The sequence below is a fragment of the Pseudarthrobacter sp. NPDC059871 genome (assembly GCF_042731175.1).
Lineage (GTDB): Bacteria > Actinomycetota > Actinomycetes > Actinomycetales > Micrococcaceae > Arthrobacter.
This window is the reverse complement of sequence record NZ_JBHWJV010000002.1, coordinates 391050-491623: the sequence shown is the minus strand read 5'-3', so window position 1 is coordinate 491623 and position 100574 is coordinate 391050. Positions and strand designations below refer to the sequence as shown.

The following is a 100574-nucleotide window of genomic DNA, read 5'->3' as shown; positions in this document are numbered from 1 at the left end:
CCCTCACCACCGAACTCACCGACGCCGCCAAAGGCATGGTCCAGGACCTCAAAGAACCAGCCCAACACGCCATGGACAACGTCAAAACCACCGCCACCGACGGCATCGAACACGTCAAAACCGACAGCCAAGACGCCGCCACCGACGTCAAAGACCGCGCCACCAACGCCAAAGACACCATCCAAAACACCTAGGCAGGCGCGGCAACTGCACGTCATTCCGTAGGCAACTGCATTACACGACAGGCCGGCCCCGCCCACCCGCGGAGCCGGCCTGTCTGGTTGGCCCCCTGACCGAGAGGACACCCCCATGGCAACTCATGACGCATCCGAAACCAGCACCGCAAAGGCGGGGCAGGCACCGGATCCAAACGACTCCAGGAAGCCTGACAGCCCCAAGGAGCTGGACAAGCCGAACTGGAAATACATCGCCAAGAAGACACTTCGCGAGTTCAGCAAGGACCAGTGCCCCGACCTCGCCGCTTCCCTGACCTACTACGCGGTCCTGTCATTGTTCCCGGCCATCCTGGCCCTGGTGTCCCTGATCGGGCTGTTCGGCGATCCGCAGAAGACCACCGACGCACTCCTGCAGATCGTCAGCGGGTTTGTCCCGGGCGAGACCGTGGATACCATCGGCGGGGTTGTGAAAGACCTGGCCAACGCCCCAGCGGCAGGATTCACCCTGGTCATCGGCCTGGCCACAGCACTGTGGTCGGCTTCAGGGTATGTGGGTGCTTTCGGCCGTGCCATGAACCGCGTGTATGAAGTGGACGAGGGACGCCCGTTCGTCAAGCTGCGCGGCACCATGCTGGCCGTGACCGTGCTGGCGATTGCCATCATCGCCATCCTCGCCGGCATGCTGGTCCTGAGCGGCCCGGTGGCAGAAGCCGTGGGCGGCTTTATCGGGCTCAGCGGGGTATTCCTCGCGGTCTGGAACATCGCCAAGTGGCCTGTGATGGTGGCGCTGATCATCGTTATCATCGCCGTCCTCTACTACGCCACACCCAACGTCAAGCAGCCAAAGTTCAAGTGGATGAGCATGGGATCGGGCATCGCCCTGGTCGTTTTCCTGCTGGCCTCCCTGGGATTTGGCTTCTACGTGGGCAACTTCGGCAACTACAACAAGACCTACGGCGCCCTGGGCGGCGTGATCGTCATGCTGCTGTGGCTCTGGATCCTGAACATGTCGCTGCTCTTCGGAGCCGAGTTCGACGCCGAGACGGAACGCGGCCGCCAGCTCCAGGCCGGCATCAAGGCCGAGGAAACCATCCAGCTGCCGCCGCGCGACACCAAAAAGAGCGAAAAACTGCAGGCCCAGGAAGAAGAAGACGTCAGGCACGGCCGCGAACTGCGTGAGAAATATGCCGCGGAGAACGGGGACAACGGCGACGCCGAGACCACTGGCACCGGAGAAAACGCCCAATCTGAACCGCACCGGGAACGGGTCCGGGACAAGGTCCGGGACCGCGCCACGCACGGCACGCCGGATGACGATGACCGGGGACACCAAAGGCACTAGGCAGGACCCCCAAATTGGTGGAAGATTAATCAGGTCCTGAAGAGTTCCCGGGTGCATGGGGTCCGGGGTTAGGCGGGGCCGGCGGTGAGATGGCCTCTTCTGAGACCGAGGCCAGTCCCCCCAGTCGCCGTCGGCCCCCTGGACGGATTCCGCCCGGGCGGATCCCCACGTGACCTGGCCATATTCCGCAGCGGGCAAGCCTCGCATAACTGGACAAACCGCCCAGTGCTGAAATACGTTCATGTTTACCCTGCCAGCCAACTGACGGCAGGGCCGCTGAAGCAGACACGGCGGAAATCACGGTCAAACCTTGTGAGCGGATATGCCTGCCAACCATTTTGAAAATTTTCTTGCCGAAGCAGTTGTTCCGGCAAAGGAACCCGGCCTTGGCCTCGGCCGCGACGAACTCTACGGGCTGTACACCAGCTGGTGCCTGATCCATAAGGTCCAGCTCCAGCCGCCTGAAGAGCTGTGGGCAGCCCTGAAGCTGAAGGGCATCGATCCGGACAGCAACAACCTCTCCATGACCGGACCCGCGGCAGCTGACTACATTATTGCCAGCGCACCAGACCTGGTCTGACCGCTAACCGAAAGGGCTGCCACGGCTTTCCGTGGCAGCCCTTTCGCGTCTCCCCAACCCCTGCGCTCAGCCTTCTGCGCCGCGCGGGTCCAGGGCAAGGGCAAAGAGGTACCCGGCAAACCCCCGGGGAGCACGCGCCTCCAGCCTGCCGGAGGTGATGACGCGGTTGCTGTCGGTAGCTGCGATCACCGCGCCTCCGCTGCGGAGCTTCCTGACCAGGCTCCTGTCCTCCCCGGATTCTGCGGCGGGAAATCCTCCGGCTGCCAGGTAGGCGGATGCGCGGACACCGAGGTTGGCACCATAGACGTGATGGTGGTTGTCCTGCAGGCGGTGCCGCGCATGCCACCGCTGCAGCAGCCCCGTGTCCATCCCGTCAGAGTCCGGCTCCACGGAACCCAGCACGGCGTCCGCGCCGGCATCAGCCAGTTCCAGTTGCCGGGTAAGCCAGTGCGCAGGAACGCGGGAATCGGCATCGGTGTTGGCAATCCAGATTTCCGTTGCGGGAACATCCAAGGCGCCGGCTTCGGCCAGGACCGCCCGGTTCCCTTCCCGCCTGCTCCGCCCAACGCTGCGGAAATCAGCTGCCAGGATGTTGAACTGGGGATCTGCCGCAGCGAACCGCCCAGCCACGGACGCTGACAGGTCGGTGCAGGCATCCAGGACCACCAGCACGCGGACCCCCAGTCCGGGGCGCTGCACCTGCAGGTCCCCGACGGCGGTGCGGACAGCCTCAAGTGCGGCGCCCAGATGCCGCTCTTCGTTGTGGGCGGGGATAACCACGCCAAGGTAGCCGACGCCATGACCGGTTGGAGCTGTCATTCCAAGGCCGTCCTGGCTGGACCGGGAGCCACGAGGACCTCCAGAAGGAAATCCCGTTCCCGGTACATCCCTGCCTGGCGCCAGCCCAACCGCTCCCTGGCCAGGGCATGGACGGATTCGCCATCAAGCTCCCAGCCCGTCACCGGGTGTCTCCAATGGCAGAGCACCAGCGTCCCGCCGGGCTGCATGGCCGCGTCCACCCGATCCCACAGGTCGGCAAGCTCATCGCGGGCCAGGTAGTAGCCCACCTCGGACACCACGATGAGGTCGAAGGAGCCCACCGGCCAGGCTGCCGGGAGCACGGCCTGCTCCACAGTGACGTGGTGGGCCCCCGCCAGCCGGTGCCGCGCGTGATCCACGGCCACCCCGCTCGCGTCCACCGCAAGCAGGCTACGGCACCGGGGTGCCAGGTCCGCCGTCAGGGTGCCGATGGAGCAGCCGATTTCCAGCCCTGCCCTGTAGGAGGCCTCCGGCAACGCCGCCAGCGTCAGGGCACGCTTGCGCTGTTCGTACCAGCTGGAACTGTAGTTCCAGGGGTCCTCGGCGCGCTGGTGCACGGCGTCGAAGATCTCCGTGGCCTCGCCGCTGCGGTGCGAGGGGTCCGCCGGTTTCCGCGGCGGCGTCCAGGCAAACATCTCGAAGCCCCTGGCGAAGTGCCGCAGGAAGCCCTCGCTGAGCAGCGCTTCGTCGCCGGCGGCAGGCGACAACGGCAGGACCTGCGTGGCATGCGCGGCCATGGCACGGTCCTTGGCGTCCCGGGCGGACGGGTCAAGGTGGAACCTCATCCAGTCCCGCCAGTCCGAATGGTCCGGGCCTGCCCAGTGCCAGTACCAAATAGGGTATTCGAGCAGGCCGTAGCCGCCCTCCGCCGCAACGTCCGCCGCCGCTGCGCCCAGGGCGTCGTGATCGGCGTGGCCATCGGCCCGGTACGGGGCCACCACCACCACGTCCCGGCGCTTCGCATGGGTACCGCCCAGCCTGGCTGCGGCGTGCCGGACCGCATCCGCGATGACGTCCGCGTGCAGGCCCAGTCCGCGGTCCGGCAGGCCGAGGAAGCGCCACCGGCCCTCCAGCCCCAACGCCGTGAGGGCTGCCCCGAACTCGTCCAGCCGGGCCGCGGCGAGGCGTTCGGGCGTGTGCGTTGCGGACTCCGGGTGGGAGCCCTCACCTGCCGTGCAGAGCAACACTTCCACGGATGCCCCCAGCCCGCGCAGGCTCGCTGCCAGCCCTCCTGCGCCAAGGGTTTCGTCGTCGGGGTGGGCCGCGAGGACCACAAAGCCCAGGGCGGCCAGCTCGCCGCTGTCCAGGGGCAGCTCAGGGGCGGCGGACAATCCGGCCGCCATCCATGACGATTCGGCGGTGCCCAGGTCCGCATGGGAGAAGGTCACCATGGGCAGTCACCCTTGAGGGTCAGCGCACCCAAATGGGCGTCATCCCGGCGCCCGTGGTGCTGCCTGACATAAAGGGCAAGGTCAGCCACCCGTTTGGCGTACGCGGCGTCGAACGCCAAAGGTCCGGGGCCCCGGTTGGCCGTCACCAAGTGGAGTACGTGGTCGACGGCGGCAGCAACAGTTCCGCGGACACGCTGGGCTTCGCTCCAGTCACTGCTGCTCCCGGCCGCGGTTCCAGCGGCGTCCACGCGCCCGGCGGTTCTGGCCAGGTACTGCAGTGCCGAAACGAGGATCCGGTCCGTTTCGCCCAGCGCAGCGAGCGCCAGCTGGTCCGGCTCGCGGCCCGATTCGGCGCCCTTCCGCAGGCCGTCCCGGAAGTCGCGGGCAACGCCCACCGCTCCCCCGAGCCAGCAGGCGGCAACCCCCATTCCGCCCCACGCGAAGCCGGGACGGCTGTGGTACCAGCCGCTGCCGCCCACAGCCGCAGCAGGTACCTGGTCGAAGTGCACCGTACCGCTGGGGATCTCGCGAAGTCCCCGGGCAATCCATTCCGGCTCCTCAGCCGTTACCCCGGCGTGGCGGAGGTCAACGGCGAACGCTGCCCGGCCGCCGTCGTCCGTGTGCGCGGTGATGACCGCATGGTCCAGCCGGCCGGCAAGGGAGCACCAGGGCTTCGACCCGTTCAGGACGTACCCGGCGCCGTCGGCTGTGGCCCGGAGGCGGAGCCCCGGGCCTTCGGCCGCGAAGACACCCCAGGAGCCCTCGCCCGCGCCGGCCGCCGAAGCCTGCTTCAGGATTGCCACGGCGTCGAGGTGCGGTTCGAAGACCCGGGCGGCAGCGACGTCGACGGCGGCCACGGAGGCGAGAAGCTCCCACAGCTGCGCGGTCCGGCCTTCGCCCGGCAACGGCCAGGAGCGGCCGGCAGCGACGGCGAGCTGAAGCAGCGCCGGAACATCGCCCGCTGCGCCGCCCACCGCCGAAAGCCCGGGGGCAAACCGCGCGAGCTGTTCCGCCGTGGAACTGAGAAGCACGGGCCGGACGGGGCTGCCGCCGGCTTCCGGGTGTGTTTGCAGTGTGCCCCGACCGCTGTCCGGGCTGTCCCCCACCGCCACCTACTTGCTGGCCGGCTCGGTCACCGCGGCGGAAGGCGCCATGGTTTCGGCGTTAACCATCCAGGCCAGCTGCTCCAGCCGTTCGATGATCTTGTGCAGCAGGTCTGCGCTGGTGGGGTCCTCGTCGTCGACGTCGTCATGGACATCGCGCATGGTCGTCACCGTCCGCTCCAGCCGAGCGGTGATGAGCTTGACGGTGTCCTTTGTGGACGTGAGGCCCGCAGGGAATTCAGCCAGGCGGTTATCCGCTGTGACCGTGCTGCTGCGGCCGTCCGGCAGGGCGTGCAGGGCCCGCATGCGCTCGGCGACATCATCGGCGAACAGCCGTGCCGCCGTGACGATTTCATCCAGTTGCAGGTGCAGGTCCCGGAAGTTGGTGCCCACGAGGTTCCAGTGGGCTTGCTTTCCCTGCAGGTGCAGTTCAATCAGGTCCGTGAGGACCATCTGCAGGTTGCTGGCAAGGGTGGGTGATGCCTTCATCGCTTTCCTCCATTGCGGCCAGTCCGGCTGCCCGCCAGCCGAACACTTATTCTAAGCATACTTATCAATGGGGGTCCGGTGGGCGCCTGGGAGCGTTGTCAGGTGATGCGGGCGAGGGCGAAGCCATCCCAGCCCTTGGAGCCCACGGTCTGAATGACCGTGGCATCCAGGCGGGGATGCTCCCCCAGCAAAGTGAGTGCATCGATGATGCCGGGGGCGTTCACGGGATCCATGTCCGGATCCAGGACGGCACCTTCCCAGATGGTGTTGTCCAGCACCACGGTGGCGCCGCGCCTGCCCAGCCGGACCGCCCAGTCAAGGTAGCGGCTGTTGTTCTCCTTGTCCGCATCAATGAAGATGAAGTCGAACGGCTCGCGGCCCTCTTCCTCCAGCGCAGCCAGCGTCTCCAGTGCCGGGCCCAGCCGGATTTCCACCTTCTGGCCCAGGCCGGCGAAATCGATGTTGGCCCATGCCACTTCGGCGTGCTTGGGGAGGAATTCGCAGGTGACCAGCGTGCCGTTGGCGGGGAGTCCGCGGCCCATCCAGATGGTGCTGAAGCCGGCAAGCGTGCCGATTTCCAGGATCCGCCGGGCACCGGAGAGCTGCACCAGGAGCATCAGCAGCTTGCCCGCGTTGGGTGCCACCTCAATGGCCGGCATGCCGGCTTCGGCCGCGGACCGGATGGCCTGCTCCAGCGCGGGGTCCGGGTGGACCACAACCCGCGAGAGGAACTCTTCGGTGGCGATCCATTCCGGCCGGGGCTTGTGCTCGAACATGGGCACAGTTTGGCACGCAGTGATCAGGCGGTCCAGAGGCTTCCGGCGGCCTGCGTTTCGACCGCCCCCGCAGCGCAGGGGACGGTAAGGGGCAGTTCAGGGGCCGTCCGTGAGCGCCTCTTCGAGCCGGTCCACCTTGGCCGTCAGCTCACCCGAATAGCCGGGCCGGATATCGGCCTTGATCACCAGGGAAACGCGGCTGCCGTACAGCCCCACAGCTTCGGTGGCCCGTTTGACGACATCGAACACCTCGTCCCATTCGCCCTCGATGGTGGTGAACATCGAATCGGTTTTGTTGGGCAGGCCTGAGTCGCGGACGATCTTTACCGCGGCAGCAACGGCGTCGTGCACGGAGGCGTCGCCGGGGCGTGAACCTTCCGCGGGAGTACCTGACGGGGCGACTGAAAAGGCAAGGAGCATGGGGCAAGTCTGCCACTGCACGCCACCGGGCAAAATCCGCCCTGGCGGGGCCGCCGTCACAATAAGCTGCTACCCCTCAGTAACGGTGAAGGGTGAGTGCTCCGTTGCTAACCTTTTCGCATGAGCCTCGCAGTCGCCCGCAAGCCCCTCCGCGCCGACGCAGCGCGGAATGTGGACAAGATCATCACCGCGGCGCGGCTGTGCTTCCGGGAGTTCGGCCCCGAGGTTCCGCTGCAGACCATTGCTGCCACCGCCGGCGTTGGGCCGGCCACTCTTTTCCGGAATTTTGCCGACAAGGAAGAACTTGTCCTGGCCGCACTGAACCGCCAGCTGCGGATCGCGGTGGACCCCGTGGTTGACGGCGCCCTGGCGGACATTGATGCGGCCAACGGGCTGTTCCGGGTGCTGGAGTCCCTCATGGACGCCGCCAGCGCTGACGCCAACCTGCTCGGTGCCGTGGCCGGGCGCCGCGAGCTCCTGACCGGCATCACGGGATCCCTCATGGATTCCCTCAGCGTCCTGCTGGTCCGCGGGCAGGGCCAAGGCAGCCTGCGGCAGGACATCTCCATGACGGACATGTTCCGCCTCCTGGCCATGCTGATTTCCGTGGTGGACACCATGGAGCCCGGATCTGACGCCTGGCGGCGGCCATTGGCGCTGGTGGAGGACGCCATCAGGTCCACTCGCCCGGCTCGTCCGCTGCCCGCCCATGTGCCGGTACCGGCCACCGCAACAGCTCAGTAGCCGGGCAACCTGCGGAACTGACGGCCGGGCCTGAAGGGCTGGCGGCCGGTTCCGTGCCCGAAGGTCTGGACCGCACCGAACGGGACGCCGCGGGCGGCGCACCTGCCCACGGACCATTGTGGGGGTTCCCGCTGGTGCCCTAGACTGCATTCAGGGTTACGCAGCCAGCCTCAGATCTTCCTTCTTGGAGCGACCCATGAAGCATCTCCCCGCGCATTCGGCGCACAGAAGCAGCATCCCATGAACACTCACCAGCTCTTTTCTTTCCTGAGCGATCCCCGCGATCCCGAAGAAGTCCTGGCTGCCTTGCCCGCCGAAGATCTGGCCGGCCTGCTGGACCTTCTGTTCCAGGAACTCGACACAGTTGAACCTGCCTTCGGCGCACAGGCCTGGTACGACCTTGCCCTCGAAGAGAGCAACCGTCGGAGCGTTTCGCCGGACGGGGCGGCACACGGCGTGGCGTAGCCGCCCCCGCCCGTCCGGCCGCTAGGCCCCTTCTTTATCCCGTTGACCTGAACCTGGATCCACTGCTGCAGCTGTGCCTGCCTCTACTGTGCCTGCATCAGATGCAGTGCCAGCTGCGTCTTCATCAGGTGCAGCGCCAGTTGCACCGGCTTCGGTTTCCGGAGCTTCGCTGTACTCGTTGGGGACGTGGTCCCTGGCCTCAAGGAGATGCTGCTGCAGCTTCTCTTCGGCGTCCCGGCGGCGGCGGGCGGTGTCCCGTAATTCCCTGGTGGCTTCCGAGCCGCGGGGTGACTTGTCGTTCATCGAGGGTCCTCCTTCTGGCGGCGCCAGGCGTAGGTTTCCGCCGCCCGCCGTGTGGCGGGCGGCATGCTTACGGTCCACTGCAGACGGTTGCGGCGGGCGGCGGGGCCGCTATCCCGCGGCGGCATCCGCGCGGCGCCGGATTTCCCGGTGGACGGCGGCATGTAGCGCCGGGACCGGTGAGCCGGGTTGCAGGTCCAGTCCGTTCATTAGGCTGCCTGCCAGTAACTCCAGGTCTGCGGCAGGGACATCGGACAGCCCGGCGAACCGGGTGATGAAGTGTTTGGCCGGGAGACCGGCCCGGCGCCGGGGGTTCTTGCGGTGGGATCTGCCGGCTCTTTCGCCGGCGTGCTGCTGATTTTCCATGGTGGCCGTTCACAAGTAATCCAACGGCCAACTGCATAGCCGAGACTATGGTACCGCCGGTCCCGCCCATTTCCTGTGAGCCAGATCACGTCAATTCCAGCCGGCCATCCTGAGTATGGCGGCGGTGCCGGCTCCAACAATGACCACCAGCAGGAAGGGCGCCCGCAGTGCCAGGGCGATGGCTGCCGCGGCAAGCGCTCCCAGCCGGGCGTCTGCGGCAAGTGCCTGTCCTGTGGCCGCGGCGTTCACCACGGTCAGGGAGGCGAGCAGTCCGATGGTCATGGTGCCGGCGATCCGGGACATGCGGGGGTTTTCCAGGAACCGGGCGGGAACGAAGTAGCCCACCAGCTTCCAGGCGTAGGCCAGCACGCAGGACACGAGGATCCAGAACCAGAGATTCATCGGCCGGCCTCCGCGGCGTCGCCGTGCCCCTGCCGGTGGCCGGCGTACGGTTCTACATCGGGTTCGAGGCCCTCATCGCTGCGGCCGTGGCTGAACCAGCCGATCAGGGCCGCCACCAGCGCGGCCACCAGGATGGGCACTCCCGCGGGAACGAACGGCACGGCCAGCACCGTGGCTACGGCGCAGACGGCCGCGATGGCCACCGGTTCCCGGCCCTTCAGGCGCGGCCAGAGCAACGCCAGGAAGGCGGCCACCGCGGCGCCGTCGAGCCCCCACTGCTTAGGGTCGCCGAGTCCGCTGCCGGCCAACGCGCCTACCGCAGTGAAGAGGTTCCAGAGCACGTAGATGCCGATGCCGGCCGCCCAGAAGCCCCGGCGTTGCTCGGCAGGATCAGCCTGGCCGGTGCTCGTGGCCGTGGACTCGTCAATGGTCAGCTGGGCGCCAACGTATTTGCGCCACCCTTCCGGCCGTAGGAGGGCATTGAGTTGCATGCCGTAGATCCCGTTGCGCATGCCCAGCAGGGTGGCGGCACTCATGGCGGCAATGCCGGAACCGCCGCCACCCACCACGCCGATGAACGCGAACTGGGAGCCGCCGCTGAACAGCAGCAGGCTCAGGGCCATGGTCTGCCAGAAATCCAGGCCGGAGGTGACGGACAGGGCACCGAAGGACACGCCATAAAGGCCGGTGGCGATACTGATGGAGATCCCCACCCGTATGGCGGGGGACGCCGTCAGCTTCACCGCCGGCCGTCCGGGCCAGTGTTGCGGAGGCTCCAGGCCCAGGCGATGAGGGGTGCCTGCAGCGGCAGGCGGACCGTGTGGATCCGCCGCTGGAGCGGCGTCCCTTCCGGGCCGTAGGCCCGCCGGAGCGCGTCAACGTGGCCGGCGAGGAACGCCGTGAACATCGCGGCCACTGCCGTGGCGGTGACCTTGCGGGTAGCCGGGATGAGGAGCCCCACGGCGGCCGCGGCCTCGATCAGGCCGGACGCGGCGATCCATTCCTCGCGTGAGAGGACAGCAAAGGGTCCGTTGGCGCCGGTGGGCACGGTGCCGGGGGCGGGGTCTTCACGGCAGAGGTAGTCGGGAACCACCTGGCGATAGAAACCGGGGCTTCGGAAGTGCTTGCCGGCGCTGGCCAGGAGCAGGGCGCTCATCGCAGCAGCGGACAGGTTTCGTGCAGCCCGGCCGGAGCTGGGGAAAGGCATGGCTCCACTCAATCACAGCGCGGGCAGCCGCAGAAACCACTGCGTACCCCCTCGTTATGGGGCTACCGTTGGGCGGCCACCGTCAATGGGCGCCACCCGGATGCTCAGTCCCCGCCCGGCATCCATTCCATGGCAGAGCTGCCGTAGGGCGGTGGCGGGCCAGGGTAGTCCAGCGGCTGCCCCTCCACCAGCAGCGGAGGACCGACGTACCGCAGCTCGCCGTACGAGCTGGCAACGGTGCGGTACTCCGGCGACGGCAGTGCCTGCAGTCCTTGCGGGTTCGGTGGAAGCCTGAAGAGTTCCTCCGCTGTCCGGGCGAGTGAGAGTCGGGCCGATCCACCGGCGCCGCTTTCCTGCCGCCGGGCGAGGAGGGTTACCGCCGCGGCTGCTGCCCCGTAGCCGGTGGCGTGGTCCAGGGCCTGGACCGGCAGGGCACCCGGGCGCCATCCGGCGTCGTCCGTCGTTCCGTACAGGTGGGCGACCCCGCTGGCGGCCTGGACGATGCTGTCGAAGCCGCGCAAACCGCTCCACGGCCCGTCAGTCCCCCAGCTGTTCAGCGTGACCACCGCAAGGTCCGGCCGGGTGGACAGCAGCGACGCCGCGTCAAGGCCGAAGCGGTCCAGGGAGCCGCTGCGGTAGCCGGTGACCACGACGTCGGCCCCGGCAACCAGGCGTTCCAGCGCGGCGCGGGTTTCGGGTAGGCCGAGGTGGGCCACGGCGCTGCGTTTGCCGAAGGCGGTGTCCACGAACTGGTCGGAAAGTTCGGGCAGCGCCGGCGGGTCGATCCGGAGTACGTCGGCTCCCAGGGCCGCCAGCAGCCGCGTGGACACCGGGCCCGCGATCACACGGGTGAGGTCCAGAACCCGCACTCCCGCCAGCGGCCGCCGCGGATTTCCGCCAGGCTGCGGGATGTCCCGGCGGCCGCTGCCCGGCGTGGCAGCACCGGCAGCCGGGCCGTCCTGAACCTGCGGGTCAAGGACGATCCACGGTCCGGCAGCCGCTGCCCGGCCCATGTCCGTGGCCTGCCACTCGGCCCGGGTCCGGACAGCGGCCGCCACCGCGCCCCGCGACTGGATGGCGGACTCTGCCTCGAGGGAATCCATGCCGCGCAGGGCAGCTTCGGCGTCCTCCGCCGTCGTGGCCTCCAGGGCCTGCAGGAGGCGCTGCCGGTGGTGCGGGTAGTTGGCATGCAGCCGGATCCAGCCGTCCCGGGTGCGGCGGAACCCGGAGAGCGGAGCAAATCCCTGCAAGGGGCGGCCGGCGATCCTCAGGTGCCCCGAGGAGTCGAAAGCCGCGGCGGTCAGTTCCGGGCCGGCGGTGTACCTGCCGGGCGCTCCCGTGTACCGGTCCAACGCGGCGGCAGCGGCACCCACCGCCGCCAGGGCGAGGCCTTCTACATCAAGCGGCCCGCCCCACCAGTTGCGCAGGCCCGCTGCATCCGCCGGCGCCACTGTTACCGTCCCTGAGAGGGGGCCACCTGCAGCTGCGAGAGCACCCGGGCCGGGACATTCGTGGTGACTTCCTGGATCCCCAGCTCCCGGCACAGCGCAACGTCCTCCGCAGAATCCACGGTCCACACCCGGAAGCGCCGCCCGGCCTCCAGCCACTGCCGGATGGTGTCCGGGCGTTCACGGACGTAGTCGATGCCCGGCCCTGCAAGCCCCACCAGGCCGGCGTCGAGGATCCGTTCGCCCTCCAGCTGGGTGGCCTTCATGAGGTTGGCGACGGCACCGCCGGTGATCAGGCCAAGGCCCAGGCCGCCGCGGATTTCATGGACCGTGAGGTCGTCCACCAGCTGGCAGATGTACTGCGCGGGGACGGATTGCAGCAGGTGGCGGACCGAATCCGGGCTGAAGCTCATGAACGTCACCGCCACGTTGTCCACCGTGGAGCTTCCGGGATCCCAGCCTTCGCTGCGCAGGACCTCCAGCACGCGGTCCTCAAGTTTGAGCTGGTAGGGGCTGGGGTGTTTGAGCTCGATGGCCAGCTTCACCGGCCGGCCCGCGCCGCGGAGGACGTCCATGAGTTCGGGGAGCGTGAGGAGCTGCTCGGACCGTGCGCCGTAGGTTTCCGGGATGCGGGCGCCCTTCCAGGAGGAGAAGTCCAGCTGCCGCAGTTCGCGGAGGGTCCGCTCGGCCACCGGGCCGGTGCCGTCCGAGGTACGGTCCAGGTTGGCATCATGCAGCAGGACCACATGCTGGTCGCGGGTGAGGTGGACGTCGCACTCCACGCCGTCAGCACCGTCTGCCAGCGCCTGCAGGTAGGCGGCGCGGGTGTGCTCGGCGAAGGCGGCGCTCGAGCCGCGGTGGGCGAAGACCAGCGGCCGCTGCGCCGGCACGTCCGGAGTGGTCCTGTTCAGAGTGGTGCCGTTCAGAGTGGTTCCCTCAGATGCGGTCCCGTTTGCTGCGGTCCTGCCGCGTGTCGGCTCGTCAGGTGTCATGGGGACACGGTAGCCGACCCGGTCCGGTCAGCGGGGCTAGGCTTGGCACATGCAGGTGAACTCTGAGCCAACTGCCCGGGAATCCCCTCCCCGCACCGGTCCTCCGGTGCCCGAAGGCGCGAAACCGCGGGCCGCCGTCGTCGGCCATCAACTCAGCGCGGGAGACGCCGAAAAGGCGGCAGCGCTGCGGAAAATGAAGATGCTGGCGCTGAGCCTGCTCATCGCCATGGCCGTGGTCTTCGTTTTCGCGTTTGCGCTGCAGGAGGAGTATCCGTGGCTGCAGTACGTGCGCGCCGCGGCGGAAGGCGGCATGGTGGGTGCGCTGGCTGACTGGTTCGCCGTCACCGCGCTGTTCAAGTACCCCATGGGCATCAAGATCCCGCACACCGCCATCATTCCGCGCCGGAAAGATCAGATCGGCGCGTCCCTGGGCGAGTTCGTGGAGACCAACTTCCTCTCCGAGCAGGTGGTCCAGGACAAGCTGGCCAGCGTAAATATTGCCCGCCGCGCCGGCGAATGGCTCGCCGCGCCGGGCGGCGCGGACCGGGTGGCCAAGGAAGGTGCGGCGGTCATCCGGGGCGCCTTCAAGGTCCTGAACGACGACGACGTCCAGGCGGTCATCGAGGGCATGGTCCGCAAGCACCTGCTCACGCCGCCGTGGGGACCGCCGGTGGGCAGGCTCGCGGAGCGGATCTTCCACGACGGGCACCACCACACCCTGGTGGACCTGCTGGTGGACCGCGCCGCCGACTGGGTGGACGAGAACCACGAGACTGTCTCGCGGCTGGTGTCCGACCGCTCCCCCACCTGGGTCCCCCAGTTCGTGGATGGCCTGGTGGGCGACAAGGTTTACGTTGAGATCCTCAAGTTCGCCCGTGCTGTGCAGTCGGACCCCAACCACCAGGTGCGGCAACAGATCGACAAGTACCTCAACGACCTGGCGCAGGACCTGCAGCACGACCCCAAGATGATTGCGCGCGCCGAGGACGTCAAGGCCCAGGTCCTGGGCGATCCCGAGGTCCGGGAGCTGGCCTCGCGGACGTGGGGCACCGTCAAGAACGCCCTGCTCGGCGCCGTGGACGATCCGGACAGCGAACTGACGGTCAAGTTCAAGGCGGCCGTCCGCGACTTCGGTTCGCGGCTGGTCAACGATCCCGAGCTCGCCGGCAAGGTCAACACCTGGATCGGCGACGCCGCCGGCTACCTGGTGAAGACGTACCGGTCAGATATTGCCGGGGTCATCACTGATACTGTGGCGCGCTGGGATGCGGAAGAGACCTCCCAGAAGATCGAACTCCAGGTGGGCAAGGACCTGCAGTTCATCCGGATCAACGGCACCGTGGTGGGCTCGCTGGCCGGGCTGCTGATCTTCACGGTGGCGCACCTGATCTTCGGCTGAGCGCCGGGCAGGGTCCCGGTGAGCGCCGGCCGGGTCAGGCGAAGGACTCCAGGCTGACGCCCGCGGCTTCCAGGCCTGCCCGGACACCGGCCGCCATTTCCACGGCGCCGGGGGTGTCTCCGTGGATGCACAAAGAGTCGGGCCGGACCTGGACCAGCGTCCCGTCGGTGGCCACGACTTCGCCCTTGGTGGCCAGCCGGACGGCCCGCTCAACGATCGCGTCGACGTCGTGCAGCACGGCGCCCTCCTCGGACCGCGGCACCAGCGTCCCGTCAGCCCGGTAGGCGCGGTCCACAAAGGCTTCAACGAACACCGGGTGTCCGGCTTCCTGTGCCTGCTTGAGCAGCTCGGAACCGGGGAGGCCCAGGATCGGCAGCCCGGGGTCGTAGGCGTTGACGGCCGCCACCACGGCGGAGGCCTGCTCGGCGTCGTGTACCAAACGGTTGTAGAGCGCCCCGTGCGGCTTCACGTAGTCCACCGACGCACCTACGGCGTGGGCCACGCCGTCGAGCGCGCCCAGCTGGTACAGCACGTCGCCGAAGAGCTCATCGAAACTCGTGTCCAGGGACCGCCGGCCGAAGCCCGCCAGGTCCCGGTAGCCCACGTGCGCGCCGACGGTGACGTCCAGTTCGTAGGCCGCACGGCAACTGTCCAGCATGGTGACGGGATCTCCGGCATGGAAACCGCAGGCCACGTTGGCGCTGGTGACCAGCTGGAACATCCGGGCGTCATCGCCCATGGTCCACGAGCCGAATGATTCGCCGAGGTCAGCGTTGAGATCCAAAAGTGTTGCCTTCCAGCTGGTTGTCCGTGGTCCCGGCTGGCGTGAGCTCGCCGGGCAGGCTGTCCGGCATGGGTCCAAACGCCTCCTTGGCGTTGGCCACCACCGCACGGCCCATCACGAGGTTACCGGCTCCGCCCACCACGGCGCCGATCCCGAACGGGAGGGCCCGGCCCAGAAGCGCGGTCCCCTGGCGTTTGAGGAGGTTCTTGAGGAAGGCCCTCTGGATGCGGTTACGGATGGTGCTGAAGCCCGGCATCGGCATCGACTTGGAGAGCACGCTGCCCCACTGCTTGGTGGCTCCAGCGCCGTTGCCGGCTATTTGTCCGCTGAGGGTGCCCAGCAGGGCCGTGCCTTCCTCGCCCAGCATGATGGCCATGACCATGGTGCTGGCCTTCTCCGGGTTGGTCAGGCGGATGCCGTGGAGTTCTGCGAGGGAGGTGGCGTACAGGGCGGTTGCTTCGAGGAAGCCCACTGTGGCGGCCGCCGAGAGTCCCAGCGACGCGACGGTCCCCACTCCGGGAACGACGGCGGTGGCCCCCACGATTGCGCCGCCGCCGGTGACGGCACGGAGGTAGTCGCGCTCCAGGATGCCGGCCAGCTGGGCTGCCGTGGCCCGGGGGTGCTTCTTCTGCAGCCGGCGGATATAGGCCAGCACCAGCGGGCGCTGGATCTCCACGGCTTTGAGGAGCATGTTGTGGACTCCGGGCTTGGGCTTGCCGTCCTTGTCGAAGACTGCGTTGTGGGCAGTTTCCTGGGCGATCCGTACTGCTGGGTTGCTGCGCTTAGCCATGGTCACCTTCGTTTCACGTCGAGCTGCAGCGGGTGGCTGCCGTGCTTCTCCATCCTAGATGCAGAAACACTAAGCATGCTGAACTTCGACGACGGCGCCCCTGCATCTCGCCGTCCAGACAGCACTGCGGCGGGACCCGGCGTGGGTCCCGCCGCAGCGTTGCAATCAGGAGCTTATTCGCTGATCCGTACCTTGAGGGTCCGGATTCGCGAAGAAGCCTAGGAGCGGGAGCCCCGGGCAGTTTCCTCCTGGGCGGACTTTTCACGGTCCAGGCCGCCGGCCGCCGCCTGTTCATCGGCGCGCAGCTCGGCGCGGAAGACCTCGAAGCGGGCAAGGTGGGCTGGACGGCGGCGGAGGATGGCCCAGGCCACGCCGAGGACGAGGAACCAGATGGGGGTCACCAGCAGGGCCGCCAGGGTGTCCGGCTGGGTGGTCAGGGCCCAGAGGACGAACGCGAAGAACGCGTAAACCACCCACACCACGGGGATGCCGCCGGGCATCTTGAACTTCGATGCGTCATGCAGATGCGGGCGGCGCTTGCGGAAGGCGATGTAGCTGGCCAGGATGACCGACCAGACAAAGATGAAGCAGACGGCAGAGACGGTGGTCACCATCTCGAATGCCTTGCCAACGTCCTGGCCGGCGTACATGAGCACGACGCCGGAGAGCAGCAGTACGCAGGAGAGGAACAGCGCGTTGCTGGGCACCTTCCTCGAGGACAGCCGGCTGAAGATGCCCGGGGCGTCACCCTCCTGCGCGAGGCCGAACACCATGCGCGAGGTGGAGTAGATGCCGGAGTTGGCCGAGGACATGGCGGAGGTCAGGACCACCAGGTTGACCACTGTGGCTGCAGCGCCCAGCCCGGCGAGCGAGAACATGCCGATGAAGGGGCTGTGGCCGGCCGCGAACTGGGTCCACGGGGTGACGGCCATGAGGATGATCAGGGCGCCCACGTAGAAGAGCAGTACACGCACGGGAATGGCGTTAATGGCCTTGGGCAGCGTCCGCTCCGGGTTCTTGGCTTCGGCGGCAGTGGTGCCCACCAGTTCGATGCCGACGAAGGCGAACACGGCGATCTGGAAGCCGGCCACGAAGCCCATGAACTCATTGGGGAAGAATCCGCCGTGGCTCCAGAGGTTGGTGAAGCTGGCGGTTCCGGCGTCGCTCTGGAATCCGGTGAAGATCATGAAGAGGCCCACGATGATCAGCGCCGCGATGGCAATGATCTTGATGAGGGCGAACCAGAATTCGGTCTCGCCGAAGGCCTTGACGGTGGCGAGGTTCAGCAGCAGCAGGATGGCCACGGTGGCAAGCCCCGGGATCCAGAGCGGCAGTCCGGGCCAGAGTTCCTTGGAGTAGCCCGCAATGGCGATGACGTCAGCGATGCCGGTAATCACCCAGCAGAACCAGTACGTCCAGCCGGTGAAGAACCCTGCCCACGGCCCCAGGAGGTCGGCCGCGAAGTCGCTGAAGGACTTGTAGTTCAGGTTGCTCAGGAGCAATTCGCCCATGGCGCGCATGACGAAGAAGAGCATGAACCCGATGATCATGTACACGAAGATCACGGACGGGCCGGCCGCGGAGATGGTCTTGCCGGAGCCCATGAAGAGGCCGGTGCCGATGGCACCGCCAATGGCAATGAGCTGGATGTGCCGGTTGGTGAGCTGCCGCTCCAGGTGGGGAGGCTCGCTGCGGGCGGCGCTGCCCGCAGGAGGGTTATTGCGGGGCGGCTCGCCGTTGGACGTGGGGGGATGAATCGCCATGGGGAACTCCATCGATAAAGCGGCATTTTGGGTGCCGCAGAAGTTGGGTTCCTCCCCGCTCTGTAGTGAACCTGAGAGTTTCCACGGCCCAAGCCGCTTGCACCGCCGGTGAGCCGGAACGGGTCCGGCTGCTTTCCAGAGTTGCCTGTCCGCGGCGGTACATGGGCCTGAGAGTTTCCTGGGGAGGGTTTGCTCCTACGGCGCCTGCTAAATGTACCCGGCAGGACTCTCCCGCCGCAGGTCGAAGGCATGTTCAATTAGGTGTGCTCAGCGGCCACACCCTTCCGGGGCAACGTTGGCCCGGGCTGCTCCGATGAGCTGAGCCAGCCGGACACGGTGCTGATCACCGGACCCAGTGTGGTGCGGGTCACGATCGAATGTCAAACCCCATTTTTCCGCCGCCGCAACAAGGCGGCTGCCGCCCATCGTGTGACAATCGGATTTGTTTTCCTTTCAACCAACCTGTACGGTGTGAGGCGAATCACCCACAGTTGAATAGCCTTTCGAGCTGTGACGGGAGAGTCCTCCCGGCACCACCGGGCAGGCGCCGTAGGAGCAAATCCTCCCCAGGAATCTCTCAGGCCCCCGTACCGTCACGGCGAGGCAACTCTGGAAAGTAACCCGGTTTCGGCCAGGTTCACCGACGGTGCAAGCGAACCCGCCACGCAGGGTTCCGCGGAATCTCTCAGGTCCAATACAGAGCGGGGAGGAACCCATCCCATGCCGTGCCACCCTGGCCGGCCAGACCTGGAGTTCCTCATGACGATTCAATCCCTTCCAACCTCGTTCGTTGACCGCCATATCGGCGCGCGCCGGCAGGCCGACGTCGACACCATGCTCAAGGCAGTGGGCTACGACAGCGTTGACGGCCTGGTGGACGTGGCTGTTCCGGCATCGATCCGCCAGGAAACGGCACTGAAGCTGCAGGACGCCCTCAGCGAGGTTGAGGTCCTGACCGAGCTGCGCCGGCTGGCGGGCAAGAACAAGACCGCCGTGCAGATGATCGGCCAGGGCTACTACGACACCATCACCCCGGCCGTGATCCGCCGCAACATCCTTGAGGCGCCGGCCTGGTACACCGCCTACACGCCGTACCAGCCCGAGATCTCGCAGGGCCGGCTGGAGGCGCTGCTGAACTTCCAGACCATGGTCCAGGACCTCACCGCCCTTCCCGTGGCCAATGCATCACTCCTCGATGAAGCCACTGCCGTGGCCGAGGCTGTGCTGCTGATGCGCCGGGCGAACAAAAATAAGGACGCCAAGGACGGCAAGACAGTCCTTGATGCCGACTGTCTCCCGCAGACCATCGCCATCGTGCTGGGCCGCGCCGAAGCGCTCGGCTTCGAGGTGGAGGTTGCTGACCTCTCCGCAGGCCTGCCTGAAGGTGCCATCAACGGCATCGTGCTCCAGCAGCCGGGCGTGTCCGGCCGGGTGTGGGACCAGAGCGCCGTTATCGCCGAGGCCAAGGAGCGCGGTGCGCTGGTCACAGTGGCCGCTGACCTGCTCGCGCTGACGCTGATCACTCCTCCGGGCGAGCAGGGTGCGGACATCGCCGTCGGCTCCACCCAGCGTTTCGGCGTGCCGCTGTTCTTCGGCGGTCCGCACGCGGCTTACATGGCTGTGCAGAAGGGCATGGAACGCACCCTCCCCGGCAGGATCGTGGGTGTCTCCAAGGACAACGCGGGCGCTCCCGCCTACCGCCTGGCCCTGCAGACCCGCGAGCAGCACATCCGCCGTGAGAAGGCCACGTCCAACATCTGCACCGCCCAGGCGCTGCTGGCCATCGTGTCCTCTTTCTACGCCGTTTACCACGGCCCGGACGGACTGAAGGCCATCGCAGAAACCGCCCACCAGAACGCCAGGATCCTGGCCACGGCGCTCACCGCCATGGGCCGCGAACTGGTCACCGACTCCTTCTTCGACACCCTCACCGTGCGCGTGCCGGGCAAGGCCGCCAAGGTCATCAACGCCGCCGAAGCGCGCGGCATCAACCTTCGCTTCGTCAACGCTGACACGGTGGGCATTTCCATCGATGAGACCACGACGGCGGCAACGCTGTCCGCGGTGGCCGTCGCCTTTGGTGCCGGCCCGGTAGGCGACGCCCAGGGTTTCGAGCTGCACGACTCCGTGCTGCGCACCTCCGGTTACCTGGAGCACCCGGTCTTCAACACGCACCGGTCCGAAACCCAGCTGCTGCGTTACATCCGCAAACTCTCGGACCGCGACCTGGCCCTGGACCGCACCATGATCCCGCTGGGGTCGTGCACCATGAAGCTGAACGCCACCGCCGAGATGGAGGCCATTTCCTGGCCGGAGTTCGCCTCCATCCACCCGTTCGCCCCGGATTCCCAGACCGAGGGCTGGCGTGAGCTGATCACCGGCCTCGAGGCTGACCTGACCGAAATCACCGGGTACGACCAGGTGTCCATCCAGCCCAACGCCGGTTCCCAGGGCGAACTCGCCGGCCTGCTGGCGATCCGGGGCTACCACCACTCCCGGGGTGATCAGCAGCGCAACGTCTGCCTGATCCCCGCTTCGGCGCACGGCACCAACGCCGCCTCCGCAGTCCTGGCCGGCATGAAGGTGGTGGTGGTCGCCACCGCCCCGGACGGCACCATCGACCACGCCGACCTGTCCGCCAAGATCGAGGCGAACCGGGACGCCCTGTCCTGCATCATGATCACCTACCCGTCCACCCACGGCGTCTACGACGGCGACGTCACCGAAGTCTGCGACGCGGTCCACGCCGCAGGCGGACAGGTGTACGTGGACGGCGCCAACCTCAACGCCCTGGTGGGCCTGGCGCAGCCGGGCAAGTTCGGCGGCGACGTCTCGCACCTGAACCTGCACAAGACGTTCTGTATCCCGCACGGCGGCGGCGGGCCCGGCGTCGGCCCGGTCGCGGCCAAGGCTCACCTGGCGCCGTTCATGCCGGGCGATGCGAACAAAGCCGCGCATGAGGAGGGCCACGGCGTGGCGATTTCGGCGTCCCGGTTCGGCTCTGCCGGTGTGCTGCCGATCTCCTGGGCGTACGTGAAGCTGATGGGCGGTACGGGACTGACCGAGGCCACCAAGTCCGCGCTGCTGGCCGCGAACTATGTCGCTGCCCGGCTGAACGAGTTCTACCCGGTGCTCTACACCGGCGAAGGCGGGCTCGTGGCCCACGAGTGCATCCTGGACCTGCGCGAACTCACCGCCCGCACCGGCGTCACTGCTGAGGACGTGGCCAAGCGCCTGATCGACTTCGGCTTCCACGCCCCCACCCTGGCCTTCCCGGTGGCCGGGACCCTGATGGTGGAGCCCACCGAGTCCGAGGACCTCGCCGAGATCGACCGCTTCATCGACGCGATGACCACCATCCACGCCGAGATCGAGCAGGTAGCAGCGGGCGACTTCTCCCTGGAGGCATCGCCGGTGCGCAACGCACCGCACACGGCGTCCGCCGTCGTCAGCTCCGAATGGGACCGTGCCTACCCGCGAGAGCAGGCCGCGTTCCCCGTCGCTTCCCTGCGGCAGGACAAGTACTTCCCGCCCGTGGGACGCATCGACGGCGCAGCCGGCGACCGCAACCTGGTCTGCTCCTGCCCTCCGCTTTCCGACTTCGAGAACTAAGGACTTCCCATGACTGAGAATTACACCGCTCTCTACGAGCAGCACAAGAAAGCCGGCGCCTCCTTCACCGACTTCGGCGGCTGGCAGATGCCCCTCAAGTACGATTCCGAACTCGCCGAGCACCACGCCGTGCGCAACGCTGCCGGCCTGTTCGACCTCTCCCACATGGGTGAAGTGTGGGTCACCGGCCCGGAAGCTGCAGCATTCCTGGACTACGCCCTGGCAGGCAAGCTGTCAGCCATCGCGGTGGGCAAGGCGAAGTACTCGCTGATCTGCGACACCGACGGCGGCATCATCGATGACCTGATCACGTACCGCCTCCCCGCGGCTGCGGACGGAACAGCCAAATATCTGGTAGTCCCGAACGCAGGCAACGCCAAGGTAGTGGCCCAGGCCCTGCAGGAACGCGCCGCCGGCTTCGACGTCACCGTGCAGGACGCCTCCGCCGAGACTTCCCTGATCGCCGTCCAGGGCCCCGCCGCCGAGGCCATCCTGCTGGCGCTCGTCCCGGCCGACCAGCACTCCCTGGTGACTGAGCTGAAGTACTACGCCGCCGTCGAGGTGGGCGTCACGGTCAACGGCTCCGTCCGGGACCTGCTGGTGGCCCGCACCGGCTACACCGGCGAAGACGGCTTCGAGATCTACATCGGCAACCTGGAGGCAGCCGCCCTGTGGGAGGCCCTGCTCACGGCCGGGGAAGGTTCCGGCCTCATCCCTGCAGGCCTCGCCGCCCGCGACTCGCTCCGCCTCGAAGCCGGCATGCCGCTCTACGGCAACGAACTCTCCCGCCGCGTCAACGCCTACGCCGCCGGGCTGGGGCCGGTCGTGGCCCTGGCCAAGGAAAGCGACTTTGTGGGCAAGGAGGCCCTGGCAGCTATCAAGGCCGCCGGCGTCGGGTCCACCGTGGGCCAGAAGCTCGTGGGCCTCAAGGGCACCGGGCGCCGCGCCGCCCGCGGCCACTACCCGGTCCTCAAGGGCGGCTCCCTCATCGGCGAAGTCACCTCGGGCCAGCCCTCCCCCACCCTCGGCTACCCCGTGGCAATGGCCTACATCGACGTCGAATTCGCCGAAGTTGGCACCCTCGTCGACGTTGATCTCCGCGGCAAGCCCGAACGCTTCGAAGTAGTGGCACTGCCGTTCTACAAGCGCACCCGCTAAAGCCCGCGGGGCCGCTCACTTGTGGCGGCTATTTGCCCAACGCCCGCTCACTCTTCGAACACGAACCAAAGGAAATAAACAATGAGCAAAGTTGCAGCTGAACTGAAGTACTCCGCCGAGCATGAGTGGATTGCTGTTGACGGGTCCGGCCCTGCCGGGATCGGTATCTCCGCCGTCGCCGCCGATGCGCTGGGCGACATCGTGTACGTGGACCTGCCCGAGGTTGGCTCCATCGTGACCGCCGGCGAAACCTGCGGCGAGGTGGAATCCACCAAGTCCGTTTCGGATCTCTACTCCCCCGTCACTGGAGAGGTCACCGAGATCAACGACGGCGTGGTGTCCGACCCCGCCCTTATCAACAGCGACCCGTACGGGGCCGGCTGGCTGTTCAAGGTGTCCGTCACCGAGGAAGGCCCGCTGCTGTCCGCCGCAGAATACGCCGCAGCGAACGGCGGCGAGCTGTGAGCGCGGCTGCCGGCGCGGCTGTCACTGAGACGGTTGCCTTCCACCAGGTTGAATCGCCCAGCCTGAACGCGGACCTGTCCGTCCTGGACCCGGAGATCGCGGCCAAGATCGACGACGAACTGGGCCGCCAGCGCGACGGCCTGGAAATGATTGCTTCCGAAAACCACACCGCCGCCGCCGTCATGCAGGCGCAGGGCTCGGTGCTGACCAACAAGTACGCCGAAGGCTACCCGGGCAAGCGCTACTACGGCGGCTGCGAACACGTGGACGTCATCGAACAGCTCGCCATCGACCGGCTCAAGGCTTTGTTCGGCGCCGAATTCGCCAACGTGCAGCCGCACTCCGGCGCACAGGCCAACGCTTCGGTGATGCACGCGCTGATCAAGCCCGGCGACACCATCATGGGCCTGAACCTCGCCCACGGCGGACACCTGACCCACGGCATGAAGATCAACTTCTCCGGAAAGCTCTACAACGTGGTGCCGTACCAGGTCCGCGAAGACACCCACACTATCGATATGGCAGAGGTGGAGCGCCTGGCGCTGGAAACCAAGCCGCAGCTGATCGTTGCCGGCTGGTCCGCATACGCACGCCAGCTGGACTTCGCCGAATTCCGCCGGATCGCCGACCTGGTAGGCGCCTACCTGATGGTGGACATGGCCCACTTCGCCGGCCTCGTCGCGGCGGGCCTGCACCCCAGCCCGGTACCGCACGCACACGTCACCACCTCAACCACGCACAAGACCCTCGCCGGTCCGCGCGGCGGCATCATCCTGTCGAACGACGCCGACATCGCCAAGAAGATCAACTCGGCTGTGTTCCCGGGCCAGCAGGGCGGACCGCTGGAGCACGTCATCGCCGGCAAGGCCGTGGCATTCAAGATCGCCGCCTCGGCGGAGTTCAAGGAACGGCAGGAACGCGTCCTCGCCGGCTCCCGGATCCTTGCCGAGCGCCTGGTCCAGCCGGACGTCACCGCCAAGGGCATCAACGTGATCTCCGGCGGCACGGACGTGCACCTGGTCCTGGTTGACCTCCGCAACTGCGAGCTCAACGGCCAGCAAGCCGAAGACCGCCTGGCCGCGATTGACATCACCGTCAACCGCAATGCCGTGCCCTTCGACCCGCGCCCGCCGATGGTCACCTCCGGCCTGCGCATCGGCACCCCGGCTTTGGCGACCCGCGGATTCGGCGAAGCCGCCTTCCGCGAAGTTGCGGACATCATCGCCGAAGCATTGACGGCCGACGCCGACGCAGACCTTTCCAGCCTGCGTCACCGCGTCGAAGCACTCGCCGCAGCCCACCCGCTCTACCCGGGCGTCGCACCGCTGTCCTGATCGCCTGATCGCCTGATCGCCTTTGCCCGGTGGGACTGGCATCCTCCGCGTGCTCGGTGGTCGCCCTCGGGACCGGCTGACCGGACATTTTCACGCGTGCTGGCTCGTTCCTCGCCTCTGACGCACGCTTTCGAAAAGTCCGGCTCCGCCGGCCCCTCGTGGGCAGGTCGCCTTGGTGACTTGCCCACGGAGTGGGTGGGGCATCCGGCAGCGTGCGTCTAAGGGAGCGTCACGTCCGCTTAGCGGGCGTCTTCGCGACCGAGCACGCGGAGGATGTCCTGCCCGCTCCACCCCAACCACCTGTTTAGTTAGGAAACCCCGTCATGGCTGTTGGTGTTTTTGATCTGTTTTCGATCGGTATTGGGCCGTCGAGTTCTCATACTGTGGGGCCGATGCGGGCTGCTGCGGTGTTTGCGGAGGAGTTGAGGGGTGCCGGGGTGTTGTCCCGGGTGGCTTCGTTGCGGGTGGATCTGTATGGGTCGTTGGCGGCGACGGGGCATGGGCACGGGACGATGACGGCGGTCCTGCTGGGCTTGGAGGGGTATCACCCCGAAAAGATTCTGCCGGCGGAGGTGGAGGAGCGGCTGGCTGCGATCGCTGAGACCGGGACGCTGCACCTGGCCGGGGCCGGGGGCGGGGAGGGCGTGAAGCTGCCGTATGGGGTGAAGGACATGGTGTTGCGTCCGTTGACGGTGTTGCCGCGGCACACGAACGGGATGACGTTCACCGTCTCGGACGAGCACGGTGCGGAACTGCACCGTGCCACGTTTTTCTCCGTGGGCGGCGGGTTCATTGTCCGTGAGGGTGAAGAGGACGCCGCGCAGCAGGAGTTGGAGGAGTCCAAGAAGGAGCTGCCGTTGCCGTTCCGGACCGCCGCGGAGCTCCTGGGCCATTGCGCCGGCACCGGGTTGGGGATCAGCGACGTGATGCTGGTCAACGAGAAGTCTTCCCGGACCGAGGAGGAGATCCGGGCGGGGCTGCTGCACATCTGGTCCGTGATGGAGGCGTGCGTGGCGACCTCGCTGAAGCGTGATGGGGTGTTGCCGGGCGGGTTGAAGGTCCGCCGCCGCGCCCCGGACTGGTTCGACCGGTTGAAGAAGGAATGCGCCCGCCCGGGGGTGGACAGCCAGGACCTGGACTTCACGGACCAGGATTTCCATGACCCCAGGTATTGGCAGGAGTGGGTGAACCTGGTGGCCCTGGCCGTGAACGAGGAGAACGCTTCCGGCGGGAGGGTGGTCACCGCCCCCACGAACGGGGCGGCCGGGATCATTCCCGCGGTCCTGTACTACGCCCTGCATTTCGCCCCGGGCATGGACCAGGCCACGCAGGAAGACCGCGACGGCGTGGTGGCCAGGTTCCTGCTCGCCGCCGGCGCCGTGGGGGTGCTCTACAAAGAACAGGCGTCCATTTCGGGTGCGGAGGTGGGCTGCCAGGGCGAGGTGGGCTCGGCGTCGTCGATGGCGGCGGCGGGCCTTGCCGAGGTCATGGGCGGCACCCCGGCGCAGGTGGAGAACGCCGCGGAAATCGCGATGGAACACAACCTGGGCCTGACGTGTGATCCGATCGGCGGTTTGGTGCAGGTTCCCTGCATCGAACGGAACGCGATCGCCGCGGCCAAGGCCATCAACGCGGCGAAAATGGCGCTCTGGGGCGACGGCACCCACCGGGTCTCCCTCGACGAAGTCATCATCACCATGCGCGAAACCGGCAAGGACATGTCCTCCAAATACAAAGAAACCGCCATGGGCGGCCTCGCCGTCAACGTCGTCGAATGCTGATCCAGGGTTTCGACGAGCTCAACCAACGCCGCCCCGACGGCACACCCAGCACAAACAAAGGAAATCGATCATGACATTGGCACCCGAAGGCCGGAAGTTGCTGCGGATCGAGCAGCGCAACGCGGCCACCCCGGTGGAACGTAAACCGGAATGGATCAAGGCCAAAGTCCAGATGGGCCCGGAGTTCGTCCAGCTCAAGAACCTGGTCAAAAAAGAAGGCCTGCACACCGTCTGCGAAGAAGCCGGCTGCCCCAACATCTTCGAATGCTGGGAAGACAAGGAAGCCACCTTCCTCATCGGCGGCTCTGAATGCACCCGCCGCTGCGACTTCTGCCAGATCGACACCGGCAAACCCTCCCCCGTGGACAGGTTCGAACCCACCAAAGTGGCCCGCTCCGTCCAATCCATGCAGCTCCGCTACGCCACCGTCACCGGCGTGGCCCGCGACGACCTCGAAGATGAAGGCGTCTGGCTCTACGCCGAAACCGTCCGCAAAATCCACGAACTGAACCCCGGCACCGGCGTCGAACTCCTCATCCCCGACTTCTCCGGCAACCCCGACCACATCGCCGCGATCTGCGACTCCGCCCCCGAAGTCTTCGCCCACAACGTCGAAACCGTCCCCCGGATCTTCAAAAGGATCCGCCCCGCATTCCGCTACGAACGCTCCCTCGACGTCATCACCCAAGGCCGGAACCTCGGCATGGTCACCAAATCCAACCTCATCCTCGGCATGGGCGAAACCCGCGAGGAAATCTCCGAAGCCCTCCGCGACCTCCACGCCGCCGGCTGCGACCTGATCACCATCACCCAATACCTCCGCCCCTCCGAACGCCACCTCCCCGTGGACCGCTGGGTCAAACCCCAGGAATTCGTCGACCTCCAGCACGAAGCCGAAGAAATCGGCTTCCTCGGCGTCATGTCCGGCCCCCTGGTCCGCTCCTCCTACCGCGCCGGCCGCCTCTGGGCCACCGCCATGCGCAAAAAAGGCCGCGACATCCCCGCCGAACTCGCCCACATCGCCGACGGCATTCAGGACTCCGGCACCACCCGCCAGGAAGCCGCCACCCTCCTGGCCGGCTAGATTCCACCAGGAACGCTTGGGCAATGTCCGGGGCTGACAGGCACCGGACATTGCCCATGGGCGGCCGGCCTGATGCTGATTGGGGGGCATCGGGCCGGCCGCCGTCCGGGGCCTAAACTGTGGCTTATGCCTGCCCCCAAAGCCTTGCGCCCGTTCATCCACCGCGAGTACCGGGTGCTGATTGCAGCGCTGGCCATATCGATCTTCGGTTCCGGCATGTGGGCCGTCGCCATGGTCTACCAGGTGATCCACCTGGGCGGCGGTCCCCTGGAGCTCTCGCTGGTGGCCGCCGCCGGAAGCGTGGGACTGGTGGCCTTCGTCCTGGCCGGCGGGATCGCGGCGGACAGGGTCCCGCAGCGGCGCCTGATCATCGCCGTCGAGTGCGCCAACCTGGCAGTCATCGCCGCGGTAAGCGGCCTGGCCATGGCTGGCTGGCTGCAACTGTGGCATGTGGCTGCGGGTGCGTTCGTGCTGGGCGTTGGCGCGGCCTTCTTCTTCCCTGCCTACTCCGCGATCCTGCCGCGCATTCTTCCGGCTGAGGACCTGCTGGCCGCCAACGGCATGGAGGGGACCATGCGCCCCGTGCTGCAGCAGGCTGCGGGACCGGCGGTAGCCGGCATCCTGGTGGCAGCCCTCTCGCCGTCGCATGCGGTGACCGGGGTGGCTGCGTGCCACCTGCTGGCCTTCATTGTCCTGAACTTCCTGGGCCAGCATGCCCTGGCCACATCCCCCAAAGGGGCCGGCCACGATGATGCACACCGGAAGTCGTCCTTCGTCCAGGACCTGCGCGAAGGAGTCAGCTACACCATCAGGACCCCATGGCTGCTCTGGACGCTGATCTGGGCCTGTATTTCAGTGCTGTTCCTGATCGGCCCCATCGAAGTCCTGCTGCCATTCCTGGTGCGGGACCAACTGGGCGGGGATTCGAGCATGTTCGGCTTCATGCTGGCGGTCATGGGGGTGGGCGCAGCCCTGGGCTCCCTGGTGACGGCGTCACTCCGCCTGCCCCGCCGCTACCTCACGGTGATGATGGTGTCCTGGGGCGTGGGCAGCCTGCCGATTGCCGCCGTCGGCCTCATGGACAACTTCTGGCTGATCGCCGCAGCTCTGTTTATCTGGGGCGCCACCGGGAGCGTGGGCATGGTCATCTGGGGCACGCTGCTCCAGCGCCGAGTTCCGTCCCACCTGCTGGGCCGCATTTCCAGCCTGGACTTTTTCGTGTCCCTGGCGCTGATGCCGGTGTCCATGGCGCTGGCCGGGCCAGCGGCTGAGGTGCTGCCCATCTGGCTGATTTTCCTGGTGGCGGGCTTGGTCTGCCCCGTCATGGCCGTCATCGCATCCGCCGCCGCCAGGATGCCCCGCGACGAATTGGCCCACCCGCTGGACGCGGCGCCCGAAGCCGCCGTGTCCTGACTTTGGGGCACATCAGCTGTTGGCGAGGACCACCGGAATGCTCGCCGTCGGAAGTCCGCTGGGGAAGACAGTGGGTTCCGGTTCCGCGACGGGCTCCAGCTCCACCCTGACGGGGTCGGAGCCTACGGCCAGTACCTGGCCCCGGACGTTGATGTCGAGCGGCTCCCCTTCCTGGACGGTGAGCGTGATGGCGCCGGAGGAGAGCCGGACCAGCAGCAGCCGGCCGCTGATCCTGAGGTGGAAGGTCAGTCCGTCCCATTCCTCCGGCAGGCGCGGATCGAAGTACGGCACCGGTCCCTGGTCTCGCAGACCCGCAAAGCCGCACACCAGGGAGCTCCACACACCTCCGGTGGACGCGATGTGCACACCGTCAATGGTGTTGCCGTGGGTGTCGTCCAGGTCGATGAACACCGCGTTGGTGAAGTGCTTCAGGGCTTCCCCGGAGTACCCTACCTCGGCAGCCATGATGCCCTGTACGCATGCAGACAGGGTGGAGTCGCCGGTGGTGATGGGGTCGTAGAAATCGAACGCGCGCTGTTTCTCGCCCGCAGTGAAATCCTGCCATTGCAGGAACATGGCGAGGACGGTGTCCGCCTGCTTGAGCACCTGGTGGCGGTAAATCACCAGCGGGTGGAAATGCAGCAGGAGCGGGTACTTGGACCGCGGCGTGGTCCAGTCCCATGGTTCCAGGGTCATGAAGTCGTTGTCCTGGGAGTGGACCTGCATGCGGCTGTCGAACGGCAGGTGCATCAGGTTGGCTGCCGCCGCCCACAGCTGCCGCTCTTCCTGGGCCACGCCCGGGTGGTCCAGCGCTGCGGCAGCCCGCAGGTTAAACCGGGCCATGACGTTCGTGTAGAGGTTGTCGTTGACCACGGCGGTGTACTCGTCCGGGCCGGTGACACCGTGGATGTGGAACAGGCCATCCTTGCCGAAGAAGCCCAGCGAGATCCACATGCGCGCGGTTTCCATCAGCAGCTCAGCCCCCATGCCCTCCCGGAACGCGGAATCGCCGGTGGCCCACAGGTAGCGGTTGGTGGCGAACGCGATGGCGGCCGCGATGTGGAACTGCGCGGTGCCGGCGGCGTAGTAGGCGCTGGCTTCGAGGCCGTTGATGGTCCGCCACGGGAACAGTGCGCCGTCCACACTGAGTTCCTTGGCCCGGACCTTGGCTTCGGGCAGCATTGCGTGGCGGAACTCCAGGACCTGCCGGGCGCCGTCCGGGTTGGTGTACGTCAGGTAGGGCAGGAGGTAGACCTCCTGGTCCCAGAAATAGTGGCCCTCGTAGCCGGATCCGGTGACGCCCTTGGCCGGGATGCCGGCCACGTTGGCACGGGCCGTGGCCTGGGCCAGCTGGAACAGGTTCCAGCGGATGGCCTGCTGCAGCTCCGGCTCGCCACCATCCACCACGATGTCCGAGGTTGCCCAATAGCCGCGGTAGTGCGCCTCGCTTTCGGCGAAGATGTCCGCGACGGGGCGCAGGCCTGCTTCGGCCAGGGCGGCAGCATCGACGCCCTCGTCCTGCACGGTCCGGCCGGCGGCGTAGCTGACGCTTTTCTCGAGCCTGAAGGGTTCGCCGGCGCTGACCGCCAGCACGTAGCGGACGCTGCTGTCGTCCTGGTCCACCAAGGTTTCGAAAGGCTGGTGGCCGGCGGACGTCCAGTGATCCACGGCAAGGCCCACGCGCTGCTTGGATTCGGCGGCTTCCCAGGAGAGCCGCAGCGATCCGTCGCCGCCATCCAACCGCAGCGGCAGCAGGACCCGTCCGGCGTGGCGGCCGGCGCGGCGCGGATCGTGGGCGGAGTGGTCCTCTACCGGCTGGTCCTGCCGGTTGACCACGGACGAGGTGACGTCGAGCGAAATATCGCGGTCCGCCGCGACCTCGAGGGAGAGGCCCAGGCTGCCGCGGGATTCGTACCCCACCGCACGCCGTTCCGTGGTGGTGACCACGGAACCGGACCGGCACTGCCAGGTGATGCGGCACTCGTAGATGCCGGTGGAGAAGTCAACGCTCCGCCGGTAGTCCAGCACCTCCGATTCGGCAAGGCCCAGGGACTCCCCGTCTACCACGACGGTGAAGTTGTTGGCGTCCGGAATGTAGAGGATGCGTTGGCCGGTCCGCGCGAATCCGAAGGCGTTCTCGGCGTGCTTGATATCCCAGATTTCGTGCAGCCCGTTGATGAAGCTGCCGGGAAGTTCGGCATCCGCGGCTGCCCAGTGGGCGCCACGGATGCCGAGGTGGCCGTTGCCCAGTGAAAAGAGCGTTTCAAGCGTCCCTGCGTTTCCCGGTTCGTGGCGGGTTTCCACCAGTTGCCAGGGAGTATTGGGGAACCGTTCGCGGTCCGCAGAGATGATAGCCATGGTGTTGGGTCCTTTTAGGCATGCTGTGCACCGGCACAAGTCCGGCAGAGGGGATTCGAAGTTGATGCTTGCCCGGATGGGTGCTGCCCGGGGGTGGCAGCGTCTCCGGTGTGGAACGGGGCTCGCGTCAGGGCAGGAGCTCTCCAAGGTCGTTGACCACCAGGGTTGCCCCCGCCTTGAGGAGGGTTTCGCGCCCGGCACCGCGGTCCACGCCGATGACGGAATGGAACGATCCCGCCTGGCCGGCCTGGACGCCGGAGACAGCGTCCTCCACCACTACGCATTCCTCGCTGGGCAGTTCCAGCAGCCGGGCGGCGTAGGCGTACGTCGCCGGACTGGGTTTGCCGGGGATTCCTTCGCGGGCCGCCACCACACCGTCCACCACGACGGGGAAGTGGTGGCTCAGGCCTGCGGCCGCCAGGACTGCGGGGGCGTTGCGGGAGGATGAGACGACGGCGACCTTCAGTCCGCGGTCCAGCGCAGCTTCGAGGAAACGCACCGAGCCTTCAAACGGCTCGACGCCGGTGCTGACGATGTCGTTGAAGATCCGGTTCTTGCGGTTCCCGAGGCCCTGGACCGTGATGTTGGCGGGATCGTCGTCCAGCGGTCCTTCGGGGAGCTCAATGCTGCGTGAGGCGAGGAAGTCCCGGACGCCGTCGAACCGCGGCTTGCCGTCGATGTGGTCGAAGTAGTCGCTTTCGCGGTAGCCCTGGACCTCGGGGTGCCCGGCAAGGAAGCCTTCGAAGAGTTCCTTCCAGGCCTGCTCGTGCACTGTCGCCGTGGGGGTCAGTACGCCGTCCAGGTCGAACAGGATGGCGGATGCGTCAGTCCAGGCGGTGTTCTCGGGGGCCGTTGCGGTGGAAGGCTCGTTGGCGAGTGCTTCGTGGGCGGAGTTGTTCATCGGCAGGTGGGGATCCTTTCAAGCAGCGGGCAGCGAAGACGACGTGCGCGGTGTGGGTGTGGCGTCGGCGCCAGTCGAATCTGCACATACAGCGGGCCGTGCCGGTGGGGGAACCGGCGCCATTCCGGGGCCTTGCTGATCTACATTCGTCTTCCATCTTGAACTTGTTGCCCGCACAGGACAACCCGGCGGCGGCGTACGGCAGCGCCGAGGATGAGTGTAAACGCTTGCATATTTGGCTGGCAACTGTTGTTTCCCAGCGCGGCGAAACTGCCAGGATGTGACGGGCCGCCCTAGCCTCCGGCGCCCGCTCCACGGAGAACGTAATGCCGAAGGAACGCGCTGACGTCACCCATCTCGGCTTTCGACATGGCGTGCCCCATCCCGGGATAGGTCCGGGCGGTCAGCAGTGTGTGGGCTTCAAGCCATTCACCCGTGAAGGCAGTGGCATCCTCGTTGATCACCAGATCCGCCTTGTCGCGGCCCCAAAAGAACGGCGGCCTGGTATCGAACTCATCGGTGAGGGCCAGGAGGTCGTTATCCAGCACAAAGCCGGAAAGGCCAACAACGGCGGCATAGTCCCGGGGATGAAGACGCAGGAGGGTGCTGGCCATGGCCATGCCCTGCGAGTAGCCCATCAGGCTCACGCTGGTGTGCTGGCCCCGGACGGAGTTGATCCAGCCATGCACGGTGCCGGTGACGGAGATGACGTCGGCAAAGTCGTTGGCGAGGAAGTAGTCCAGCAGGAACCAGCCATAGTGGTCTCCTATGGGCATGGGCGCCCGGAGGGCCGCGAAGGTGAACTCCGGGGGCAAGTACTCGAACAGCCGGACCATGCGGGATTCATCCGTGCCATAGCCATGCATCATCACCAGCAGGGGCGTCCCGGCGCGCTGGTCCTCAGGCTTGGACCACACAACTGTTTCCATCGGACCAGACTAGCGAGGCAACGCCGCGCCCACGCCGCGACGGTATTGAGCCCATGCGCCCCGGCAATCACAGCAGCAACGCAGAAATTCCCGGCAACGACTCGGCATCATTCATTGAATCGGGTATGGGCGCACTGTAGCGTGACGCCTACTATCAGCATGCTGACCAGTGGCTTTACAGACAAAGCAGCGCAGTGACCTAACCGCAACACCGTGCACCGCCCCACAGGAGCCGCCACCCGCGGCCAGCAGAAGGAGCAAGTCATGAGAATCGGCTCGTCAATCTTCCTTATCGCCCTCGGCGCCATCCTGGCTTGGGCAGTAGCCCCGGGACTTATTCCCTTCGTGGACCAGGCCTTGGTTGGTTACATCCTGATGGCCGTAGGCGTCATCGGCCTGATCGCCTCCCTGGTCCTGGCCTCCCCCGGCCGGACGCGGCGGGTCAGCGAGACCCGGTCCGTCGTGGATCCGAACACGGGCGAGCGGATCACCCGCAACGAAAGCCGCGACGGAACCATCTAGCCAAACCGACTGCGGGTCATCAAGGACCACGGCAGACCATGAACCCGGGAAGCCGGGCCGGACAACAGCGTCCGGCCCGGCTTTCGCATCCCCGGGCCTAAACCAGGCGAAGAGAACCCAATATTGTTTCGTGTTGGTTTCCGTTGACAAACCAACATAAGCAAAGATAAAGTCAAGTAACTCAACATCATGTGATGCCAGTCACGCCGGACACGGCGCCGGACACCACAGCACCATCAAGCTACGCAACGGAGGGTACGTGTTCGCCGAGGAACGCCAGCAGAAGATTGCCGAGCTTGTTGCCGGCAGCGGCCGGGTCAGCGTGACCCTGCTGGCTGAGCGCTTCCGCATCACCACCGAAACCGTCCGCCGGGACCTCGCCACCCTCGAGAACGCCGGCACCGTCCGCCGCGTGCACGGCGGTGCGGTTGCGGCAGACCGCTTCAGCACCACCGAGGAAAGCGTCACCGAACGTGCCATCCGCCGGCCGGACCTGAAGAGCCGCATCGCCGAGGCCGCCCTTGCGCTCATCCCCCGGAACTCCCCCGGCAGCGTCCTGATCGACGGCGGAACCACCACCGAGGTCCTGGCCGACATGCTGGCCCGGCGCACCGCCGTCGAACTTTCCGAATCCGGCGCCGCGGGCACCGAACTGGTGGCCATCACCCACGCCGTACCCATTGCCGGCAAGCTCTCCAGCGTCCCCGGCATCGCGCTGCATATCCTGGGCGGCCGGGTCCGCGGCATCACCCAGGTGGCCGTCGGCCAGGCCACGGTGGAGGCAGCGGCACGGATCCGCCCGGATATTGCCTTCGTGGGGACCAACGGCATCCACCCCACCTTTGGACTCAGCACTCCCGATCCTGAAGAAGCGGCCGTGAAGGCTGCCTTCGTCCACTCGGCCCGCCGCATCGTGGTGCTGGCCGATTCCTCCAAGCTGGACGCGGAAACGCTGGTCCAGTTCGCCTCCCTGAAAGACCTGGACACCTTGATTACAGACAGAGAACCCAGCCCCGAACTCGCCGCAGCCCTGGAAGAGGCCGATGTTGACGTGGTGATCGCATGATCGTCACGTTCACGGCCAACCCCAGCCTGGACCGCACGGTCGCCCTGCCCGGACCCCTGGAGCGCGGCGAAGTGCAGCGCGCTGTGTCCGTCACCCAGGAATCCGGCGGCAAGGGCGTCAACGTGTCCCGGGCGCTGGTGGCCTCCGGCCTCGAGTCCCTGGCCGTCCTGCCCGGCGCGGACAGCGATCCCGTGCTGGCCGGCCTGCGCGCCGGCGCCGTACCCTTCGTGTCGCTGCCCATCGACGAGCCGCTGCGCACCAACGTGGCCCTCACCGAACCCGGCGGGGTCACCACCAAGATCAACGAACCCGGGCCCGTCCTCGACGACAACCAGCAGGAGGCGCTGCTGAAGCTGCTGCTGGAAAGCTCCCGGGGTGCCGGCTGGGTGGTCCTGGCAGGTTCACTACCGCCGGGCTTCCCCTCGGATTTTTACGCGACGGCGGCCCGCCGCCTGCGTTCAGCTGCCGACGGCGAGTCCTCAGGGCACACGCCACTGATCGCCGTCGACTCGTCCGGCCAGCCACTCGCCGCCGCCCTGACCGGCGGCGCGGAGGGCATGCCGGATCTTTTGAAGCCCAACGCCGAGGAACTGGCGGAACTGGCTGCTGCAGCCGGGTTCGCCACGGCCGCCGCTGACGAACTGGAAGCGGACCCGGCGGCTGCCGCCGAGGCCGCGTCCGCCGTCGTGCGTTCCGGTGTGGGTGCTGTGCTGGCAACTCTCGGTTCCAAGGGAGCTGTCCTCGTAACGGCCGACGGCGCGTGGCTGGCCACGCATCCGCCGGTCGCCGCAGTGAGCACGGTGGGTGCGGGAGATTCCGCACTGGCCGGCTACCTGCTCGCCCACAGCCAGGGCGCCGCCCCGGCTGACTGCCTGCGTCAGGCGGTGGCCCATGGAGCCGCCGCCGCCTCCCTGCCCGGTTCAACGGTTCCGGCAGTGCACCAAACCACCCCGGAAGCCGTAACCATCACGGCCCTTCGAAAGGATTGACAGTGACTCAGCTCATCACCACGGAACTGGTCGAGCTCGACCGGAACCTGGGCAACGACCCCGAGGCGGTGATCCGGCACCTGGCAAGCAAGGTTGCTGCCACCGGACGCGCAACAGAGGTTGAAGGCCTCTTTGCCGACGCCTACGCCCGCGAACAGAAGACCGCCACCGGCATTCCCGGCGGCATCGCCATCCCGCACTGCCGCTCCGCTGCGGTGGTCGAGCCCACCCTGGCCATGGCCCGCCTGTCCCCCAAGGTGGACTTCGGCGCCAAGGACGGCCCTGCGGACCTCGTCTTCTTCATTGCCGCTCCGGACGGTGCCGACCAGGCCCACCTGAAGCTGCTCTCCAAGCTGGCCCGGTCCCTCATCAAAAAGGACTTCACGGCTGCCCTCCGCAATGCCTCTTCCGAGGCAGAAATCGTGGAACTGGTGGACGGTGCCCTCGCCGACAAGCCGGCCGCGCACGCTGCCCCTGCGCCTGCGGTTGCTGCCCCGGCGGCTGCCGCGGCTGCTTCGGTTTCCTCAGGCGCCGGTCCTGCCGCTGCCGGCCCCAAGCGCCTCGTGGCCGTCACCGCGTGCCCCACGGGCATCGCGCACACCTACATGGCCGCCGACTCGCTGGTTGCCGCCGCCCAGGAAATGGGCGTGGACCTGCAGGTTGAAACCCAGGGCTCATCCGGTGCCAAGCCGCTGGACCCCGCCGTCATCGCCGCCGCCGACGCCGTGATCTTCGCGGTGGACGTGGACGTACGCGGCAAGGAGCGCTTCGCCGGCAAGCCCGTCATCAATGCCCCCGTCAAGCGCGGCATCGACGAGCCCACCAAGATGGTCCAGGAAGCGCTCGCCGCTGCGGACGACCCCCACGCACGCCGCGTTCCGCACTTCGGTGCCGAGGAACAGGCTGAGCAGGCGGCCGCCGAAAAGGGCGAGCACATTGGCCAGAAGCTGAAGCGGGCACTCCTCACCGGTGTCAGCTACATGATCCCGTTCGTTGCCGGCGGTGGCTTGCTGATCGCCCTCGGGTTCCTCCTCGCGGGCTTTGATATCGCCCTCGGCACCAAGGCCAACGACATCCTGGCCAACAACACGCTGTTCAACCTGCCCGATGGCAATCTGGCCCTTTATCTCGGCACCGTCTTCTTCAAGATCGGCGCCCTGTCCATGGGCTTCCTGGTCCCCGCGCTGGCCGGCTACATTGCCTACGCGATTGCCGACCGGCCGGGTATCGCCCCCGGCTTTGTGGCCGGTGCTGTTGCCGGATTCATGGGCGCCGGCTTCCTCGGTGGCATCGTGGGCGGCCTGCTGGCCGGCTACATCGCCCACGTGATCGGTACCTGGCAGGTGGCCCGCTGGCTGCGTGGCCTCATGCCCGTGGTCATCATCCCGCTGCTGGCATCGATCGTGGCATCCGGGCTGATGTTCCTGTTCCTCGGCGGACCGATCGCTGGGATCACCCTTGGGTTGAACAACTGGCTTTCGGGTATGACCGGAGCCTCCGCCATCGTCCTGGGCATCATCCTGGGCCTCATGATGTGCTTCGACCTCGGCGGCCCGGTCAACAAGGTGGCTTACGCCTTCGCTGTTGCAGGGCTCGGCGCCGGCAGCGCCACCAACCAGGCACCGTGGCAGATCATGGCCACCGTCATGGCAGCGGGCATGGTCCCGCCGCTGGCCATGGCCCTGGCCACCGTCCTGGACAAGAAACTGTTCAGCCTGGCTGAACGCGAAAACGGCAAGGCAGCCTGGCTGCTGGGCGCTTCCTTCATCTCCGAGGGCGCCATCCCGTTCGCTGCTGCCGACCCGCTGCGCGTCATCCCCGCCAGCATGCTGGGCGGCGCGCTCACCGGTGCCCTCACCATGGCCTTCAATGTCACATCGCAGGCACCCCACGGCGGGATCTTCGTGTTCTTCGCCATCGGCAACGTGCTGATGTTCATCGTCTCGATCATTGCCGGCACGGTGGTCAGCGCACTGACCGTGGTGGCGCTGAAGCGCTGGGCAGTGAAGAAGACCGTTGATACGGTTGAACCGGTTCCCGCAACGGTCTGACCGCGGCCCCACCCACACACCTCACCGGCGCTGAACCGTCAGCTCGCCGAAAGACAAAGGAGCAACAATGACAGAACGCACCGCAACCGTCGCCAGCCGCGTGGGCCTGCACGCCCGTCCCGCCGCCATCTTTGCCGAGGCAGCCGGCGAGTTCGACCTGGACATCACCATCGCCCGTGAAGGCGAGCCCGCCGACGAGGCCATGGATGCGGCCAGCATCCTGTCCCTCATGAGCCTGGGTGCCTCCCACGGCGACGTCGTGGTGCTCCGCGCCGAGGGTGCAGGCGCCGACGACGCCCTGGAGCGCCTGGTGCAGATCCTGGAAACGGACCACGACGCCGAGTAGCAGGCCGGCTGCCCGGCAGCCGGATTAAGCCAAGCGGCCGCCGTCGCGCCTTCCCCTCGTGGGAACGGCACGACGGCGGCCGCTGGCTTTAATCGCCAGGGTCACCCCCGTTCGGCGATGGCTTTCACGTCTGCCACAAGCTTGTCCCACATGCCCTTCGAGTGGCTGGCCGCCTCTTCACTCGGGTTGTTGTCCTGGGCGAGCGTGAGATGGGTTCCGCCGTCGCGGTCCTGCAGCGTCCAAGTCAGCGTGTGGTAGCTCTCCGGGACGTCCTCGTCGCCGCTGAGGGCGCTGAAATGGGTGTGCACCAGTTTCCGGCCGGGCTCCACCTCCAGCACCCTGCCCTTGTCCTGGTACGGCTTGCCTTCCCATTCGCCGCTCCAGGTGATGGGGCTTCCCTCCGCCCAGTCTGTTTCCAGTTCTGCCCCGAACATAAATTCCCTGGCGGCAGCGGGGTCCGTGATGACGTTCCAGACGCGGTCCGGCGGGGCGTCGATGGTGGTGCTGGATGTTGCCGTGAAGTCTCCGGGCATGTCAGGCCTTCCTCGCGTTGAACAGCAGGTATTCCCACTCCATCTGGAACGGGGTGTCTCCGTGGGCGTCGCCGAAGGAGTCGGCAAGCTCCGTCAGCGCCTGGTCCAGTTCCTTGACCTTGTCCGCGTCGGCGCCGATGTGCTTGTAGACGGCGATGGTGGGGCCGTAGTGGGATTTGAAGTAGCGGACGAAGTCGCCGGGCTGGTGGAAGCTCCGTACGGCCAGGGCCTGCTTGCGGACTGTCACGTCGGTGATCCTGTCCCCCAGCAGTTCGCGGACGTGCTCCTCGCTCCCCCACAGCGGCGCCGGCTGGGCCCCCGGCGGTGGCGGCGGCGCGAAGGGCTTCATGGTGGCGAACATCCGGCCGATGAAGCCCTCCGGGGTCCAGCTGAGCAGCCCGATGCTCCCGCCGGGCTTGCACACGCGGAGGATCTCATCCGCCGCCGCCTGGTGCCGCGGCGCGAACATGGCACCCAGGCAGGACATGACGACGTCGAACGAGGCGTCCTCGAACGGCAGCGCCTCGGCGTCGGCTTCTTTCCATTCCAGGCTGACGCCGCGGTTGCCGGCTTCGCGGCGCCCGGCCTCGAAGAGCTCCGGCGTGAGGTCCGAGGCCACCACCTTGGCTCCCATCATGGCCGCAGGGATAGCCGCGTTCCCTGACCCTGCAGCCACGTCCAGCACCCTGTGGCGGGATCGGACGCCACATGCCTCCACCAGGATGGCGCCCAGTTCCAGGAGCATTTCATCGGCGAGCGCGGGATAGTCACCGGACGCCCACATGGCACGGTGCTTCTGTTTCAGCGCCCGGTCTGCCTCGGCCGCATCGGTCTGGTCACTCATGGTCCGCGCTCCTCATCGAGCCGTTGGGGTTCAGCGCGCTGCGGGCACAGCAGGCGCTGCGATGCGACTCATTGTGGCCGCGCGGGCACCGGCTGTAAAGGTGGTCCGGCTAATTGCAGGGGCAGCGGCAAGGCCCCTGCCCCTTCCTACGCGGGCTTGCGCGTCCTGGTGGTGGTGGCTTTCGCGGCAGGTTTCCCGGTGCTCTTGGACGCGGCCGGCTTGGTCCCGGTGGATTTTCCGGCGGCGGTCTTTGCCTCCGTGCCCGTGGACTTTGCCGCGGTGCTCCTGGTTGAAGTGCTCTTGGCTGCAGTACTCTTCGACGCCGTCGATTTGGCAGCCGTGGACCGGGTTCCGGTCTTGGTGTCCGCGGCCTTGGACGCTGATGTTTTGGAAGCGGCCGTCCCGGATCCCGGCGACCGTGAGCCGGAGGACCTCCGCGCGGGCTTGGCGGGCTTATCCGCATCCTCCGGCCCGCCGTCGTCGGACTCTTCCTCTTCGGAATCGTCTGCGCCCGAGGCCGCTGCCGCGCCGCCGCGTTTCCGGTCGAGGCTGCGCTTCAGGGCCTCCATCAGGTCGATGACCTCGCCCTTGCCGCCGTCGCCCGCTTCCACACCGAACGTTTCGTCCGTGTCCAGGGACTCGCCCTGCTCCAGCTTGGCGTCGATGAGCTTCCGCAGCTGCACCTGGTAGTCGTCGGTAAAGGACTCCGGTTCAAAGTCCGCGGCCATCGATTCGACCAGCGCCGCTGACATGTCGCGTTCCTGCGCGGAGATTTTGATGGCGGTGTCCAGCGCGGGGAAGTTTGCCTCACGCACCTCGTCCGGCCACAGCAGGGACTGCAGGACCAGGACGTCATCCTTGATCCGCAGCGCCCCCAGCCGGGTCTTCTCACGCAGGGCGTACTGGACGATGGCCACCCGGTCGGTATCCTCGAGGGCCCGGCGCAGCAGCACATAGGCTTTGGGCGACTTGGAGTCCGGTTCCAGGTAATAGCTCTTTTCGAACATCATCGGTTCGAGCTGCTCGGACGGGACGAACTGCACCACTTCGATTTCGTGGCTGTTTTCCGCCGGGATGGCCTTCAGCTCATCCTTGGACAACACCACCGTGCGGCCGTCCTCTTCAAAGGCCTTCTCGATGTCCGAGTAGTCGATCACCTGACCGCAGACCTCGCAACGGCGCTGGTAGCGGATCCTTCCGCCGTCGGCGTTGTGGACCTGGTGCAGACTGATGTCATGATCCTCTGTGGCGCTGTAGACCTTGACGGGCACGTTGACCAGCCCAAATGCGATGGCACCCTTCCAGATGGCTCTCATCCCTACAGTCAACATCACACCGGGCCGGAGGTGAAGACCTGTGGCTTCTAAGGAACGTGTCCGTGTGGCCGGGCGAGAGCTGACGCTGACCAACCTGGACAAAATCATCTACCCGGAAACCGGCACCACCAAGGCCGATGTGCTGGCCTACTACGCCGCCGTGGCCCACGTCCTCATCCCCGCCGCGGCCAACCGGCCCGCCACCCGGAAACGCTGGGTGAACGGCGTGGGCACCGCGGCGAAGCCCGGCGAGGTCTTCTTCCAAAAGAACCTGGAGGACTCCGCCCCCGGCTGGCTCCCCCGCGCCGCCATCACCCACAAGGACCGGACCATCCACTACCCGATGGTCAACGATCCCGCCGTCCTCACCTGGTTCGGGCAGATCAACTCCCTCGAAATCCACGTGCCCCAGTGGCGGGTGGATTCCCAGGGCAACCAGCTGAACCCGGACCGGCTGGTCCTGGACCTGGACCCCGGTGAGGGCGCCGGCCTCGACGAATGCCGTGAGGTGGCGCTGCTGGCCCGCGCCATCCTGCAGGACGTGGGCCTGGATCCGGTCCCCGTCACCAGCGGCAGCAAGGGCATCCACCTGTACGCGCCCCTGGACGGCACGCAGACCTCGGACCAGATCTCGGAGTTCGCCCGGGAACTGGCGCGCGCCCTGGAATCCGACCACCCGGACCTCGCCGTCAGCGACATGAAGAAGACCCTCCGCAAGGGCAAGGTCCTGGTGGACTGGAGCCAGAACAACGCAGCGAAAACCACCATCGTGCCCTACTCCCTGCGCGGGCGGCCCACGCCCATGGTCGCGGCGCCGCGGACGTGGCGGGAGATCAGCTCCGCCAGGCTCAAACACCTCGACTACCGTGAGGTGCTGCGCCGGGTGCAGGAGGGCAGGGACCCGTTCGCCGCCGTCGTCCGCGCTTCCGGAACGGCCGGGGAAGGCGGGACCGGCACCGGCACCGGGCAGGACGGCTCGCGCGACGGCGGGAACCCCCGCCTGGTGAAGTACCGTTCGATGCGCGACCCCGGGGCCACGCCCGAGCCGTTCAGTGGCGCGCCGCGCGGCGGCGACGCGTTCGTGATCCAGGAACACCACGCCAGCCGCCTGCACTGGGACCTCAGGCTGGAGCACGAGGGCGTCCTGGCATCCTGGGCGCTGCCCAAGGGTGTGCCGGAATCGGGCGGCAAGAACCATCTGGCCGTCCAGACCGAGGACCACCCCATGGACTACCTCACCTTCCACGGCACCATCCCCAAGGGCGAGTACGGCGCCGGCGACATGACCATCTGGGACACCGGCACGTACGAGCTGCACAAGTGGATCAACGGCAAGGAGGTGATCGTCACCCTCCACGGTTCCGAGGGCGGCGGGCTGGGCGGCACCAGGAAGGTTGCCCTCATCCACACCGGCCGCGGCCAGGGAAGCGATGCCGGGAAGCAGTGGCTGATTCACCTGATGGACAAGGAAGACCAGGGCGGACGACGCCGGCACGCACCTTCATCCGCGGAGCCTGCGGAGAGTGCCGGCGAACCGGAGGACTCCCCTGTTCGAGTTTCGCCCGAAGGTTTCGGCCCCATGATGGCCACCGCGGGAGTCCCCTCAGACCTCATGGGCAGCGACTGGCAGGTTGAACTCAAATGGGACGGGGTGCGGGCCATCCTCGTGGCGGATGAGTCCACCGTCCGTATCTTCAGCCGCAACGGTAACGACGTCACCAAGACGTACCCCGAGCTGACGGACCGCGGATGCTGGCCGGAGCAGCCGTTCGTGGCCGACGGTGAGATCATCGCCGTCGGACCGTCCGGCAGGCCGGACTTCGGCCTTCTGCAGGGCCGGATGAAGCTCACCCGGGCCGCCGACGTCGCCAAGGCGCAGAAGGCCATTCCCGTCCGGCTGATGCTCTTCGACCTCCTGTTCGACGGCGGCACGGACCTCCGGCGCCTCCCGCTCAGCAAGCGGCGGCCACGGCTTGAACAGTTCTTCCGGCCCTCGGACTGCCCCGTGGAACTGTCCCTAGTGCTGGAGGATCCCGTGGAACACATCATGGACAGCGCACGGGAACTGGGGCTCGAGGGCGTGATGGCCAAGCGCACGGACAGCCGTTACGTCAGCGGACAGCGCACCCGAACGTGGATCAAGCTCAAGACGGAGCGCACCCAGGAAGTGGTGGTGGGCGGCTGGCGGCCGGGCAAGGGCGGCCGCCAGGAAACGGTGGGGTCGCTGCTGGTGGGCATCCCGGACGGCAAAAAACTCCAGTATGTGGGCCGGGTGGGCAGCGGATTCAGTGGCCGCGAACTGGCCGAACTGCGGCAGACCGTGGAACAGCTGGCACGGAAGACGTCACCCTTCCACGAGGTTCCGCGGCCCGACTCGGCGGACGCGCACTGGGTCACGCCGCAGCTCGTGGGTGAGGTCACGTACGGGGAGTGGACCGGCCCGGGGCGGTTGCGGCATCCCCGGTGGCGGGGCTGGCGCCTGGACAAGGACCCGTCAGAGGTGGTCCGGGAGGATTGACGCTTTTGCTTGCGGGCGCGCAGGCTCCGGTCATGCGCAGGTTCCCCAGTGACGCGCAAACTCACCCGTGACACGGAAATTCCCTGCCGCACCGCGTATATGGGCGCGCCAGGGAATTTCCGTGTCGGTAGTGAATGTGCGGATCGCCCGTCCTAGGACGAGTGCGGCATCTGCGGCTTCCCGGTCCGGTGGACGGCTGCCACGGAGGCTTCGTGGCCCATCCGTCCGTGGCCGGATCCCCGGTCCTTCGGGTGGCGGCGTTTGCCGTTGCCGTCCGGCCAGGAGTTTTGCCGCGGCATGGCGCTGGCAGCGGTGGTGGCCGCTGCGGGCATGTCCGGAGTGTCCATTGCCGCGGCCAGATGGTCCGCCATCTCCGGATTGAGATGGGATTTGCGGTTTTCGTCAGCCATTTTTTCTTCCTTTCCACGATGAAATGAAGTCCAGAAAAGAGGCGCGGGGGCCTCCGTGATTGCCGGGAACGCCGGCTCGTTCGTGAGGTCGGCGCTGTGAGGCACAGCAGCGCCGGCGTGACTGGCTCGGTGTCGGGCAGCGGGGAGATCCCGGCCGCACGCGTCTACTATTCGAAAATCAGTGTTCCCATTGATCAACCATAGGCACCGGCGGGCCCTCTGTGAACCCTCTGAAAGCCAGTGTCCGCCATCACATCCAGCGCCGGACTACGGCCCGAAAGGTGTTCCAACGAACGGTTGTGGAAAAAGATTCGGTGACAGTGGTCACAGTCAGCATGCTTCCCAGTATTGACGCCGGAAAACGGCCAAAAACAACCTCGAAAAGTTGGCCTGAAACGTGCCCAAAAGGGCGGACAGTACGGCATCAAACGGGCGAACGCTACAAAATCGGCGTAAAATTGAAGGCCTGCCCGGAGCGGGGCAGCAAGTAGTCGCAAGCAAATGACCTCCACAGGAGCTGACCAAATGCCCACAGACCAAAGCAACACCGACTCTTCAGCAGGCGCCAGGAACGCCCGCGGAACCGACCCTGCAGCCCCCATGGCTGCCAAGAAGCCGAGGCTGCTGCCGCGCCGCCGGCTCAAGGAATCAGACGTCAACGTGGTTGACCAGCCGATGCTGAAGAAAGCCCTCGGTGGCACCATCGTAGGCAACACCATGGAGTGGTACGACGTAGGCGTGTTCGGCTACCTCATCACCACCATGGGTCCCGTGTTCCTTCCCGAATCCGACCCCACGACGCGAAATCTGTTCCTGCTCGGCACGTTCGCGGCGACCTTCATTGCCCGCCCCCTCGGCGGCGTCGTATTTGGCTGGCTTGGCGACAAGGTGGGCCGGCAGAAGATCCTGGCCACCACGCTGATGATCATGGCCGCCAGCACGTTCGCGGTCGGCCTGCTGCCCGGTTACGCGCAGATCGGACTGTGGGCAGCAGCGCTGCTGGTGCTCCTCAAGGTGATCCAGGGCTTCTCCACCGGCGGCGAATACGCTGGTGCCACCACCTTCGTCAGCGAATATGCCGCCGACAAGCGCCGCGGCTTCTTCGCCAGCTTCCTGGACTTGGGCAGCTACATGGGCTTCGCCATCGGCGCCGCCCTGGTATCCGTCCTGCAGCTGACCCTGGGACAGGACACCATGGAGGACTGGGGCTGGCGCATCCCGTTCCTCGTGGCCGGTCCGCTGGGCCTGATTGCGGTGTACTTCCGGAGCAAGATCGAGGAGTCCCCGCAGTTCCAAGCCACCCTGGACGCCCAGGAAGAAAATGCCAAGAACGCCACGGATGGTGACACTGCAGCCGCCAAGGGCCCCGTGGGGATCGTCAAGGCTTACTGGCGCCCCATCCTGGTGGCCATGATCGTTGTGGCCGCTGCAAATACCGCCGGTTACGCACTGACGTCCTACATGCCCACGTACCTGACAGCCTCCAAGGGCTACGACGAGGTCCACGGCACGTTGCTGACCATTCCCGTTTTGGTTGTCATGAGCCTCTGCATTCCGCTGACGGGCAGGCTGTCCGACCGGATCGGCCGCCGACCCGTGCTCTGGATCGGCGCCGTGAGCACCATCGTCCTTGCCATTCCCGCATTCCTGCTGATCGGGGTCGGCGAGGTATGGTCCACGCTGGCCGGACTCGCGCTGGTCGCTTTCCCCGTGACTTTCTACGTGGCCAACCTGGCCTCGGCCCTGCCGGCCCAGTTCCCCACGTCCAGCCGCTACGGAGCCATGGGCATTGCCTACAACTTTGCAGTGGCCATCTTTGGCGGAACCACGCCTTTCGTCGTGGAACTGCTGATCAAGTCAACTGGCAACGACATGATGCCCGCCTACTACCTGATGGTTACATCACTGGCAGGCGCGGCGGCCATCTACTTCCTCAAGGAATCGGCCAACCGGCCACTGCCCGGCTCCATGCCCAGCGTGGACACCGAGGAAGAAGCACGCGAACTCGTCAAGACCCAGGACGAGAACCCGCTGATCAACGTGGACGAACTGCCGTTCGACACCCATCCGCAGGACGGCGGAAAGGCCCCGGTCAACGCCTAACCGGCCAACTGTTCCGCTCCGTTACACGGACCGCCGCACCCATGCCGGGTGCGGCGGTCCGGGCGTTTAAGGTTTAGTCGTCCGCAAAGCGGCCAGAAGCACGGAGGAGGTGGCACGGCATGGAACGCGTCCTGCACCACGTGCGCGCCCTCCACCGAGAACCCGCTGATCAACGTGGACGAACTGCCGTTCGACACCCAGGACGGCATCGATCCGCACACCCACCGTGGTGTTCCGGCTGGGGCATAAGCGGGGACCGAGAATAGAAGGTAGTGGTATCGAATCCGCGCGGGCCAGCGGGTGTTTCTACGGCGACTTTAGATACCAAGGGTTCTCCGTTAGGTTGAAAAAGTGCCAAACGGCATTTGCAAGGAAACATCTCAATCGTCTGGGGGCGAATGAATGAACCGTAATCTGAGCTCATCGCGCAAAAAGAACACCGCAGTCCGGAGAATCGCAGCGCTGTTTGCGCTTTCCCTCTCATTGCTTGTTTGGTCGGTACCTTCGGCCAATGCTGCTTCTCCTTCAACCGTGGCAGCCAGCACTCCTTGCGGTTTTCATATGGAGGGGATCCTGGCCCATTACAATCACTGCACCGCTGACGGGTCAAACGTCTACGTACAGGTGACTTCGATAGTGGCGCCTGGTTCCCCGCCGGGACTCGGAGGCGGACTGACACTCCTTTGTCTTTCACCGGGAAATCATTCACTGGTGCCATATGTCTACGGAATTATCACGGGGGCTCATTCGAACGGAGTTCGTTGCTCCCAACCAAACGGCTGAATAGTGTGCACCCAACGTCTCGGGTTTAGTCAGGGTTCGCCCAAGGCATTCTTGTAGCCCACGCTCAAAGGCCCACTCCTTGTGTTGCGGGAAGCACAATGAGCGGGCCTTCGCGTACGACTGGATGTCATTAGGCCCCGGCCAACTGTTCCGCTCCGTTACACGGACCGCCGCACCCATGCCGGGTGCGGCGGTCCGGGCGTTTAAGGTTGAGTCGTCCGCAAAGCGGCCAGAAGCACGGAGGAGGTGGCACGGCATGGAACGCGTCCTGCACCACGTGCGCGCCCTCCACCGGCTGGAGCCAGCCAACGCGGACCACCTCGCTGCGCTGCGGGTTGCCCTCAGCGTGGCCGTCCCGTCGCTGCTCCTGCTGGCCGCAGGCCGGGCGGACCTCATCATCTACGCGGTCTTCGGCGCCCTGACCGGGATGTACGGCCGGTCAGAACCGCACCAGCTGCGGGTCCTCCACCAGTCCCAGGCAGCCCTGGTGCTCCTGGGCGGCGTCTCGGTGGGCGTGTTCCTGTCCGTCAACCACATCCATTCGTGGGCGCTGGTGGCCATCGAAGCCGCTCTGGCGGGACTGGGCTCGCTCTACTCGGACCGCGTGCGGCTCAAGCCCAACGGCCCGTTCTTCGGCATCCTGGCCCTGGGCGCCTGCGCGTCCGTGCCCATGGCAGTCCCCTGGTACACCGCACTGCTGATCGCCCTTGGGTCGGCAGCGTTCGCGGTCCTGGTGGGCTTCGCCGGGTGGGTCCGTCGGCGCCGGTGGCAGCGGGGGGCCGTCCGCATCCCCGCCGCGTCGCAGGCGGTGGACCGCCGCGCCATGCTGATCCACGCCGCCCGCTACGTGCTGGCCGTCGGCGCCGCCGGAACTGTCGGCGTCCTCACCGGCAGCGGGCACCCGCACTGGGCCATGGCTGCCGCGGCTGTTCCGCTGGCCGGTGCGGACCTCCCCAGCAGCGTCCGCCGCGGCATCCACCGCATCGTGGGGACGTTCGTGGGGCTGGCCGTGACCGCCGTCGTGATTATTCCCGCCCCCTGGACGCTGCCCGGACTGTTCCCCGGGCAGCAGGCAGTGGTCCTGGCACTGCTGGTGATCCTGTTCCAGTTCACCACCGAGCTGTTCATGACGCGGCACTACGGCCTGGCCATGGTGTCCTTCACGCCGGTGATCCTGCTGATGACCCAGCTCGCGGCACCCGCGGATCCCGGCGTCCTGATCCTGGAGCGTGCCATCGAGACCCTGGTGGGCGCGCTGGTGGGCATCGCCGTTGTGGTGGCCGTCCGCCGGCGGGGTTCACGCTCCCCCGCGCTCCTCCTGGGGCTTGCGCGGCGGCCCCGCCATTAGCCTGGGCGGAGCGATCCGGGCCAGGGCTGCCACCACCTTGTAGCGCTTGGACGGGATGGAGACGGCTTTGCCTATGGCGTTGTCCGCCAGCCCCTCCCGCACCACGCGCTCGGCCGCCAACCAGGTCCACTTCGGTGCCACGGACTTGTCCATCCCCATCCGGTCGTGGAACTCGGTGTGCGTAAAACCAGGGCACACCGCCGTCACTTTGATGCCGCGGGTCCGATAGGCCAGGTTGGCCCACCGGCTGAAGCTCAGCAGCCACGCCTTGGCCGCCGAATACGTTCCGCGCGGCAGGAACGCGGCAATGCTGGCCACGTTGATGATCCGGCCTTCGCCACGGTCCAGCATGCCCTTGAGCGCGGCGTGCGAAAGAACCAGGGCGGTTTCGGCGTGCAGCTTCAGGTGCCTCTTCTCCTCCTCCACGGGATTGTCCTCGAAGTTGTGGAGCAGCCCGATGCCCGCATTGTTGACCAGGATGCCCACCGGGCGCTGCGGATCTGACAGGCGTTCGACGACGGCAGCCACCTCGGCGTCGTCCGTCAGGTCGGCGGGGAGCACCTCAGCGGTGGTTCCGTAGCGCCGTTCCAGTTCCGCGGCGGCCTCCTCGAGGCGGCTCCTGTTGCGGGCCACCAGCACCAGGTGGCAGCCCTCGGCGGCGAGCTGGCGGGCAAACTCGGCGCCCAGGCCTGCGCTGGCGCCGGTGACCAGGGCAGTTGTCCGTGAAGTGGTCTGCGTCATACAGCCAGCCTAGCCACCGCTGCCGCTACTTGGCTCCGTCATTCTCCTCACTACTTCCTGCGAAGCGTGCCAGCGGGTTGGCCAGGCGGCCGGCCATCTGCAGGCCTCCGGACGGATCCGTGAGGTCCAGCATCTGCTGGTTGTTCCGCAGCTGCAGGCGGTTCAGGCAGGACAGCTCAAAGTCGGCAGCAAAGAGGTCGTGCCGGGCGAACTGTCCGGCCAGGCCGGAGTGCTGTGCCTGGTAGTCCCGGACGGCGTCGGCAGCCGTACGCCAGAAGGTTTCCTGCGGAAGCGTCCCGTCGTCGTCGAGCAGTGCCGCGAGGAAGCGGAAGATGCAGTCGAAAATGTCGGTGAAGATGGCCAGCACCTTCTCGCCGTCGGGGATGTCGGCCCGGATCCGGGCGACCTCCTCGGGGAGGTCCAGCCGGTCCCCCATCACCACGATCTCTTCGGCGATGTCCTTCATGATGGCACGCACCGGAACACCGTCTTCAAGGACCAGGATGACGTTTTCGCCGTGGGGCATGAAGGCGAGCTCGTAGTTGTAGAGGCAGTGCACCAGCGGCACCAGGTACGCCTCGAAGTAGCGGCGCAGCCAGTCCTCCGGGGCCAGGCCGGAGCGCTCGATCAGGGCGGAAACCATGGGCTTTCCGGTGGAATCCACGTGCAGCAGCGCGGCCATGGTGGTCAGTTGCTGCCCGCCTTCCAGGAGCGGCAGCGGACTTTCCCGCCACAGGGCGGACAGCATCTTCCGGTATGGCGACCCGCTGGCGGACGCGGCCTCGTAGGTCCTGTTGTGGTAGCCGATGGCCGCGATTTCGCCGATCATGGTGAACCCGCGCTGGTGCAATGCGGGGTCGGCGGTGATCAGCTTCCGCAGCCAGTCGTTGATGGCCGGCGTGGCCTTCATGTACTGGGGTGAGAGGCCGCGCATGAACCCCATGTTCAGCACGGACATGGCGGTCTTCACGTACGTCCGGGCCGGGGCGCTGGTGTTGAAGAACGTCCGGATGGACTGCTGCGCCTGGTAGGAATCGGTTCCGGTTCCCAGGTAGACGATGCGCTTCCGGGCGATTTCAGCAGCGAAGGTGACCGTGAGCTTGTTCTCCCACTGCCAGGGGTGGACCGGCATGAAGAAGTACTGGTCCGGGTCCAAGCCCTGCAGCAGCAGTTCGCTGGTGAAGCTGCCGGCCAGCGGGCCAAGTTCGGCGTCCAGGTGTGCCGCGTAGTCCAAACCGCTGCTGATGCTGACCACAGCGTGGCTGCGGTGCACGGCGATCCATTCCAGCAGCACCGGCGCCCCGGTTTCCGGCGCAAAGGACAGGTAATCGCTGATGCCGAACCCCAGCCGGCCGTTGTTGGCCACGAAGCAGGGGTGGCCCTCGGTCATGCTCCGCTCGATCGCCTGGAAGTCGGCCGCGGGATCCTGCCCGCCCGTCACCCCGGCGGCCAGCTCCTGCGCAGTCGGCTGGCCGGCCCACTGCTTGTAGGCATGGCTGGCCAGGGTGCTGCTGACCTCCTCCAGGTAGACCGGGAGCATCTGCAGGTTGATGCCGAGGGTCTCGTGGAACACGGTGATGAACTCCAGAACGTCCAGCGGCGCTTCGGTGCCGTCCTGGACGTGCCGGATGGAATCGGCGCTGATGGACCAGTGCTCCAGCTCCAGGATCCTGGCGGTGAACAGGTATTCGTGGGTGCCGTCGGCACTGGCCAGGCGGTAAGAGTTGGCTTCCGGGGCACCCGGAACGGGCTCGGGTGTGAGGATCCGTTCGTGCGAGAACTCGGCGAGCGCCTTGCGGAGCAGGTGCCGGTTGGCGGCATCCCACCGGCCCGCTTCGAGGTGCGGTGCTGCGGCGGCTGTGCCGGATGCGGGGGCGGTGGATTCGAGCTGGACGGTCATAGTGCTGCGGCTCCCTGCAGGTCATCGGTGCGGGTGGTTTCCATAAGGGCGGAAGTTTCCAAGGTGGGAATGGTTGCGCGGGCTGCCAGGTAGCCGGCCCGGGTGCAGAAGCTGAGCAGCGCATCCTTGTCCGGCAGCCCCACCACTCCCGAGGGCCGGAACCCGAACCGTTCGTTGAGGGCGTGGATTTTTGTGTTGCGGGCGTCCGGCTCCACCACGATGCGCTCCACCTCGGGCCTGGCGAACAGCCGGGCCAGTACGGCGTCCATGACGGCGGTGGTGTAGCCCGCCTCCGGAACGCCCGACGGCGGTGCCACCAGCAGGTGCATCCCCGCGTCGCCGGGATGGACGGGGTAGGCGCCGGCCAGCGGTGAGGACGCCGGAAGGTACTCCTCCATCAGGAAGGCGGGGACGCCGCCGTCGAGCCCCAGGAGGGCGTGGTGGTGGCCGCTCGCCTGGATCTTCGCGTATTCGTCAATGACGTCGGCCTCGGTGGCGGAAAGCATTCCCCAGAACGAGGCGTACGGCTGGGTTACCCAGCTGTGCAGGACGGGTGCGTCCGCCACCGGGTCCACGCACCGGAAGGTGAACCTCATGCCGGCACCTCCACGGTCATGGTCCCCGCCGCCGCGTCCGGATGCACTCCCGGAACGGAAGAGGGCGCCCCGAACTGCTGGAAGGCGATGCCCCGCTCCACCGGGTATATCTCGCGGCCGGTCATTTCCCGGAGGATGCAGGAGTTGCGGTAGGCGCCCATGCCCAGGTCCGGGGTGACGAACCCGTGGGTGTGCAGTTCGGCGTTCTGGACGAAGATCTCGCCCGGTTCAACGCCGGTGCTGTAGTTCCGGTCTACGGCGAAGCGGCCGGAACCGTCCCGGGCAATCCGGTCCTGCACCCCGGTGAGGAACGCGGGTTCGCGGTAGCCGTAACCGGTGGCCAGCACCACGGCCTCGCTGTCCAAGGTGTAGGAGGTGCCCTGTTCGCCATGCTCCAGATGCAGCCGGTGGGTCCCGGCGGCCGCGTCCCATTCGGCGGCTGTCAGCGTGGAGTGGGTGAGCAGCTGGGTGTCCACCATGCCGGACAGGCTCCTGGTGTACAGGAGGTCATAGATGGCATCGATCAGGTCCGAATTGATGCCCTTATAGAGGTTCTTCTGTGTTTTGTTCAGGTGGTCGCGCTGCTCGGGCGGGAGGCCGTGGAAGTAGTCCACGTATTCCGGCGACGTCATTTCGAGGGTCAGCTTGGTGTACTCCAGCGGGAAGAACCTACCCGAGCGGGTCACCCAGTTCAGCTGGTAGCCGTACGCGTCGGCCTCCTGCAGGAGCTCATAGTAGATCTCAGCGGCGCTTTGGCCGCTGCCCAGGATGGTGATGCTGCGCTGCTGCTGCAGTTCGGCTTTCCGGGACAGGTACTCGGCGTTGTGGAAGGCCACTCCCCCGGTTCCGGAAGCCGCGGAGGCAAGGATCCCCTCGGCCGCCGCCGGCACGTACGCGGAGGTGCCAGTGCCCAGCACCAGCCGCCGCGCGGAAAGCACCTCCGGCCCGCCGGGGCCCGACACGGTGAGCCGGTACACGCCGTCGTCGTACGCCACCTCCTGCACGGCCGTACCGAAACGCACCGACGGCAACTGCCCGGCAACCCACTGGCAGTACTGGTTGAACTCGGCACGCAGCGGGTAGAAGTTTTCCCGGATGTAGAAGCGGTAGAGCCGGCCGGTCTGCTTCAGGAAGTTCAGGAATGAATAGGGTGAGGTGGGGTCCGCCATGGTCACCAGGTCAGCCATGAAGGGAACCTGCAGGTGCGCGGGTTCGAGCATCATGCCGGGGTGCCAGTCGAAGGAATCGCGCTGTTCGAGGAAGATGCCGTTGAGGCCCTCCACGGGTTCTGTGAGGGCAGCGAGGCCCAGGTTGAAGGGCCCGACGCCGATCGCAGCGAAGTCGAAGATGGTGCCGTTGGTGGGGGTGCTCATGCGGTGGTTTCCTTCTGCAGGAGTCCGGCGCCGGTGCTGCGCAGGAGGGTGATGATGTCCGTGATGTCTTCGAGGGTGGCCTCGGCGTTGAGGAGGGTGAACTTCAGGTAGTGGCGTCCACCCACCTTGGTGCCGGCCACCACGGCTTTGCCGGAGGCGAAGACGGCCGCCCGGATGGCGGGGTTGAGGGCATCGGCGTCCTCGTCAGAGAGGCGTGCGCCGGACGCCAGCACGGGGCGGTAGCGGAACACGAGGGTGCTCAATTGCGGTGCGGCGGCAAGCTCGAAATCGTCGTCGGCGTCGAGGACCGAACCCACGCGGGCGGCGAGGTCGATGGCCTCGTCGAAGAGCGCGCCGATGGCGTCCGCCCCCATGATGCGCAGGGTGAGCCAGAGCTTCAGGGCGTCGAAGCGGCGGGTGGTCTGGATGCTCTTGTCCACCTGGTTGGGGATGTCCGCCAGGGCGGCGCTCTCCGGGTTCAGGTAATCGGCGTAGTACGTGATGTGGCGCAGCATCGCCGCTTCCCGGACCAGCAGGGCGCTGGAGCTGACGGGCTGGAAGAAAGTCTTGTGGAAGTCCACGGTGACCGAGTCCGCGAGGCCTGTGCCGTCCAGCAGGTGCCGGTACCGGCCGGAGACCATCAGGCCGCCGCCGTACGCGGCGTCGATGTGGAACCAGGCACCGTAGGCACGGGCCAGGGCGGCGAGCTCTGCGAGCGGGTCCACCGCGCCGAAGTCGGTAGTCCCTGCGGTGGCCACTACGGCCATGGCGGTCAGGCCGGCGTCGTGCGCTTCCGCCATGGCCGCAGCAAGTGCCGCCGGATCCATCCGGTGGTCCGCGGAGCACGGGACGGTGATGACGGCGTCAAACCCGAGGCCCAGCATGGAGGCGGACTTCTGGACACTGAAGTGGCTGTCCTCGGAGGTGAAGATGCGCAGGGTATCCAGCAGAGCCGGGATGCGGAGGGATGCCCTGGCGGGGTCCTGGCGGAGGCCGGCCACGGCGTGGTTCCGTGCGATGAGCAGGGCCTGGAGGTTGGACTGGCTGCCGCCGGACGTGAAGATGCCGTCCGCCGCGGCGCCCAGGTGCAGCCGTTCGGCGGCCCAGTCGATGAGGCGCCGTTCGATCATGGTGGCGCCGGCGCTCTGGTCCCAGGTGTCCAGCGAGGAGTTCACGGCGGACAGGATGGCCTCGCCCACCAGCGCCGGGATCACCACGGGGCAGTTGAGGTGGGCGGCGTACTTGGGGTCGTGGAAGTAGACGGCGTCACGCAGGTACACATCCTCGAGTTCCTGCAGGGCCGCGGCGGTGTCCGGCAAGGGCGTATCCAGGTCCACGGCACCCACGCGATTCCGCATTTCGGCGGGCCCGACGCCGGTGAACGGCCGGGTGGTCCGCTCCAGCTTGGTTGCCACGGTGGTGACGCCCTGCAGCACCTGCGCAACGTACCGGGGTGAGTTCCGGGCATTGAAAAGATGGTTGGTTGCCCCGAGGGCCAGTTCCACGCGCGAGCCGAAATCCTGTCCCGGCGGAACTGTGTTGTCCAGGTCCTGTCGGGTCGTGTCGGGGCGGGTGGAGTGGTCCACTTGCGTCTCATCGAGTCGGGGCATCAGCGGCACGGGTCTTCCTTCGGTCAGCAATTTGGGGGCGTTGCGTAGGTAAGCCTTACTTAGGATGCCCTTTTAATCAAACTTTTGTGCCCTATTTCTCTTTCGCCCCGGAATGACAGGGTTTTCAGGATGTGCAGAAGGTCATTGACTGGCGCCGAAGCGGGCCCATGGTGCACAATTCACGCCCCGCCAGCAACGCGGGGGCGGCCGCGGACGGGAATGTCCGGCTTGTCACACCTTTAGTAAGCATGCTTTGCTTGTGGGGATAAATGACCTCCGCAAGCAGTTCGCGGCGGGGCTGGAAGAGCAGCCTCGTGAAGAAGCCCAAGGATGAACATCGCATGACCACCGCAACGGAACACCGTCTGGCCGCGTCCGGGGAACGCACAGAGCCAGCCGGCAGCACAGCCCAGCCACTGGACCTGGGGCTCCTGGTCACCCTCAATTCGCGCATGCATTGCCGCACGCCGATGCAGCGGCTCGATCCGCTGGACCTGCCCGTCGGGCAGCCTGTTTACGTCGATGGAACCGGGGTGCTGCCCGCCGGACCAGCCACACCGGCCGGAACGGTGGCCACCTACCGCTGCGCCTGCGGCTTTACCCTCGACGACCCAGCCTTCAGCGCCACGGTCAGCGACCAGGCCCTGGCAAGCTGACGAACTGACGCGCTACCCCTCCGGCCAGTCGACGAACTGCTCGTACCCTTCGTGCTTGCGGAGGTAGCTGGAGATGAAGGGGCAATGCGGAATGACCCGCTTGCCGGTAGCCACAACGTCGTCCAGGGCGAAATGCGCCAGCACCTTGCCTAGGCCCCGTCCTTCGAAGTCCTGGCCCGTCTCGGTGTGGGTGAAGTCGATGTGGCCCGGCAGGTCCCGGAAGAAGGACTGCACGGCGAGCCTGCCGCCCACCAGCAGTTCATACCTGTGCTCCGCATCGTTGCGCCGCAGCGTGACATCGGGGGCGAACCTATCCTCGGTGGACAACATGTTCTCGGTCATGGTTCGACACTGGCACTACTTCACCCCGCTGGCAATGCCCTTCCGCCCCCTCCTGCGCCCGGCACGCCTTCGCACGCCGGCGGCGGCCGGTGTGCGCCCACGGACAGGACTCCGCCAGGGCACCGCACCGAGGATCAGTTGGGCGAGGACAAAGAAGGCGGCTCCTGTTCCCAGCAGGGCGAGGGTGAGGCCGCCCAGTGCAGCGTCTGCCACCGGAAGGAAGACCACCACGACGGCGGCACCCACCGCGGCGGGCTTGGCGCCGGAGCCCGGAGCCGCCGTCGGGTTGTCCTCGAGGCACCCGAAAGCGGCGATGACGGGCAGGAGCAGGAGCAGCAGTACCGGCAGCACCACGGCGCGCGCCCACCACCACTCGGGTGTTCCCGACTCCGGTTTCGGGACAGGCGCAAGGAGCAGCAGGCCGGACATGGCCGCCAGCAGGGGCAGGTGCCAGAGGTACACCGTGAGGGACCGGGCACCCGCGGTCTGCCGAACCCTGCTGAGCCACGGCCACGACGCCACCCCTGCCAGGACCGGCCGCGCCGCCTCCATCAGGGCCGCCTGGGACAAGCCCAGCAGCAGGAGCGTCAGGTTGGGCGGATTGAGGTTCACCAGCATGTTCCCGGGGTAAAGCCCCAGGCCCGTCACGGTGCCCAGGAGGACATTTGCTGCCAGGGCCACCGCTACCAGCCCGGAGCGTGAGATCCCGGCCAGTTTGCCGTCGGCGATGAGGAAGCCCATCTGCTGGACGGCGCACCACAGGAACAGCAGGTTGATGTTGGCCAGGAGTGGCAAGGTGCCGCGGAGGCAATCCACGGCCACCACCAGCGCGGTGAGCAGGAGGAAAGTCCGCCACGGGGCACGGGCGTGGCATGCGGCAAGCAGGGGAATGTTCAGCTGCGCCGCGAGGTAGGCGGCCAGGAACCACAGTGGCATCCCTGCCCCGGCTGCCATCAGCCCGATGACCTGTGGGTGCACGCCGAATAGCTGGGCGGCTCCGAGCCCCAGGAACATCGCGGCCAGCAGGGCGGTGGCGGGCCTGACCAGCCTCAGCAGGCGTGCCCGGATGAACAGGGCAGCCGTGCCGCCGTTTGCCGAGAGCCGCCGCCAGGATTCCAGGCCAGTCATCCCGCCGGTGACGAAGAACAGCGGCATGACCATGAAGATCCAGATCACGGGTTCGAACCAGTGCTGCTCAGCGAGGGTGTTTTGCGTGGTCACCGTCCCGTCGGCGTGCAGCACGGGGCTGACCATCATGCAATGGCCCACCACCACCAGGGCAAGGCAGGTGAACCGGACAAGGTCGATCACCGGGTCACGGCCTGCCGTGCCCGGCCGGAGGCTTCCGCTCAGGCCGCCGGCGGTACCCACCGTGCACCCCGGAGCGTCTCCGCGCTGTTCACAGCACTATTGTGCGCCCGCCACCTGGGTGGAGAAGGATTGAGCGGCCGCGGCAAGAGTAAAGCGCCGCGCAGTTGGAGTGCCGGGTAGTTAACGTGCCACGCAGTTAAAGTGCCACAGCGAGGAGGCCGAGGACGACGGCGAGCAGCGGCGTAGCACCCTGGGTTGCGGCCGCGCGGAGGTACTTGCGGCCTGACAGGGCCAGGACCAGTGCCGCCAACAGCATGGAGCCGCAGCTGGCGAAGATGAGGGTCCAGCCGGCCACATCCTGCGCCGAGCCGTCCGCACCGAAAGCCACCAGGCCTATGCCAATGAGGGCGCCAACAGCCAGGAACAGGTTGTAGAAGCCCTGGTTGTAGGCCAGCGGTTTGGTGATCTCCGCGTTTTCCTGGGACTCAATGCTGAAACGCTTCCACGTTGCCGGTTTGGTCCAGGTCACAGATTCCATCGTGAAGATGAAGACGTGCAGCGCCGCAGCAAGGAATGCGAAAAGGAGGGAGGCCAGGATCATGGCTCGATCCTAGCCTCCCTCCCCGGAGTTTCTTGGCGTCTGGGGCCTAGCGGCTCAGCGTGGCCAGCGTGGCGCCGGCGAACTCTCCGGCGGACCGGTTCCAGTGGCCCAGGAGCGCCTGCAGGTTTTCACCGTCGGCGCGGTGGGCGGGCAGCTGCTCCTGCAGGGTTGCCAGCACGCCGGTGCGCAGCTCGGTGTTGAAGTTGACCTTGCCAACATTCATGGCCGCGGCCTTCACCAGCTCTTCGGCCGGAATACCGGAAGCGCCGTGGAGCACCAGCGGGAGGTGCGTCCGCACGGCGATGTCCTGCAGCACGTCCCAGCGCAGCTGCGGCTCGCCCTTGTACTTGCCATGGACATTGCCCACTGCAACTGCGAGGAGCTGGGCGCCGGTACGGGCCACGAAGTCCTCCACCTGCGCGGAGTCGGTCAGCCCCGCCACGGCAACGCCGGACTGTTCTGCAGGCTCGTTGGCGGAGAAGGCGCGGTCCTCGTCGCCGGCCAGGCCGCCGAGCTCGGCTTCCAGCACCACATCGGGATGCCCGTTGGCTGCCAGCATTTCCCGGGCGGCCGCCACCAGGGCGATGTTGTCCTCGTAAGGCAAGCACGAACCGTCGGCGAGTACCGAATCCGCCCCCGCTGCGACGGCGTCGGCCATCACTGCCAGGTCCGTGGCGTGGTCAAGCTGCACCGCCACCGGCACGGAGGCCGCGTCCGCCAGTCCCCGGAGTGCCGCGATCAGGCGGAGCCCGTTGGGGGTGGCTGCCGTCTTGGGTGCCACCAGCAGGATGACGCCGCGGCCGGATTCCTCGGCCGCGCCCACCACAGCCAGGGCGGTGGTGAAGTCGTAGCAGGTGAAGGCGGGAACAGCGGAGCCCTGCTGCAGTGCGGAGGTGACCAGGTGGTCGAGTCGGGTGCGCATCAGACGCCCAGGCCTCCCACCAGGATCCAGGCCACGAAGGTCAGGGCGAAGCCGGCCAGGCCCAAGACCGTGGTGAGCACGGTCCAGGTCTTGAGGCCGTCGGAGACGGTGAGGCCGTAGTAGCGCACCACGGTCCAGAAGCCGGCGTCGGTGACGTGGGACAGGCCCAGTGCGCCGAAGCCGATGGCGATCACGATGACGGCGATCTGTGCCGGGCTGTAACCGCCCTCCATGACGGCGGAGGTCAGCAGGCCGGTGGTGGTCACGATGGCAACGGTGGCCGAACCCTGGGCGGCACGCAGTGCCAGCGAGATCACGAAGCCGAGTGCGATGACGGGCAGGCCAAGGTGGTCCAGGGTCTGGGACAGCGCTGCGCCGATGCCGGAGGTCCGGAGGACTTCACCGAATACGCCGCCGGCGGCAACCACCATCAGGATGGACGCGATGGGAGGCAGGGCGCCTTCGAAGATTTCGCCGGTTTCCTTCAGCGACCAGTTGCGGCGGACGGCCAGCCGGAAGAAGGAGAGGGCAACGGCCACCAGCAGGGCGAAGAACGGGTTGCCGATGAAAGCGGCCAGGCCGTACCAGGAGTTGTCCTTGGGGATGGTGAGCGTACCCAGGGTGCCGAGGAGGATCTGGACGATGGGGGCGGCGATGAGGAAGATGATCAGGCCGGGACGCGGCGGGGCGATGGCGGAGGCGCCGGGGCCGTCGTGGCCCACCTTGACCAGAGAGTCGGAGCCGAACTCCTCAACCTGCGCCTTGACCGAGGGCAGAAGTTCGTATTCCTTGCGGTTCATGATGCTGGCCACCCAGTAGGACAGGAAGCCAAGGGGAATACAGATGGCCAGCGAGATCAGCGTGATCAGTCCGATGTCCGCGCCGAAGACTCCCGCGCCGGCAACGATGCCGGGGTGCGGCGGGACGGCAACGTGGATGGAGAGCATGATGCCGGCCATGGGCAGGCCGAACTTGACCGGGTGGACCTTGGCGATCTTGGCGAAGGCGTAAACGATCGGCACCAGGACGATGACGCCCACCTCGAAGAACACGGGGATGGCCACGAGGAAGCCGACGGCGGTGAGGGCCACTGCGACGCGCTTGGCACCGAGCTTCTCGGTGAAGTGTGCGGCCAGCGACTGCACGCCGCCGGAGACCTCAATCATCCGTCCCAGCACGGCGCCGAGGGCGATCAGCAGCGCCACCTTGCCCATGGTGCTGCCCACGCCGTTGGCCACAACGGTGAACACATCCTTGAGCGGGATCTGGGAGGCCACGGCCACCAGGATACTGACGGTCAGCAGTGCCACGAAGGCCTGGATCTTGAAGCGGATGATCATCACCAGCAGCACGGCGATGCCGAGCGCTGCGATGGTCAGCAGCAGCGGGGTGCCGAGCTCCACTGCGGGTTTGATGGCCGGGGCGTCGGCCGCCCGCACCATCAGCGGGCTAATGAGGTGGTTCACGATGGGTGTCTCCTTTGACGTGCCAGTCTTCCAGAAGACGGGCAATAAGGCGCCGGTTGTTTCTAAGGGGAGTAACGCAAGGGGTACGACGGCGGCGGAGGGGGGACCGCCGCCGTCGTACGTTTTGGGGAGGGTGCTGCTGGTTGGTACTTAGTTGGTGCGCTTGGCGGGGGCTACCACCTTGATGACTGCGGAGTCATCGGCGGCGGCGAGGCCCTGGGCCTGGCCCAGCAGGTAGAGCTGCTCGGCTGCGGCAGCAACGGGGGCTGCCAGGCCGGCGGCGCGGGTGGCTTTGCCCACGATGCCCATGTCCTTGACGAAGATGTCCAGGCGGGAGAGGACCTCGGCGCCTTCCTCGTTGTAGGCCTCAAGGATGCGCGGGCCGCGGTTGGAGAGCATGAAGGAACCTGCAGCGCCGGCTTCGAGGGCGGCGAGGGTCTTGGCCTGGTCCAGGCCAAGTGCGTCCGCCAGGGCCAGGGCCTCGGCGGCGGCCGCGATGTGGACGCCGCAGAGGAGCTGGTTGACGGTCTTCAGGGCCTGGCCGTCGCCGGGCTTGTCGCCCACCACGGTGAGCGTGGAGGCCAGCAGTTCCAGCGCGGGCGCTGCCTTCTCGCGGGCTTCGGGGGAAGCGCCGACGACAATCAGCAGGTCGCCTTCACCGGCGCGCTTGGGTCCGCCGGAGAGCGGCGCGTCAACGAGCTCGACGCCGTAGGCAGCCAGCTTTTCGACGGTGGCGGGGATGGCTTCGGTGCCAACGGTGCTGCCGAGGATGACCACGGCGCCCGGCTCCAGGACGGAGGCCACGCCGTTCTCGCCGAAGAGGACCTCGTTGAGCTGTTCGCCGTTGCGGACGGCGAGGAGCACCGCGTCGGCACCCTTGGCTGCCTCGCGGGCGGTGCCGAACGTGGCGATGCCGGCTTCTTCAGCGAGCTTCAGGCGCGGTTCGGCGATGTCGAAGCCGTGCACGGTCAGCTGCGAGGCGAGGCGGGTGGCCATGGGCAGGCCCATGGCGCCAAGGCCCAGAACGGTGACGGTGTAGTTGCTGGTCATGGTGTTCTCCGTTGAATCTTTTGGGGTGTTGTGGGGATCAGAAGGTGTTGCTGAGCTTGCGGGTGACCTGGGCCAGGGAATCGTCGTCGCCCACGTTGCCGGCGAAGACGATGTACGGGATGCCCTTGGCGGGTCCGTCCACCGGTTCCCAGAGGGAGACAATGCCCGGCAGCATGGGTCCGCGGACAATGCCGTGGCGGATTTCCAGGCCGTGGGCTGCGACATCCGAGGAGGTGATGCCGCCCTTGGCGATGACGAACCGCGGCGGGAAGGTCTTCAGGGTGCGGTTGACCACGGCGACGACGGCGGCGGAGACAGTGCGTGCGATCCGCAGGCTTTCGGCGGCGTCGTCGGTCTTGATCAGGAGCCGGCTGGTGTGCACGATGACGTCGCCGCCGCGGAGGGCCTCGACCACGGCGTCCACTGTGGCGTCCAGGTGCTCGGCCGCCTGCGCCGGATCGGCGAGGAGTTTCTCGACGTCGATCTCGATGATGCTTGCGGAGCTGTGTTCGGCCGTGAGGACGTTCAGTTGGCGGGTGGTGACGCCCACGTGCGAGCCCACCACGATCAGGCCGCCGGCGGTGGAGGGCGTGTTGCCCTCATAGGCTTCCTCGGCGGTCAGGGCGGTGCGGACTTCCTGGCCGATGCGGCCGCGGACGAACGGCGGGCCAACGCGGTAGAGGAGTTTCTTGCCGCGGCGCTCGGCTTCTTCCAGGCCGAGTGCCAGCGCGCGGAAGTCGTTCTCGGTGACGATGTCCGCCACGATCGGGGTGGAGTTGGTGGCCCCCTCGATGGCGTCGGCGATGGCCTTGGCGGAGATGGCGGGATCCTGGGCGGCAGAGCCGGCGCGGATGGTGTTCAGGTCCAGGACGATGACCGAGTCAGCGGCGAACCGGCCCTTGGACTTTTCCTCCACATATTCGGCCATGACGGACGTGCTGAAGCCGAAGCTGGCGTCCTTGGCGAACTCGGTCTCCGAGACCGGGACCAGGGTGCCGGCGGTTTCACCCGTGCCGCGCATGTAGTGGACACCGCCGATGGTGACGCGGCCGGCGTCGGGGAAAGCGGGGACCAGCACGACGCCGTCAGTGGCTTCACCGCTTACCTCGCTGACCGTGGCGGCGATGACGTCCGGCTCCAGCGGGTAGTGGCCGCGGAGGGTGGAGTCGCTGCGGCTGACGAATGCGAGCCGCAGGCTGGAGTCGTCGCTGGAACCGGCGGCGGTGAGGGCGTTGCGGACCACTTCCTCGTTACGGGCGGCGGCTTCGGCCGAGTCCAGGCTGCGGGTGTTGGTCAGGACGTAGACCGCCGGCTTGGACTGGCTGAAGGCCCAGGCGAAGTCCTCAACATCCCACTGGGTGAGCACGGGCAGGTCTGCCACGGACTGCGTTCCGGTGGGGTCGTCGTCGAGCACTACCAGGACGCGGGGAGTCTCCGCGTTGGAAGCGGCCAGGGTGCTGGCCACCAGGGCTGCGGGGATGGGGAAGTCCGCGGGATAGGCGGCCAGGACGTCTGCTTCAAGCGTCACAGTGCACTCCGTTGTGTTGCGATCCGGGGGCCGGATCAAGGTGTAAATGAATCTGTAAGATGTCTGACATCTTGCATTTGAATGCTAGTGTGGCACACGACATAAAAGACGCGCAAGTAGACTTGTCAGACATATCCGCCGGGTAGACGCCCAGGGCAGGAATCGGGGGAACCATGGCAAGGAAGTCGTTGGTTGGCGTTGTGGCCGACGAACTGCTGGACCGCATCATCGACGGCGAATTTCCGCCGGGATCAACGGTCCCCGGCGAGCACGAACTCAGTGCCCGGCATGAGGTCAGCCGGATGACGGTCCGCGAAGCCATGAAGACGCTCCAGGCGCAACAGATCCTCAGCGTTGAGCGTGGCCGGGGCACCTTCGTGAATCCGCTGAACCGGTGGACCTCACTTGAGGCAGTGCTCCGGGCGGCCTCAGAGGGAAAGAACGAAGCCGAGGCGTCCGTACAGCTCATCGAACTCCGCCGCATGCTGGAAACCGGTGCCTGCGAGCTGGCTGCGGGCCGGATCTCCGAGGCGGATACCGAATCCCTGTTCGCCTACATTGCGGCGATGAAGGCCGCCCATGCCATCAACAATGTCACGTCCTTCGTCGAAGCCGACCTCGCTTTCCACGACGTCATCCTGCGCGCTTCCGGCAACGTGTTCGTCTCTGTGCTCTTTGAGCCGCTGCACCGCGTCCTGGAAAAGCGACGGGCGGAAACATCTGCCGTTCCGGCCATCCAGGAGCACGCCATCGGCCACCACCAGAACATCGCAGAGGCCTTGCGGTCAGGCGACGCCACCCGCTCCCGCCTGGCCATGGATGCCCACATGCAGCAGACGCTGGACGACCTGAAGAACCTGGTGCTCCCGGCCAAATAGCCGGCCACTTAGGGATTGCAACGGCCGGTCGGGGCTGGATGGCCGGGCGGGAGCGGCTTGCCGGGCCGGACTGCATTTCCCCGGCGGCTAGCTTGCCGGCGGGGCCGTTGTTCCGCGGACCACCAGTTCGGTGGCCACCTCCAAAGCTGCAGGCACCGCCCCATGGCCGTCCTGCTGCTCGATAAGCATTCCCACGGCCATGGTGGCCAGCTGGGCCAGGGGCTGCCTGACGGTGGTGAGCGGCGGCGAAGTCAGCGCGGCCTGGGCGATGTCGTCAAACCCCACGATGCTGAGGTCCCCGGGTACCTGCAGCGAGCGCTGCGCCGCCGCATTCATCACACCCAGGGCCTGCAGGTCACTGCCAGTGAAGATGGCCGTGGGCCGCTCTGGCAGATCCAGGAGGTCGGCACCCAGGCGCATGCCTGACTCGATACTGAAGTCACCGTCCCGGACAAGCTCCGGCAGGACCGGCAGGCCGGCCTCGTGCAGGCCGGCCGCGTATGCCGCGTACCGCGCCCGGCCGTGCCCCGGGCTGTGCTTGCGTCCGGTGATGATTCCGATCCGGCGGTGCCCCTGGGACAGGAGATGGCCGACGGCGGCGAGCGCCCCGGAGAACGACGCCGGGCTGACGCTGGGGATATCCAGGCCTTCGGTCCCCTCGGGGTCGATGGCGACGGCCGGGATCTTCAGCGACCGCACCAGGGTGACCAGGCGTGAGCCGCTGCGCGGCGCCAGCAGCATGACCCCGTCCAGGCGGTTCGCCGAGGGTTCACGCAGCTTGCGCCAGCGGTCGGCAGTGACATGCTCGGCGCGGACGTACGCCACCGCATATCCCAACCGGTCCGCGGCGGCCTCCACGCCTTCCATGGTGGCCAGGACCCAGGGCGAATCGAAGTTGTTGACCACCAGCTGCAGCATGCCGGGCTGGGCCGCGGCGGCGTTCCTCTTGGAGTAGTCCAGCTCGTCCAGGGCCTGCTGCACTTTGGCGCGGGTGGCGTCCGAGACATGGGTGCGGCCGTTAAGGACCTTGGAGACGGTGGGCACGGATACCCCTGCGGCGGCCGCAACGTCTGCAATCTTGGGACGCGGGGTGGCGGTCAACGGGGCAGTCCTTGGGGTCATGTGGTTGCGGCGGCGAGCTGCGGGGCAGTAGCCCGGCGAACGGGCGCCGTGTCCACGCGCACGGGTCCCACGATAACACTGCCGCCCTCCTGCGATCCCAGCGGCGACGTGGCAAAAATCCCCAGTTCCGCGCCGATCCATTTCCCCTGCACAACACGGAAGTTCCAGCCCTGGACCTCCCACGGCTCCCCGGGACCCAGGCGCCAGGCAAAGGTGGACCGGGGCGTGCCGTCGGTGCGGATCTGCAGCTCCACGCGGGAAGCCGGGAGGGGAATGCTGCGGCCAGCCGCCTGCTCCGACGGCCCCTCTCCCCCGGTCCCGCTTCCCAGGACGAATCCATCGGCGGTCCGGATAATGCCCAGCCAGGCGTATTCCTGCCCCAGCACCACCACGCCGGCACGGGTCCCCGCCGGGACGTCCTTAAGTTCCAACGACGTGGTGAAAGTGGACGGCGTGCCGGGAAGGATCTGCGCCAGGACATTGGGCAACTCGCGGAGGTTGACGGGATCGTTGGCCTGCGGCCGGAGGATCAACCGGCCGCCGCCGGGCTGGAAGGACCAGGAGTGCCTGGGGTTGGCCTGCCAGTGCCATTGCGGGCCCAGCCACGGTGAGGCGAAGTCATCACTGGCCGGAGGCGCCACGTCCTGCGGCGAAGTACCCCGCGGGTAGGGGTGGCTGGCCACGGGGGTTCCCGGGCCGCCGTCGGACGCCTGCTCCCCCATCCATGGCCAGCCGTCCGCATCCCAGCCCATGGGCTGGAGATGGACCACGCGTCCGTAGGGGCCGCGGTCCTGGAAGTGCAGGAACCAGTCCTCCCCCCGCGGCGAGGTCACCCAGGCACCCTGGTGCGGCCCGTTCACCGGACTGTTCCCCTGCTCCAGGACGCGGCGCTCCTCGTACGGACCGAACGGGGACCTGGAACGGAAGACCGCCTGCCAACCGGTAGCCACGCCGCCAGCGGGGGCGAAGATCCAGTACCAGCCGTCCCGCTTGTAGAACTTGGGCCCCTCCAGTGTGGTGTAGCCGGGGAGGTCCTCGCCGTCGATGACCGTGGTGCCGTGGTCCAGCAACTTTCCGGCGTCCGGGCTCATGCGGTGCACGGTGAGCCGGTTCTTGATCCCGATCCGGCTTTTCGCCCACCCGTGCACCAGATAGGCCTGGCCATCGTCATCCCACAGCGGGCAGGGGTCGATGAGCCCGCGGCCTGCATAGAGGAGGTGCGGCGCGGTCCAGGGGCCTTCAGCCTTTTCGGCGCTTAGCACGAAGATGCCGTGGTCCGGATCCGGGTAGAAAATCCAGAACCGTCCGTCGTGGTACCGCAGCGCGGGCGCCCAGACCCCGCCACCGTGGCGGACCAGGGAGAAGTGGCTGCCTTGCGGCAGCTGCAGCAGGGCGTGGCCGGCGTGCTCCCAGTCCACGAGGTTCCGGGACTTGAGGATGGGCAACCCGGGAACGCGGTTGAAGCTGGACGCAACCATGTAATAGGTGCCGCGGACCTGGACGGCATCGGGGTCCGGCCAGTCGGCGTTGAGGATGGGATTGGCGTACACGGGGACGGCGTTGCGCGAGGTCATGATGTCCTGTCGGGATGGCTGGGCGTGCGTACGGCGGGATGGTGTTCAAGCAGGTGGAGCGCCTGGTCCGGTGATGCCACGGCGCCGTCGTGGATGACGGCGTGCAGCGACTGGACCAGCGGGTGGGCGGCGCTGGCCACCGCTTTTTCGGACCAGGCGACGGCGGGCCCCACGCCCAGGTAGCCCTCGGAGCGGATGAACCAGGGGCGGGTGGGAGCGTCCTGGGCGAGCACCACCGTGACGGGCGCGCCGCCGGTGACGGTGCTGATGGCAAGCCAGGGCGAGCGGGATCCGTGCGCCGGATCCGCGCCGGCACCGGCAGCGGAGAAGACGCGGGTTTCGGAGCAGTCCGCGGGGAAGCGCCAGAAGATGCCGCCGTATCCGGCGCCGCTGCGGCCTTTCACGGCCGACGACGACACCTCCAGGGCGGGGACGCCACCCGCCGGGACCATCACCGAGGTCAGGGTCAGGCTCCAGGTTCCCGGGGCGGGGTGCGCGGAAACCTCCACCGTGCGGCGTTCCTCTGCCAGGAGGGTTCCGTGCCGGGAAGTCCACAGCACGGTACCGGAGGCACGGCCTTCCTCTTCGGTCCAGCTGTCCAGGGCCTGGCTGCCGTGGTTGGGCAGGACCACGGGTCCGAGGTCCTGCGTGTAGGTGGACCCGCCCCAGAAGTTGGTGCCGTTCAGGTCCGAAAAGGCCACGGACAATCCCAGGTGGTGGATATGGTCTGCCGGTGCGACGTCCGTCAGCACGGTTCCGGACAGGGAGCGTACCGGGTGGAAGTACGGCCTCGGTGCACTGGCCGGCGCAACGCCTGAGCCGGGAACCAGGGCAATGAGCCGGGCGGGCTCAAGGGCTGGGATGGGCAACGGCGCCTCCTTCCGGTGGGAAATACATCGCACCTATGGCGATGGAGAACAGCATAGGCATGCAGAAAAGAATCAGCAAGTATCACAGAAACTTTCTGCTCTCAGAACTGCATCTGTTTTGGGAAAGGTGTTGACAGTCACAGCCGCTGCTTGCTAGAAATCGTTTACTCACTTCTTTCGTATCCCTGCCCGGGGTTGGCTTTTGCCTCGTTGGCAGCGAAGGTCGATGGCAGAGGCAGCAGAAAGTTTCTGGAAAATTCAGCAGGCTAACGCTCCTACGGGGCAGCCACAGAGAGGCGTCATTCAATGAAGAAGACAGCAACCACCGGGTTCTCCCGCAGGATCTTCCTGGGAGCGGCAGTCACGGCCGCGGGCCTGGGCCTGAGCGGCTGCGCTGGAGGTGGTTCCCCGGCAGCCGGCGGCAACGTTGAACTCAACTTCGTCTACTGGGGCGATTCCAACCGGGCCAAGATGACGGACGCGGCCATCAAGGTCTTCGAAGAGAAGAATCCCGGCATCACTGTCAAGAGCGAGTACCAGGACAGCGGCCCCTACGCGGACAAGCTGGCCACCCGCTTCGCCGGCGGCAACCCGCCGGATGTCCTGGCCATGGCCAACCGCAGCCTCCTCGAATACGCGCAGCGTGGCACTTTGGCGGACCTCAAAGGGCTTCCGGAACTCAACCTGGAGAAGATCCCGGACACGGTACAGAGCCGCGGCGAAGTGGACGGCAAGCTCTACGGGCTGGCCACCGGCGTCACCACCATCGGCATGGTGGTGAACAAGACCATCACGGACCAGGCCGGCGTCACCATCCCTGACGACAAGACCTGGAGCTGGGAAGACTACGCAAAATTTGCCACCGAGGTGACCCAGAAGACCGGCGGCAAGGTCTACGGCGCCGGTTACGACGTATCAACGGAAACCGGCCCCATCCTTCTTGCCCGGCAGCGCGGCGAGGACTTCTATACCGAGGACAACAAGCTCGGCGTCAGCGAGGACACCATCCGCGAGTGGTTCCAGTACAGCGTTGACCTGCGCAACGCCGGCGGGTACCCGCCCGCGGGATTCTTCGAGCAAATCGGCGGCTCGCCCGCGCAGTCCTACCTGGCGAAGGGCACGGTGGCTTCCCAGATCATTCCCATCAACAACTTCCGGGGCTATAACGAGGCTGTCCAAGGCGACGTGGTACTGCTGCGCATGCCTGGTGAAACCACGGACAAGCGGCGCGGTTACTCCGCCGACCCCACGATGCTCTGGTCCATCGCTGCCAAGTCCAAGCACCCCAAGGAAGCGGCCAAGCTCCTTGACTTCCTGACCAACGACGCCGACGGCGCAGCTGAAACGCTGACCCAGCGCGGTGTGCCGATCAACCCCGATGTGGCGGAGTCCATCACGTCGAAGCTCAGCGCTGACGACACCACCTTCGTCAACATGATGGCCGCCATCCAGGAGGACGACCTTCCCCCGGCCTACGTCTACCCCAAGGGCGCCAGCGTGGTGGCTGACACCCTCAAGCAGCTGGCCACCGAGGTTGAGTTCGGCAGGATCACCCCGGCCGACGCCGCCAAGACCTTCCTTGACAAGAGCAATGCAGCCATCAACAAGTAGCACCAGCCCACACCCGAAAGGAGCCTGACGCATGTCGGTACTGACCAAACAAGCCCCCGGCGCGGCGGCCTCGCTTGCGGCAGGACCTCCGGGCCGCCGGAAGCAGGGCACCGCGCGGCGAAGGAACCAGCGCTCGGGCTACCTGTTCCTGCTGCCCTGGTTCCTGGGCATGCTTTTCACCATCATTCCGTTCTTCGCCTCCCTGTACCTGGCGTTTACGGACTACAACCTGTTCACCGAGCCCAACTTCGTGGGGCTGGCAAACTTCCAGGCGATGACCGAGGACCCCCGGCTGTGGCAGTCGCTGAAGGTCACGTTCATCTACACCTTCGTTTCAGTGCCCATTTCGCTGGCCGTCGCCCTGCTCATCGCCCTGGTGCTCAACCGGGGACTGCAGGGCCTGGCCATCTACCGGTCCGTGTACTACCTGCCCTCCCTGCTGGGCGGCAGCGTGGCCATCGTGATGCTGTGGCGCTACATCTTCGGCAACGAAGGAATCGTCAACAGCTTTCTGGGACTGTTCGGGATCGCCGGCCCTGCCTGGGTGACGGATCCGGACTTCTCCCTGAGCACCCTGATAGTCCTGAACGTCTGGACCTTCGGCTCACCCATGGTGATCTTCCTGGCCGGACTGCGGCAAGTCCCCACTATGTACTACGAGGCGGCTTCCATCGACGGGGCGTCCCGGTGGCGGCAGTTCCGCAACATCACCATCCCGCTGATCAGCCCCATCATCTTCTTCAACCTCATCATGCAGCTCATCGGGTCCTTCCAGACCTTCACCCAGGGCTACGTCATGAGCGGCGGCACCGGTGGCCCGGCTGATTCGACGCTGTTCTACAACCTCTACCTGTACCAAAAGGGCTTCACCGAATTCGAGATGGGGTACGCCTCGGCGATGGCCTGGCTGCTGCTGATGATCATTGCGATCTTCACCGCCATCAACTTCATCGCATCCAAGTTCTGGGTCTTCTACGACAATTAAGGCAACCCCATGGCACTCCTCGAATCACCTCCCACATCAGCCACCAAACCCGGGAAACCGGCGAAGCAGCCCAAGCAGGCGGATCCGGAAGACGCCCTCACCGGGACCCGGGGCACCCGGTTTTCCCGGCACCTGATCCTCTGCCTGGTGGGGCTGGTGATGATGTATCCACTGCTGTGGCTGATCTCCAGCTCCTTCAAGCCCAGCAACGACATCTTCCGGCAACTGGGGCTCTGGCCGGACAACTGGGATTTCAGCAACTACGCCGAGGGCTGGACCGCGCTTAACCAGCCGTTCCACGTTTACCTGATCAACTCGATGATCGTGGTGGTCTTCTCCATCATCGGCAACATCTTCTCCTGTGCCCTGGCGGCGTACGCCTTTGCCCGGATGGAGTTCACGGGCCGGAAGCTGTTTTTCGCCCTGATGCTGGGAACGCTGATGCTCCCGGGGCACGTGCTCCTGGTGCCGCAGTACATCATCTTTTCGCAGCTCGGCTGGCTGGACACCTACCTGCCGCTGATCGTGCCGAACTTCATGGCCACCAACGCGTTCTTCATTTTCCTCATGGTTCAGTTCATGAAGGCGCTGCCCAGGGAACTGGACGACGCCGCGCAGATCGATGGCTGCGGACCATTCCGCACGTTCCTGCGGGTCATCCTTCCGCTCTGCGTTCCCGCCATGGCCACCACCGCCATCTTCACGTTCATTTCAACGTGGAACGAGTTCTTCGGACCCCTGCTCTATATCCAGAACCAGGACCTCTACACCGTCCCGCTGGCGCTCCGGGCCTTCATGGACTCCGAGGGCCAGAGCATGTGGGGACCCATGTTCGCCATGTCCGTAGTGTCCATCGCACCCATCATCGGCTTCTTCATTGCCGGCCAGAAGTACCTGATCAACGGCATCGCCACCACGGGCCTGAAGTAGCCCGCGTCTCTCCACGCATCACCCACTCAACAACACAGTGCACGGTGCCCGGGCTGGAGGCTGCCCGGGAGCCGGAACAAAGGAGTTTTGCATGAGTTTGCGTCGGTTCTTAGGTGCGGCAACCGCCGTCGTCCTTCTGTCCAGCCTGGCAAGCGCCCCGGCGACGGCGGCACCGCCGCTGCAGGGTTCCGGTGCCGCGACCCCGTCGGTCCCGGCACCCACAGTCCAGGCAAATGCCGTCCTGGCAGCCACCGTCCTTGCCCCCACTTCGCTGTCCGAAGGGAACGGGCCGCTGTGGAAGCAGACGCCCGACGGCTTCGCATCGCTTCCCGGGAACGGGCTGGCGGGCACTACCGGCGGGCAGGCGGGACGGATTGTCACGGCCTCCACCATCGCCCAGCTCCAGGAGTATGCCTCGGCTGCAGAGCCACTGGTGATCTTCATCAGCGGCTCCCTCACGGCTGACCAGTACGTCAAGATACCTGTCGCTGCCAACAAGAGCTTCATCGGCACGGGGGCAGGGGCCGAGGTGGTCAACGCCGGCTTCAAGCTGATCAATGTCTCCAACGTGATCTTTCGAAACTTCACGGTCCGGGATTCCTACATCCCGGGTGACTGGGACGGCAAGCGGCCGGACAACGACCGTGACGGCATCCAGCTCGATACCAGCCACCACGTCTGGGTGGACCACATGAAGTTCGAGCGGATGGGCGACGGCCTGATCGACACCCGCAAGGACTCGGACTACCTGACCTACTCCTGGAACGTGTTCGCGGACAACAACAAAGCCCTGGGAGTGGGCTGGACCGCCAACGCCGTCACGAAGATGACCATCCACCACAACTGGATCCGCAACACCACCCAGCGGAACTTCAGCCTGGACAACACTGCCGCCGCGCACGTCTACAACAACTACCTGCAGGACGTTGGCCAGTACGGCATGATGGGCCGCAACAACGCCAAAGTGGTACTGGAAGGAAACTACTTCACCGCCGTCCAGGACCCGATTGTAGCCAAGGACCCCGCCACCCAGGTGGTAAACCGGGACAACATCTTCGACTCCACCCGGGGCCGCAAGGACAACGTGGGAACCGCATTCGACCCCGCTGCGAACTACTCCTACACCGTGGACAGCGCCGCGGCAGTGCCGGGCATCGTCAGTGCAGGCGCCGGACCCCGCGAGAACAATGCACCGAACAAGGCCGCAAACATCACCGTGGCACTGGACGGGACGGGAGACTTCGGCAGCCTGCAGGCCGCCATCGGCTCCATCCCTGCCGGCAGCACCCAGCCGCGGAGCATTACCGTGAAACCCGGCACCTACCGCGAAGTGGTTAACGTCTGGGCGGACCGCCCCAACCTCACCATCCAGGGCGCAACAGCCAACCCGGCCGACGTCGTCATCACCTACGACCTGCCCGCGAACGGTGCGAAGTTCTTCGGCGGAACCTGGGGAGCCGTGGGCAGCGCCACGCTGACCGTGGCAGCCTCGGGCACCACCGTCCGCAACCTGACGGTGGAAAACGCCTATGACGAAGCGGCCAACGGAGGAAGCCAGGCATTGGCCGTCCGCAGCGTCGCAGACAGGGTGGTTTTCGACGGCACCCGCTTCCTGGGCAACCAGGACACCTACCTCGCCGACACCACGGGCAGGGACGCCAGCGCCAGGACCTACCTGAAGAACTGCTACATCGAAGGCGACGTGGACTTCCTGTACGGCCGCGGCACCGCCGTCTTTGACGGCTGCACCATCCATTCCCTGGACCGGCGAAGCGACACGAACAACGGCTACATCGTGGCCCCGAGCACCAAGAACTCCAACCCGTACGGCTTCCTGATCGTCAACAGCACCCTTACCTCCGATGCCGCTCCCGGCACCGTGAGCCTGGGCCGCCCCTGGTTTGCCAGCAGTGATCCGGACGCACACCCCATGGCGGTCATCCGGGACTCGATCCTGGGCAACCACATCGCAGTCCAAGGCTGGGCGGATATGAGCGGCCACGCCTGGACCGAAGGAAGGTTCGCTGAGTACAGGAACACTGGCCCGGGCGCGTACGACAACGAATTCCATCCCCAGCTGTCCGAGGCGGAGGCCGCCAAGTTCACCGTAGACGCGTTCCTCGGCGACTGGACCCCGGCAGGACGTGGCTGAGATGGCTGGCGACCACCCTTTCGAGGAGAACCACAGATGATGTCCCTGGCTGGATCCGTTGTACTGGCCACCGCTGTTGCCCTCGCCGGACCACTTCCGTCAGCGGCACCATCCGGCGCCGAGCGTTCGCAAAGCACCCCCGACCTGGGCCGGCAAGTCCTCGCCGCAGGCGATGGCTGGGCCTCCGCTGACGGCGGCACCACCGGCGGCTCCAGCGCCGTGCCCGCGAACGTGCACGAAGTTTCAACGAGGGATGAACTTGCCGCCGCGGTGGCAGGAAACGAGCCTAAGATCGTGTACGTGAAGCACGGCTTCAACGCAAACACCGCCTCGGATGGCACCGCCATCACGTGCGGGGACTACGCAACCGGCGGCTACTCACTTGAGGCCTACCTCGCGGCTTTCGACCCCGCGAACTGGACGGGGCCGGCCTCCGGCCCCCTCGAGGAGGCCCGCAAGGATTCAAGTGCGAAGCAGCGTGAACGGGTCCGGATCAACGTTGGCGCCAACACCACCATCGTGGGCGTTGGTGACGTCCAGCTCTCTGGCTTCACGTTGAACATCGACAATGTGGATAACGTGATCGTCCGAAACCTCCGCCTCTCCGACGCCTATGACTGCTTCCCGGGCTGGAACGGGGATACCTGGAAAACCGAGTGGGACAACCTGGTGGTCTCCGGCTCCACCCACGTTTGGCTGGACCACCTGACGCTGGACGACGGCGAAACAGCCGATGCCGACCAGCCGCGGTATTTCGGTGAGCGGTTCCTGCGCCATGACGGCCTCCTCGACGTCGTCCGGCAGGCAGACCTGGTCACCATGTCCTGGAGCCGGCTCTCGGGCCACGACAAATCCATGCTGTGGGGCAACGGAGACGGTGCCACGGCGGACCGCGGCAAGCTGCGGGTTACCCTCCACCACAACGAATTCGTGGACCTGGGGCAGCGTGCGCCACGGGTCCGGTTTGGGCAGGCGCACGTGTACAACAACGTGTACCGCGTGACGGACCCGGCGCAGTACCAGTACTCATGGGGTGCGGGCGTGGAATCCAGCATCATCGCCCGTAACAACACGTTCGAACTCGCGGAAGGCATCCCGGCCGCACAGATCATCCGGAATTTCGGCGGAACGGGAATCGACGAGGCAGGCACCTGGGTCAACGGCCGGAAGGTCAACGTCCTGGACGCCTATAACGCTGCCAACCCGGATGCTGCGCTGACCCCTGCAGTCAGCGGCACCGCCGGGCCGCACCTGCGAATCGAGCCGGCTCCGGCAGCCCGGGAAGGGGTGGGGCGTGAAGCAGGGTCTGGCCAAGGCTCTTGAAGTCCTACTAGTCTTCAGGAACGGCCCGCAACCGGGAGCAACGATGATCACGAGGAGCGAAGTTGTCCAATCACACGTACAGCATTTCTGAAATTGTCGGTACTTCCACGGAAGGTGTGGACGACGCCGTTCGGAACGGGATCGCCAAGGCCTCCCAGACCCTCCGCAACCTTGACTGGTTCGAAGTCAAGGAAGTCCGGGGCCACCTCGAAGACGGCAAGGTGGCGGACTGGCAGGTGACCATCAAGATCGGTTTCCGCCTCGAAGAACAGTAGGACGCGACCCTAAACAGATGAAGAAGGCCGTGACCCTTTGGGTCACGGCCTTCTTCATCCCGGCACATCCCTTGTGCGGGTACTGCGTGGGCTTCGCTTTAGTAGGCCTGTCCCAGCGACCGGCGCCGCCACACTGTGGGAACGCCGTCGAACGCGGGAAAAACGTGGCCCTCGAAGAAGGACAGCACCGTGTGCGGATCGTGGTCCGGGCTCCACAGTCCGGACACCGGGCAGTGCGAGCCGGTGGACGTCGAGGCGGTGCCGGCGGGAGCGGCCTGGCGTTCTTTCAGCAGCGCGATGCGTTTCATCGTTGAGACCATCCTTGGGAAGAAGTGTGTTCCCCAAGCCTACGAAACCCCACGGACCGCCAAAATGGATCTCTGGCCAAACAATGCAATCCTGTCTGGCCAAACGTACAAGGCTTCTAGGGCTCTGCGGCGCCGGACGGCGGAACCTCGCCTACCCGCTCCCGCTCGGGCAGCGCCTCGCCCGCGCCCAGGCTCCCCAGCAGGGCCAACGCGTCCGACGACGGCGAGCCCGGTTTCGCTGAATACACCCTCAGCACCTGGTCGGGGTCGTCCGGGAGGGCGAGGCTTTCAAAGTTCAGTTCGAGGTCCCCCACGGTGGGGTGGTGCAGGCGCACTATCCCCGCAGACCGGCTGGCAACCCGGTGCCCGGCCCACCACTGCCGGAACTGTTCGCTGTTCACCGCCAGCTCCCCCACCAGCTGGTTGGCCTGGGGATCGTTCGGGTGGCGGCCCACATCGAGCCGCAGCGACCCGGCAGCCTCGGCCGCCAGCGTCTTCCAGTCGCGGAACAGCTCCCTGGCCGCCGGATCGAGGATGAGCCAGCGGGTGAGGTTCCGCTCCGCCGCGGGCAGCGAGGGAAAGTCGGCGAACAGCAGGTACGCCATCCTGTTCCCGGCGAGGACGTCGCTGCGGCGGCCCAGCAGCAGGGCAGGCACATCACCCACGGCCTCGAGCAACTGCCGCAGCCCCGGCCGCACTCCCTGGGCTGCCGCGCCGGCGGTACGCGGGTTGGCGGCGCAATTCTCCAGCAAATCCATCATGTGCGCATGCTCGCTGCTGTCCAGCCGCAAAGCCCGCGACACGGCGTCAAGGACGGTCCGGGAAGGATGGATGTTGCGGCCCTGTTCGAGCCTTACGTAGTAGTCCGTGCTGACGCCGGCCAGGCGGGCTACTTCCTCGCGCCGCAGCCCGGGCACTCGGCGGGCGCCCGTGGTGGGCCCGGCACCGGCGTCCTCGGGTGTCAGGCGCGACCGCATGGCTTTGAGGAATTTTCCGAACTCGGCACTTTGACCCATGCTGACCATTCTGCCCGTCCGTCCGGCACTCCTCCTACACCGAAGGTAGGACTGCCAGTCCTAGGAAAAACAGGATCACGGTTACTTGCTGACGTGGCGGCCAAAAGTGCATAGGCTCAATACTGAGCCAGCGGAAACCGCTTTCTCCCTGTCGAGCCAACGGCACCGATCCCAGCACCAGCATCATCCAAGGAGCACCATGTCAGAGCTGACACTGAACAACGGCGTCACCATCCCCCAGCTTGGCCTCGGCGTTTTCCAGGTCCCGCCGGAAGATACCCAGCGGATCGTTGAGGACGCCTTCGAGGCGGGATACCGGCACATCGATACCGCTGCCGGATACCGCAACGAGGCCGGCGTCGGCGCCGCCATAGCGGCGACGGGCATCGCGCGCGAGGACATCTTCGTCACCACCAAGCTCCGGAACGGCGAGCAGGGCAAGGCCCAGGAGGCGTTCCAGAACAGCCGCAAGGCGCTGGGACTGGACTTCGTCGACCTCTACCTCATCCACTGGCCGGTCCCGTCGCAGGGACTTTTTGTCCAGGCCTGGAAGGAACTGGAACGGCTCTACGACAACAAGCAGATCCGGGCCATCGGCGTCTCCAACTTCCTCGCCGACCACCTGGACACCCTGCTGGAATCGTCGGAAATCGTCCCGGCCGTGAACCAGATCGAACTGCACCCCAGCTACCAGCAGGCCCACCTTGCGGCCAAGTGCCGGAGCCTCGGCATCGAGGTGGAGGCCTACAGCCCGCTGGGGCAGGGCGGCGACCTGAACGGCAACGCCGTCACGGCCATCGCCGACGCCCATGGAGCCACCACGGCACAGGTGGTGCTCGCCTGGCACCTCGCCTCCGGAAACATCGTGATCCCCAAGTCAGTTGACCCCGGCCGGATGCGCGAGAACTTCGCTGCGTCCTCCCTCACCCTTTCCGACGACGAACTGGCAGCCATCACCGCGCTGGAGTCCGGTGCCCGCATCGGCTCCGATCCCGCCGTCGCCTCCTTTACCCAGATGTAGAAAGGACCTTCTTATGCAGTACACCCATCTTGGCCGCTCAGGCCTGCAGGTCTCCCGCCTTTGCCTTGGCACCATGAACTTCGGCCCCCAGACCGAGGAAGCCGACGCGCACGGCATCATGGACTCCGCGCGGGAGAACGGCATCAACTTCTTCGACACCGCCAACGTATATGGCGGTGCCGGCCACCGCGGCTGGACCGAAGAAATCATCGGACGCTGGTTCGCCAAGGGCGGCGAGCGCCGCGAACACACGGTGCTGGCCACCAAGCTCTACGGCACCATGACGGACCGGCCCAACGAGTCCAAGCTCTCCGCACTGAACATCCGGCGTGCCCTGGACGCCAGCCTCAAGAGGCTCCAGACCGACTACATCGACGTCTACCAGTTCCACCACATCGACAGGAACACCCCGTGGGACGAGATCTGGCAGGCCATCGAAGTGGCGGTCCAGCAGGGCAAGATCCTGTATTCGGGCAGCAGCAACTTTGCCGGCTGGCACATCGCCCAGGCCCAGGAGGCAGCGCACCGGCGCAACTACACCGGCCTGGTCAGCGAGCAGTCCATCTATAACCTGTTCCGCCGTGAACTGGAGCTTGAGGTCATCCCGGCGGCGCAGCAGTACGGCCTGGGGCTCATCCCGTGGTCGCCGCTGCAGGGCGGGCTGCTGGGCGGCGTGCTGAAGAAGGAACGCGACGGCGTCCGGCGCACCGAGGGACGGGCCCTGGAAACCCTGAAGAAGCACGAGGACCAGATCCGCCAGTACGAGGACCTTGCCGATGACCTGGGGCACGAACCCGGGGACGTCGCACTGGCCTGGCTGCTGCACCAGCCCGCCGTCACGGCACCGATCGTGGGGCCCAGGACGCAGGAACAGCTGGACGCCGCCATCCGCGCCCTGGATGTCACCCTCGATGAGGACGCGCTCAAGCGGCTGGACCACATCTTCCCGGGGCACAAGACCGCTCCGGAAGACTACGCGTGGTAAACCCGCCGTCAGTTTCCGGGACAGCCGCTGGGACGGTGGCGCCGAGAAGCATCCTCTTCATCGGCGGCACCGGAGTCATCAGCGCGGCGGCCGCTGAACACGCCGTCGCGCTGGGCCACCGGCTCACCATCCTGAACCGGGGCCGGTCCACCCGGCCGATCCCGGACGGCGCGGAGGTCCTGCATGCGGACGTCCGGGACCCGGCGTCGGTGCGCGAGGTGCTGGGCGGGAGGGAGTTCGACGCCGTTGCGGACTTCATCTCGTACACCCCGGACCAGGCGCAGGCCGGGCTCGAGCTGTTCCGCAGCCGGACCGGGCAGTACGTGTTCATCAGTTCAGCGTCGGCGTACCAGAAACCACCCACCCGGTTGCCCATCCTGGAATCCACGCCGCTGAAGAACCCGTTCTGGCAATACTCCCGGGACAAGATTGCTTGCGAGGAACTGCTGTTCCGCGCCTACCGCGACGAGGATTTCCCGCTCACCGTGGTGCGACCCTCCCACACCTACGACCGGACCAAAATCGCCATGGTGGGCGGCTGGACGTACATCCACCGCATGCGCGCCGGCCTCCCCGTGATGGTCCACGGCGACGGCACCTCGCTGTGGACGCTGACGCACAGCAGGGACTTTGCCAAGGCCTTCGTGGGACTGCTCGGCAGGCCGCAGGCGGTGGGTGAAAGCTACACCATCACCTCTGACGAGTACCTGCCGTGGAACCAGATCTACCGTCTGTTCGCCCGGGCTGCCGGGGTGGCTGAGCCGGAACTGGTGCATGTGGCCTCGGAAACCATTGCGGCCCACAGTCCGGAGCTCGGGCCCAACCTGCTGGGCGACAGGTCGCACTCGGTGGTGTTCGACAACACCAAGATCAAGTCCCTGGTCCCGGAGTACACCGCCACCATTCCGTTCGCCGACGGTGCCCGGGAAATCGTCCAGTGGTACGACGCCAACCCGGAGCTGCAGCAGGTGGACCAGCCCTACATGGACCTCAGCGACACCCTCACCAAATGGGCCGCGGGCGGCGTGAACTAGCGTCCCGGCGGGGCAAACAGGAACACGCAGGAAAGAGCAGGACGCCGACGGCGGGAGGTGGGCTCCCGCCGTCGGCGTCATTTTTCCTGCCGCGCCCCATGGCGCGGATGGCCTACTTCCGGTGCCAGGTGCCGGCGTCGTCCGCGGCGAACGCATCAAGCGCCGGCAGCGCGCGGCCGGCAAAGTCGAAGACTGCCTGGTTTTCCCAGGCATTGCCTGACGCGGGGTCGGCCGGATCCCAGCCGTTGCCTGGAACCGACGTCCAGGCGGGCTCCCAGTAGACGGCGCCGATGCCGCGTCCGCCTGGAGCGGATGCCACCACGTCCTGGACCGCCCGGAAATTGGCGGCCTGGCCCGCCGGTGTTGCCGGGTAGCCCTTGACGAGCTGGGACCCGTTGGCGATCACGTTTTCCCACGGGGCGTTGGGGTTGTCCTCAAGGGTGAACGGGTACGAGGTTTCCACCACCAGCACGTCCTTGCCGTACCGCTGGGAGAGTGTGGTTACAGCGTTCTGCAGGTCTGCCAGGGTGCCGTGCCAGTACCCGTAGTAGGACAGTCCGATGAAGTCCATGGGCACGCCGCGCTTGGTGGCTTCATCGAACCACCAGGTCAGCCCGCCGATGCCGTTGTTGATGTTGGTCAGGTGGAGCACGGTCCTGGTGTCCGGGCTGACGTCCTGGACGGCACGGGTTCCGGCTTTGAGGAAGGCGGCGAGGTTGTCCCACTGGGCGCCATCCACACCGTCCGCAGGATCAACGTCCCAGGTCTGGCCCAGCGGCCAGAGCATGCCGGGGTTGATTTCGTTGCCCACCTGCGCGGCATACGGCGTGATCCCGGCGGCCTTCAGCGCAGCCATGAGGTCCTTGGTGTGTGCGTACACGGCGTCGGCCATGGCTGCCACGGACATGCCCTTCCAGGCCGCCGGAACGCCCTGCGCCCCTGGATCGGTCCAGCGGTCGGAGTAGTGGAAGTCCACCAGCACCTTCATGCCCTGGGCCTGGGCGCGCTTGGCCATATCCACCACCTGCTGCCGGGTGTTGTAGCCATCGGCCGGATTGACCCAGACCTTCAGGCGGACCAGGTTGGCGCCGGCATCGGCAAAAGCCTCCACCGGGTCTATCCGGGTACCGTCCGCCGTGGCGTACACGGCGCCGTGGTCCTCGTTCTTGGGAACGTTGGACAGGTCGGCGCCGCGGAAGGTCCGCTCCACCCGGCCTTCGGTGAAAGTCACGTTGTCCATGCTGGCCCATGCCCCGGCGCCCGTGGTTGTGAGCGAGAGGGTGCATTTGCCCGCCACGTTGGCGCTGACGGCGAGGGTCAGCCACTGATTATCGGTTTCCGTGGAGGGCAGGACGGTGGAACCGTCGCTGCCGCATCCGGAGAGGACCAGGCGGGAGGAATCCACCGGGCCGCCGGACTTGATCGAGGCGCGGAAGGTCCACCACCCCTTCTTCAGGCCCGTGACGGTCTGCGAGGTGGTCACCGTGTTGTCCGAGGCCAGGTAGTGGGTGAGCCGGTGCGCCGAGTCGGCTCCCCCGGACTCCACCGTGGCCGCGCCGGCCGGCCCGGAAACGGACCAGCCCGTGGTTCCCGCTTCGAAGCCCGAATTGGCTACGGAAGCCGGTCCAGCGCCAGGGGGCTTGCCCGGGGCCGCAGCGGCAGGACCGGCAGCCAGCAACGTTCCTGCCAGGGCCAGCGCGGTGACGGCGGCCAGGGCCCGGCCGGAGGGCAACGAGCGGCCGGAAAGTTGTAGGCGGCCAGGCTGCCGTTTGCGGGCAGTGCGCGTCGTGCGGGGAATTATCACTGGGGCGTCCTCCTTGACGTTGAACCTTGGGCGTGGAAACCGGCCGGGGCCTCGGCGGCCCCGGCCGGCGGTCTGTAGGGCTAGCTGGATCCTTCAGGGGTGCGGATGACCCGCACGGTTCCGGCCGGAATGGCGGCGACGCCGTCCACCCTTTCACCGGAAACCATGTCCATTCCCGAGACTGCGAATGACGCGTCAGCCTCGGTGTGGTTGATCAGGAACGTGAAGCGCTCTGCGCCGTTGCTGCGCACGGAAACCTCCAGGCCTGACGGGTGCCCGTCGCCCACGGACTGCCCGGCGTGGGCCAGCGCCTCCGCCAGGATGGCAGCCAGGCCGCCGTCGTCCAGGTCCGTCGAGACGTACCACGCCGTGCCGCTGCCGAAGGCGTTGCGGGTGATGGCCGGTCCCGGCGCCGCCGGTCCGTCCTGGTAACGGGCCACGACGTCGGCGGTGGTGGGGTGGATTTCCTCGGACCAGATGGTGCCGGTCCCGCCTCCGGCGCTGAGCTGGACTGCCTGGTGTTCACGCAGGGGCAGGAATTCGTGGATTTCCAACCCCAGCAGGTCGCGCAGCGGTCCCGGCGAAGCTCCCGGGGGAACGGTGTCCGTGGCGTCCACGATGCCCGAGAAGTAGGACACCATCAGGTGCCCGCCGCCCCGGACATAGTTGCGCAGGTTCGCCGCTGCAGGTTCGCCCACAAGGTACAGGGCCGGGGCCAGCACCAGGTCGTAGCCGGAAAGATCCGATTCCGGGTGGGCGAAGTCCACGGCTACGCCACGGTTCCACAGCACGGAGTAGTAGGCCTCGATCCGCTCCCGGTGGGTCAGCTCGTTGCTGGGCCGCCATTCCAGGTCCTGGGCCCAGAAGGATTCAACGTCCCACAGAATGGCCACTTTGGCGGTGACGGTGGAGCCCTTCACGGCCGTGAGTTTCTGCAGGTCGTCGCCCAGGTCCAGGACTTCCCGCCAGATCCGGGTGCCCGTTCCAGCGTGCGGAAGCATGGCCGAGTGGAACTTTTCCGCCCCGAAGCGGGAGGCGCGGAACTGGAAGAACATCACGGCGTCGGCACCGCGGGCCACGTGGGCCAGGCTGTTGCGGGCCAGCTCACCCGGACGCTTGGCGATGTTGCGGCCCTGCCAGTTCACGGCGCTGGTGGAGTGCTCCATCAGCATCCACGGCTTGTTCCCGGCCAGCGAGCGGGTGAGGTCTGCGTCCATGGACAGGAGGATGTGGTTGTCCGTCCGCTGCGCCACGAGGTAGTGGTCGTTGGCCACGATGTCCACCTCCCGGCTCCAGGCCCAATAGTCCGGGGACAGGCAGTTGGTGGCCATGAAATTGGTGGTCACCGGGGTATTGGGGGCGTAGCGGCGGATGACGTCGCGTTCCGCGATGAAGCACTCCAGCATGGCGTTGGAGGTGAACCGGGCGAAGTCCAGCCGCTGCCCCTGGTTGCTGACGCTCGCGGAGATCCGCGGGGCGTCGATCTCGTCCCAGGCGTTGTACTTCTGGCCCCAGAAGAGGGTGCCCCAGGCCGCGTTCAGGGCGTCCAGGCTGCCGTAGCGGGCCTGCAGCCAGGTCCGGAACGCCGCCACGGAGGCGTCGTCGTAGGACTCGCTGACGGGGGCGCCGTACTCGTTGTGGACATGCCAGAGGACGACGCCGGGGTGGGAACCATAGCGCCGCGCCAGCTGTTCGGTGATGTTCACCGCAGCCCGGCGGTAGTCCGGCGAGCTGGGCGCGGCCATTCCGCGGGAACCGTGACCCAGTGTGAGTCCGTCCCGGGTCACGGGATGGGCCTGGGGGTACTTTTTCCAGAACCAGGCCGGCGGGGCTGCGGTGGGTGTGCCCAGGTCGATGCTGATGCCGGCATCGGTGAGCAGGTCCACAAGGTGGTCCAGCCACTCGAAGTCGTACTCCCCTTCCCGCGGTTCCAGCAGGACCCAGGAGAAGATCCCAACGCTGACCAGGTTGATGCCGGCTTCGCGCATCAGGGCGATGTCCTCCACCCACACCTCGCGGGGCCACTGCTCAGGGTTGTAGTCCCCGCCGTAGCAAAGGCCCGCCGGGCGCTGGACCCACGGCGCCGGCGCGAGTCCGGGTGCTGGGGCCTGCAGGACGTCTGTCATCGGGTGATCTCCTTAGAACTGTGTGCGCTCCCAGTAGTATCACAGCTCTTAGTTGAAGTGATACAGGCAATATTCTGTTGACATAGATCACAACTGTATGAATTACTGGAACCGCTCACAGGACTTGGTTGACGCAGTGTGTCCGCCTCCGCCGCAGCACCACGGATCCCGCACCGGGGTCCCACCAGCTCTTACACAGCCAGCTTTTTCGACAAGGAGGACGGAATGCGCAGCTCATTTCGTGCAGGCGCAGTGGCAATGATGGCCGCAGCGGCCCTGCTCACCGCAGGATGTTCCACAGGATCAGGCACCAACGCCGTGGAACAGAACACCGATCCCAACCAGAAGGTGGAACTGACCTACTGGGCATGGGCCCCGAACCTGGACAAGGTGGTGGATATCTGGAATGAGAAAAACCCCAACATCCACGTCACGGTCAACAAGCAGGATGGCGGCGATCCCGCCATCACCAAACTGCTGACGGCCGTCAACGCCGGCTCCGGCGCGCCGGACCTGATCCAGGCGGAGTACCAGAAGATCCCCACCCTGGTGGCGGCGGACGCGCTGGCGGACCTCTCGGGAACCGAAGCCAAGGACACCAAGGAAACGTTCCCCGAGGCCGTCTGGAATTCCGTCACCCTTGGTGGCGACGCCCTCTATGCCGTTCCACAGGACACGGGCCCCATGGCGTTCTACTACCGTGCGGACATTTTCGAGCGCCTTGGCCTCGCCGTCCCCACCACCTGGGAAGAGTATGCGGCGGCGGCCAAGAAGGTGCACGATGCTGACCCGGAGGCCTACCTGGGCACGTTCTCCTCCAACGACGCCGGCTGGTTCACGGGCATGGCCCAGCAGGCCGGCGCGTCATGGTGGGCCATTGATGGTGACGCGTGGAGCGTCAAGATCGCCGAGGACCCCACTGAGAAGGTGGCCGGTTACTGGGGAGGACTGGTGGAGCAGGGCATCATCGACAACAAGCCCATGTACACCCCCGAATGGAACGCCGCACTGAATAACGGCAAGCAGGTAGGCTGGCTCAGCGCTGCCTGGGCCCCCGGCGTGCTCTCCGGCAATGCCGGCGGAACGGCCGGCAAGTGGAAGGTGGCCCCCATGCCGCAGTGGGATTCCGCCAAGCCCGCCACCGGCAACTGGGGCGGCTCCTCCACCGCCGTGACCTCGCAGTCCAAAAACGTCGCCGCAGCTTCCAAGTTCGCTTCGTGGCTGAACACCGATCCCGAGGCAGTCAAGGCCCTGGTGGACGTGGCCGGCATCTACCCGGCGGACACCGAGGGTGCCAAGACGGCCCTGACCAAGGCGCCTGAATTCTTCAGCAACCAGCCCGACTTCTACGATGTGGTGGGCGAAGCTGCGCAGAGCGTCACATCGTTCAGCTACGGCCCCAACGTCAACGTGGCCTACAACGCTTACAACGATCAGTTCGCCAAGGCTGCCCAGGCCAAAACCAAGAGTGCGTTCCTGGACGCCGTGGCCGGCATGCAGCAGGTCACCGTTGACGACCTGAAGAAGACCGGTTTCACAGTCAAGTAGTCCCGCCTGCCGGGAGGGTGCCGCGGCACCCTCCCGGTTCCCCACCACCCCACCAAGGAAGTGCACCATGGCAGCGACAGCGACTGCGCCAACCAAAGCGGAGAAGACCGCAACTGCCGGGCCCGGGACTCCCCGGAAGGCCCGGAGCTTCAGGCAGCGTGCCCTGACCCCGTACGCCATGCTGGCGCCTGGTATTGTCCTGTTCGTGGTGTTCATGGCGGCGCCGATCATCTACACCCTGGTGTTGAGCTTCCAACAGAAGAAGGTCAGCGGGCTGGGGCTCGGCAAGGGCGCACAAAGCACAGTGTTTGCCGGGTTCGACAACTACATGCGCTCCCTGACCGACCCCGAGTTCACCGCCAGCGTCCTCCGTGTCCTCACCTACGGCGCCATCCTGATTCCGTTGATGCTCGGCTTCGCCCTTCTCTTCGCACTCCTCCTGGACTCGCGGCGCACCCGTGCCGGCAACTTCTCCCGCACCGCCATCTTCCTGCCCTACGCCGTGCCGGCCGTGATCAGCTCGCTGCTCTGGGGCTTCCTGTACCTGCCCGGAGTCAGCCCCTTCCACTTCGTGGCAGACAGGCTGGGAATCGCCCTGCCGTCGCTGCTGAACCCGGACCTGATCACCTTTGCCATCGCCAACATCGCCCTGTGGGGCGGCGTTGGCTTCAACATGATCGTCATGTACACCTCACTCAAGGCCGTGCCCCAGGAAATCTACGAGGCTGCCAAACTGGATGGCGCGTCGGAGATCCAGACCGCACTCCGCATCAAGATCCCCATCATTGCCCCCTCCGTGGTCATGACGGCCCTGTTTTCCATGATCGCCACCCTGCAGGTCTTCGCGGAACCCACCACGCTCCGCCCGCTGGCAAACAGCCTCTCCACGAGCTGGTCCCCGCTGATGCTCGTCTACCGGGACGCCTTCACCCGCAATGACATTTACTCCGCGGCCGCAACCAGCATCATCATCGCCCTCGCCACCTTCGCCATTTCCTTCCTCTTCCTGCGCATTGTGCAGAAGCGGGCCTTCGGACAGGAGAACTGACCGTGTCCACTCCCACTGAGATCCGCGAGAAGCCGAGCTTCCTTTCCACCGGCATCCTGATCCTTGGGGCGCTGTACTGCCTGTTCCCGGTCATCTGGGTGGTGGCCGCGGCCAGCAAGAGCAGCGATGAGCTCTTCTCCACCTTTACCTTTGCGCCCAGTGTCCACCTGTGGAACAACATCGTGGAACTGACCGCCTACCGCGACGGCGTGTTCTGGCGGTGGATGCTCAACACCGCCCTCTACGCCGGCGTGGGAGCCCTGCTCTCCACCTGGGTGTCCGCCCTCTCCGGCTATGTCCTGGCCAAATACGACTTTCCCGGCAAGAACGGCGTGTTCAAGGTCCTCCTCATGGGCGTGCTGGTTCCGGGCGTCATCCTGGCCATCCCGCAGTACCTGATGCTGGCCCAGCTGGGCCTGACCAACACGTACTGGTCCGTTCTCCTGCCGCAGATCATCAGCCCCTACGGGATCTACCTGGCCCGCATCTACGCCGCGGCGTCGGTTCCCGGGGACGTGATCGAGGCTGCCCGGACGGAGGGCGCCAAGGACATGTACATCTTCAACCGCATCGCGTTGCCCATGATGCTCCCCGGTTTGGTAACCATCTTCCTGTTCCAGTTCGTGGCCATCTGGAACAACTTCATGCTGCCGTACATCATGCTGGGCGATGACAAGCTGTTCCCGTTGACAGTGGGCCTGAACGGGCTGCTCAACCAGGGCGCCACCGCCCCGGCGCTGTACACGCTGGTGCTGGCCGGAGCCCTGCTGTCCATCGTGCCGCTGGTCATCATGTTCCTGTTCCTGCAGCGTTACTGGCGCGTTGACCTCGCCGCCGGCGCCGTAAAGGCCTAGGGCTGGATAGGCTCGGATCATGATGCAACCGCAAGGCCGGCCCCGGCCCAAGATTGACGATGTGGCCAGGGAGGCAGGCGTCTCGCGAGGGACAGTTTCGCGGGTGCTCAACGGCGGGCACTGGGTCAGCCCGCCCGCGTTGGCCGCCGTCAACGCCGCCATCAAAAAGACCGGTTACCGTGTCAACCCCCACGCCCGGAACCTGGCCACGAACAAGGCCAACTCGGTGGCCTTCCTGCTCACCGAAACGCACGACCGCCTGTTCGCCGACCCCAACTTCGCCGTCCTGATGCGGGGCGCTGCCGACGCCCTGGCCGTGCACGACATCCCCCTGGTGCTGATCATGGCCGGCACGGACGACGAGCAGCGCCGGGCCACCGATTTCCTTACCGCCGGCCATGTGGACGGAGTCCTGCTGGTCTCCTCGCATGGCAGCAGGAAGGGCGTCATCGCCGACATCATCGCCGCCGGCGTACCTGCCATCGCCTGTGGCGTTCCCCTGGGCTTCGAAAAGAAGATGGGCTACGTGGCAGCCGACGACTACCAGGGCGCCCTGGAGTTGCTGGAGTACCTGGACAACGGCGGCCGGAAGCGGATCGCCACCATCACAGGCCCGCAGGACACCTCCGGCGGCATCCGGCGGCTGGAAGCCTACCGGGCGCATCAGGGCGAGGCCTTGGATGAGGCGCTGGTGGCCCCGGGTGACTACAGCCGCGAGAGCGGTGCCAGGGCCATGCGTGAACTCCTCGCCCGGGTCCCCGACGTGGACGCCGTCTTCGCCGCCAACGACCTGATGGCCCTCGGCGCCCTGGAGGTCTTGCACGACGCCGGCCGGCGGGTTCCTGAAGACGTTGCGGTAGTCGGGTTCGACGACATATCGGCCGCATCCGCCGCCACGCCGGCGCTGACCACGGTGCGGCAGCCATTCGACCGGATCAGCGAGGAAATGGTGCGGTTGCTGCTGGACGTCATCGCCGGGAAGAACCATGCTGCCATCACCATTCCCACTGAACTGGTGGTACGGGAGTCGGCCTGATGGCCCGGATTTCTACAACGTTCTAAATACCCTGCAGCGGGTTCAAAAGACAAGGCTTGTTTTGCCCCACCCCGCCGTCTAGATTGCTGGGGAAGCGTTTTCCCAACTCAAAATTGAAAGGATTCACTGATGAATCCCTCCAAGGCACCCGCACGCCTCCTGTCGGTCGCCACTCTCGGCCTGGCACTTACCGTCGGCTGCCTAGCAGCCCCTGCTGCCGCCGTCGGGCCCTCCCCCTCCAAGCCCGGCAATCCGGGAATCCAGCTCGACCACCTGGACCGCGGCCTGGTGGCTGCGGGGACGTCCGAAGGCGTGTTTCTCAGCTGGCGCCTGCTCGGCAACGAGGCAACGGGGTCCTCCGCAACCGGCCTCACCGGCACGGACTTCAACGTCTACCGGGACGGGCAGAAGCTGGCGACCGTCACGGACAGCACCAACTACCAGGACCCCGCCGGGACCGCCGCGTCGAAGTACCAGGTGCGGGCCGTCGTCGGCGGCGTTGAACTGGACGAAAGCGCCACCGCCACCTCCTGGGGCGGCAACTTCAAGGACATTCCGCTGAAGAAGCCGGCCGACGGCGCCACGCCCACCGGCCAGGCCTACACCTACTCGGCCAACGACACCTCCGTGGGCGATGTGGACGGCGATGGCCAGTACGAGTTCGTCGTCAAGTGGGACCCGAACAACTCCAAAGACGTCTCGCAGGTGGGCTACACCGGCAACACCTACGTGGACACCTACAAGGCCGACGGCACGCTCCTTAGCCGGATCGATCTGGGCGTCAACATCCGCTCCGGGGCCCACTACACGCAGATGCTGGTCAACGATTTCGACGGCGACGGCCGGGCCGAGCTGATGATGAAGACAGCGCCGGGTACCAAGTCCACCAACTACAACGCGGACGGCAGCGTGGCCGCGGAATCGTTCATCACCATGCTCCGGTCCGATATCAATGCCGGGTACTCAAACAGCGACGACTACCGGATGAGCGCGGCGGACTACTACCAGCACATGGTGAAGACCTTCCAGGGCTGGACGGAGCACCCCGAAGTCAAGGCCGGGAACTGGCCGGCCACCCTCGAAGAAGCCTTCGGTATCGCGCCGAAGTACAAATACCCGCTGTCCCAGGCCGATGCCGAGGCACTGACCGACTACTTCATGGACGTCTACGCCCCCTCCCGCAGCGCCCGGAACAACCTTCGCGCGTTCGAAGGATTCATCGTGTCCGGCCCTGAATACCTGACCGTCTTCGAAGGTGCCACGGGCAAGGAACTGAAGACCGTCGCCTACCAGCCTGGCCGGACCGACGACGGCATGATGTGGGGCGACTACGCCATGGCCCGCATCGAACCCGGCAACCGCGTGGACCGGTTCCTCGCCGGCGTCGCCTACCTGGACGGGAAGAAGCCCGCTGCAGTGTTCGCCCGCGGCTACTACACCCGCACCACCCTGGCCACCTACACCTGGGACGGCGCCAACCTCTCCCCAGTGTGGACCGTGGACTCGGGCTGGACTCCCATGACCAACCCGTTCAACGACTCCCCCCACGGCCGCGATGGCACGGATCCGACCTACGGCAAGCTCACCACCCAGGGCTTCCACTCCCTAAGCGCCGCCGACGTTGATGGCGACGGCAAGCAGGAGATCGTCTACGGTTCGGCAACGCTCGACGACGACGGCTCGCTGTTGTACAGCTCGTTCGACACCCTGCCGGCCGGCAGTGCCGCACCGGGCGAGGAAGCACGCCTGGGCCACGGCGACGCCATGCACGTGGCGGACATCGACCCCAACCGCCCCGGCAAGGAGATCTTCACCGTCCACGAGGGCGCTACTTACGCGCCCTACGGTTACGCCATGCGCGACGCCGCGACCGGTGAGGTGCTGTTTGGCGCCTACTCCGGCAAGGACACGGGACGCGGCATGATCGGCGACGTCGATCCTTCCGTCCCGGGCCTGGAGAACTGGGCGATCGGCATGCAGTCCGCCGACGGCCGCAAGCTTTCAAGCACAAGCCCCGGCACCAACATGAGCATCAGGTGGGCAGCTAACATGACGACCCAGGTCGTCAACGGCTCCGGCGACCAGACCCCCACCATCGACGACTGGACGCGGGGCCGCCTGCTGACCGCGGACGGCACACGCACCAACAACGGCACCAAGGGCACCCCCAGCCTGGTGGCGGACATTTTGGGCGACTGGCGCGAAGAACTGGTGGTCCGCACCGCCGACAGCTCCGCATTGCGGATTTACCTGAGCACCGAAGTGACGGACCACAAGCTCTACACCCTGATGCACGATCCCCAGTACCGTGCCGAAGTGGCCCGCCAGAACACCACGTACAACCAGCCGTCCTACACCGACTTCTACCTCGCCTCCGACATGAAGTTCGGCAACGTCCCGCTGCGCGCCGCGTGGCTTCCGGGCAGTGTGAAGGCACTGCAGAATGCGGTGGAGGACCTGGTGGAATCGGGTGGGATTGCTGGCCCCGTGGCCAGCCAGCTCACCGCTGCTGCCCAGCAGGCACAGAAGGCCGTGGAGGACCGCGACGCCGCCAAGGCAGGGCAGGCCATCCAGCGCTTCGTGAAGTTCCTGGCCCAGCAGAAGAACCCGGACAAGGTGTCCGACACGGCCAGGGCGGTGCTGAACCACAACGCAGGCAACGTCCTCCGCGCTTTCGAGAAATAGGGCTTAGCCGCATGACGCCCCTCAGGGAAAGGACCGCCGGGTAACGGCAGACTGTTGATATGACACTTGCACCGGTAATCGCACTCAACGACGGATACTCGATTCCCCAGATCGGTCTTGGCACGTGGCCGCTGGACGACGACCAGGCGGCGGCCGCCGTCGTCCATGCCGTAGAAGCCGGCTACCGGCACATCGATACGGCAGTGAAGTACGGCAACGAGCGCGGCGTGGGCAATGGCATTAAGGCCTGCGGCGCTGATCGCGGCGAACTCTTCATCACCACCAAATTGGATGGCGAGTTCCAGGGGAATGACAGGGCTGTGGACGGGCTGGAGGGGTCGCTGCAGCGGCTTGGCCTCGACTATGTGGACCTGCTGCTGATCCACTGGCCCTTGCCCGGCCGGGATGAGTTCATCTCCACCTGGAAAACATTCGAGCGCCTTCAGGCAGAGGGAAAGGTGCGCTCCATCGGCGTGTCCAACTTCAAGCCCGCGCACCTGGAGCGGTTGATGGCTGTAACGGATGTTGTTCCCGCCGTCAACCAAGTCCAGCTGACCCCTGCTGTGACGCGAATGGCCGCACGGGAATTCCATGCAAAACATGGCATTGCCACCGAGTCCTACAGCCCCTTGGGTGGTTCCGGGGCCGGCATCCTGGGCGCACCGGTCCTGGGCCGGTTGGCCGAGAAACACGGCAAGACGCCGGGCCAGGTGGTGCTGCGTTGGCACGTACAAAACGGATTGGTAACGATTCCGAAGACCGCCAATCCGGACCGGATGCGTGAGAACATGGATGTCTTCGATTTCGTCCTGGATCCGCAGGATCTCGCGGAATTGGCTATCCTCGACGAGGGCCCCGGCGCCGGAAACGATTCGGACGTAACCGGGCACTGAGGCAGGCCTGAGCAGCCACTTTCCTCCTCTCCGGGGTTGGCAAATCGATAGTAAGCATGATTACTATTAGGGCAGAGGATGAATTGCCTCCGGAATCCGGGGGCGTCCTTACTTAGGAAGAGGAGCGAAAAATGGGTTTCATTGCATTTCTGATTCTCGGACTTATTGCCGGTGCGATTGCAAAGGCGATCCTTCCGGGACGCCAGGGCGGCGGCTGGATCATCACCATGGTGCTGGGCGTCGTAGGTGCCCTCCTTGGCGGATGGATCGGCGGCGCGCTGTTCGGCGGCGGACTGCAGGAGTTCTTCTCGCTGCAGACCTGGCTGCTGGCGATCCTCGGATCGCTGATCGTCCTTGCGATCTACGGCATGGTCACTAAGCGCGGTGCGCGCCGCTAACGCAGCGCCCACAGCCAGGAAACCGGCCTGGGGATCACATCCCCAGGCCGGTTTTCACATTCCCGGCCACGGCGTTGCAGCCGGGCCAGACCTGGAAACCTTCTTTCTGAGCAGGAGTTCACAATGAAAAACAAGCTTCTTTTGGGTGTTGGAGTTGCCGTCGGTTACGTCCTTGGATCAAGGTCGGGACGCGCCGCATACGACAAGCTGAAGGCCCGGGCGGCCGGCGTCTGGGACAGCAAACCCGTTCAGGACAAAGTGGCAGTTGCTACCGAGGCCATCAAAGAGAAAGCCCCGGACGTAGCCGACCAGCTGACAGAAGCAGCCCGGCGCGCCGGAACTGTGCTGGGTTCGGCAATGCACCGCGATGACTCCTCCGGGAAGTCCGCGCCATCCAGCGCCGATACTTCACCTTCCGCCGGTGATTTGGGCGGGCTCGGCGGAGACCACATTCCGGCCCACAGCACCCATCCGGAAACCACGAACCTCGGCACCACCAGCGAGGGCAACTCCAAGAGTTAGCCGCTCCGCGGCGGCAGCCGCCCCGGGGTGAAACCCCGATTGACATGGGGCTCCTGCTTCCCGTGTGCTACAACTGATTCGCCTTGCCGGCCGTCGCGATCCTTGGGGGACGCGCCGGCCGGCAGCGTGTTTAAGCGCTGCCCATGCGCTGGCGGGCCTAAGACCAACCAGGCGCTAAGACCTGGCGTCGGGCCATTGGTTCGGGTCGTAACCGTTGATCCCCGGCACACGCCGTCCCGGCTGGAGGCTATCCACGTCTTCTGCATGCTCAGGGGCAACGGAATCCGCATTCACAGCGGCGTCGTTACCCGACTCCTCAGGGTCCTCCCGGACCGTCTTGCCCCGTTCGCTGCCAGCCATTTGCCACTCCCGGCCCATTGTTGACGAAGGCCCGTCTGCATGAACCACTAGGGCAACCCTAGTCCCGGGCGAACACCGAAACCGCTGAATACCATCAAGATAATGGCAATTTCCTCGAGGTACGGCTGCACGCCCGCTACGACTGCGGGTGACGTAACCGAGTCGCGTGACGTGTACCGGGAGGGTTGTCCACATAGGGGTTTGTGGGTGTCCTGATTGTCAGTGCCCTTTGGCAGAGTGGGGTCATGGAAGCCATTGGGGAGCAACTGACGGAGAGCGCAAACTCTTCCGGCTTGCTGCCGCTGCGCTTTCGCCCCGGCGTCCAGGCTTCCGCAGGGCACGACGCCGGGCCGAACGTCCGCCCGGCAGGCCACCTTTGGCCCGTCCCCGGCCACCCCGCACCACACCACTCATCAGGGCAACCGCTGGACCCGCCTCTGGACTTGTCTGCCCTGACCGGGCTTGTGGCCGCCGCAGCGGTCACAGCCCGGCAAGCTCTGCCCACGGTCGACTACACCAGGGCGGCCACGTTCGCCGCCGACGTCGAAGAGCTCTCCCGCTGCGTGGAGTATCTCCAGCTCATCGCCGCCGGGGCCGTGGACCGCACCCGCACCCGCGCGATCACCAACGCCGCCACCCGGGCTGCCACCCACCGGGCTGCACGCCGCACCACCACCGGGGTCAGCTCCTGGGCGCCCAACGGCACCGAAACCCTCAACGAAACCGACGCCAACTGGCCCACACCCGCCGGAGCACCCACTGTGGTGAGGTCCCCGGCCGATGACGGCTGCCGGAACACCGCCGAGTTCCTCCGCCTCAGGCTCCGGATCCCCATCCGCGAAGCCCGCCGCCGCCTCACCCTCGCCCAGCAAACCCTGCCCGGCACCACCCTCACCGGCGCACCCACGCCGCCACCCCACGAACACCTCGCCATCACCCTCGCACCGGCCGACGCCAGCACCGGCCAGCCCGCCACAACAGCCACACCACCACAAGCCATCACCGCACCCGCCGTCTCCTCCCACGCGGCCACCATCATCACCGTCACCCTCGACCGGCTACAACACCAGGCCACCCCCGAAACCCTGCACGGCATCGAACACCACCTCACCCACGCCGCCACCACCGCAGACCCCGATTTCCTAGCCCGCCTGGCCCAACGCCTCACAGAAACCCTCGACGCCGACGGCACCGAACCCACCGAAGAAGCACTCCGCCATACCCAAGGCGCCTTCATCCGCAAACCCCGCCATGGCCTCCACCACGTAGAAATCTTCGCCACCACCGACCAATACGAACACCTCCTCACCGCCATGAACATCGCCACCAATCCCCGCACCACCACCCCCAACACCAGCACCAACCGGGCAGGAACAGACGGCGACAACGGCGACGACACCGCCGCGGTAAGCGCCTACCCCAACGGCGCAAACAAAAAGGGCCTCCCGGACCTGGAACGCCGCACCCGCCCCCAGCAACAACTCGACGGCATCATCACTGCCGTCAAGACCGCCCTCACCACCAACCACCTCCCCACCACCGGCGGCAACAGACCCCAAATCATCGCCACCATCAACCACCACGACCTCTTCCCCACCCCCACACCCACCACACCCCGCACACCGGCCGCAGGAGCCTTCGCCTTCACCGGCCCCGTCGCCGCCACCACCCTCCGCAAAATCGCCTGCGACGCCGACATCATTCCCGCACTCCTGAGCACCACCAGCGAAGTCCTCGACCTCGGACGCAAAACCAGACTCTTCACCCCAGCCCAACGCCTCGCCCTCACCGCCCGCGACCAAGGCTGCACCTTCCCCAACTGCACCATGCCCGCCCCCTGGTGCGAAGCCCACCACATCACCTACTGGTCACACGGCGGCCACACCAACACCACCAACGGCACACTCCTCTGCACCCATCATCACCACCTCATCCACAAAGAAGACTGGACCATCACCACCACCGGCGGCACCCCAACCTTCATCCCCCCACCCCACATCGACCCCACCCAAACACCCCAACAAAACCACTACTTCAAACCACCACCACCACCGCCGGCGACCAACACCCCCCCCCGGCCATGACACACGCCCGACACGTTGGCGGGACAGCCGCCAGGACATGATGCCCGCACCGCCAAAGGCACCGCTAAATTCCCGCGCTGCCCACCACGACCGTTCCATCGAGTTCCCCTGAATGAACGGTGGTCACAGATAACCCTTCGGCGGCCAGGAGCGCCGCTGTGCCGTCGGCCTGCTGTTCGCTGGTTTCGATCAGCACGCAGCCGTGGGGCGCGAGCCATTCCTTGGCGCCTGCTGCCACACGGCGATGGAAGTCGAGCCCGTCAGCGCCGCCGTCCAGGGATATGAGCGGTTCGTGAACGCGCGCCTCAGGCGGCATGTTTTTGATGGCATCGGTGGGAACGTACGGTGCGTTGACGGCGAGGATGTCCACCCTGCCTCTAAGTCCGCGAGGGAGCGCATCGAACAGATCACCGGCGTGGACATGGCCTCCCAGTGCCTCGATATTGCTCCGCGTACACTCCACAGCCACGGGATCAATATCCGCCGCGTGCAGTTCTGCTCGCGGGAAACGTCGCGCCAGCGCCGCGCCGACGGCGCCGGAACCGCAACATAAGTCCACCAACACACCGCCGAAGAAAGCATTTCCCTGTAGGCCTTCGGCCGCTGTGGCGATGCCGGACGGGGAAGCACCTGAAACGGCGCCGCGTGTCGAACCGCTTTCTGCTGATATCAGCTCAGTGGCAAGCCGAACCAACAGTTCGGTCCGGCGCCGGGGAACGAAGACACCGGGCCGGACCGCGGTCCGGTGGCCATCGAACTCTGCCCAGCCCAGGATGTACTCCAGCGGAACACCGGCCACCCGGCGCCGCACGCAGTCCGCCAGCTCGGCGGGGCTGGCCGCCTGCTCAAGGAGAAGCAGGGCTTCCTCCTCGGCAAACACGCAGCCGGCGGCCCGCAGGGCGGCGGCCACTCCAACGACCCCCACACCCGACTGTTGCGGAGTTCTGGAGGACGGGACAGAAGGCAACATGCCCCCTTCGAAATGAGTGCGGGAACTGTGGTTGCCGGCACTAGGTGTACTGAGTAGAACTACGTACAACTACGAGACAGGACGGGGAGGGAGTGAACCCGCGGCAACACCATCACCCATCGGATCCACCTCCATCTGCCTGGCTGGAATTTTCATCGTAATTGACGCCACGCCGCCGCGGCAGGGGCTGTGTTTATTGGCAGGATGGAGCCATGACATCTGCCTCCGGGACACCTGCCACAAAGGGCCAAGCTCCTCCTCACGCCAACATCATCTGGACTGGCGCCTACACCCCGGACGGCGGCGGACGCGCAGAGGGCATCGGCGCCCTCCGCGCCAACGGGGACGGGAGCCTGGAATGGCTCGGCACGGCAGTGGAGGCCCAGTCGCCGTCGTTCGTTGCCGTCCACCCGACCCTTCCGGTGGTGTACGCGGTGGCCGAGCAGCGCAGGATGGTCCAGGCCTACCGGCACGTCGATGGCCACAGGCTGGAACCCGTAGGCACATCATGGCCGGCAGGTGAGGCCACCTGCCACGTTGCAACAGACCCACAGGGCCGCTTCGTCACCGCAACCTGTTGGGGAGACGGCCAGGTCCTGCTCTATGAACTGGATGCCGACGGCGGGATCACTGGGCGGTTCCCGGCCTCACCGTCGGTTGATCCGCATTCGGCCCACTCCCCCGATGAACGCCGGCAGAGCAGGGCGCACACCAGCCTGATGCTGCACGACGGGCGGGTCATGACCACAGACCTGGGCCACGACACACTCCGAATCTGGACCTACAAACCCGGAACCGGGCTGGTGGCCGACCATGAGGTTGTCCTGCCGTTCGGCAGCGGCCCCCGGCATCTGGCTCTGCACCCCGGCGGGAACGTGTTCGTGGTCTCCGAATACTCCATCGAGGTCTTTGTTGTCCGGCCGGAAGCCGGAACCTTCAAGCTGGTGTTCGGGGGCCCCGCAACACTCGGAGGTGCCAAGGACGGCGACTCAGCTGCCGAAATCTGCCTCGGCCCAGGCGGCACCTTTGCCTACGCAGGCGTCCGCGGATCGAACCGGATCAGTGTGCTTGAGGTGGGCAGCAACGGCAGCGAACTGCTGCCCGTGCAGGATCTTGACAGCGGCGGCGACTGGCCCCGGCACCACATTGTCCGTGGGCCCTGGCTCCACGTTGCGCACGAACGCTCCGACAACGTGGCCACCTTCGCCCTGGACTCAGGGACAGGCCTTCCCGGACCAGTAATCCACGACGTCAAAACTCCTTCGCCTACCGCCCTGGTACCGAACGGCTGATACGGCCGCACGCTGCCAGGTCCCGGCATGAAGCGGCAATCCGTGTAAGAGGGCTTTCCGGCTGCCTCCAACGGGCAATTTCCTAAACACTGGAGTAATCCTGCGCCAGCGCCTACGGTTGTGATGTGGTTCACAGGAAGCATGCTTTCCTTCGGACCCGGCGGCGCCCTTGCCGCACCAACCCTTGCCGACAGCAAGCCTGTAAAGCAGCGCCGCTACCAGGAAGGTCTCACCCTTGATGCTCCGCACCCCCACCGGCGTGCCCCCACGCGCCACGCCACCAACGCCAACCCGTTCCCGCACCCGTCCCGGCACTGCCGCCCGGCGTGCCGCCGTCGGACTCCTCGCGGCAACCGTCGCCATCTCTGCTGCGTCGCTCCCGGCGCAGGCCGCCCCTGCCCCGAAGGACCCGGCGTCGGTGGCCCAACATTCGCTCCGCGCCCCTGTGACCGACGAGAATTTCTACTTCGTTATGGCGGACAGGTTCAGCAACGGCAGTACGGCCAATGACCAGGGAGGCCTGGGCTCCGATCCCATGGTGTCCGGTTTCGACCCCACCAGGAAGGGCTTTTACAACGGCGGCGACCTGGCCGGGCTCCGAAACAAGATCGACTACATCCAGGGCCTCGGCACCACGTCCATCTGGCTCACGCCCAGCTTCAAGAACAAGGCGGTACAGCCCGAGGACAAATCGGCCGGCTACCACGGCTACTGGGTCACCGACTTCACCCAGATCGATCCCCATCTGGGCACCAACGCCGAACTCAAGGCACTCATCGACGAAGCCCACGCCCGCGGGATGAAGGTCTACTTCGACATCATCACCAACCACACTGCGGACGTCATCGGCTACGGCGACAAGAATGAACGGAAAAGCTACGTCACCAAGGACGCCGTCCCCTACAAAACGGCCGACGGGCAGGCCTTCGATGACCGCGACTACGCGGGGACGGATGCATTCCCGAAACTGGACGCCGGCACCTCTTTTCCTTACAAACCAGTCCTGGAACCCGGCGAAGAGGACCTCAAGGTCCCGGCGTGGCTCAACGATCCCACCCTGTACCACAACAGGGGTGACACCACCTTCACCGGCGAGGACTCGTTTTACGGGGACTTCTTCGGCCTGGACGACCTGTTCACGGAACACCCCACGGTGGTCAACGGCATGAAGGACATCTACAAGAACTGGATCCGTGACTTTGGGGTTGACGGTTTCCGGATCGACACCATGAAGCACGTCAACGACGAGTTCTGGCAGGACTTCGGTCCGGACGTGCTCAATTACGCCAAGGAACAGGGCAAGGACGAGTTCTTCATGTTCGGCGAGGTCTTCGACACCTCCAAGAGCTTCACGTCGCAGTTCACTACGCGGAACCGGATGCAGGCCGTCCTCGACTTCCCGTTTCAAGACGCAGCGCGGAACTTCGCATCCAAAGGACAGGACGCCGGTACGCTGCAGGAATTCTTCGCAGGCGATGACTGGTACACCGACGCCGACTCAAACGCCTACCAACTGCCCACATTCCTGGGCAACCATGACATGGGCCGCATCGGCAGCTTCATCACTGCCGACAATCCCGGAGCGACGGACGCCGAGAAGGTGGCCCGCGACCGGCTTGCCCACGAACTCATGTACTTTTCCCGCGGCAACCCCGTGGTCTACTACGGGGACGAGCAGGGCTTCACGGGGCCGGGTGGAGACCAGGACGCCCGGCAGACGCTGTTCGCCAGCCAAGTGCCGGAATACCTGGACGACGACCTGCTGGGCACGGACGCCACCCACGCCACGGACAACTTCAACACTGGCCATCCGCTCTACACCGGAATCAGCGAACTGGCCGCCCTCACCAAGGAACATCCCACCTTGCGGAACGGCGCACAGCAAGGCCGCTACGCCTCCGACGGCCCCGGCATCTACGCTTTCTCCCGTACCGATGCCAAGGACCAGCGCGAATACGTGGTGGCACTGAACAACAGCGAGCAGCCCCAGGCCGCCGAAGTTCCCACCTACATCGCCAAGCGAAACTACACCCGCATCTACGGCGACGCACCAGCCAAGGCCAAGACCTCCGACGCCGGCACCCTGACGGTCACCGTGCCGCCGCTTTCAACCGTGGTCTACCAGTCCTCCGGCCGCATCCCGCACTCCAAGTCCGCTCCCGCCGTCGTCCTTCAACAACCGGCGCCGGCAGTCGGCGACAACGGGCGGCTTCAGGTGACGGCCGACGTCGGCGGTACTTCGTTCTACGAGGTCACCTTCGAGGCGAAGCAGGCGGGCGGAAACTGGACGCCGATCGGCACGGACGACGCCGCGCCGTACCAGGTGTTCCATGACGTCGCCGCCCTGGACGCCGGGACCTCCGTGGAATACCGTGCCACAGTGCTCGATAACGGCGGGCATACCGCCACCAGCCAGGCACGCAATGCAAGCGTTCCCGCCCCGGTCCTGACAATGCAGCAGCCCGCAGAGGGCAGCAACGTCCAAGGCGACGTCAAACTCAGTGCCACGGCCGATCCCGAAAAGTCCACCCACGTGGTGTCCTTCCAGCGGAGCGTCAGCGGCGGAGAGTGGACGGCCGTGGGAACCGACGATTCCTCCCCCGTGTATTCGGCCACCGACGACGTCTCCGCCCTGGCCGACGGCACCACGGTGCAGTACCGCGCCCTCATGTCCGGGCCCGGTTTCAGCGTTGCCAGCGGGACGCGGACGGTCACCGTGGGTGAAGCGCCGCAGCCGGATTCGGTGGCGGTGGCCGGATCACTGAACAGGGCCATGGGCTGCGCGGCGGACTGGGACCCTGCCTGCGCCCAGGCGCAGCTGGTCCTGGACCCGGCGGACCGGATCTGGCGGTTGACCGCGGACCTGCCGGCCGGCACCTACGAGTACAAGGCGGCCCTCAACGGCAACTGGGATACGAACTACGGTGCCGACGGCCAACCCGCCGGACAGAACATCATCCTGGACCACCCGGGCGGCCCGGTCACCTTCCGCTACGACAACAGCACACACCTGCTGAGCGCCACCTACGCCGCGCAGCAGCCCGGGGCCGTTGCCGCCGCAGGCAGTATGGACAGTGAACTCGGCTGCACAGCGGACTGGGATCCCGCGTGCGATCAGGCCCAGCTCACCTTGGACCCTGCCAGCCTCATCTGGAAACTGACCTTTCCGGACCTCCCGGCCGGCAGCTACGAGTTCAAAGCCGCCCTGGACCGGTCCTGGAATGTGAGCTACGGGGCCGGTGGAGCTTCCCCGGGCGCCAACATCGCGTTGGAGCACGACGGCGGCCCGGTCACCTTCCGGTACGACCACTTCACCCATGTGATCACCACCGGTTAGCGGGCTGATTTACCTGTCGGCCGGATGGCCGAGGATGCCGAGCAGCCGCCGGATGGCATCCTCGGCCGTGGGCGGCGGGCCGAAGACGGCCCGCTGCCGGGTGGTATTGGCGACGTAGCGGCCGGTCTGGAACCAGTCCATCATGGACGCCATGTCCGGCACCGTCGGGTTCACCCGTCCCAGCACCACTCCGGCCGTCTTCAGCACCCTCAAGGGCACTGAGCGAACCCCTATCCTCGATCCGCTGAGCCGGCCCATCATGTCCGCCACGTCCTTCATACGGACCGGCCGGTCCCAGCCGATGTCGATCCGTTCCCCATCGACCCCCGGAGCATCCACGGCATCCGCCAGGTAACCGGCAAGGTCAGGGGTGAGCACAAAGGTCAGCGGAACGTTGGGCGAACCGAACCACATCAGCTTGCCCTTGGTCACGGGGTCACCGCCGAACCGAGTGACCTGGTCCAGGAAGGCACCCGGCCGCAGCGCAACGAACGGTACGCCGAGCCCCTCGAGCTTGTCCTCCATGAGCTTCTTGTGCCAGAAGTGCGGCACCTGCGGGGTTTCGTCGCAGGTCAGGATGCTGGTGAGGACAAAGCGCCGGATGCCTGCCCGGGCGGCCGCCTCGGCCAGGTTGGCGTTGCCCGTGGTGTCGGTTGCAGGGCTGTCTCCCTTGCGGTGCTTGGTGTACCCGGCAGCTGTGGTGATGACAGCGTCCGCCCCGGCCATGGCCTGATCCAGGGACCGGGGGTCCATCATGTCGCCCCGGGCAATCTGAACGCCCCGGGATTCCAGCTGCGATGCATCCGACCCCGGCCGCACCAGTGCCCGGACGTCCTTGCCCCGGTCCAGCAGCGCGGCGACCACCTGGCCGCCGAGCATGCCGGTACCGCCGACCACCAGTACTGGTTCGCCGTTCATCGCATTCTCCTCACCATTGACTAGCCGTGCAGGGCCTCCTCCACCGCCGCGAGCAGCGAATTGAACCGCGCGTTGGCGGGGAGGTCATCAAGGAAAACAGGTTTACCATCCGGACCGGCCAGCGGCACCTGCCAATTGGGGTAGAGCTCCTCGGTGGTTCCGGGCTGGTTCTGCACCCGCCGCTCCCCCACCGCATCCACCAGCGCCACGCCCAGCAGCACGGACGGCGTCTGGCTGAGCAGCAGGTGCAGTGCCTCGATGGTCTGCTCCTCCGTGTCACCCGCGGTGCCGGCTCCGGGCAGGTAGCCGCGTTCGCGGAGCAGCGCGAACATCTTTTCCAGGGACGCGTTGTGTTGGGCACGCTCCTCGGCCTCGGACCGTTCCAGCAGACCCAAGTGGCTGCGCAACGCCACGTGGTCCCCGGCCAGGTAACCGGCCGTGGGCGGAAGATCGTGGGTGTTGACGCTGGAAAGCGCCTGCGTACGGTACCTTTCAGGCGCAAGGGGAGAATCGCCGTCGTACTCAAACCAAAGAATGGATGTACCCAAGATGCCGCGCGCGGCAAGGTAGTCCCGCACCCACGGTTCGAAGGTGCCCAGGTCCTCGCCGATCACCACGGCCCCCGCCCGGTGCGCTTCCAGGGCCAGGATGCCGATCAGTGCCTCATGGTCGTACTTCACGTAGGCGCCGTCGCCGGGGGCGTTGCCGCTGGGGATCCACCACAGCCGGAACAGTCCCAGGATGTGGTCCACCCGGATGCCGCCGGCATGCCGCAGAACAGTGGCCAGCATGTTCCGGAACGGCTGGTAGCCCGCTTCGGCCAGCCGGACCGGATGCCACGGCGGCTGGCCCCAGTCCTGGCCCTGCTGGTTGTACATGTCCGGCGGCGCGCCAACACTC

At 66.4% G+C, this 100574-nt stretch carries 88 protein-coding genes, 1 pseudogene and 2 riboswitches (1 of these 91 only partly in view); of the genes and pseudogenes, 44 read left to right on the top strand and 45 right to left on the bottom strand.

From position 1 onward, the window contains the following. From ACFV4R_RS05045 to ACFV4R_RS05035, 3 genes and pseudogenes are all read left to right on the top strand, one after another. Positions 1-194 (top strand): annotated as a pseudogene (locus tag ACFV4R_RS05045) (hypothetical protein); the annotation flags it as partial. 115 nt (positions 195-309) lie between these two features. Then, entirely contained in the window at positions 310-1518 is a 1209-nt protein-coding gene (locus tag ACFV4R_RS05040) for a YihY/virulence factor BrkB family protein (RefSeq protein ID WP_377201328.1), read from the top strand. 322 nt (positions 1519-1840) lie between these two features. Then, positions 1841-2098: a hypothetical protein gene (locus ACFV4R_RS05035; protein WP_377201327.1), complete on the top strand. Its 258-nt coding sequence runs from the start codon at positions 1841-1843 to the stop codon at positions 2096-2098. Positions 2099-2164: 66 nt separating this feature from the next. Here the strand turns inward: ACFV4R_RS05035 and ACFV4R_RS05030 are convergent, their stop codons facing one another. The 6 genes from ACFV4R_RS05030 to ACFV4R_RS05005 all read right to left on the bottom strand — a co-directional run bounded on the left by ACFV4R_RS05030 (position 2165) and on the right by ACFV4R_RS05005 (position 7096). Beyond that, positions 2165-2917 carry a glycosyltransferase gene (locus tag ACFV4R_RS05030; RefSeq protein ID WP_377201326.1) on the bottom strand — a complete coding sequence of 251 codons (753 nt, stop codon included), beginning with the start codon at positions 2915-2917 and terminating at the stop codon, positions 2165-2167. Next, positions 2914-4308 (bottom strand): bifunctional PIG-L family deacetylase/class I SAM-dependent methyltransferase, encoded by a 1395-nt coding sequence (locus tag ACFV4R_RS05025; RefSeq protein ID WP_377201325.1) that lies wholly within the window; start codon positions 4306-4308, stop codon positions 2914-2916. Before ACFV4R_RS05025 ends, ACFV4R_RS05030 begins: the two co-directional genes overlap by 4 nt. After that, positions 4302-5339, bottom strand: a complete 1038-nt coding sequence (locus ACFV4R_RS05020; protein WP_377201324.1) for an acyl-CoA dehydrogenase family protein — start codon at positions 5337-5339, stop codon at positions 4302-4304. Before ACFV4R_RS05020 ends, ACFV4R_RS05025 begins: the two co-directional genes overlap by 7 nt. An 81-nt stretch (positions 5340-5420) precedes the next feature. Further along, positions 5421-5900 carry a Dps family protein gene (locus ACFV4R_RS05015; RefSeq protein ID WP_377201323.1) on the bottom strand — a complete coding sequence of 160 codons (480 nt, stop codon included), beginning with the start codon at positions 5898-5900 and terminating at the stop codon, positions 5421-5423. A 98-nt stretch (positions 5901-5998) separates the two neighbouring features. Further along, entirely contained in the window at positions 5999-6676 is a 678-nt protein-coding gene (locus tag ACFV4R_RS05010) for an O-methyltransferase (protein ID WP_377201322.1), read from the bottom strand. 96 nt (positions 6677-6772) lie between these two features. Beyond that, positions 6773-7096: an MTH1187 family thiamine-binding protein gene (locus tag ACFV4R_RS05005; protein WP_377201321.1), complete on the bottom strand. Its 324-nt coding sequence runs from the start codon at positions 7094-7096 to the stop codon at positions 6773-6775. A gap of 120 nt (positions 7097-7216) precedes the next feature. Here ACFV4R_RS05005 and ACFV4R_RS05000 point away from each other — a divergent pair, with 120 nt between their 5' ends. After that, positions 7217-7840 (top strand): TetR/AcrR family transcriptional regulator, encoded by a 624-nt coding sequence (locus tag ACFV4R_RS05000; RefSeq protein WP_377201320.1) that lies wholly within the window; start codon positions 7217-7219, stop codon positions 7838-7840. Between the two features lie 240 nt (positions 7841-8080). Then, positions 8081-8305, top strand: coding sequence for a hypothetical protein (locus ACFV4R_RS04995; RefSeq protein WP_377201319.1), 225 nt, complete (start codon positions 8081-8083; stop codon positions 8303-8305). A 21-nt stretch (positions 8306-8326) separates the two neighbouring features. Here the strand turns inward: ACFV4R_RS04995 and ACFV4R_RS04990 are convergent, their stop codons facing one another. The 7 genes from ACFV4R_RS04990 to ACFV4R_RS04960 form a co-directional block, all read right to left on the bottom strand. Then, the gene (locus ACFV4R_RS04990; RefSeq protein WP_377201318.1) at positions 8327-8608 is read right to left on the bottom strand and encodes a hypothetical protein; all 282 of its coding nucleotides are present in this window, start codon (positions 8606-8608) and stop codon (positions 8327-8329) included. Positions 8609-8716: 108 nt separating this feature from the next. Beyond that, positions 8717-8971 (bottom strand): hypothetical protein, encoded by a 255-nt coding sequence (locus ACFV4R_RS04985; protein ID WP_377201317.1) that lies wholly within the window; start codon positions 8969-8971, stop codon positions 8717-8719. Positions 8972-9061: 90 nt separating this feature from the next. Then, positions 9062-9373 carry an AzlD domain-containing protein gene (locus tag ACFV4R_RS04980; RefSeq protein ID WP_377201316.1) on the bottom strand — a complete coding sequence of 104 codons (312 nt, stop codon included), beginning with the start codon at positions 9371-9373 and terminating at the stop codon, positions 9062-9064. Then, positions 9370-10116 carry an AzlC family ABC transporter permease gene (locus tag ACFV4R_RS04975; RefSeq protein ID WP_377201315.1) on the bottom strand — a complete coding sequence of 249 codons (747 nt, stop codon included), beginning with the start codon at positions 10114-10116 and terminating at the stop codon, positions 9370-9372. Before ACFV4R_RS04975 ends, ACFV4R_RS04980 begins: the two co-directional genes overlap by 4 nt. After that, on the bottom strand, positions 10113-10580 hold the full coding sequence (locus ACFV4R_RS04970; RefSeq protein ID WP_377201314.1) for a hypothetical protein: 468 nt from the start codon (positions 10578-10580) through the stop codon (positions 10113-10115). Before ACFV4R_RS04970 ends, ACFV4R_RS04975 begins: the two co-directional genes overlap by 4 nt. Positions 10581-10684: 104 nt before the next feature. After that, complete coding sequence (locus ACFV4R_RS04965) at positions 10685-12031, bottom strand: CoA transferase (protein ID WP_377201313.1); 1347 nt, start codon at positions 12029-12031, stop codon at positions 10685-10687. Positions 12032-12033: 2 nt separating this feature from the next. After that, positions 12034-13020 carry a glycerophosphodiester phosphodiesterase gene (locus ACFV4R_RS04960; protein WP_377201312.1) on the bottom strand — a complete coding sequence of 329 codons (987 nt, stop codon included), beginning with the start codon at positions 13018-13020 and terminating at the stop codon, positions 12034-12036. 49 nt (positions 13021-13069) lie between these two features. Here ACFV4R_RS04960 and ACFV4R_RS04955 point away from each other — a divergent pair, with 49 nt between their 5' ends. Beyond that, entirely contained in the window at positions 13070-14419 is a 1350-nt protein-coding gene (locus tag ACFV4R_RS04955) for a DUF445 domain-containing protein (RefSeq protein WP_377201311.1), read from the top strand. A gap of 34 nt (positions 14420-14453) precedes the next feature. On the opposite strand, the gene ACFV4R_RS04950 is transcribed toward ACFV4R_RS04955, so the two are convergent. The 3 genes from ACFV4R_RS04950 to cycA form a co-directional block, all read right to left on the bottom strand. Beyond that, positions 14454-15203, bottom strand: a complete 750-nt coding sequence (locus ACFV4R_RS04950; RefSeq protein WP_377201310.1) for a LamB/YcsF family protein — start codon at positions 15201-15203, stop codon at positions 14454-14456. Next, positions 15187-15993 carry a hypothetical protein gene (locus tag ACFV4R_RS04945; RefSeq protein WP_377201309.1) on the bottom strand — a complete coding sequence of 269 codons (807 nt, stop codon included), beginning with the start codon at positions 15991-15993 and terminating at the stop codon, positions 15187-15189. The genes ACFV4R_RS04950 and ACFV4R_RS04945 overlap by 17 nt, the downstream gene beginning before the upstream one ends. A gap of 218 nt (positions 15994-16211) precedes the next feature. Continuing rightward, the gene (gene cycA, locus ACFV4R_RS04940; protein ID WP_377201308.1) at positions 16212-17756 is read right to left on the bottom strand and encodes a D-serine/D-alanine/glycine transporter; all 1545 of its coding nucleotides are present in this window, start codon (positions 17754-17756) and stop codon (positions 16212-16214) included. 145 nt (positions 17757-17901) lie between these two features. Continuing rightward, positions 17902-18000: riboswitch (glycine riboswitch) on the bottom strand. A 260-nt stretch (positions 18001-18260) separates the two neighbouring features. Next, positions 18261-18359, top strand: a riboswitch (glycine riboswitch). 156 nt (positions 18360-18515) lie between these two features. Between cycA and gcvP the strand changes: the two genes are divergently transcribed. The 7 genes from gcvP to ACFV4R_RS04905 all read left to right on the top strand — a co-directional run bounded on the left by gcvP (position 18516) and on the right by ACFV4R_RS04905 (position 28603). Continuing rightward, positions 18516-21368 (top strand): aminomethyl-transferring glycine dehydrogenase, encoded by a 2853-nt coding sequence (gcvP, locus tag ACFV4R_RS04935; RefSeq protein WP_377201307.1) that lies wholly within the window; start codon positions 18516-18518, stop codon positions 21366-21368. 9 nt (positions 21369-21377) lie between these two features. After that, the gene (gene gcvT / locus ACFV4R_RS04930) at positions 21378-22526 is read left to right on the top strand and encodes a glycine cleavage system aminomethyltransferase GcvT (protein ID WP_377201306.1); all 1149 of its coding nucleotides are present in this window, start codon (positions 21378-21380) and stop codon (positions 22524-22526) included. An 81-nt stretch (positions 22527-22607) separates the two neighbouring features. After that, complete coding sequence (gene gcvH, locus ACFV4R_RS04925) at positions 22608-22991, top strand: glycine cleavage system protein GcvH (RefSeq protein ID WP_056080113.1); 384 nt, start codon at positions 22608-22610, stop codon at positions 22989-22991. After that, entirely contained in the window at positions 22988-24325 is a 1338-nt protein-coding gene (gene glyA, locus ACFV4R_RS04920) for a serine hydroxymethyltransferase (RefSeq protein WP_377201305.1), read from the top strand. The genes gcvH and glyA overlap by 4 nt, the downstream gene beginning before the upstream one ends. A gap of 323 nt (positions 24326-24648) precedes the next feature. Then, positions 24649-26106: an L-serine ammonia-lyase gene (locus tag ACFV4R_RS04915; RefSeq protein ID WP_377201304.1), complete on the top strand. Its 1458-nt coding sequence runs from the start codon at positions 24649-24651 to the stop codon at positions 26104-26106. A 70-nt stretch (positions 26107-26176) separates the two neighbouring features. Next, the gene (gene lipA / locus ACFV4R_RS04910; RefSeq protein ID WP_377201303.1) at positions 26177-27190 is read left to right on the top strand and encodes a lipoyl synthase; all 1014 of its coding nucleotides are present in this window, start codon (positions 26177-26179) and stop codon (positions 27188-27190) included. Positions 27191-27316: 126 nt separating this feature from the next. Beyond that, on the top strand, positions 27317-28603 hold the full coding sequence (locus ACFV4R_RS04905; protein WP_377201302.1) for an MFS transporter: 1287 nt from the start codon (positions 27317-27319) through the stop codon (positions 28601-28603). Between the two features lie 12 nt (positions 28604-28615). On the opposite strand, the gene ACFV4R_RS04900 is transcribed toward ACFV4R_RS04905, so the two are convergent. From ACFV4R_RS04900 to ACFV4R_RS04890, 3 genes are all read right to left on the bottom strand, one after another. Next, positions 28616-30961, bottom strand: a complete 2346-nt coding sequence (locus tag ACFV4R_RS04900; RefSeq protein WP_377201301.1) for a glycoside hydrolase family 65 protein — start codon at positions 30959-30961, stop codon at positions 28616-28618. 127 nt (positions 30962-31088) lie between these two features. Further along, positions 31089-31862 (bottom strand): HAD family hydrolase, encoded by a 774-nt coding sequence (locus tag ACFV4R_RS04895; RefSeq protein ID WP_377201300.1) that lies wholly within the window; start codon positions 31860-31862, stop codon positions 31089-31091. 293 nt (positions 31863-32155) lie between these two features. After that, entirely contained in the window at positions 32156-32791 is a 636-nt protein-coding gene (locus tag ACFV4R_RS04890; RefSeq protein ID WP_377201299.1) for an alpha/beta hydrolase, read from the bottom strand. Between the two features lie 264 nt (positions 32792-33055). On the opposite strand from ACFV4R_RS04890, the gene ACFV4R_RS04885 reads away from it, so the two are divergent. From ACFV4R_RS04885 to ACFV4R_RS04865, 5 genes are all read left to right on the top strand, one after another. Continuing rightward, positions 33056-33313, top strand: coding sequence for a DUF6458 family protein (locus tag ACFV4R_RS04885; protein ID WP_045732066.1), 258 nt, complete (start codon positions 33056-33058; stop codon positions 33311-33313). A gap of 259 nt (positions 33314-33572) precedes the next feature. Beyond that, positions 33573-34379 (top strand): DeoR/GlpR family DNA-binding transcription regulator, encoded by an 807-nt coding sequence (locus ACFV4R_RS04880; RefSeq protein ID WP_377201298.1) that lies wholly within the window; start codon positions 33573-33575, stop codon positions 34377-34379. After that, positions 34376-35368, top strand: a complete 993-nt coding sequence (locus tag ACFV4R_RS04875) for a 1-phosphofructokinase family hexose kinase (RefSeq protein ID WP_377201297.1) — start codon at positions 34376-34378, stop codon at positions 35366-35368. Before ACFV4R_RS04880 ends, ACFV4R_RS04875 begins: the two co-directional genes overlap by 4 nt. A gap of 2 nt (positions 35369-35370) precedes the next feature. After that, the gene (locus tag ACFV4R_RS04870; RefSeq protein WP_377201296.1) at positions 35371-37419 is read left to right on the top strand and encodes a fructose-specific PTS transporter subunit EIIC; all 2049 of its coding nucleotides are present in this window, start codon (positions 35371-35373) and stop codon (positions 37417-37419) included. A 67-nt stretch (positions 37420-37486) separates the two neighbouring features. Beyond that, positions 37487-37765 (top strand): HPr family phosphocarrier protein, encoded by a 279-nt coding sequence (locus ACFV4R_RS04865; RefSeq protein ID WP_377201295.1) that lies wholly within the window; start codon positions 37487-37489, stop codon positions 37763-37765. 101 nt (positions 37766-37866) lie between these two features. Here the strand turns inward: ACFV4R_RS04865 and ACFV4R_RS04860 are convergent, their stop codons facing one another. The 3 genes from ACFV4R_RS04860 to ACFV4R_RS04850 all read right to left on the bottom strand — a co-directional run bounded on the left by ACFV4R_RS04860 (position 37867) and on the right by ACFV4R_RS04850 (position 40458). After that, positions 37867-38298, bottom strand: a complete 432-nt coding sequence (locus ACFV4R_RS04860) for an SRPBCC domain-containing protein (protein ID WP_377201294.1) — start codon at positions 38296-38298, stop codon at positions 37867-37869. A gap of 1 nt (position 38299) precedes the next feature. Next, complete coding sequence (locus tag ACFV4R_RS04855) at positions 38300-39142, bottom strand: class I SAM-dependent methyltransferase (RefSeq protein WP_377201293.1); 843 nt, start codon at positions 39140-39142, stop codon at positions 38300-38302. Positions 39143-39288: 146 nt separating this feature from the next. Then, entirely contained in the window at positions 39289-40458 is a 1170-nt protein-coding gene (locus ACFV4R_RS04850; RefSeq protein ID WP_377201292.1) for a Ku protein, read from the bottom strand. Positions 40459-40498: 40 nt separating this feature from the next. Here ACFV4R_RS04850 and ACFV4R_RS04845 point away from each other — a divergent pair, with 40 nt between their 5' ends. Then, positions 40499-42976 (top strand): ATP-dependent DNA ligase, encoded by a 2478-nt coding sequence (locus tag ACFV4R_RS04845; RefSeq protein ID WP_377201291.1) that lies wholly within the window; start codon positions 40499-40501, stop codon positions 42974-42976. A gap of 152 nt (positions 42977-43128) precedes the next feature. On the opposite strand, the gene ACFV4R_RS04840 is transcribed toward ACFV4R_RS04845, so the two are convergent. After that, a complete protein-coding gene (locus ACFV4R_RS04840; protein ID WP_377201290.1) occupies positions 43129-43386 on the bottom strand; it encodes a hypothetical protein in 258 nt (85 codons plus the stop codon). 525 nt (positions 43387-43911) lie between these two features. On the opposite strand from ACFV4R_RS04840, the gene ACFV4R_RS04835 reads away from it, so the two are divergent. From ACFV4R_RS04835 to ACFV4R_RS04825, 3 genes are all read left to right on the top strand, one after another. Next, positions 43912-45489, top strand: a complete 1578-nt coding sequence (locus tag ACFV4R_RS04835; protein ID WP_377201289.1) for an MFS transporter — start codon at positions 43912-43914, stop codon at positions 45487-45489. A gap of 402 nt (positions 45490-45891) precedes the next feature. Then, positions 45892-46272, top strand: coding sequence for a DUF6355 family natural product biosynthesis protein (locus ACFV4R_RS04830; protein WP_377201288.1), 381 nt, complete (start codon positions 45892-45894; stop codon positions 46270-46272). Positions 46273-46528: 256 nt separating this feature from the next. Next, the gene (locus ACFV4R_RS04825; RefSeq protein ID WP_377201287.1) at positions 46529-47620 is read left to right on the top strand and encodes an FUSC family protein; all 1092 of its coding nucleotides are present in this window, start codon (positions 46529-46531) and stop codon (positions 47618-47620) included. On the opposite strand, the gene ACFV4R_RS04820 is transcribed toward ACFV4R_RS04825, so the two are convergent. Genes ACFV4R_RS04820 through ACFV4R_RS04800 form a run of 5 tightly spaced genes read right to left on the bottom strand, consistent with a single transcriptional unit; the run spans position 47570 to position 53849 of the window. Next, positions 47570-48361, bottom strand: coding sequence for an SDR family NAD(P)-dependent oxidoreductase (locus tag ACFV4R_RS04820; protein ID WP_377201286.1), 792 nt, complete (start codon positions 48359-48361; stop codon positions 47570-47572). The two genes, ACFV4R_RS04825 and ACFV4R_RS04820, sit on opposite strands and share 51 nt — an antisense overlap. Before the next feature lie 25 nt (positions 48362-48386). Continuing rightward, positions 48387-50261 (bottom strand): IucA/IucC family protein, encoded by a 1875-nt coding sequence (locus tag ACFV4R_RS04815; RefSeq protein WP_377201285.1) that lies wholly within the window; start codon positions 50259-50261, stop codon positions 48387-48389. Beyond that, a complete protein-coding gene (locus ACFV4R_RS04810) occupies positions 50258-50857 on the bottom strand; it encodes a GNAT family N-acetyltransferase (protein ID WP_377201284.1) in 600 nt (199 codons plus the stop codon). The genes ACFV4R_RS04815 and ACFV4R_RS04810 overlap by 4 nt, the downstream gene beginning before the upstream one ends. Further along, positions 50854-52230: a lysine N(6)-hydroxylase/L-ornithine N(5)-oxygenase family protein gene (locus ACFV4R_RS04805; RefSeq protein WP_377201283.1), complete on the bottom strand. Its 1377-nt coding sequence runs from the start codon at positions 52228-52230 to the stop codon at positions 50854-50856. Before ACFV4R_RS04805 ends, ACFV4R_RS04810 begins: the two co-directional genes overlap by 4 nt. Then, positions 52227-53849, bottom strand: coding sequence for a pyridoxal phosphate-dependent decarboxylase family protein (locus ACFV4R_RS04800; protein ID WP_377201282.1), 1623 nt, complete (start codon positions 53847-53849; stop codon positions 52227-52229). The genes ACFV4R_RS04805 and ACFV4R_RS04800 overlap by 4 nt, the downstream gene beginning before the upstream one ends. 332 nt (positions 53850-54181) lie before the next feature. On the opposite strand from ACFV4R_RS04800, the gene ACFV4R_RS04795 reads away from it, so the two are divergent. Beyond that, positions 54182-54496 carry a hypothetical protein gene (locus tag ACFV4R_RS04795; RefSeq protein WP_377201281.1) on the top strand — a complete coding sequence of 105 codons (315 nt, stop codon included), beginning with the start codon at positions 54182-54184 and terminating at the stop codon, positions 54494-54496. Positions 54497-54508: 12 nt separating this feature from the next. Here ACFV4R_RS04795 and ACFV4R_RS04790 read toward each other — a convergent pair whose 3' ends face one another. The 7 genes from ACFV4R_RS04790 to ACFV4R_RS04760 all read right to left on the bottom strand — a co-directional run bounded on the left by ACFV4R_RS04790 (position 54509) and on the right by ACFV4R_RS04760 (position 61716). Next, positions 54509-54838, bottom strand: a complete 330-nt coding sequence (locus ACFV4R_RS04790; protein ID WP_377201280.1) for a GNAT family N-acetyltransferase — start codon at positions 54836-54838, stop codon at positions 54509-54511. Between the two features lie 15 nt (positions 54839-54853). Then, a complete protein-coding gene (locus ACFV4R_RS04785; protein WP_377201279.1) occupies positions 54854-56209 on the bottom strand; it encodes an acyltransferase in 1356 nt (451 codons plus the stop codon). Between the two features lie 136 nt (positions 56210-56345). Continuing rightward, entirely contained in the window at positions 56346-56750 is a 405-nt protein-coding gene (locus tag ACFV4R_RS04780; RefSeq protein WP_377201278.1) for a DUF1304 domain-containing protein, read from the bottom strand. Positions 56751-56796: 46 nt separating this feature from the next. Beyond that, on the bottom strand, positions 56797-57672 hold the full coding sequence (locus tag ACFV4R_RS04775) for a class II fructose-bisphosphate aldolase (protein WP_377201277.1): 876 nt from the start codon (positions 57670-57672) through the stop codon (positions 56797-56799). Continuing rightward, a complete protein-coding gene (locus tag ACFV4R_RS04770; protein WP_377201276.1) occupies positions 57672-59138 on the bottom strand; it encodes a GntP family transporter in 1467 nt (488 codons plus the stop codon). Before ACFV4R_RS04770 ends, ACFV4R_RS04775 begins: the two co-directional genes overlap by 1 nt. A gap of 150 nt (positions 59139-59288) precedes the next feature. Beyond that, positions 59289-60188: an NAD(P)-dependent oxidoreductase gene (locus tag ACFV4R_RS04765; RefSeq protein ID WP_377201275.1), complete on the bottom strand. Its 900-nt coding sequence runs from the start codon at positions 60186-60188 to the stop codon at positions 59289-59291. A 37-nt stretch (positions 60189-60225) separates the two neighbouring features. Further along, entirely contained in the window at positions 60226-61716 is a 1491-nt protein-coding gene (locus tag ACFV4R_RS04760) for a four-carbon acid sugar kinase family protein (RefSeq protein ID WP_377201274.1), read from the bottom strand. Positions 61717-61889: 173 nt separating this feature from the next. Here ACFV4R_RS04760 and ACFV4R_RS04755 point away from each other — a divergent pair, with 173 nt between their 5' ends. Further along, on the top strand, positions 61890-62594 hold the full coding sequence (locus ACFV4R_RS04755) for a FadR/GntR family transcriptional regulator (protein WP_377201273.1): 705 nt from the start codon (positions 61890-61892) through the stop codon (positions 62592-62594). Between the two features lie 87 nt (positions 62595-62681). On the opposite strand, the gene ACFV4R_RS04750 is transcribed toward ACFV4R_RS04755, so the two are convergent. From ACFV4R_RS04750 to ACFV4R_RS04740, 3 genes are read right to left on the bottom strand one after another with little or no spacing between them, the layout of a single operon-like run. Next, positions 62682-63695, bottom strand: coding sequence for a LacI family DNA-binding transcriptional regulator (locus ACFV4R_RS04750; protein WP_377201272.1), 1014 nt, complete (start codon positions 63693-63695; stop codon positions 62682-62684). A gap of 17 nt (positions 63696-63712) precedes the next feature. Then, positions 63713-65290 carry a family 43 glycosylhydrolase gene (locus ACFV4R_RS04745; RefSeq protein WP_377201271.1) on the bottom strand — a complete coding sequence of 526 codons (1578 nt, stop codon included), beginning with the start codon at positions 65288-65290 and terminating at the stop codon, positions 63713-63715. After that, complete coding sequence (locus tag ACFV4R_RS04740) at positions 65287-66159, bottom strand: PmoA family protein (RefSeq protein ID WP_377201270.1); 873 nt, start codon at positions 66157-66159, stop codon at positions 65287-65289. Before ACFV4R_RS04740 ends, ACFV4R_RS04745 begins: the two co-directional genes overlap by 4 nt. Positions 66160-66465: 306 nt before the next feature. Between ACFV4R_RS04740 and ACFV4R_RS04735 the strand changes: the two genes are divergently transcribed. From ACFV4R_RS04735 to ACFV4R_RS04710, 6 genes are all read left to right on the top strand, one after another. Continuing rightward, positions 66466-67770, top strand: a complete 1305-nt coding sequence (locus ACFV4R_RS04735) for an ABC transporter substrate-binding protein (RefSeq protein WP_377201269.1) — start codon at positions 66466-66468, stop codon at positions 67768-67770. A 31-nt stretch (positions 67771-67801) separates the two neighbouring features. Further along, positions 67802-68755, top strand: coding sequence for a carbohydrate ABC transporter permease (locus ACFV4R_RS04730; RefSeq protein ID WP_377201268.1), 954 nt, complete (start codon positions 67802-67804; stop codon positions 68753-68755). A 9-nt stretch (positions 68756-68764) separates the two neighbouring features. Continuing rightward, positions 68765-69685, top strand: a complete 921-nt coding sequence (locus ACFV4R_RS04725; RefSeq protein WP_377201267.1) for a carbohydrate ABC transporter permease — start codon at positions 68765-68767, stop codon at positions 69683-69685. A gap of 91 nt (positions 69686-69776) precedes the next feature. After that, positions 69777-71837 carry a pectinesterase family protein gene (locus ACFV4R_RS04720; protein ID WP_377201266.1) on the top strand — a complete coding sequence of 687 codons (2061 nt, stop codon included), beginning with the start codon at positions 69777-69779 and terminating at the stop codon, positions 71835-71837. 36 nt (positions 71838-71873) lie between these two features. Beyond that, on the top strand, positions 71874-73160 hold the full coding sequence (locus tag ACFV4R_RS04715) for a polysaccharide lyase family 1 protein (RefSeq protein WP_377201265.1): 1287 nt from the start codon (positions 71874-71876) through the stop codon (positions 73158-73160). A gap of 62 nt (positions 73161-73222) precedes the next feature. Then, complete coding sequence (locus ACFV4R_RS04710; protein ID WP_015935720.1) at positions 73223-73435, top strand: dodecin; 213 nt, start codon at positions 73223-73225, stop codon at positions 73433-73435. A gap of 98 nt (positions 73436-73533) precedes the next feature. Here the strand turns inward: ACFV4R_RS04710 and ACFV4R_RS04705 are convergent, their stop codons facing one another. After that, positions 73534-73743 (bottom strand): hypothetical protein, encoded by a 210-nt coding sequence (locus ACFV4R_RS04705; RefSeq protein WP_015935719.1) that lies wholly within the window; start codon positions 73741-73743, stop codon positions 73534-73536. A gap of 116 nt (positions 73744-73859) precedes the next feature. Then, positions 73860-74759 carry a helix-turn-helix domain-containing protein gene (locus tag ACFV4R_RS04700; RefSeq protein ID WP_377201264.1) on the bottom strand — a complete coding sequence of 300 codons (900 nt, stop codon included), beginning with the start codon at positions 74757-74759 and terminating at the stop codon, positions 73860-73862. A gap of 199 nt (positions 74760-74958) precedes the next feature. Here ACFV4R_RS04700 and ACFV4R_RS04695 point away from each other — a divergent pair, with 199 nt between their 5' ends. Genes ACFV4R_RS04695 through ACFV4R_RS04685 form a run of 3 tightly spaced genes read left to right on the top strand, consistent with a single transcriptional unit; the run spans position 74959 to position 77799 of the window. After that, positions 74959-75780 carry an aldo/keto reductase gene (locus ACFV4R_RS04695; protein WP_377201263.1) on the top strand — a complete coding sequence of 274 codons (822 nt, stop codon included), beginning with the start codon at positions 74959-74961 and terminating at the stop codon, positions 75778-75780. A 13-nt stretch (positions 75781-75793) separates the two neighbouring features. After that, the gene (locus tag ACFV4R_RS04690) at positions 75794-76765 is read left to right on the top strand and encodes an aldo/keto reductase (protein ID WP_377201262.1); all 972 of its coding nucleotides are present in this window, start codon (positions 75794-75796) and stop codon (positions 76763-76765) included. 35 nt (positions 76766-76800) lie between these two features. Further along, entirely contained in the window at positions 76801-77799 is a 999-nt protein-coding gene (locus tag ACFV4R_RS04685) for an SDR family oxidoreductase (protein ID WP_377201261.1), read from the top strand. Positions 77800-77911: 112 nt separating this feature from the next. Here the strand turns inward: ACFV4R_RS04685 and ACFV4R_RS04680 are convergent, their stop codons facing one another. Both ACFV4R_RS04680 and ACFV4R_RS04675 read right to left on the bottom strand, forming a co-directional pair. Beyond that, positions 77912-79603, bottom strand: coding sequence for an arabinogalactan endo-beta-1,4-galactanase (locus tag ACFV4R_RS04680; RefSeq protein WP_377201260.1), 1692 nt, complete (start codon positions 79601-79603; stop codon positions 77912-77914). An 80-nt stretch (positions 79604-79683) separates the two neighbouring features. Next, positions 79684-81729 carry a beta-galactosidase gene (locus ACFV4R_RS04675; RefSeq protein ID WP_377201259.1) on the bottom strand — a complete coding sequence of 682 codons (2046 nt, stop codon included), beginning with the start codon at positions 81727-81729 and terminating at the stop codon, positions 79684-79686. 225 nt (positions 81730-81954) lie between these two features. Between ACFV4R_RS04675 and ACFV4R_RS04670 the strand changes: the two genes are divergently transcribed. The 9 genes from ACFV4R_RS04670 to ACFV4R_RS04630 all read left to right on the top strand — a co-directional run bounded on the left by ACFV4R_RS04670 (position 81955) and on the right by ACFV4R_RS04630 (position 93157). Then, positions 81955-83277 (top strand): ABC transporter substrate-binding protein, encoded by a 1323-nt coding sequence (locus ACFV4R_RS04670; protein WP_377201258.1) that lies wholly within the window; start codon positions 81955-81957, stop codon positions 83275-83277. Positions 83278-83344: 67 nt separating this feature from the next. Next, positions 83345-84325, top strand: a complete 981-nt coding sequence (locus tag ACFV4R_RS04665) for a carbohydrate ABC transporter permease (RefSeq protein ID WP_377201257.1) — start codon at positions 83345-83347, stop codon at positions 84323-84325. Between the two features lie 2 nt (positions 84326-84327). Then, entirely contained in the window at positions 84328-85179 is an 852-nt protein-coding gene (locus ACFV4R_RS04660) for a carbohydrate ABC transporter permease (RefSeq protein ID WP_377201256.1), read from the top strand. Positions 85180-85198: 19 nt separating this feature from the next. Then, positions 85199-86215: a LacI family DNA-binding transcriptional regulator gene (locus ACFV4R_RS04655; RefSeq protein WP_377201255.1), complete on the top strand. Its 1017-nt coding sequence runs from the start codon at positions 85199-85201 to the stop codon at positions 86213-86215. A gap of 129 nt (positions 86216-86344) precedes the next feature. After that, a complete protein-coding gene (locus ACFV4R_RS04650) occupies positions 86345-88900 on the top strand; it encodes a rhamnogalacturonan lyase (protein WP_377201254.1) in 2556 nt (851 codons plus the stop codon). A 59-nt stretch (positions 88901-88959) separates the two neighbouring features. After that, a complete protein-coding gene (locus tag ACFV4R_RS04645; RefSeq protein WP_377201253.1) occupies positions 88960-89793 on the top strand; it encodes an aldo/keto reductase in 834 nt (277 codons plus the stop codon). 131 nt (positions 89794-89924) lie between these two features. Further along, the gene (locus ACFV4R_RS04640) at positions 89925-90191 is read left to right on the top strand and encodes a GlsB/YeaQ/YmgE family stress response membrane protein (RefSeq protein WP_015935712.1); all 267 of its coding nucleotides are present in this window, start codon (positions 89925-89927) and stop codon (positions 90189-90191) included. Positions 90192-90314: 123 nt separating this feature from the next. Next, positions 90315-90713, top strand: coding sequence for a YtxH domain-containing protein (locus ACFV4R_RS04635; RefSeq protein ID WP_377201252.1), 399 nt, complete (start codon positions 90315-90317; stop codon positions 90711-90713). A gap of 605 nt (positions 90714-91318) precedes the next feature. Beyond that, entirely contained in the window at positions 91319-93157 is a 1839-nt protein-coding gene (locus tag ACFV4R_RS04630; protein ID WP_377201251.1) for a DUF222 domain-containing protein, read from the top strand. A 64-nt stretch (positions 93158-93221) separates the two neighbouring features. On the opposite strand, the gene ACFV4R_RS04625 is transcribed toward ACFV4R_RS04630, so the two are convergent. After that, positions 93222-94127 carry a HemK family protein methyltransferase gene (locus ACFV4R_RS04625; RefSeq protein WP_377201250.1) on the bottom strand — a complete coding sequence of 302 codons (906 nt, stop codon included), beginning with the start codon at positions 94125-94127 and terminating at the stop codon, positions 93222-93224. A gap of 212 nt (positions 94128-94339) precedes the next feature. On the opposite strand from ACFV4R_RS04625, the gene ACFV4R_RS04620 reads away from it, so the two are divergent. Next, entirely contained in the window at positions 94340-95419 is a 1080-nt protein-coding gene (locus tag ACFV4R_RS04620) for a lactonase family protein (protein ID WP_377201249.1), read from the top strand. 238 nt (positions 95420-95657) lie between these two features. Then, positions 95658-98756 (top strand): alpha-amylase family glycosyl hydrolase, encoded by a 3099-nt coding sequence (locus ACFV4R_RS04615; protein WP_377201339.1) that lies wholly within the window; start codon positions 95658-95660, stop codon positions 98754-98756. Positions 98757-98765: 9 nt separating this feature from the next. Here ACFV4R_RS04615 and ACFV4R_RS04610 read toward each other — a convergent pair whose 3' ends face one another. Together ACFV4R_RS04610 and malQ are read right to left on the bottom strand one after the other, a co-directional pair. Beyond that, on the bottom strand, positions 98766-99674 hold the full coding sequence (locus ACFV4R_RS04610; protein ID WP_377201248.1) for an SDR family oxidoreductase: 909 nt from the start codon (positions 99672-99674) through the stop codon (positions 98766-98768). A gap of 20 nt (positions 99675-99694) precedes the next feature. Next, positions 99695-100574 carry the 3' portion of a 4-alpha-glucanotransferase gene (gene malQ / locus ACFV4R_RS04605; protein WP_377201247.1) on the bottom strand. The gene runs 1313 nt beyond the window's last position, so only the last 880 of its 2193 coding nucleotides appear in the window; its start codon lies beyond the right edge, outside the window — the gene reads right to left on this strand; it ends in the stop codon at positions 99695-99697.

Excerpts from the sequence above, each read along its gene's own strand:
- ACFV4R_RS05040 (WP_377201328.1), top strand. The coding sequence starts at position 310 with ATGGCAACTCATGACGCATCCGAAACCAGCACCGCAAAGGCGGGGCAG.
- ACFV4R_RS05035 (WP_377201327.1), top strand. The coding sequence starts at position 1,841 with ATGCCTGCCAACCATTTTGAAAATTTTCTTGCCGAAGCAGTTGTTCCG.
- ACFV4R_RS05030 (WP_377201326.1), bottom strand. The coding sequence starts at position 2,917 with ATGACAGCTCCAACCGGTCATGGCGTCGGCTACCTTGGCGTGGTTATC.
- ACFV4R_RS05025 (WP_377201325.1), bottom strand. The coding sequence starts at position 4,308 with ATGGTGACCTTCTCCCATGCGGACCTGGGCACCGCCGAATCGTCATGG.
- ACFV4R_RS05015 (WP_377201323.1), bottom strand. The coding sequence starts at position 5,900 with ATGAAGGCATCACCCACCCTTGCCAGCAACCTGCAGATGGTCCTCACG.
- ACFV4R_RS05010 (WP_377201322.1), bottom strand. The coding sequence starts at position 6,676 with ATGTTCGAGCACAAGCCCCGGCCGGAATGGATCGCCACCGAAGAGTTC.
- ACFV4R_RS05005 (WP_377201321.1), bottom strand. The coding sequence starts at position 7,096 with ATGCTCCTTGCCTTTTCAGTCGCCCCGTCAGGTACTCCCGCGGAAGGT.
- ACFV4R_RS05000 (WP_377201320.1), top strand. The coding sequence starts at position 7,217 with ATGAGCCTCGCAGTCGCCCGCAAGCCCCTCCGCGCCGACGCAGCGCGG.
- ACFV4R_RS04995 (WP_377201319.1), top strand. The coding sequence starts at position 8,081 with ATGAACACTCACCAGCTCTTTTCTTTCCTGAGCGATCCCCGCGATCCC.
- ACFV4R_RS04990 (WP_377201318.1), bottom strand. The coding sequence starts at position 8,608 with ATGAACGACAAGTCACCCCGCGGCTCGGAAGCCACCAGGGAATTACGG.
- ACFV4R_RS04985 (WP_377201317.1), bottom strand. The coding sequence starts at position 8,971 with ATGGAAAATCAGCAGCACGCCGGCGAAAGAGCCGGCAGATCCCACCGC.
- ACFV4R_RS04980 (WP_377201316.1), bottom strand. The coding sequence starts at position 9,373 with ATGAATCTCTGGTTCTGGATCCTCGTGTCCTGCGTGCTGGCCTACGCC.
- ACFV4R_RS04970 (WP_377201314.1), bottom strand. The coding sequence starts at position 10,580 with ATGCCTTTCCCCAGCTCCGGCCGGGCTGCACGAAACCTGTCCGCTGCT.
- ACFV4R_RS04960 (WP_377201312.1), bottom strand. The coding sequence starts at position 13,020 with ATGACACCTGACGAGCCGACACGCGGCAGGACCGCAGCAAACGGGACC.
- ACFV4R_RS04955 (WP_377201311.1), top strand. The coding sequence starts at position 13,070 with ATGCAGGTGAACTCTGAGCCAACTGCCCGGGAATCCCCTCCCCGCACC.
- ACFV4R_RS04945 (WP_377201309.1), bottom strand. The coding sequence starts at position 15,993 with ATGGCTAAGCGCAGCAACCCAGCAGTACGGATCGCCCAGGAAACTGCC.
- cycA (WP_377201308.1), bottom strand. The coding sequence starts at position 17,756 with ATGGCGATTCATCCCCCCACGTCCAACGGCGAGCCGCCCCGCAATAAC.
- gcvP (WP_377201307.1), top strand. The coding sequence starts at position 18,516 with ATGACGATTCAATCCCTTCCAACCTCGTTCGTTGACCGCCATATCGGC.
- gcvT (WP_377201306.1), top strand. The coding sequence starts at position 21,378 with ATGACTGAGAATTACACCGCTCTCTACGAGCAGCACAAGAAAGCCGGC.
- gcvH (WP_056080113.1), top strand. The coding sequence starts at position 22,608 with ATGAGCAAAGTTGCAGCTGAACTGAAGTACTCCGCCGAGCATGAGTGG.
- ACFV4R_RS04915 (WP_377201304.1), top strand. The coding sequence starts at position 24,649 with ATGGCTGTTGGTGTTTTTGATCTGTTTTCGATCGGTATTGGGCCGTCG.
- lipA (WP_377201303.1), top strand. The coding sequence starts at position 26,177 with ATGACATTGGCACCCGAAGGCCGGAAGTTGCTGCGGATCGAGCAGCGC.
- ACFV4R_RS04905 (WP_377201302.1), top strand. The coding sequence starts at position 27,317 with ATGCCTGCCCCCAAAGCCTTGCGCCCGTTCATCCACCGCGAGTACCGG.
- ACFV4R_RS04900 (WP_377201301.1), bottom strand. The coding sequence starts at position 30,961 with ATGGCTATCATCTCTGCGGACCGCGAACGGTTCCCCAATACTCCCTGG.
- ACFV4R_RS04895 (WP_377201300.1), bottom strand. The coding sequence starts at position 31,862 with ATGAACAACTCCGCCCACGAAGCACTCGCCAACGAGCCTTCCACCGCA.
- ACFV4R_RS04890 (WP_377201299.1), bottom strand. The coding sequence starts at position 32,791 with ATGGAAACAGTTGTGTGGTCCAAGCCTGAGGACCAGCGCGCCGGGACG.
- ACFV4R_RS04885 (WP_045732066.1), top strand. The coding sequence starts at position 33,056 with ATGAGAATCGGCTCGTCAATCTTCCTTATCGCCCTCGGCGCCATCCTG.
- ACFV4R_RS04875 (WP_377201297.1), top strand. The coding sequence starts at position 34,376 with ATGATCGTCACGTTCACGGCCAACCCCAGCCTGGACCGCACGGTCGCC.
- ACFV4R_RS04865 (WP_377201295.1), top strand. The coding sequence starts at position 37,487 with ATGACAGAACGCACCGCAACCGTCGCCAGCCGCGTGGGCCTGCACGCC.
- ACFV4R_RS04860 (WP_377201294.1), bottom strand. The coding sequence starts at position 38,298 with ATGCCCGGAGACTTCACGGCAACATCCAGCACCACCATCGACGCCCCG.
- ACFV4R_RS04855 (WP_377201293.1), bottom strand. The coding sequence starts at position 39,142 with ATGAGTGACCAGACCGATGCGGCCGAGGCAGACCGGGCGCTGAAACAG.
- ACFV4R_RS04850 (WP_377201292.1), bottom strand. The coding sequence starts at position 40,458 with ATGAGAGCCATCTGGAAGGGTGCCATCGCATTTGGGCTGGTCAACGTG.
- ACFV4R_RS04840 (WP_377201290.1), bottom strand. The coding sequence starts at position 43,386 with ATGGCTGACGAAAACCGCAAATCCCATCTCAATCCGGAGATGGCGGAC.
- ACFV4R_RS04835 (WP_377201289.1), top strand. The coding sequence starts at position 43,912 with ATGCCCACAGACCAAAGCAACACCGACTCTTCAGCAGGCGCCAGGAAC.
- ACFV4R_RS04830 (WP_377201288.1), top strand. The coding sequence starts at position 45,892 with ATGAACCGTAATCTGAGCTCATCGCGCAAAAAGAACACCGCAGTCCGG.
- ACFV4R_RS04825 (WP_377201287.1), top strand. The coding sequence starts at position 46,529 with ATGGAACGCGTCCTGCACCACGTGCGCGCCCTCCACCGGCTGGAGCCA.
- ACFV4R_RS04820 (WP_377201286.1), bottom strand. The coding sequence starts at position 48,361 with ATGACGCAGACCACTTCACGGACAACTGCCCTGGTCACCGGCGCCAGC.
- ACFV4R_RS04815 (WP_377201285.1), bottom strand. The coding sequence starts at position 50,261 with ATGACCGTCCAGCTCGAATCCACCGCCCCCGCATCCGGCACAGCCGCC.
- ACFV4R_RS04810 (WP_377201284.1), bottom strand. The coding sequence starts at position 50,857 with ATGAGGTTCACCTTCCGGTGCGTGGACCCGGTGGCGGACGCACCCGTC.
- ACFV4R_RS04805 (WP_377201283.1), bottom strand. The coding sequence starts at position 52,230 with ATGAGCACCCCCACCAACGGCACCATCTTCGACTTCGCTGCGATCGGC.
- ACFV4R_RS04795 (WP_377201281.1), top strand. The coding sequence starts at position 54,182 with ATGACCACCGCAACGGAACACCGTCTGGCCGCGTCCGGGGAACGCACA.
- ACFV4R_RS04790 (WP_377201280.1), bottom strand. The coding sequence starts at position 54,838 with ATGACCGAGAACATGTTGTCCACCGAGGATAGGTTCGCCCCCGATGTC.
- ACFV4R_RS04780 (WP_377201278.1), bottom strand. The coding sequence starts at position 56,750 with ATGATCCTGGCCTCCCTCCTTTTCGCATTCCTTGCTGCGGCGCTGCAC.
- ACFV4R_RS04775 (WP_377201277.1), bottom strand. The coding sequence starts at position 57,672 with ATGCGCACCCGACTCGACCACCTGGTCACCTCCGCACTGCAGCAGGGC.
- ACFV4R_RS04765 (WP_377201275.1), bottom strand. The coding sequence starts at position 60,188 with ATGACCAGCAACTACACCGTCACCGTTCTGGGCCTTGGCGCCATGGGC.
- ACFV4R_RS04755 (WP_377201273.1), top strand. The coding sequence starts at position 61,890 with ATGGCAAGGAAGTCGTTGGTTGGCGTTGTGGCCGACGAACTGCTGGAC.
- ACFV4R_RS04745 (WP_377201271.1), bottom strand. The coding sequence starts at position 65,290 with ATGACCTCGCGCAACGCCGTCCCCGTGTACGCCAATCCCATCCTCAAC.
- ACFV4R_RS04735 (WP_377201269.1), top strand. The coding sequence starts at position 66,466 with ATGAAGAAGACAGCAACCACCGGGTTCTCCCGCAGGATCTTCCTGGGA.
- ACFV4R_RS04730 (WP_377201268.1), top strand. The coding sequence starts at position 67,802 with ATGTCGGTACTGACCAAACAAGCCCCCGGCGCGGCGGCCTCGCTTGCG.
- ACFV4R_RS04725 (WP_377201267.1), top strand. The coding sequence starts at position 68,765 with ATGGCACTCCTCGAATCACCTCCCACATCAGCCACCAAACCCGGGAAA.
- ACFV4R_RS04720 (WP_377201266.1), top strand. The coding sequence starts at position 69,777 with ATGAGTTTGCGTCGGTTCTTAGGTGCGGCAACCGCCGTCGTCCTTCTG.
- ACFV4R_RS04715 (WP_377201265.1), top strand. The coding sequence starts at position 71,874 with ATGATGTCCCTGGCTGGATCCGTTGTACTGGCCACCGCTGTTGCCCTC.
- ACFV4R_RS04705 (WP_015935719.1), bottom strand. The coding sequence starts at position 73,743 with ATGAAACGCATCGCGCTGCTGAAAGAACGCCAGGCCGCTCCCGCCGGC.
- ACFV4R_RS04700 (WP_377201264.1), bottom strand. The coding sequence starts at position 74,759 with ATGGGTCAAAGTGCCGAGTTCGGAAAATTCCTCAAAGCCATGCGGTCG.
- ACFV4R_RS04695 (WP_377201263.1), top strand. The coding sequence starts at position 74,959 with ATGTCAGAGCTGACACTGAACAACGGCGTCACCATCCCCCAGCTTGGC.
- ACFV4R_RS04690 (WP_377201262.1), top strand. The coding sequence starts at position 75,794 with ATGCAGTACACCCATCTTGGCCGCTCAGGCCTGCAGGTCTCCCGCCTT.
- ACFV4R_RS04675 (WP_377201259.1), bottom strand. The coding sequence starts at position 81,729 with ATGACAGACGTCCTGCAGGCCCCAGCACCCGGACTCGCGCCGGCGCCG.
- ACFV4R_RS04670 (WP_377201258.1), top strand. The coding sequence starts at position 81,955 with ATGCGCAGCTCATTTCGTGCAGGCGCAGTGGCAATGATGGCCGCAGCG.
- ACFV4R_RS04665 (WP_377201257.1), top strand. The coding sequence starts at position 83,345 with ATGGCAGCGACAGCGACTGCGCCAACCAAAGCGGAGAAGACCGCAACT.
- ACFV4R_RS04655 (WP_377201255.1), top strand. The coding sequence starts at position 85,199 with ATGATGCAACCGCAAGGCCGGCCCCGGCCCAAGATTGACGATGTGGCC.
- ACFV4R_RS04650 (WP_377201254.1), top strand. The coding sequence starts at position 86,345 with ATGAATCCCTCCAAGGCACCCGCACGCCTCCTGTCGGTCGCCACTCTC.
- ACFV4R_RS04645 (WP_377201253.1), top strand. The coding sequence starts at position 88,960 with ATGACACTTGCACCGGTAATCGCACTCAACGACGGATACTCGATTCCC.
- ACFV4R_RS04640 (WP_015935712.1), top strand. The coding sequence starts at position 89,925 with ATGGGTTTCATTGCATTTCTGATTCTCGGACTTATTGCCGGTGCGATT.
- ACFV4R_RS04635 (WP_377201252.1), top strand. The coding sequence starts at position 90,315 with ATGAAAAACAAGCTTCTTTTGGGTGTTGGAGTTGCCGTCGGTTACGTC.
- ACFV4R_RS04630 (WP_377201251.1), top strand. The coding sequence starts at position 91,319 with ATGGAAGCCATTGGGGAGCAACTGACGGAGAGCGCAAACTCTTCCGGC.
- ACFV4R_RS04625 (WP_377201250.1), bottom strand. The coding sequence starts at position 94,127 with ATGTTGCCTTCTGTCCCGTCCTCCAGAACTCCGCAACAGTCGGGTGTG.
- ACFV4R_RS04620 (WP_377201249.1), top strand. The coding sequence starts at position 94,340 with ATGACATCTGCCTCCGGGACACCTGCCACAAAGGGCCAAGCTCCTCCT.
- ACFV4R_RS04615 (WP_377201339.1), top strand. The coding sequence starts at position 95,658 with ATGCTCCGCACCCCCACCGGCGTGCCCCCACGCGCCACGCCACCAACG.
- ACFV4R_RS04610 (WP_377201248.1), bottom strand. The coding sequence starts at position 99,674 with ATGAACGGCGAACCAGTACTGGTGGTCGGCGGTACCGGCATGCTCGGC.